This is a genomic window from Mesorhizobium sp. M0016, from assembly GCF_040324035.1.
Lineage (GTDB): Bacteria > Pseudomonadota > Alphaproteobacteria > Rhizobiales > Rhizobiaceae > Mesorhizobium.
In genome coordinates, this window is sequence record NZ_JAMYVM010000001.1 from 108,811 (window position 1) to 219,554 (window position 110,744).

The 110,744-nt window shown below is 62.2% G+C and carries 109 protein-coding genes, 1 tRNA gene and 3 pseudogenes (2 of these 113 only partly in view); 66 read left to right on the forward strand and 47 right to left on the reverse strand.

The genetic code is table 11. From position 1 onward, the window contains the following. Window positions 1–335, forward strand: partial view of a redox-sensitive transcriptional activator SoxR gene (gene soxR, locus NKJ88_RS00590; RefSeq protein WP_023691595.1) — the 3' portion only. It extends 112 nt beyond the left edge of the window; only the last 335 of its 447 coding nucleotides appear in the window; its start codon lies beyond the left edge, outside the window; its stop codon occupies window positions 333–335. On the opposite strand, the gene NKJ88_RS00595 is transcribed toward soxR, so the two are convergent. Continuing rightward, complete coding sequence (locus tag NKJ88_RS00595) at window positions 332–589, reverse strand: hypothetical protein (protein ID WP_023683688.1); 258 nt, start codon at window positions 587–589, stop codon at window positions 332–334. The two genes, soxR and NKJ88_RS00595, sit on opposite strands and share 4 nt — an antisense overlap. A 275-nt stretch (window positions 590–864) precedes the next feature. Between NKJ88_RS00595 and hemF the strand changes: the two genes are divergently transcribed. From hemF to NKJ88_RS00610, 3 genes are all read left to right on the forward strand, one after another. Then, entirely contained in the window at window positions 865–1,779 is a 915-nt protein-coding gene (gene hemF, locus NKJ88_RS00600) for an oxygen-dependent coproporphyrinogen oxidase (protein ID WP_023695814.1), read from the forward strand. Between the two features lie 238 nt (window positions 1,780–2,017). Beyond that, a complete protein-coding gene (locus tag NKJ88_RS00605; RefSeq protein WP_023705918.1) occupies window positions 2,018–2,278 on the forward strand; it encodes a DUF1344 domain-containing protein in 261 nt (86 codons plus the stop codon). Between the two features lie 230 nt (window positions 2,279–2,508). Beyond that, complete coding sequence (locus NKJ88_RS00610) at window positions 2,509–2,694, forward strand: DUF1059 domain-containing protein (RefSeq protein WP_023670013.1); 186 nt, start codon at window positions 2,509–2,511, stop codon at window positions 2,692–2,694. A 6-nt stretch (window positions 2,695–2,700) separates the two neighbouring features. Here the strand turns inward: NKJ88_RS00610 and NKJ88_RS00615 are convergent, their stop codons facing one another. Genes NKJ88_RS00615 through NKJ88_RS00625 form a run of 3 tightly spaced genes read right to left on the reverse strand, consistent with a single transcriptional unit; the run spans window position 2,701 to window position 5,230 of the window. Continuing rightward, window positions 2,701–3,972 carry a CCA tRNA nucleotidyltransferase gene (locus NKJ88_RS00615; RefSeq protein WP_023823400.1) on the reverse strand — a complete coding sequence of 424 codons (1,272 nt, stop codon included), beginning with the start codon at window positions 3,970–3,972 and terminating at the stop codon, window positions 2,701–2,703. Next, window positions 3,969–4,604 carry a CoA pyrophosphatase gene (locus tag NKJ88_RS00620; RefSeq protein WP_352443353.1) on the reverse strand — a complete coding sequence of 212 codons (636 nt, stop codon included), beginning with the start codon at window positions 4,602–4,604 and terminating at the stop codon, window positions 3,969–3,971. Before NKJ88_RS00620 ends, NKJ88_RS00615 begins: the two co-directional genes overlap by 4 nt. Further along, a complete protein-coding gene (locus NKJ88_RS00625) occupies window positions 4,601–5,230 on the reverse strand; it encodes a DUF1285 domain-containing protein (RefSeq protein ID WP_023670010.1) in 630 nt (209 codons plus the stop codon). The genes NKJ88_RS00620 and NKJ88_RS00625 overlap by 4 nt, the downstream gene beginning before the upstream one ends. Before the next feature lie 144 nt (window positions 5,231–5,374). On the opposite strand from NKJ88_RS00625, the gene NKJ88_RS00630 reads away from it, so the two are divergent. The 4 genes from NKJ88_RS00630 to NKJ88_RS00645 all read left to right on the forward strand — a co-directional run bounded on the left by NKJ88_RS00630 (window position 5,375) and on the right by NKJ88_RS00645 (window position 12,407). Beyond that, on the forward strand, window positions 5,375–6,379 hold the full coding sequence (locus tag NKJ88_RS00630; RefSeq protein ID WP_023754586.1) for an AAA family ATPase: 1,005 nt from the start codon (window positions 5,375–5,377) through the stop codon (window positions 6,377–6,379). Next, window positions 6,379–7,293 (forward strand): DUF58 domain-containing protein, encoded by a 915-nt coding sequence (locus NKJ88_RS00635; protein ID WP_023823398.1) that lies wholly within the window; start codon window positions 6,379–6,381, stop codon window positions 7,291–7,293. The genes NKJ88_RS00630 and NKJ88_RS00635 overlap by 1 nt, the downstream gene beginning before the upstream one ends. Then, entirely contained in the window at window positions 7,290–10,115 is a 2,826-nt protein-coding gene (locus NKJ88_RS00640; protein WP_023823397.1) for a DUF4159 domain-containing protein, read from the forward strand. Before NKJ88_RS00635 ends, NKJ88_RS00640 begins: the two co-directional genes overlap by 4 nt. A gap of 207 nt (window positions 10,116–10,322) precedes the next feature. After that, window positions 10,323–12,407, forward strand: coding sequence for a membrane protein (locus NKJ88_RS00645; protein WP_023823396.1), 2,085 nt, complete (start codon window positions 10,323–10,325; stop codon window positions 12,405–12,407). A 42-nt stretch (window positions 12,408–12,449) separates the two neighbouring features. Here the strand turns inward: NKJ88_RS00645 and clpS are convergent, their stop codons facing one another. From clpS to NKJ88_RS00665, 4 genes are all read right to left on the reverse strand, one after another. After that, window positions 12,450–12,755: an ATP-dependent Clp protease adapter ClpS gene (clpS, locus tag NKJ88_RS00650; protein WP_023670006.1), complete on the reverse strand. Its 306-nt coding sequence runs from the start codon at window positions 12,753–12,755 to the stop codon at window positions 12,450–12,452. A 133-nt stretch (window positions 12,756–12,888) separates the two neighbouring features. Further along, a complete protein-coding gene (locus NKJ88_RS00655; RefSeq protein ID WP_023670005.1) occupies window positions 12,889–13,236 on the reverse strand; it encodes a hypothetical protein in 348 nt (115 codons plus the stop codon). 155 nt (window positions 13,237–13,391) lie between these two features. Further along, the gene (locus tag NKJ88_RS00660; protein WP_023670004.1) at window positions 13,392–13,622 is read right to left on the reverse strand and encodes a hypothetical protein; all 231 of its coding nucleotides are present in this window, start codon (window positions 13,620–13,622) and stop codon (window positions 13,392–13,394) included. A gap of 39 nt (window positions 13,623–13,661) precedes the next feature. Then, entirely contained in the window at window positions 13,662–13,964 is a 303-nt protein-coding gene (locus NKJ88_RS00665; RefSeq protein WP_023705925.1) for a hypothetical protein, read from the reverse strand. Between the two features lie 258 nt (window positions 13,965–14,222). Between NKJ88_RS00665 and NKJ88_RS00670 the strand changes: the two genes are divergently transcribed. From NKJ88_RS00670 to NKJ88_RS00680, 3 genes are all read left to right on the forward strand, one after another. Continuing rightward, window positions 14,223–14,939 (forward strand): response regulator, encoded by a 717-nt coding sequence (locus NKJ88_RS00670; protein WP_023670002.1) that lies wholly within the window; start codon window positions 14,223–14,225, stop codon window positions 14,937–14,939. After that, on the forward strand, window positions 14,936–16,345 hold the full coding sequence (locus NKJ88_RS00675) for an ATP-binding protein (protein WP_023683676.1): 1,410 nt from the start codon (window positions 14,936–14,938) through the stop codon (window positions 16,343–16,345). Before NKJ88_RS00670 ends, NKJ88_RS00675 begins: the two co-directional genes overlap by 4 nt. Before the next feature lie 93 nt (window positions 16,346–16,438). Continuing rightward, a complete protein-coding gene (locus NKJ88_RS00680) occupies window positions 16,439–16,843 on the forward strand; it encodes a YciI family protein (protein WP_023686152.1) in 405 nt (134 codons plus the stop codon). A 27-nt stretch (window positions 16,844–16,870) separates the two neighbouring features. Here the strand turns inward: NKJ88_RS00680 and NKJ88_RS00685 are convergent, their stop codons facing one another. Together NKJ88_RS00685 and NKJ88_RS00690 are read right to left on the reverse strand one after the other, a co-directional pair. Next, a complete protein-coding gene (locus tag NKJ88_RS00685) occupies window positions 16,871–18,346 on the reverse strand; it encodes a pyridoxal phosphate-dependent decarboxylase family protein (protein WP_352443354.1) in 1,476 nt (491 codons plus the stop codon). A 19-nt stretch (window positions 18,347–18,365) separates the two neighbouring features. Continuing rightward, window positions 18,366–19,451 (reverse strand): PLP-dependent cysteine synthase family protein, encoded by a 1,086-nt coding sequence (locus tag NKJ88_RS00690; protein WP_023686154.1) that lies wholly within the window; start codon window positions 19,449–19,451, stop codon window positions 18,366–18,368. Between the two features lie 202 nt (window positions 19,452–19,653). Here NKJ88_RS00690 and NKJ88_RS00695 point away from each other — a divergent pair, with 202 nt between their 5' ends. Next, entirely contained in the window at window positions 19,654–21,681 is a 2,028-nt protein-coding gene (locus NKJ88_RS00695) for a transcriptional regulator (RefSeq protein WP_050588536.1), read from the forward strand. 97 nt (window positions 21,682–21,778) lie between these two features. Here the strand turns inward: NKJ88_RS00695 and choV are convergent, their stop codons facing one another. The 3 genes from choV to NKJ88_RS00710 all read right to left on the reverse strand — a co-directional run bounded on the left by choV (window position 21,779) and on the right by NKJ88_RS00710 (window position 24,883). Then, window positions 21,779–22,960: a choline ABC transporter ATP-binding protein gene (gene choV, locus NKJ88_RS00700; RefSeq protein ID WP_023669996.1), complete on the reverse strand. Its 1,182-nt coding sequence runs from the start codon at window positions 22,958–22,960 to the stop codon at window positions 21,779–21,781. Then, window positions 22,957–23,811, reverse strand: a complete 855-nt coding sequence (choW, locus tag NKJ88_RS00705; protein WP_023669995.1) for a choline ABC transporter permease subunit — start codon at window positions 23,809–23,811, stop codon at window positions 22,957–22,959. Before choW ends, choV begins: the two co-directional genes overlap by 4 nt. A 136-nt stretch (window positions 23,812–23,947) precedes the next feature. Beyond that, window positions 23,948–24,883, reverse strand: coding sequence for a choline ABC transporter substrate-binding protein (locus NKJ88_RS00710; protein WP_023686157.1), 936 nt, complete (start codon window positions 24,881–24,883; stop codon window positions 23,948–23,950). Window positions 24,884–25,120: 237 nt separating this feature from the next. On the opposite strand from NKJ88_RS00710, the gene NKJ88_RS00715 reads away from it, so the two are divergent. The 6 genes from NKJ88_RS00715 to NKJ88_RS00740 all read left to right on the forward strand — a co-directional run bounded on the left by NKJ88_RS00715 (window position 25,121) and on the right by NKJ88_RS00740 (window position 31,889). Then, window positions 25,121–25,732 carry a thymidine kinase gene (locus NKJ88_RS00715; protein ID WP_023683669.1) on the forward strand — a complete coding sequence of 204 codons (612 nt, stop codon included), beginning with the start codon at window positions 25,121–25,123 and terminating at the stop codon, window positions 25,730–25,732. A 14-nt stretch (window positions 25,733–25,746) separates the two neighbouring features. Beyond that, entirely contained in the window at window positions 25,747–26,925 is a 1,179-nt protein-coding gene (locus NKJ88_RS00720) for a glycosyltransferase (RefSeq protein ID WP_023825372.1), read from the forward strand. 84 nt (window positions 26,926–27,009) lie between these two features. Further along, window positions 27,010–27,393, forward strand: a complete 384-nt coding sequence (locus NKJ88_RS00725) for a c-type cytochrome (protein WP_023669991.1) — start codon at window positions 27,010–27,012, stop codon at window positions 27,391–27,393. A gap of 299 nt (window positions 27,394–27,692) precedes the next feature. Beyond that, window positions 27,693–28,781, forward strand: coding sequence for a hypothetical protein (locus tag NKJ88_RS00730; protein WP_023669990.1), 1,089 nt, complete (start codon window positions 27,693–27,695; stop codon window positions 28,779–28,781). 27 nt (window positions 28,782–28,808) lie between these two features. Next, window positions 28,809–29,954, forward strand: a complete 1,146-nt coding sequence (locus NKJ88_RS00735) for a hypothetical protein (RefSeq protein ID WP_023751264.1) — start codon at window positions 28,809–28,811, stop codon at window positions 29,952–29,954. Window positions 29,955–29,978: 24 nt separating this feature from the next. Continuing rightward, a complete protein-coding gene (locus NKJ88_RS00740; protein WP_023695821.1) occupies window positions 29,979–31,889 on the forward strand; it encodes an ATP-binding protein in 1,911 nt (636 codons plus the stop codon). A 68-nt stretch (window positions 31,890–31,957) separates the two neighbouring features. On the opposite strand, the gene NKJ88_RS00745 is transcribed toward NKJ88_RS00740, so the two are convergent. Beyond that, complete coding sequence (locus NKJ88_RS00745) at window positions 31,958–32,095, reverse strand: hypothetical protein (RefSeq protein ID WP_023701543.1); 138 nt, start codon at window positions 32,093–32,095, stop codon at window positions 31,958–31,960. 127 nt (window positions 32,096–32,222) lie between these two features. Here NKJ88_RS00745 and NKJ88_RS00750 point away from each other — a divergent pair, with 127 nt between their 5' ends. The 3 genes from NKJ88_RS00750 to NKJ88_RS00760 all read left to right on the forward strand — a co-directional run bounded on the left by NKJ88_RS00750 (window position 32,223) and on the right by NKJ88_RS00760 (window position 36,660). Further along, complete coding sequence (locus NKJ88_RS00750; protein ID WP_352443355.1) at window positions 32,223–33,527, forward strand: DUF6638 family protein; 1,305 nt, start codon at window positions 32,223–32,225, stop codon at window positions 33,525–33,527. A gap of 16 nt (window positions 33,528–33,543) precedes the next feature. Next, a complete protein-coding gene (locus NKJ88_RS00755; RefSeq protein ID WP_023686165.1) occupies window positions 33,544–34,668 on the forward strand; it encodes a DUF2333 family protein in 1,125 nt (374 codons plus the stop codon). A gap of 312 nt (window positions 34,669–34,980) precedes the next feature. After that, complete coding sequence (locus NKJ88_RS00760; protein ID WP_023686166.1) at window positions 34,981–36,660, forward strand: formate--tetrahydrofolate ligase; 1,680 nt, start codon at window positions 34,981–34,983, stop codon at window positions 36,658–36,660. Between the two features lie 74 nt (window positions 36,661–36,734). Here the strand turns inward: NKJ88_RS00760 and NKJ88_RS00765 are convergent, their stop codons facing one another. Next, a complete protein-coding gene (locus NKJ88_RS00765) occupies window positions 36,735–37,373 on the reverse strand; it encodes an isochorismatase family protein (protein ID WP_023748141.1) in 639 nt (212 codons plus the stop codon). Window positions 37,374–37,500: 127 nt separating this feature from the next. Between NKJ88_RS00765 and NKJ88_RS00770 the strand changes: the two genes are divergently transcribed. Then, window positions 37,501–38,496, forward strand: a complete 996-nt coding sequence (locus NKJ88_RS00770; protein ID WP_352443356.1) for a helix-turn-helix domain-containing protein — start codon at window positions 37,501–37,503, stop codon at window positions 38,494–38,496. Window positions 38,497–38,511: 15 nt separating this feature from the next. Here the strand turns inward: NKJ88_RS00770 and NKJ88_RS00775 are convergent, their stop codons facing one another. Beyond that, the gene (locus tag NKJ88_RS00775; RefSeq protein WP_023823383.1) at window positions 38,512–39,069 is read right to left on the reverse strand and encodes a sugar O-acetyltransferase; all 558 of its coding nucleotides are present in this window, start codon (window positions 39,067–39,069) and stop codon (window positions 38,512–38,514) included. A gap of 154 nt (window positions 39,070–39,223) precedes the next feature. On the opposite strand from NKJ88_RS00775, the gene NKJ88_RS00780 reads away from it, so the two are divergent. The 4 genes from NKJ88_RS00780 to NKJ88_RS00795 all read left to right on the forward strand — a co-directional run bounded on the left by NKJ88_RS00780 (window position 39,224) and on the right by NKJ88_RS00795 (window position 43,514). Continuing rightward, on the forward strand, window positions 39,224–39,685 hold the full coding sequence (locus NKJ88_RS00780; protein WP_023669981.1) for a membrane protein: 462 nt from the start codon (window positions 39,224–39,226) through the stop codon (window positions 39,683–39,685). Further along, window positions 39,682–41,073, forward strand: coding sequence for an FAD-containing oxidoreductase (locus tag NKJ88_RS00785; protein WP_023733378.1), 1,392 nt, complete (start codon window positions 39,682–39,684; stop codon window positions 41,071–41,073). The genes NKJ88_RS00780 and NKJ88_RS00785 overlap by 4 nt, the downstream gene beginning before the upstream one ends. 115 nt (window positions 41,074–41,188) lie before the next feature. Beyond that, a complete protein-coding gene (locus NKJ88_RS00790; protein ID WP_023733379.1) occupies window positions 41,189–42,367 on the forward strand; it encodes an MFS transporter in 1,179 nt (392 codons plus the stop codon). A 91-nt stretch (window positions 42,368–42,458) separates the two neighbouring features. Further along, window positions 42,459–43,514 (forward strand): succinylglutamate desuccinylase/aspartoacylase family protein, encoded by a 1,056-nt coding sequence (locus NKJ88_RS00795; protein ID WP_023705935.1) that lies wholly within the window; start codon window positions 42,459–42,461, stop codon window positions 43,512–43,514. Window position 43,515: 1 nt separating this feature from the next. Here NKJ88_RS00795 and NKJ88_RS00800 read toward each other — a convergent pair whose 3' ends face one another. Next, the gene (locus NKJ88_RS00800) at window positions 43,516–44,286 is read right to left on the reverse strand and encodes an isocitrate lyase/PEP mutase family protein (RefSeq protein WP_023705936.1); all 771 of its coding nucleotides are present in this window, start codon (window positions 44,284–44,286) and stop codon (window positions 43,516–43,518) included. A 321-nt stretch (window positions 44,287–44,607) separates the two neighbouring features. Between NKJ88_RS00800 and NKJ88_RS00805 the strand changes: the two genes are divergently transcribed. Both NKJ88_RS00805 and NKJ88_RS00810 read left to right on the forward strand, forming a co-directional pair. Next, window positions 44,608–46,797 carry an anthranilate synthase gene (locus tag NKJ88_RS00805; protein ID WP_023741042.1) on the forward strand — a complete coding sequence of 730 codons (2,190 nt, stop codon included), beginning with the start codon at window positions 44,608–44,610 and terminating at the stop codon, window positions 46,795–46,797. 23 nt (window positions 46,798–46,820) lie between these two features. Further along, window positions 46,821–47,750, forward strand: coding sequence for a cation diffusion facilitator family transporter (locus NKJ88_RS00810; RefSeq protein ID WP_196813681.1), 930 nt, complete (start codon window positions 46,821–46,823; stop codon window positions 47,748–47,750). Between the two features lie 259 nt (window positions 47,751–48,009). Here NKJ88_RS00810 and NKJ88_RS00815 read toward each other — a convergent pair. Further along, window positions 48,010–48,719, reverse strand: a pseudogene (locus NKJ88_RS00815) (DUF4272 domain-containing protein). Window positions 48,720–48,742: 23 nt separating this feature from the next. Continuing rightward, on the reverse strand, window positions 48,743–49,840 hold the full coding sequence (locus NKJ88_RS00820) for a hypothetical protein (RefSeq protein WP_023683649.1): 1,098 nt from the start codon (window positions 49,838–49,840) through the stop codon (window positions 48,743–48,745). Between the two features lie 99 nt (window positions 49,841–49,939). On the opposite strand from NKJ88_RS00820, the gene NKJ88_RS00825 reads away from it, so the two are divergent. The 5 genes from NKJ88_RS00825 to NKJ88_RS00845 all read left to right on the forward strand — a co-directional run bounded on the left by NKJ88_RS00825 (window position 49,940) and on the right by NKJ88_RS00845 (window position 53,570). Beyond that, entirely contained in the window at window positions 49,940–50,368 is a 429-nt protein-coding gene (locus tag NKJ88_RS00825) for a DsrE family protein (protein ID WP_023683648.1), read from the forward strand. A gap of 73 nt (window positions 50,369–50,441) precedes the next feature. Continuing rightward, window positions 50,442–51,221, forward strand: coding sequence for an SDR family NAD(P)-dependent oxidoreductase (locus NKJ88_RS00830; RefSeq protein WP_023683647.1), 780 nt, complete (start codon window positions 50,442–50,444; stop codon window positions 51,219–51,221). A gap of 73 nt (window positions 51,222–51,294) precedes the next feature. Then, the gene (locus NKJ88_RS00835; RefSeq protein WP_023691624.1) at window positions 51,295–51,603 is read left to right on the forward strand and encodes a putative quinol monooxygenase; all 309 of its coding nucleotides are present in this window, start codon (window positions 51,295–51,297) and stop codon (window positions 51,601–51,603) included. An 80-nt stretch (window positions 51,604–51,683) separates the two neighbouring features. Then, window positions 51,684–52,772 (forward strand): AbrB family transcriptional regulator, encoded by a 1,089-nt coding sequence (locus NKJ88_RS00840; RefSeq protein WP_023683645.1) that lies wholly within the window; start codon window positions 51,684–51,686, stop codon window positions 52,770–52,772. A 45-nt stretch (window positions 52,773–52,817) separates the two neighbouring features. Further along, window positions 52,818–53,570, forward strand: coding sequence for an SDR family NAD(P)-dependent oxidoreductase (locus tag NKJ88_RS00845; RefSeq protein WP_023669968.1), 753 nt, complete (start codon window positions 52,818–52,820; stop codon window positions 53,568–53,570). A gap of 56 nt (window positions 53,571–53,626) precedes the next feature. Here the strand turns inward: NKJ88_RS00845 and NKJ88_RS00850 are convergent, their stop codons facing one another. Next, window positions 53,627–54,523 carry a LysR family transcriptional regulator gene (locus tag NKJ88_RS00850; protein WP_352443357.1) on the reverse strand — a complete coding sequence of 299 codons (897 nt, stop codon included), beginning with the start codon at window positions 54,521–54,523 and terminating at the stop codon, window positions 53,627–53,629. 146 nt (window positions 54,524–54,669) lie between these two features. On the opposite strand from NKJ88_RS00850, the gene NKJ88_RS00855 reads away from it, so the two are divergent. Then, window positions 54,670–56,205: an MFS transporter gene (locus tag NKJ88_RS00855; RefSeq protein ID WP_352443358.1), complete on the forward strand. Its 1,536-nt coding sequence runs from the start codon at window positions 54,670–54,672 to the stop codon at window positions 56,203–56,205. 10 nt (window positions 56,206–56,215) lie between these two features. On the opposite strand, the gene NKJ88_RS00860 is transcribed toward NKJ88_RS00855, so the two are convergent. The 3 genes from NKJ88_RS00860 to NKJ88_RS00870 are packed head-to-tail and all read right to left on the reverse strand — an operon-like array spanning window position 56,216 to window position 58,478. Continuing rightward, window positions 56,216–56,530, reverse strand: a complete 315-nt coding sequence (locus NKJ88_RS00860) for a nuclear transport factor 2 family protein (protein ID WP_352443359.1) — start codon at window positions 56,528–56,530, stop codon at window positions 56,216–56,218. Beyond that, window positions 56,530–57,306, reverse strand: a complete 777-nt coding sequence (locus NKJ88_RS00865; protein WP_023695838.1) for an esterase family protein — start codon at window positions 57,304–57,306, stop codon at window positions 56,530–56,532. The genes NKJ88_RS00860 and NKJ88_RS00865 overlap by 1 nt, the downstream gene beginning before the upstream one ends. 5 nt (window positions 57,307–57,311) lie before the next feature. Beyond that, window positions 57,312–58,478: an ATP-grasp domain-containing protein gene (locus tag NKJ88_RS00870; RefSeq protein WP_352443360.1), complete on the reverse strand. Its 1,167-nt coding sequence runs from the start codon at window positions 58,476–58,478 to the stop codon at window positions 57,312–57,314. A 482-nt stretch (window positions 58,479–58,960) separates the two neighbouring features. On the opposite strand from NKJ88_RS00870, the gene leuA reads away from it, so the two are divergent. The 4 genes from leuA to NKJ88_RS00890 all read left to right on the forward strand — a co-directional run bounded on the left by leuA (window position 58,961) and on the right by NKJ88_RS00890 (window position 64,209). After that, window positions 58,961–60,637, forward strand: coding sequence for a 2-isopropylmalate synthase (gene leuA, locus NKJ88_RS00875; protein ID WP_502904720.1), 1,677 nt, complete (start codon window positions 58,961–58,963; stop codon window positions 60,635–60,637). Between the two features lie 193 nt (window positions 60,638–60,830). Continuing rightward, on the forward strand, window positions 60,831–62,600 hold the full coding sequence (locus NKJ88_RS00880) for a tetratricopeptide repeat protein (RefSeq protein ID WP_023669961.1): 1,770 nt from the start codon (window positions 60,831–60,833) through the stop codon (window positions 62,598–62,600). A 103-nt stretch (window positions 62,601–62,703) separates the two neighbouring features. Next, window positions 62,704–63,507, forward strand: a complete 804-nt coding sequence (locus NKJ88_RS00885) for an alpha/beta fold hydrolase (protein ID WP_352443362.1) — start codon at window positions 62,704–62,706, stop codon at window positions 63,505–63,507. Between the two features lie 84 nt (window positions 63,508–63,591). Further along, window positions 63,592–64,209: a hypothetical protein gene (locus NKJ88_RS00890; protein WP_023733389.1), complete on the forward strand. Its 618-nt coding sequence runs from the start codon at window positions 63,592–63,594 to the stop codon at window positions 64,207–64,209. Here NKJ88_RS00890 and NKJ88_RS00895 read toward each other — a convergent pair whose 3' ends face one another. After that, window positions 64,210–65,136, reverse strand: coding sequence for a metallophosphoesterase family protein (locus NKJ88_RS00895; protein ID WP_023683636.1), 927 nt, complete (start codon window positions 65,134–65,136; stop codon window positions 64,210–64,212). A gap of 71 nt (window positions 65,137–65,207) precedes the next feature. On the opposite strand from NKJ88_RS00895, the gene NKJ88_RS00900 reads away from it, so the two are divergent. Next, the gene (locus NKJ88_RS00900; RefSeq protein ID WP_031192976.1) at window positions 65,208–65,708 is read left to right on the forward strand and encodes an NUDIX domain-containing protein; all 501 of its coding nucleotides are present in this window, start codon (window positions 65,208–65,210) and stop codon (window positions 65,706–65,708) included. Window positions 65,709–65,724: 16 nt separating this feature from the next. Here the strand turns inward: NKJ88_RS00900 and NKJ88_RS00905 are convergent, their stop codons facing one another. Continuing rightward, a complete protein-coding gene (locus NKJ88_RS00905) occupies window positions 65,725–66,711 on the reverse strand; it encodes a glutathione S-transferase family protein (protein WP_352443363.1) in 987 nt (328 codons plus the stop codon). A gap of 271 nt (window positions 66,712–66,982) precedes the next feature. Between NKJ88_RS00905 and NKJ88_RS00910 the strand changes: the two genes are divergently transcribed. From NKJ88_RS00910 to NKJ88_RS00940, 7 genes and pseudogenes are all read left to right on the forward strand, one after another. Continuing rightward, window positions 66,983–67,519 (forward strand): GNAT family N-acetyltransferase, encoded by a 537-nt coding sequence (locus tag NKJ88_RS00910; RefSeq protein ID WP_023683633.1) that lies wholly within the window; start codon window positions 66,983–66,985, stop codon window positions 67,517–67,519. A 106-nt stretch (window positions 67,520–67,625) separates the two neighbouring features. Further along, window positions 67,626–68,387, forward strand: coding sequence for a 3-hydroxyacyl-CoA dehydrogenase (locus NKJ88_RS00915; RefSeq protein WP_023683632.1), 762 nt, complete (start codon window positions 67,626–67,628; stop codon window positions 68,385–68,387). A gap of 96 nt (window positions 68,388–68,483) precedes the next feature. Then, a pseudogene (locus NKJ88_RS00920) lies at window positions 68,484–68,660 on the forward strand (CoA transferase); the annotation flags it as partial. 40 nt (window positions 68,661–68,700) lie between these two features. Further along, the gene (locus NKJ88_RS00925) at window positions 68,701–69,561 is read left to right on the forward strand and encodes a CaiB/BaiF CoA transferase family protein (RefSeq protein WP_352443364.1); all 861 of its coding nucleotides are present in this window, start codon (window positions 68,701–68,703) and stop codon (window positions 69,559–69,561) included. Window positions 69,562–69,596: 35 nt separating this feature from the next. After that, a complete protein-coding gene (locus NKJ88_RS00930) occupies window positions 69,597–70,367 on the forward strand; it encodes a HugZ family pyridoxamine 5'-phosphate oxidase (RefSeq protein ID WP_352443535.1) in 771 nt (256 codons plus the stop codon). Window positions 70,368–70,520: 153 nt separating this feature from the next. Next, window positions 70,521–70,859: an ArsR/SmtB family transcription factor gene (locus NKJ88_RS00935; protein ID WP_023669951.1), complete on the forward strand. Its 339-nt coding sequence runs from the start codon at window positions 70,521–70,523 to the stop codon at window positions 70,857–70,859. Window positions 70,860–70,930: 71 nt separating this feature from the next. Beyond that, complete coding sequence (locus tag NKJ88_RS00940) at window positions 70,931–71,725, forward strand: TrmH family RNA methyltransferase (RefSeq protein WP_352443365.1); 795 nt, start codon at window positions 70,931–70,933, stop codon at window positions 71,723–71,725. A gap of 38 nt (window positions 71,726–71,763) precedes the next feature. On the opposite strand, the gene NKJ88_RS00945 is transcribed toward NKJ88_RS00940, so the two are convergent. After that, window positions 71,764–72,924, reverse strand: a complete 1,161-nt coding sequence (locus NKJ88_RS00945; RefSeq protein WP_352443366.1) for a coiled-coil domain-containing protein — start codon at window positions 72,922–72,924, stop codon at window positions 71,764–71,766. Window positions 72,925–73,079: 155 nt separating this feature from the next. Beyond that, window positions 73,080–73,616, reverse strand: a complete 537-nt coding sequence (locus tag NKJ88_RS00950; protein WP_245275028.1) for a DUF1134 domain-containing protein — start codon at window positions 73,614–73,616, stop codon at window positions 73,080–73,082. A 392-nt stretch (window positions 73,617–74,008) separates the two neighbouring features. Between NKJ88_RS00950 and chpT the strand changes: the two genes are divergently transcribed. Continuing rightward, a complete protein-coding gene (gene chpT, locus NKJ88_RS00955) occupies window positions 74,009–74,638 on the forward strand; it encodes a histidine phosphotransferase ChpT (RefSeq protein ID WP_023669947.1) in 630 nt (209 codons plus the stop codon). A 243-nt stretch (window positions 74,639–74,881) separates the two neighbouring features. Beyond that, complete coding sequence (locus NKJ88_RS00960) at window positions 74,882–75,250, forward strand: response regulator transcription factor (RefSeq protein ID WP_023669946.1); 369 nt, start codon at window positions 74,882–74,884, stop codon at window positions 75,248–75,250. An 85-nt stretch (window positions 75,251–75,335) separates the two neighbouring features. Here the strand turns inward: NKJ88_RS00960 and ctrA are convergent, their stop codons facing one another. Next, entirely contained in the window at window positions 75,336–76,031 is a 696-nt protein-coding gene (gene ctrA, locus NKJ88_RS00965; RefSeq protein WP_006203583.1) for a response regulator transcription factor CtrA, read from the reverse strand. Window positions 76,032–76,480: 449 nt separating this feature from the next. Here ctrA and NKJ88_RS00970 point away from each other — a divergent pair, with 449 nt between their 5' ends. Continuing rightward, entirely contained in the window at window positions 76,481–76,858 is a 378-nt protein-coding gene (locus NKJ88_RS00970; protein ID WP_023669945.1) for a flagellar export protein FliJ, read from the forward strand. Window positions 76,859–76,967: 109 nt separating this feature from the next. Here NKJ88_RS00970 and NKJ88_RS00975 read toward each other — a convergent pair whose 3' ends face one another. Continuing rightward, window positions 76,968–77,369: a winged helix-turn-helix transcriptional regulator gene (locus NKJ88_RS00975; protein WP_352443367.1), complete on the reverse strand. Its 402-nt coding sequence runs from the start codon at window positions 77,367–77,369 to the stop codon at window positions 76,968–76,970. Between the two features lie 91 nt (window positions 77,370–77,460). Between NKJ88_RS00975 and NKJ88_RS00980 the strand changes: the two genes are divergently transcribed. After that, window positions 77,461–78,390 (forward strand): NADP-dependent oxidoreductase, encoded by a 930-nt coding sequence (locus NKJ88_RS00980; protein WP_352443368.1) that lies wholly within the window; start codon window positions 77,461–77,463, stop codon window positions 78,388–78,390. 66 nt (window positions 78,391–78,456) lie between these two features. Here NKJ88_RS00980 and sciP read toward each other — a convergent pair whose 3' ends face one another. Continuing rightward, window positions 78,457–78,732 (reverse strand): CtrA inhibitor SciP, encoded by a 276-nt coding sequence (gene sciP, locus NKJ88_RS00985; protein ID WP_013529904.1) that lies wholly within the window; start codon window positions 78,730–78,732, stop codon window positions 78,457–78,459. Between the two features lie 257 nt (window positions 78,733–78,989). On the opposite strand from sciP, the gene mnmA reads away from it, so the two are divergent. Further along, the gene (mnmA, locus tag NKJ88_RS00990) at window positions 78,990–80,180 is read left to right on the forward strand and encodes a tRNA 2-thiouridine(34) synthase MnmA (protein ID WP_027049863.1); all 1,191 of its coding nucleotides are present in this window, start codon (window positions 78,990–78,992) and stop codon (window positions 80,178–80,180) included. Between the two features lie 63 nt (window positions 80,181–80,243). On the opposite strand, the gene NKJ88_RS00995 is transcribed toward mnmA, so the two are convergent. Further along, on the reverse strand, window positions 80,244–81,203 hold the full coding sequence (locus NKJ88_RS00995; RefSeq protein WP_023699712.1) for a Gfo/Idh/MocA family protein: 960 nt from the start codon (window positions 81,201–81,203) through the stop codon (window positions 80,244–80,246). Window positions 81,204–81,439: 236 nt separating this feature from the next. On the opposite strand from NKJ88_RS00995, the gene NKJ88_RS01000 reads away from it, so the two are divergent. Then, window positions 81,440–81,516 (forward strand) — tRNA-Met (locus NKJ88_RS01000). Here NKJ88_RS01000 and NKJ88_RS01005 read toward each other — a convergent pair. From NKJ88_RS01005 to NKJ88_RS01020, 4 genes are all read right to left on the reverse strand, one after another. Further along, window positions 81,473–83,155, reverse strand: a complete 1,683-nt coding sequence (locus NKJ88_RS01005; RefSeq protein WP_352443536.1) for a recombinase family protein — start codon at window positions 83,153–83,155, stop codon at window positions 81,473–81,475. The two genes, NKJ88_RS01000 and NKJ88_RS01005, sit on opposite strands and share 44 nt — an antisense overlap. Further along, complete coding sequence (locus NKJ88_RS01010) at window positions 83,152–83,283, reverse strand: hypothetical protein (protein ID WP_281391397.1); 132 nt, start codon at window positions 83,281–83,283, stop codon at window positions 83,152–83,154. The genes NKJ88_RS01005 and NKJ88_RS01010 overlap by 4 nt, the downstream gene beginning before the upstream one ends. Before the next feature lie 453 nt (window positions 83,284–83,736). Further along, window positions 83,737–84,264 (reverse strand): helix-turn-helix domain-containing protein, encoded by a 528-nt coding sequence (locus tag NKJ88_RS01015; RefSeq protein ID WP_352443369.1) that lies wholly within the window; start codon window positions 84,262–84,264, stop codon window positions 83,737–83,739. Window positions 84,265–84,358: 94 nt separating this feature from the next. After that, on the reverse strand, window positions 84,359–85,003 hold the full coding sequence (locus NKJ88_RS01020; protein ID WP_352443370.1) for a hypothetical protein: 645 nt from the start codon (window positions 85,001–85,003) through the stop codon (window positions 84,359–84,361). A 118-nt stretch (window positions 85,004–85,121) separates the two neighbouring features. Between NKJ88_RS01020 and NKJ88_RS01025 the strand changes: the two genes are divergently transcribed. Further along, window positions 85,122–85,367: a helix-turn-helix domain-containing protein gene (locus tag NKJ88_RS01025; protein WP_352443371.1), complete on the forward strand. Its 246-nt coding sequence runs from the start codon at window positions 85,122–85,124 to the stop codon at window positions 85,365–85,367. Between the two features lie 199 nt (window positions 85,368–85,566). Here the strand turns inward: NKJ88_RS01025 and NKJ88_RS01030 are convergent, their stop codons facing one another. Beyond that, a complete protein-coding gene (locus tag NKJ88_RS01030; RefSeq protein WP_352443372.1) occupies window positions 85,567–86,916 on the reverse strand; it encodes a winged helix-turn-helix domain-containing tetratricopeptide repeat protein in 1,350 nt (449 codons plus the stop codon). Between the two features lie 102 nt (window positions 86,917–87,018). On the opposite strand from NKJ88_RS01030, the gene NKJ88_RS01035 reads away from it, so the two are divergent. Then, window positions 87,019–87,261 carry a hypothetical protein gene (locus NKJ88_RS01035; protein ID WP_352443373.1) on the forward strand — a complete coding sequence of 81 codons (243 nt, stop codon included), beginning with the start codon at window positions 87,019–87,021 and terminating at the stop codon, window positions 87,259–87,261. Between the two features lie 751 nt (window positions 87,262–88,012). On the opposite strand, the gene NKJ88_RS01040 is transcribed toward NKJ88_RS01035, so the two are convergent. Continuing rightward, a complete protein-coding gene (locus NKJ88_RS01040) occupies window positions 88,013–88,279 on the reverse strand; it encodes a DUF982 domain-containing protein (protein WP_352443374.1) in 267 nt (88 codons plus the stop codon). A gap of 133 nt (window positions 88,280–88,412) precedes the next feature. After that, entirely contained in the window at window positions 88,413–88,601 is a 189-nt protein-coding gene (locus NKJ88_RS01045; RefSeq protein WP_352443375.1) for a hypothetical protein, read from the reverse strand. 765 nt (window positions 88,602–89,366) lie between these two features. Between NKJ88_RS01045 and NKJ88_RS01050 the strand changes: the two genes are divergently transcribed. The 4 genes from NKJ88_RS01050 (at window position 89,367) to NKJ88_RS01065 (ending at window position 95,117) form a co-directional block, all read left to right on the forward strand. Then, window positions 89,367–92,399 (forward strand): GAF domain-containing protein, encoded by a 3,033-nt coding sequence (locus tag NKJ88_RS01050; protein WP_352443376.1) that lies wholly within the window; start codon window positions 89,367–89,369, stop codon window positions 92,397–92,399. Next, a complete protein-coding gene (locus NKJ88_RS01055; protein WP_023723443.1) occupies window positions 92,396–92,785 on the forward strand; it encodes a response regulator in 390 nt (129 codons plus the stop codon). The genes NKJ88_RS01050 and NKJ88_RS01055 overlap by 4 nt, the downstream gene beginning before the upstream one ends. Then, window positions 92,782–94,026, forward strand: a complete 1,245-nt coding sequence (locus NKJ88_RS01060; protein ID WP_352443377.1) for an adenylate/guanylate cyclase domain-containing protein — start codon at window positions 92,782–92,784, stop codon at window positions 94,024–94,026. Before NKJ88_RS01055 ends, NKJ88_RS01060 begins: the two co-directional genes overlap by 4 nt. Before the next feature lie 401 nt (window positions 94,027–94,427). After that, complete coding sequence (locus NKJ88_RS01065) at window positions 94,428–95,117, forward strand: GDSL-type esterase/lipase family protein (RefSeq protein WP_352443378.1); 690 nt, start codon at window positions 94,428–94,430, stop codon at window positions 95,115–95,117. A 358-nt stretch (window positions 95,118–95,475) separates the two neighbouring features. Here NKJ88_RS01065 and NKJ88_RS01070 read toward each other — a convergent pair whose 3' ends face one another. Beyond that, a complete protein-coding gene (locus NKJ88_RS01070) occupies window positions 95,476–96,465 on the reverse strand; it encodes a glycosyltransferase (protein ID WP_352443379.1) in 990 nt (329 codons plus the stop codon). After that, window positions 96,465–97,031 carry a CatB-related O-acetyltransferase gene (locus tag NKJ88_RS01075; protein ID WP_352443380.1) on the reverse strand — a complete coding sequence of 189 codons (567 nt, stop codon included), beginning with the start codon at window positions 97,029–97,031 and terminating at the stop codon, window positions 96,465–96,467. The genes NKJ88_RS01070 and NKJ88_RS01075 overlap by 1 nt, the downstream gene beginning before the upstream one ends. A gap of 330 nt (window positions 97,032–97,361) precedes the next feature. On the opposite strand from NKJ88_RS01075, the gene NKJ88_RS01080 reads away from it, so the two are divergent. Then, entirely contained in the window at window positions 97,362–97,976 is a 615-nt protein-coding gene (locus tag NKJ88_RS01080) for a CatB-related O-acetyltransferase (RefSeq protein ID WP_023753821.1), read from the forward strand. After that, window positions 97,960–98,718, forward strand: a complete 759-nt coding sequence (locus NKJ88_RS01085; RefSeq protein WP_352443381.1) for a glycosyltransferase family 25 protein — start codon at window positions 97,960–97,962, stop codon at window positions 98,716–98,718. The genes NKJ88_RS01080 and NKJ88_RS01085 overlap by 17 nt, the downstream gene beginning before the upstream one ends. A gap of 82 nt (window positions 98,719–98,800) precedes the next feature. Here the strand turns inward: NKJ88_RS01085 and NKJ88_RS01090 are convergent, their stop codons facing one another. Then, on the reverse strand, window positions 98,801–99,505 hold the full coding sequence (locus tag NKJ88_RS01090) for a hypothetical protein (protein WP_352443382.1): 705 nt from the start codon (window positions 99,503–99,505) through the stop codon (window positions 98,801–98,803). Between the two features lie 5 nt (window positions 99,506–99,510). Beyond that, window positions 99,511–100,242, reverse strand: a complete 732-nt coding sequence (locus NKJ88_RS01095) for a 3-deoxy-manno-octulosonate cytidylyltransferase (protein ID WP_352443383.1) — start codon at window positions 100,240–100,242, stop codon at window positions 99,511–99,513. 492 nt (window positions 100,243–100,734) lie between these two features. On the opposite strand from NKJ88_RS01095, the gene NKJ88_RS01100 reads away from it, so the two are divergent. Next, window positions 100,735–102,366 carry a tetratricopeptide repeat protein gene (locus NKJ88_RS01100; RefSeq protein ID WP_352443384.1) on the forward strand — a complete coding sequence of 544 codons (1,632 nt, stop codon included), beginning with the start codon at window positions 100,735–100,737 and terminating at the stop codon, window positions 102,364–102,366. 480 nt (window positions 102,367–102,846) lie between these two features. On the opposite strand, the gene NKJ88_RS01105 is transcribed toward NKJ88_RS01100, so the two are convergent. Further along, window positions 102,847–104,517, reverse strand: coding sequence for a caspase family protein (locus NKJ88_RS01105; protein ID WP_352443385.1), 1,671 nt, complete (start codon window positions 104,515–104,517; stop codon window positions 102,847–102,849). Between the two features lie 232 nt (window positions 104,518–104,749). On the opposite strand from NKJ88_RS01105, the gene NKJ88_RS01110 reads away from it, so the two are divergent. The 3 genes and pseudogenes from NKJ88_RS01110 to NKJ88_RS01120 all read left to right on the forward strand — a co-directional run. Further along, window positions 104,750–106,699: a CHASE2 domain-containing protein gene (locus NKJ88_RS01110; protein ID WP_352443386.1), complete on the forward strand. Its 1,950-nt coding sequence runs from the start codon at window positions 104,750–104,752 to the stop codon at window positions 106,697–106,699. Window positions 106,700–106,711: 12 nt separating this feature from the next. Next, window positions 106,712–107,497, forward strand: coding sequence for a hypothetical protein (locus tag NKJ88_RS01115; RefSeq protein ID WP_352443387.1), 786 nt, complete (start codon window positions 106,712–106,714; stop codon window positions 107,495–107,497). Between the two features lie 56 nt (window positions 107,498–107,553). Continuing rightward, window positions 107,554–107,751, forward strand: a pseudogene (locus tag NKJ88_RS01120) (PAS domain S-box protein); the annotation flags it as partial. A 108-nt stretch (window positions 107,752–107,859) separates the two neighbouring features. On the opposite strand, the gene NKJ88_RS01125 reads toward NKJ88_RS01120, so the two are convergent. Then, window positions 107,860–108,669, reverse strand: coding sequence for a hypothetical protein (locus NKJ88_RS01125; RefSeq protein ID WP_352443545.1), 810 nt, complete (start codon window positions 108,667–108,669; stop codon window positions 107,860–107,862). Between the two features lie 157 nt (window positions 108,670–108,826). On the opposite strand from NKJ88_RS01125, the gene NKJ88_RS01130 reads away from it, so the two are divergent. Then, complete coding sequence (locus NKJ88_RS01130; protein ID WP_352443388.1) at window positions 108,827–108,976, forward strand: hypothetical protein; 150 nt, start codon at window positions 108,827–108,829, stop codon at window positions 108,974–108,976. 5 nt (window positions 108,977–108,981) lie between these two features. Here NKJ88_RS01130 and NKJ88_RS01135 read toward each other — a convergent pair whose 3' ends face one another. Then, window positions 108,982–109,170 carry a DUF3606 domain-containing protein gene (locus NKJ88_RS01135; RefSeq protein WP_023823908.1) on the reverse strand — a complete coding sequence of 63 codons (189 nt, stop codon included), beginning with the start codon at window positions 109,168–109,170 and terminating at the stop codon, window positions 108,982–108,984. 125 nt (window positions 109,171–109,295) lie between these two features. Here NKJ88_RS01135 and NKJ88_RS01140 point away from each other — a divergent pair, with 125 nt between their 5' ends. Continuing rightward, window positions 109,296–109,706 carry an ATP-dependent DNA ligase gene (locus NKJ88_RS01140; protein WP_352443389.1) on the forward strand — a complete coding sequence of 137 codons (411 nt, stop codon included), beginning with the start codon at window positions 109,296–109,298 and terminating at the stop codon, window positions 109,704–109,706. 251 nt (window positions 109,707–109,957) lie between these two features. Here the strand turns inward: NKJ88_RS01140 and NKJ88_RS01145 are convergent, their stop codons facing one another. Together NKJ88_RS01145 and NKJ88_RS01150 are read right to left on the reverse strand one after the other, a co-directional pair. Then, complete coding sequence (locus tag NKJ88_RS01145) at window positions 109,958–110,293, reverse strand: hypothetical protein (RefSeq protein ID WP_352443390.1); 336 nt, start codon at window positions 110,291–110,293, stop codon at window positions 109,958–109,960. 131 nt (window positions 110,294–110,424) lie between these two features. Beyond that, window positions 110,425–110,744, reverse strand: the end of a protein-coding gene (locus NKJ88_RS01150) for an ABC transporter substrate-binding protein (protein WP_352443391.1). 796 nt of this gene lie beyond the right edge of the window; the window shows 320 of its 1,116 coding nt (coding positions 797–1,116); its start codon lies beyond the right edge, outside the window; the stop codon is at window positions 110,425–110,427.

Consider the following 110,744-nt stretch of genomic DNA (forward strand, 5'->3'; position numbering starts at 1 on the left):
CGGGCAACCAGCGGCGCTATGGCCGCGACGTGCTGCGGCGGGTGGCGATCATCCGGATCGCCCAGGAGGTCGGCATCTCGCTGGCCGAGATCGGCGCCGCACTTGAATCGCTGCCAGAAGGCCGTACCCCGACGCGCGAGGACTGGAACCTGTTGTCGACCGGCTGGCGCGACGACCTCGATCGCAAGATCACTCAGCTAAAGAAGCTGCGCGACGGCCTTACCGACTGCATCGGCTGCGGCTGCATGTCGATCGACAAATGCCCGCTGCGAAACAGGGAAGATCGCTTGAGTGCGCAAGGGCCGGGCGCAAGGCGACTGCTTGTGGAATCCTAATCCGCCGCGGGCAGCCGCCGTATGGTGAATTCGATTACGTCGCCCGGCCGCTCGAACCAGCTTTCGATCTCGGTCCAGTAGGCCTGCTTGGGAAAACGCTCGAACCATTCCTTGGCCTTGAGCCGCGCATCCGGGCGCGGCAGGACGAAGGTCTCGCGCAAAAACCCGTCACGCGGCATGCGCTCGCGCTCGGCGCGTGAACGATCGAGCCTTTTCTTCAGGCCATGCAGCGGCGGTCTTGCCGGCGTGCGCATGAAAGAACTCCTGGGCCGAACCAGATGACACTTGACCCTTGCCCCTAAGAGATTAGGGATCGCGCCCGGAAAAGGCTAGTGGTCCGATTCCAACATTCGCCTCCCTAATCCCCAGGCGCCGTTGCGAATGTTGGAATCACAAGGACCACTAGCAAGTTTATGTTTCTGGTGGAGTTTTCGAATTTGACATTTGCATCGTGCCCTGCGCCACGCTGTGTGCAAATGTCAAATTCACTCCACTAGGTCCTTTGTCGGCCGCGACCGGAGACAGCATTTTGGAACGACCAGAAATACCGGCAGGCCTGCCACCCGACATCGAACAGAAGAAAATGAAGGCTAGGCTCTGGTTCGAGACGCTGCGCGAGCGCATTTGCACAACCTTCGAGCAGATCGAACAGGAACTGCAGGGACCACTGGCCGAATGGTCGCCCGGCAGCTTCGAGAAGACGCCGTGGGAACGCGACAATGGAAAGGGCGGCGGCGGCGCCATGGCGATGATGCGCGGCCGCGTCTTCGAGAAGGTCGGCGTCCATACTTCGACCGTCTATGGCGAATTCTCGCCCGAATTCAGGAAGCAGATGCCCGGCGCCGAGGAAGACCCGAGCTTCTGGGCATCAGGCATTTCGTTGATCGCGCATCCCTGGAACCCCAACGTGCCGGCCGTGCACATGAACACCCGCATGGTCGTGACGTCGCGCCACTGGTTTGGCGGCGGCGCCGATCTGACGCCGGTGCTCGACCGCAACCGCACGGAAGATCACCCCGACACGGTCGCCTTCCATCGAGCCATGCAGTTCGCCTGCGAGAAGAACGCTGCGATCGCCGACCACCCCAAATTCAAGGCCTGGTGCGACGAGTATTTCTATCTGCCGCACCGCCACGAGCCGCGCGGCGTCGGCGGCATCTTTTTCGACTGGCTGCATTCGGGGGAGGAGAAAGGCGGCTGGAATGCCGATTTGAACTTCGTCCAGGATGTCGGGCGTTCTTTCCTTGTCGTCTACGGACACCTGGTTCGCGCCCATTTCAACGAGAACTGGACCGACGACGACCGCGACGAGCAGCTCATTCGCCGCGGCCGTTACGTCGAATTCAACCTTCTTCACGATCGCGGCACCATCTTCGGCCTGAAGACCGGCGGCAATGTCGCTTCGATCCTGTCCAGCCTGCCGCCGGAGGTCAGGTGGCCGTAAAAAATCGGTGAGCGAAACGTGAGCCGCATTGACGTCCCATTCGCCGAATCTGGGCAGCCAATGTGGCATCGCCATTATCTTTTTCGTCTAATAGGCGATTGAAATAAAACGACTATTTGTCGTTTCGGGCCGGGAAGCGCCGGCGGTTCAGTCCCGAACCGCGACACGACGCTACCGGACGGCCCTGAACAAGGCGGAGCATTTTCCAAACGGATGCCCGCATTTCCAGGAGTATTACATGCGAAAGCTCATTGTTTCGGCAGCCGCCGCTGCCCTTCTCGCTTCCGGCTCGATTGCCTCTGCCGCGGTCAAGCACACCACGGGCACGGTCAAGACCTATGATGGCACGGCCATGAGCCTCGTTCTGGACGATGGATCGACCTTTACGCTGCCCAAGACCTTCAAGGATCCTGGCCTGAAGGCCGGCGAAAAGGTCCGCGTTTCCTGGGACATGAGCGGCAAGAACAAGGTTGCCGAGTCCGTCAAGATCGTGAAGTGACCGGGACAAGACCGAACGGTCTCGCCTTTGGCTTAGCCTGACAAGAGGGGCGGAGCAGCGCTGCTCCGCCTTTTTCGCACCACGGCAACCAAAATGGTCGAACCGTGTTATGCTAGCTCCCCCGTGCGTGCCCCCGAAACCGACTGCTGTGACAGGGCGCGGAACAGAGATGGCGGAGCTTCGTGTGCCCATGAGAGGCACAGGCTCCAAGGAGGAAAGGAGAAAATCCCATGAAGGAATTCCATTGCGGCTCGCTGGTTCCCGGCTGTGAGTGGCACACGCGTGCCGGTGAGGAAGCCGAGGTCATGCGCCGCGCCGTCGACCATATGCGCGAGACACATGGCGAAACGGTCATTCGCGAGACGATGATCGAGGCGATCCGCTCGCGCATCGAGAAAGTTCGCGACGCGGCCTGAGCAGTCCTATCTGGCCTTCAAGGCTTCCGCGGCGCGCTCCAGCAGCGCGTCGCGATCGAGCCCAAAGCCGGACCAGATCCATTCCTTTTCCAGGTTTTTCAGAATCGCACCGAGCATTGGCCCCGGCGACGCGCCAAGCGCCGTCAGATCGCCGCCCTTGACTGGGAACACCGGTTTTTCCCATTTCAGCGCAAAAGCGAGCAGGCGCGAAAACCCACCGGCCTGAACCAGCGCGTCATTGTCCTCGAGAGCCCGCGCTCGCGCCGACGCCAGCGACAGCCGCAGGCGATCGAGAAAACCCTGGCGCTCGCCGGAATAGAGTTTCTTGGCCAGTTCCGCTTCGCTTGTCTTGGGCTCGACGGCAGCCGTCAGCGCCCAGTGGCGCAGGCGCTCCGCCTCAGTGGTCGAAAGTTTCAGCCGCTCGGCCAGTGTCTTCATCCTCGCCGCATCGGGCGGCACGATCGCCTCCAGCCTGAGCAGCGGGTCCGGCGCCCAGCCCAGATCCTTTTCTGTCTTGGTCAGCCCATGAATGGCATCGATGCCCCATTTCTCGCTTTCCGGCAGGGCGCTGGTGAGCACGCCGGCCTGGCGCATCCACAGCAAGGCGCGCGACGGATCTGGGGCCGATAACAACTTCTTCAGCTCGGACCAGATGCGTTCGGCCGAGAGATGGGCGAGACCGTCCTTGAGCCGGGCGCAGGCCTTCAATCCCTCGGCATCGGGCCGACCCTCGCCATACCAGGCGAAAAAGCGGAAGAAACGCAGGATGCGCAGATAGTCTTCGCGGATCCGCTGCTCGGCATCGCCAATGAAGCGCAGCCTTCGTGCCTCGATATCGCCGACGCCGCCAACCAGGTCGACCACCGTCCCGTCAGCCTCCGCATAGAGCGCGTTGATTGTGAAATCGCGCCGTTCGGCGTCGGCCTTCCAGTCGCGGCCGAACGACACTTTAGCGCGGCGGCCATCGGTCTCGATGTCGGCGCGCAGCGTGGTGACCTCATAGGGCGCGCCGCCGGCAATCACCGTGATCGTGCCGTGCTCGATGCCGGTCGGCACCGCCTTGAAGCCCGCCGCCTCGGCCCGGCGAACGGTTTCCTCGGGCAGGCAAGTGGTAGCAACATCGATATCGGCGACCGGCTGCCCAATCAGCGCATTGCGCACCGCGCCGCCCGCGATGCGGGCTTCCTCGCCGCCCTGCGCCAGCACGGCAAGCAGCCGCTGCAGATGCTTTTCACCCAGCCAGTCGGCTCTGCCCGCCAGCGATACCGGATCACTCAAGCATAGAGCCTTTCATAGAGGGTGCGGATGATGCCGGCGGTGACGCCCCAGATGCGCTGGCCGCCATAGGGCATATCGTAGAAGAACCATTCCAGATCGTTCCACATGCGGCTGTCCCTGGTGTGGTTAGCCGGATCCATCAGGAACGAGAGCGGCACTTCGAAGGCGGCATCGACCTCGTTGGCATTGAGCGACAGCGTAAAACCGGGCTGCACGACCGCCAGCACCGGGGCGATGCGATAGCCGCTGCCGGCGACATAATCGGGCATGCGGCCGATGATCTCGATGCGGTCCTGGCCGAGCCCGATCTCCTCGAAGGTTTCGCGCAAGGCCGCTGCTTCCGGGGTCGCATCGGTGGGATCAATGGTGCCGCCGGGAAAAGCCACCTGCCCGGAATGGCTGCGCAGTTTTTCCGCCCGCTTGGTCAAAAGCACGGTCGCATCGCGTCCATGATCGACGACCGGGATCAGCACCGCGGCGTCGCGCAGCGCTTTGAGCTGCGTCAACCGTGGATGGCCGGGGTTGAAGCGATGATCGCCATAATCGTCGCCGGCATGGGCTTCAGCTTGCGCCGCGACCCGCGCGCGAAAATCCGCTGTGGAAAACGGCGGCGGCCTCACCTGATCCTTCATGCGCTCAGCCGCTTCAGTTTTTCCGCCGGCATGATCGGATAGATTTCGCCTTTCGAGCGCACGGCAAACATCGTCTTGCCGCCGATATCGATCTCCTCGCCATGCTCGACCAGTTCGTACATCACCGGCCGCGCCACCAGCGCTTCCAGCCTCCCGCGCACCAGCACATAGGGCTTCAGGCCGCCGGTCTCGTTCTCGTCGACGAAGCGCAGCGGATGGCCAGGTCCGGCCTCGACGACATCGCCGACATTGGTGCGGAAAGTGATGGTCTGCTCGGCGCCGGCGCCGGAAACATCCATTTCAACCGCGATGAAAGGCGCGTCCACGACGCGGATGCCGACCCGTTCGACCGGCGTCACCAGATAGGTCCTGCCATCCTCGTCCTTGCGCAGCACGCTGGAAAACAGCTGCACCAGCGGCATGCGGCCGATCGGCGTGCCGAGATAGAACCACGTTCCGTCTTGTTTGATCTCCATGTCTAGATCGCCGCAAAAGTCGGGATTCCAGCGCTCCACCGGCGCCGCGCCCTTGCCGGCGCGAGCCGCACGCGAGATCAACGCTTCGAGACCGCGCGCCTCGGTTGCGGCAGCAAGGCTGTGCTCGCGATGTTCGGAGCGTTCCGTCATGGTCACGAAATAGTCACTGTTGTTCCGCTTGTCAGCCTAAGTCTGTGATTTAAATTCATTCGTAGGCGCCAGGCGAAGCCGAATCGCGGCATTCTAAGGCACTACAGTGCAAGCCGGTACTTCCAGCACAAGGATCGATGCGGCATGAGCGTAATGGTAAAGGAAAGCCCAATCAGCGAAAAGGACATGATCGCCCAGGCCGAGACGGCGCTGGCCGATATTTCCAGGGTGCGCGACGGCGTCGGCCGCGTCATTTTCGGCCAGGAAGTGGTGGTCGAGCGCACGCTGGTGGCGCTGCTTGCCGGCGGCCATGCGCTGCTGGTCGGCGTGCCCGGCCTTGCCAAGACCAAGCTGGTCGAAACGCTCGGTGTCGTGCTCGGCCTCGATTCGCGCCGCATCCAGTTCACACCCGACCTGATGCCGTCGGACATTCTCGGCTCAGAGGTGATGGAACAGGACGAGGCCGGCAAGCGCTCCTTCCGCTTCATCTCCGGCCCGATCTTCGCGCAATTGCTGATGGCCGACGAGATCAACCGCGCCTCGCCGCGCACCCAGTCGGCGCTGCTGCAGGCGATGCAGGAATATCACGTCACCATCGCCGGCATTCGCCACGACCTGCCCGCGCCCTTCCATGTACTGGCGACGCAAAACCCGCTGGAGCAGGAAGGCACCTATCCCCTGCCCGAAGCGCAGCTCGACCGCTTCCTGATGCAGGTCGACATCCTTTATCCCGAAATCGAGGCCGAGCGGCGCATCCTGCTCGAAACCACCGGCATCGAGGACGCCAAGGCGCAAAACGTGCTGCAGCCGGCGCGGCTGAGGGAAATCCAGACGCTGATCCGCCGTATGCCGGTGCCCGAAACCGTCGTCGACGCCATCCTCAAACTGGTGCGTTCGGCGCGTCCCGGCCAGGGCAATGCCGAGACCGACAAGCATGTCGCCTGGGGTCCCGGCCCGCGCGCCAGCCAGGCGCTGACGCTGTGCGCCCGTGCGCGCGCGCTTTATGACGGGCGGCTGGCGCCGTCGGTGGACGACATCCGCGCGCTGGCCGAACCGGTGCTGCAGCACCGCATGGCGCTGACCTTTGCCGCCCGCGCCGAGGGCACGACCGTGCGCGATGTGGTAGCGAAACTGGCCAAAGGAATCTGATGGCGCGTATCGGCGAAGTCCAGGCACCGGCAGCGACGCGCGACGCGCTCGCCAGGGGCCGGTTGCGGGCTTCGCTGGTGCCGGACCTGCTGGTCGAGGCACGCCGTATCGTCAATACGGTAATTGCCGGCTGGCATGGCCGCCGCAAGCGCGGCATCGGCGAGAATTTCTGGCAGTTCCGCCCCTATGTCGAAGGCGATTCCTCGCGCATCGACTGGCGCCGTTCGGCCCGGGACGACCACACCTATGTGCGCGACCGCGAATGGGAAGCAGCCCACACGGTGTGGCTTTGGGCCGACCCATCGCCCTCCATGCTCTACAAATCGACTGGCGCCAGCGTTTCCAAGGAATCGCGCGCGCTGGTGCTGGCACTGGCCATGGCCGAATTGCTATCTCGCAGCGGCGAGCGCATCGCGTGGCCCGGCCTGACCGATCCGTTCACCGCCCGCAACGGCGCCGAGCGCATCGCGGCGCAATTGATGCACGCCGCCGACCCGCCGGCAAAGCCTGACCTGTCCGCCGTCCGCCGCTTCTGCGACATCGTCGTCGTCAGCGATTTCCTCGACCCGGTCGAGGAGACCATGGAATGGCTCGATGTGCTGGCGCGGCATGGCGTGCGTGCGCATCTGATCGAGGTTGCCGATCCGGCGGAGGAGACCTTTCCCTATGCCGGCCGCACCGAATTCACCGATCCCGAGACCGGCGACAAGCTGACCGCCGGCCGCGCCGAAATGCTCGGCGACGAATATCGCCTGCTCTACACCGCCCGCCGCCAGGAGCTGGCCAGCTGGTGCAAGCGCCTCGGCTGGAGCTATACCGTCAACCACACCGACCGCCTCGCTTCCGAGGCGCTGGTGCGCATCCACATGGCGATGACCGCCGATGGCGCATTCGTGGGAAGGGCCGGCGCATGAGCTGGCTGCCGCTCTCCTTTGGCGCTCCCATCGTGTTGTGGGGCCTGCTGGCGCTGCCGGTGATCTGGTGGCTGCTCAGGCTCACGCCGCCCAAGCCGCAGTCCGAAATCTTTCCGCCGCTGAAGATCCTCGCTCGCGTGCTGAAGCGCGAGGAAACGCCGCAGCAGAGCCCGTGGTGGCTGACGCTGCTGCGGCTGCTGATGGCAGCCCTTGTCGTCGCCGCTTTGGCCGAACCCGTCTTCAATCCGCGCGAAAAATTGCCGGCCGAGGGCGCCGCCCTGGCGCTCGTCATCGACAATGACTGGGCGAGTGCCGCCGACTGGGGCAAGCGCGTCGCCACCGCCCAGCGGCTGATCGCCGATGCCGGTTCGAACGGCGTACCGGTCGTCATCGCCTTCACCGCCGAAAAGCCGAACGCCGAGATCGGCCCCTTCGATGCGGCGGCTGCCCTCGACCGGCTGCGCGCCGCCAAGCCGAGGCCGATCCCGACCGACCGACCCGCTGTCTATGCCCGCGTCGCCGGCGTGCTGGGAACCTTGCCCGGCGCCAGCGTTGCCGTTCTCACCGACGGCCTTGCGGCAAAGGGCGACAAGGCCGCCTTCAACACACTGCTGTCGAAAAACGCCGCCCGTGTCGTCTGGGCCAATTCCGACCGCCTGGCGCTGACTGGGCTCACTGGCGCCGAAAATCAGGTCGACGGCTTCGCCCTGACCGCCATCCGCGCGCCCGGCGATCCGGCGCCGGCCCAAGTCACCGCCGGCGCCTTCGACGATAAGGGCCGCCGCATCGCCGACGCGACGCTGACCTTCGCGCCGGGTGAGACCACCGCCACCGGCACGATGGCGGTGCCGTTCGAACTGCGCAACGACTTCGCCTCGATCGCGCTCGACGGCGAACGCCAGGCAGGTGCGGTGCGCGTGCTCGACGAAAGCTCCAAGCGCCGCCGCGTCGGACTTTTATCGCAGGCCGAGGCCGACCAGGCGCAGCCGCTTCTGTCGCCGCTCTATTACATCAGGCGGGCGTTGCAGCCTTTCGCCGATCTGGTCGAACCGTCGAGCGTCGATCTCGCCGACGCCATCCCGCAGCTTCTCGACCAGAAGCCGGCGATGATCGTCATGGCCGACATCGGCACCATTCCGCCGCAGGTCCATCAGCGGCTGGTCGACTGGGTCGACAATGGCGGCACGCTGGTGCGCTTCGCCGGTTCGCGGCTGGCCGCCGCCGGCAATGACGATGATCTGTTGCCGGTCAGGCTGCGCACCGGCGAGCGCTCGCTTGGCGGCGCGCTCTCCTGGACGACGCCGCAGGCGGTGACCGAATTCCCGAAGAACGGCCCGTTCGCCGACCTCGCACCGCCGGCCGAGGTCACGGTGAGCCGGCAGGTGTTGGCCGAACCGACGCCGGACATCGTCGAGCGCACCTGGGCAACCCTTGCCGATGGCACCCCGCTGGTGACCGGGTTGAAGAAGGGCAAGGGCACGCTGGTGCTGTTCCATATCACCCCGGAAGCGACATGGTCGACGCTGCCGATCTCCGGCAGCTTCGTCGAGATGCTGCGGCGCATCGTGCAGCTGTCGCGCAACCAGGGTGCGGCGGTTGCCAACGCCGAAGCCGCTGCTACGTCGCTGGCGCCTTATCGCATGATAGCCGCCGACGGCACTTTGGTGCCGCCGACGCCGGACGCACGACCGCTGGTCCCTGGCGCCGGCTCGCTGCCGGTGACGTTCGAGAACCCGCCCGGCCTCTATGGCTCGGAAACCGGCGTTTTCGCCCACAATCTGCTCGACCCGGCCACCGCCTTCGCGCCGCTGGTGCGCCCGCAATTCACAGTGCCGGTGACCAATATCCAGTACGCTTTCGATGAATCGCGCGACCTCAAGGGATCGCTGGTCACAGCGGCACTTATGCTTATGCTGCTCGACACGCTGGCGGTGTTCTGGATGGGCGGGCTGATGTCGCGCCGACCGCGCCGCGCCCGATCGGCCGCGGCAACGACGGCTGCGCTGCTGCTTGGCCTCGGCATGCTGTTTGGCCATGCCGACCTCGCCCGCGCCGACGATGCCAAGCCCGGCGATGCCGCGGCTATCGAGGATATTGCCAAGACCCGCATCGCCTATGTGCTGACCGGTGTGCCCGGTGACGATTCGATCAGCCGCGCCGGGCTCGAAGGCCTGACCCGCTTCCTGATCGAGAAGACCGCGCTCGAGCCGGGCGCGCCGGCGGGCGTCGATATCTCGAAGGACGAGCTTTCCTTCTATCCGCTGATCTACTGGCCGATCGATCCTTCCGCGCCGATGCCGAGCCAAGCCGCGATCGCCCGCATCGACGCCTATATGCAGCAGGGCGGCACGGTGCTGTTCGACACGCGCGACCAGTTCGCCAACGGCATCGGTGCGGATTCGGCGAGCCCGGCGACGGAACGGTTGCGCGACATTCTCGGCAATCTCAACGTGCCGCCGCTGGAGCCGGTGCCCGCCGACCACGTGCTGACCAAATCCTTCTTCATCCTGCCCGAATTTCCCGGCCGTTTCTCCGGCAGCCCGCTCTGGGTGGAAGCCTCGCTCGAGGCCAGCAATGCCGAGAATCGGCCGGTGCGCGTCGGCGACGGCGTCTCGCCGATCCTGATCACCGCCAATGATTTTGCCGGCGCCTGGGCCGTCGACGAGAATGGTGACCCGCTTTTGCCGACCGTGCCATCGGATCCGATGCAGCGCATCTATGCGCTGCGCGCCGGCGTCAACATCATGATGTACATGCTGACCGGCAACTACAAATCCGACCAGGTGCACGTGCCGATCCTGCTCGAACGGCTGGGGCAGTAGGATGGCAGTATTGGCTAATTTCGTCTCGATCCTGTCTGGCGCCGGCGGCGCAGCCTCACCCTCCCCCTTTTGGGGAGGGTCGGCTCGCTGTCGCAGCGAAGCGAAGACAGTGAGCCGGGGTGGGGGTGCAGCGCCAGCGCTCTGTCGCCTACCCCCACCCCGCTCCGCTACGCGGATCGACCCTCCCCACAAGGGGGAGGGTAACCCATGAACTGGTCGATTTCCTTCGAACCGCTGCTGTCCTGGCCCTTGCTGGCTTTGGTGCTCGCACCGCTGCTGGTGCTGGCGGCTGTCGGCTTGTGGTTTCGCCAGCGCGGCGCGATCTTCCGCTTCGCAGCGCTGATTGCGCTGGGCGCAGCACTCCTCAATCCGGTCTTCCTCGATGAGGAGCGCGAGGCGCTGAAGAGCGTCGTTGCCGTCATCGTCGACCGCAGCCAGAGCCAGGATATCGGCGACCGGACCAAACAGACCGACGAAGCGCTTGCCGGTTTGCAGCAGCGCCTTGGCCGCTTCAAGCAGTTCGACGTCCGCGTCATCGAGGCCGGCAAGTCGGAAGCCGCCGACGAGCGCACCGAGACCAAGCTTTTTGCAGCGCTTGAAGGCGCGTTCCGCGACGTGCCGCCCTCGCGCATCGGTGGCGCCATCATGATCACCGATGGCGAGGTGCATGACGCGCCGGCCGCCCCCGACTTCAATGCGCCGCTGCACGCGCTGATCACCGGCAACGAGCACGAGAAGGACCGCCGCATCCGCTTCGAGAATGCGCCGCGCTTCGGCTTGGTCGGCAAGCCGCTCGACATGACCTACCGGGTCATCGCCACCGACGGCGAAACCGGCCCGGTCGATGTCCGCGTCTCGGTCAATGGCGAGCAGGTCGCGGTCGAAGAGGCGACCATCGGCCAGGCGATGCCGCTGCAGGTGACCATCCCCGGCGCCGGCCGCAACATCGTCGAACTCTCCATTGACCGCGAGCCGGGCGAACTGACCGACGCCAACAACCGCGCCATCGCGCTGATCGACGGCATCCGCGAGAATTTGCGCGTGCTTTTGGTTTCCGGCGAACCGCATGCCGGCGAGCGCACGTGGCGCAACCTGCTGAAATCCGACGCCTCGGTCGATCTCGTCCATTTCACTATTTTGCGGCCGCCGGAAAAGCAGGACGGCACGCCGATCAACGAACTGTCGCTGATCGCCTTCCCGACCCGCGAGCTGTTCGTCGAGAAGATCAAGGATTTCGATCTCATCATCTTCGACCGCTACCAGCACCGCGACGTGCTGCCGATCCTCTATTACGACTACATCTCCGAATATGTCGAAAAGGGCGGCGCGCTGCTGATCGCCGCCGGGCCGGAATATGCCGGCGACGCCTCGATCGCCCGCACCCCGCTAATGTCGTCGCTGCCGGCAATGCCGACCGGCGAAGTCATCGACAAGGCCTTCTATCCGCGCCTCACCGATCTCGGCCAGCGCCATCCGGTGACGCGCGGCCTCGACGGCTCGGCGACCGAGCCGCCGCGCTGGAGCCGCTGGTTCCGCACCATCGGCGTGCAGAACCCCGAAGGCGAAGTGGTGATGAAGGGCGCCGACAACCGCCCGCTGCTTCTGCTCGACCATAAGGGCGAAGGCCGCGTCGGCATGCTTCTGTCCGATCAGGGCTGGCTATGGGCGCGCGGCTTCGAGGGTGGCGGGCCGCATGTCCAGCTTTACCGCCGCATCGCCCACTGGCTGATGAAGGAACCTGAACTCGAGGAAGAGCGGCTGACTGCCGACGGCCGCGGCATGATGCTGGAAATCCGCCGCCAGACGATGAGCGACGATCCCGGCCCGGCGCAGGTGATCACCCCTTCGGGCAAGGCGCTGATCGTCAAGCTGGAGAAGTCCGAACCCGGCGTTTTCCTGGGCAGCATCGAGACCAAGGAGATCGGCCTCTACCAGATCGGCAATGGTGACCTGACCGCACTCGCCCATGTCGGCCCGGTCAACGCGCCGGAATTCTCCGACGTCGTCTCTACCGAGGACCGGTTGAAGGCTCCGACTGAGGCCACCGGCGGCAGCGTGCGCCGGCTGGCGGCCTCCTCCACCCTTGGCCAGCTCACCGGCAGTGTCGCCCTGCCCTCCATCGTCCCGGTCCGCGCCTCCGGTGCGGCCTCGGGCGCAGACTGGATCGGCCTGCGCAGCACCGACGACAGCGTGCTCAAAGCCGTCTCGCGCGTACCCCTGTTCGGCGGCTTCCTCGGCCTTTGCCTGCTGCTGCTGGCCATGGGCGCGATGTGGTACAGAGAGGGAAGGTAAGGATCCCTTCTCCGTCACTATACGGGGAGAAAGACGCTCAACCTACTCCTCCGGCTCCGTCGTAAACAGCAGCGGGTACCCCTTGGCCTTGGCCGCGTCGACGGCCCGTGTCGCCTTGGTCTCGGCGACATCCCTGGTGAAGACGGCAACGACGCAAACGCCGAGCCGGTGCGCGGTGATCATCACCCGGTTAGCCTGGTCTTCGCTGAGCTTGAACTCGCCCTTCAGCACCGTCACCACGAATTCGCGCGGCGTAAAATCGTCATTGATGAGGATGACCTTGTAGAGCTTCGGCCGCTCGGTCCGCGGCTTGGTCTTGGTGCGGGGTTTGGAACTGATTTCAGGCATCGGGAACCGGTATCGCGCGAGGGGTCGCTCTCACTTTGTCATGGGGGAAAGCCGTCGTCCATTTTGATCGGCGCGCCAAACCGGCTTCCCGGAAGTGCTGCCGTTCACAAATTTAGGAACTGTACGCTGCGGTTCAACGGCTCTGGCGATCGGCGACGCGACGAGCCTGGAATTGTCGTGCGCTGGATGCCGCATCCGGCCTTGATCCGGCCGCCTTGTATTCGACCCAGGCGACCGCGAGCCAGCCGAAGAAGCAGGCCAGCGCCGCGCCGGTGATCACGGTAAGCAGCAGGCTTTGCCATGGTGTGATGTATTGCCAGCTGCTGGAGATTGCCGGTGCAAACAGCGACGGCTCCGTGCGCCCGCTCACCGGATCGGGCACCGGGCTGGCGGTGAACTGGATCAGCACCCTGACCATTGCCGAGGCCACAAGGCCGCCGATGGCCATCGAGCGCAGAATGGATGAAAGCCGCTTCTTCATGCGGGCTATCCTACCGGACCGGCATTGCAAACGGGTTAAAGTCCTGGGTGGCCGGCACCCATCAACGGGTAATCATGCACTCACACGACAAGGCCGCTCCAGCCGGGGGGGTGCTGGAGCGGCCTTGTTACAGACAAGCCTGTTGGCTGTCTGGATCAGGCCTTCGGGGCGTCCGTCTTGACGACCTTCTTCGCCTTCTTGTGCTTCTTGACGGGCTTCTTGGCGACGACCTTCTTCACCGGGGGCTTGGCGGTCGTGGTCGCCGGAGCGGTGGTCGTGGAAGCAGCCGGAGCAGCGGTCGTGGTGGCAGCGGCATTGCCCAGAGCCGGCATTGCGAAAGCGAGAGCGACGGCGAGACCGGTGGCGGAGAGGATGGACTTTTTCATGGCATCATTTCCTTCTTTGTGCGGGTCGAGTTTCGAGTGTCACTGAACCGGGTCGATCGGTGTCACTCCAAGCAGCTTCAAAGCGTTCGCGAGCATCCGGATACCCTGTGCCTGTTTCTTGTTGGCGCAGAACCGGTTTCCCTTTCTTTGCAGTGCTTTCGCCGCGGTGACCTGCGTTGCCGCGGCATGGGTTTCAAGGGCTTCGTCTACCTGGCGATTGAGATCGATGCAGCGCTCGCTCCTTGTGATCGGCGTCACCTTTGCGGTTGTGGCTCCGATCGCGGCTGTGACGAGCGGAATGCTGAGCAGCGCACCCATCAAGCTGATCGTGAACCTGTGCATCGGTAATGTCCGTTACTCCGGAGACTTCGCGTCGCAGCCGATGTCCTGACCGCCACGGCACCCTTTATGCCCTTGATTTTTTTCGGGAGTTTTTCCGGACTATAGAATTTTGTTTCTGAATTGTTTCTGGCAAATCGGCTTTGCGGGCGATCATCGCCGCTGGCCAACATGTGGCCAGAATTCTATCGTGTGGGTGACGCCACAGAAGCAGACTCAGAAGGCAGCCGCCGACCGGCCGCCAGCAATGACAGGATCGCCGTGAAATCCGATGCGCACATACTGATCGTCGACGACGACAAGGGCATTCGCGACCTGCTTCAGGAATTCTTCCAGAAGCGCGGCCTGCGCACCACGGTTGCCGCCGACGGCGTCGAGATGGAAGACATACTGCGCCGCACGCAGGTAGACCTGATCGTGCTTGATGTGATGCTGCCAGGAAAGAGCGGGCTGGAGCTCTGCCGCGACCTGCGCGCCAGCTACTCGACGCCGATCATCATGCTGACGGCGGTGACCGAGACCACCGACCGCGTCGTCGGCCTGGAGATGGGCGCCGACGACTATGTGCCCAAACCCTTCGATCCGCGCGAGCTGCTGGCCCGCATCCGCGCCGTTTTGAGGCGCAATGGTGCTGCTGAGCCGAAGCGCGCCACCACCAAGCAAATCTACCATTTCGCCGGCTGGACGATGGACTGCTCGCGCCGGCGGCTGATGGCGCCGGGCGATGTCAGGGTCGAGCTGACGATGGCGGAGTTCAACCTGTTGCAGACCTTCGTCAAAAGCGCGCAGCGCGTGCTCACCCGCGACCAGCTCATCGAGCTTTCCGGCGGTGACAGCGACTATTCCTTCGATCGCAGTATCGACATCCTGGTCAGCCGTCTCAGGCGCAAGATGGAAGACGACCCCAAGACGCCGAAACTGATCCTGACTGTGCGCAGCGGCGGCTACCAGTTCCTGCCCGAGACCACCTCCGAATGAGACGTTTCCTGCCGCAAACCCTGCCGGTCTGGGTTTTGCTCATCGTCATTGCCGGCCTGCTGATCAGCCAGGTCGCCACGCTCTACATCGTCTCGCGCGATCGTGCCGTCGCCAATGACGAGGTCGATCTCTACCGGCTTAACGACCGCGCCTATTCGCTGGTGCAGCTGATGCATGACGACACGCCGGAGCAGCGCAAGCTGACGGCCTCCGGTCTGTTCAACGCCACCTATGCGCTCACCGTTTCGGACACGCCCGCGGTCACCTCGTCGATCGCCGGCGACGACGAACTGGCCGAGCTCGAGGACATTCTGGTCGGGCGGCTGTCGAAATTCGGCATCACCGACGCCCGCGTCCGGCGCGATCCGGCAACCCAGGCAGCCAACGCGCCTGGCGGTGTGGCCGTGACCAAGGATGTTGGCGCGGTGGAGCGCGACCTGTTATCGCTGGCGGCCAGCTTCGCCCAAAGCGACAAGCTGACGGCCTCTGTCCGCTTCGCCGACGGCCAATGGCTGAATTTCACCGAGCCCAACACGCCGGTCGGACCGATATTGAGCTTCGACAGCCTGCCGCTCTATTCGCTGATCGCGGCCCTGGTGGTGATCATGTCGATCTGGTCGCTGCGCCGGCTGACGGCGCCCTATCGGATGATGGAAACGGCGGTCAACCGGATCGGCACGGATCTGAAGAGCCCGCCGATCGCCGAGACCGGCAGCCGCGAAATCCGCGCCGCGGCCAAAGCCGTCAACGCCATGCAGGTCCGGCTGCGCGACTATGTCGAGGACCGCGAACATCTGGCCGCCGCGCTCGCCCACGATCTGCGCACGCCGCTGACCCGCATGCGGCTGCGCCTCGAACTGTTGCGCAGATCGACCGCGCGCGAGGCGCTGGCCCACGACCTCGCCGACATCGAGAGCATCGCCAGCTCCGTCATCGACTTCGCCACCTTCGAAGTCACCGAGGAGAAGAGCGAGCGGATCGATTTCTGGTCGCTGGTGGAATCGATCGCCGACAGTTTCGAGGACGTCACGTTCGACCATGACGGCGCCAGGCCGCGTGGCATGATCTGCATCGCGCGACCGGTGGCGCTGAAGCGCTGCGTCAACAATCTGGTCCAGAATGCCGTGACCTACGGCAAGAAAGCCCATGTCAGCCTGCGGCAGTCGGACGGCACGGTCACGCTGGTCATCCGCGACGAGGGGCCGGGCATACCGCAGGCGCAGCTCGACCAGGTGTTCGGTTCCTTCGTGCGGCTGGAGCAATCGCGCAACCGCCAGACCGGCGGTCTCGGCCTCGGCCTGACCATTGCCCGCAACATTGCGCGTGCCGCCGGCGGCGATGTCAACCTGTCCAACCGTCCCCGCGGCGGCCTGCTGACGGAGCTCAGCCTGCCGCTGGCGGCATGAGGCAGCAGACTAGCGTCTCGATGGGCACCGGGGGTGGATCAGCCAACCCAACCTTGCAATAGTGCAGCCGCTCGAACAGGAGGAGATCGCCGCATGTTTTACGCCATCCTGGCCTATCACGTCGAACAGACCATCCAGTCCCTGACGCCGCAGCAGGATGCGGCGCTGATGCACGACCTGCTCGAAGTCAACGCCAGGCTGACCCGCGAAGGCAAGCTCGGGCCGGCGGCAAGACTGGGCGCGACCGCCGACGCCGTGACGCTGCGCGGTCCGGGCGAAGGCATCGTCATCGACGGGCCGTTTGCCGAGACCAAGGAACAATTGCTGGGTCTTTATGTCCTCGACTGCGCCACGCAGGAGGCGGCGATTGCAGCCGCGCGCGACTTGCGCCGCGTGAATCCCTCGGCAGTCTACGAAATCCGGCCGATCACATTTTACCTTCCCGGCCTGGCGTTCCCCGTGACGAAGGGCGATTTCCAGGAGGCCGCCAGCGGCTGAGAGCCGCTTGCTCTACCCCATGGCCGGTCAGGCAGAAGCGATCTCGTTGCCCAGGCGGACCGTTTCGGCGACGAGAAGGTCGAGATCCTCGCGCCGGGTCCGGTGGTTGTTGATCGCCACCCTGAGGCAATGCCGGCCTTGCACCGTGGTATCGGAAATGGCGGCGGTTCCGTCTTCCTGAAGCCTCAGCATGATCTCGGTGTTGAGCGCCTTCGAGCGCTCGCCATCGAGCCCTTCCGCGCGATAGCGGAAGCAGACGATGTTGATGCTGGTCGGCGCTGTCAGTTCGAGCGCCGGTTGAGCCTCGATCAGGCCTGAGAGATACTGCCCCTGCGCAATGTTCTGGTCGATCAGACGGCCGAATTTTTCGACGCCGTGTTCCCGCAGCGCCATCCACACTTTCAGCGCCTTGAAGCCGCGTGTCGTCTGCAGACCGTAATCGTGCAGCCATTGGCCGGAGGCGAGGCCGCGCGGTGTCGATTCCAGATATTCCGGCGTCACCGCGAAGGTCTTGCGATGCGCCGAGGCATCCCTGACCAGCGCGCAGCCTGCCTCGAACGGAGCGTGCAGCCATTTGTGGGGGTCGAGCGCGATGGAATCGGCCCATTCGATGCCGGCGACACGACGCGCATTCTCGGGCGCGATCGCGATCAGCGCGCCGATGCAGCCGTCGACATGGAACCAGAGATCCTCCTCATGCGCCAGCTTGGCCAGCGCCTGCAGATCGTCGATGGCGCCGGTGTTGACAGTGCCGGCATTGCCGATGATGCAGGCCGGCTTGAACCCGGCCGCGCGATCTTCCGATATCGCCGCCCGCAAAGCTTCGATGTCGATGCGAAGTCCGGCGTCGCTGGCAATGCGCCGCAGCGCCTTGTTGCCGAGGCCGAGCGCTTCCATCCCCTTGCGGTGACAGGAATGGACCTGGTCCGAGCCATAGAAACGCAACGGCTTTTCGATTGCTCCAACGCCGTGCTCGCGCACGTCGATGCCGGCCTTGGTGTTGCGCGCCACGGTCAGCCCGATGATGTTGGCCATCGAGCCGCCGCTGACCAGCGTGCCGCTGGCCGAAGCCGGCATGCCCATCATCTGCTTGCACCAGTCGACCACCTGGCCGTCCATCAGGGCGGCGGCATGGTTGCCGCCGCCGAGATTGGAGCCCTGGATTGCCGCCAGGAAATCGCCGATCGCGCCGGTAAAATTGCTCGACCCCATATACCAGGACCAGAAGCGCGGATGGATGTTGCCCATCGGATAGGGCATCACCTTGTCCACGACATCGCCATAGATGTCGGCAAGCGCGGTCGGCGATTGCGGCAGCGAGGCGGTGAAGAAATCCCTCACATCTCCAGGCATCTCCTGCCACACCGGCCGTTGCCTGACATCGCGCAGGTAAGCGACGGCATCGTCAACGATCCGATGCGACAGGCTTTGCACATCGGCCCAGTCCGAGGGGTCAAGCGTTTCCTCGGTACTGGTAGCCGAGTGTCCAGGCATCGCGTCCATGCAATTTGCTCCCGCGTCATCATGCCGGGAACTGGCAACCGGGCGTCGAGCGCGAGAGAGCAAGCTCTTCCGCATTCATCTCGGCCTCGATGCCGTCGAACAAAGGCGTGGTCATGTAGCGTTCACCGGTATCGGGAAGCATGCACAGGATCACCGATCCGGCCGGCGCTGTGCCGGCGATCTGGCGCGCCACGGCAAAAGCCGAACCGCCGGAAATGCCGGTGAAGATGCCTTCCTGCTGCGCCAGCGCCTTGGCCCATTTCATGCCCTCCGGCCCGGCGATCGGCATCACCTCGTCATAGAAGTTGCCATCGATGGCCTCCTGCAGGACGTGCGGGATGAAATCCGGCGTCCAGCCCTGGATCGGGTGCGGTTCGAAAGCCGGATGGCTGGCGGCCGGCGCTCCGCCGGCGCCACGCATCTGCCGCTTGCCGCTGCCGACAAGCTGCGCGTTGGCCGGTTCGGTGAGCACGATCCGGGTCTCAGGCCGCTCGCGGCGCAGCACCCGCGCCACGCCGGCGACGGTGCCGCCGGTGCCGTAGCCGGTGACGAAATAGTCGAGCCGCGAGCCGGCGAAATCGTTGACGATCTCGCGTCCCGTGGTAGCTTCATGAATGTCGGCGTTGGCCTTGGTCTCGAACTGGCGGGCCAGGAACCAGCCATTGGCTTCGGCCAGTTCCACCGCCTTCTTGTACATGCCGAAGCCTTTCTCGGCGCGCGGCGTCAGCACCACCTTGGCGCCCAGCATCCGCATCAGCTTGCGGCGCTCGACCGAGAAACTGTCGGCCATCGTCACCACCAGCTTGTAGCCCTTCTGCGCACAGACCATGGCAAGACCGATGCCGGTGTTGCCGCTGGTCGCCTCGACAATGGTCTGTCCAGGCTTGAGCGCGCCGGTGCGTTCACCTTCCTCGATGATGTTGAGCGCCAGCCGGTCCTTCACCGACGCCGCCGGATTGAAGAACTCGGCCTTGACGTAGATGGTGGCGTGCGCCGGTCCGAGATTATTGACGCGGATGACCGGCGTGTCGCCGATGGTGTCGAGAATGCTGTCGAACAGGCGGCCGCGGCCGGCCGTGGTTCTGATTTTCTGCTGATGCAACATGGTAGACTCCTGGTTCTTGCTCACGGGCCGGTTACACACCGGCGGTTTGGGCGGCGAGATTTCGACACCTTGCCGCACTACAGGTCCTTGACGTGCGGCAATGTGGTAAACACCACATTCGGCGCACAAATTTTGCGAGCCGGGTGCACTTTGTCGTGCTCGGTGGTAAAGCAGGGGCCGGCAGGTCAGCGTGGGAGCAGGCGTGGTATCTGGCGTGGAATCGAGCCTGGCGAGCAGCCATCAAGGTGTTGTCGTGCGCCTGTTTGGGCCGCCGACAATTGCGCGCGACGGCGTCCCGGTGGTCTTGCCGGCATCGCGCAAGCTGCGCGCGCTGCTGGCCTATCTGGCGCTGGCGCCCCATCCGGTCGGACGTGGCAAGCTCTGCGAGTTGCTGTGGGATGTTCCAAATGATCCCAGGGGTGAGCTGCGCTGGTGCCTGAGCAAGCTGCGGGCCGCGCTCGACGAACCGGGCCGCCGCAGGATCGAAACATCGGGCGATACGATCGCGCTCGATCTCGACGGCATCTCAGTCGACGTTCTGGATGTCGCGGCGGCGGCTGCCGCAGGCATCGAAACGCTCGAGCCGACGCGACTGCAGTTGCTCTCCGACCTGTTCGTCGGCGACTTCCTCGAAGGGCTGGAGATCGACCGCAGCCCTCTCTTCAACAGCTGGCTGACCGCGCAGCGCCGCCGTTTCGGTTCCTGCCAAGCTGCTATACTGGAACATCTGGTCAAGACGCTGCCGGCCGATTCCGAAGACGTCTCCGCCCATCTCGAAAAATGGCTGGAATTGACCCCGTTCGACAGCAGCGCCCATGTCGCACTCCTGGTGAGGCTGGCGCGGCGCGGCCAGTTCGGTGCCTGCGAGGACCATCTTGCCGCAGCAGCATCGCTCTTCCAATCGGAAGAGCTGGATTTTGGCCCTGTGCGCCAGGCGTGGCTTGCCATTCGCGCGGAACGTCACTGCGCGACTTTGCCGGCACAGCCTGCGGTAGCGCCGGTGGCGGGCCACAGCCCGATCGCGCGTGCCCCCACCGAAGCCGCGGCGCCCCACAAAGCTTCGCTTGCCGTGATGCCATTTGCCGAAGATGCCGGCGGCGTTTGTGGTGGGCTGGCCGACGGCTTGACCCACGACATCATTACCCGCCTCGCCAAGCTCAGGGACTTCTTTGTAATCGCCCGGGGCTCGGTCTTTGCGCTGGCAGAAAAGAACATCGCGCCGGAAGATGCCGGCCGCAGGCTGGATGTCGACTATGTCGCCACCGGCACGGTGCGCAGCCTGACCGGCCGCCTGATCGTCACCGTCGAGCTTGTCGAGGTGCGCACGGCCAGGATCGTCTGGGCCGAGACCTTCGAGCGCAAGCCCGAGGACATCTTCATTGTCCTCGACGATATCGGCAACAGCATCGTGGCCTTCATCTCATCCGAGATAGAGATGGTCGAGCGCAACCGCGCCATGCTGAAGGCGCCCAATTCGCTCAATGCCTGGGAGGCCTACCATCGAGGACTCTGGCATATGTATCGCTTCACCCGCAGCGAAAACGAGCAGGCCAGGCATTTCTTCGGCATCGCACTGCAGCAGGATCCGACCTTTACCCGCGCCTATGCCGGCCTGTCCTTCACCCATTGGCAGAGCGCCTTCCAGCGCTGGGGCGACCGCGACCAGGACAGCGCGCTTGCCTTTGAGGCGGCCGGCCAGAGCGTTTTGGTCGACGATCATAATCCCGCCGCGCACTGGGCGATGGGCCGGGCGCTGTGGCTGCGCGGCGAGGGTGATGCGTCCGTGCTAGAACTGCAAAGAGCCGTCGACCTCAGCCCGAACTTCGCGCTTGGCCACTATGCGCTGTCCTTCGTGCATTCGCAGTCGGGCGACCCGCACGCGGCGATCGGATCGTCGGATCATTCGCGCCATCTGTCGCCGTTCGACCCGATGCTGTTCGGCATGCTGGGCGCACGCGCCATGGCGCATGTCCGCCTCGGCCAGTTCGACGAGGCGGCCGAATGGGCGCTGAAGGCGGCCGCCCGCCCCAACGCACATGTCATCATCCTGTCGATCGCCGCCCACTGCCTGGCGTTGGCTGGGCGGCTGGACGAGGCGAAAAACTTCGCCGCCGCCATCCGCAAGACGCTTCCGGATTACCGAGCCGACGACTTCATCGACACCTTCCGCTTCGACCGGGATGCCACAGCCCTGTTCAAGCTCGGCGCCACGCGCATCGGGCTGGCTTAGAGCATGATCCCAAAAAGTGGGTACCGGTTTTTGGAAAAGATCATGCTCCAACAAAGGGTTAGATCATGATGAGATTTCAACCAAATCTCATCATGATCTAGCGCCGCAACACCGCGCTCAGCACATCGCGTATCCCGATCGCGCCGACAAAGCGCGACTGGTCGTCGAACAGCGCCACGGGTGCCGTCTGCGAGCGGTGCATGGCCAGCATCACCGTCTTCAGCGAGGTCCCGGGGTTGGCCCAGAACACTTGCGCCGTCTCCTCCGGCTGCGCCTCGACATCGGCGCACGACACCCATACCGCCGGTTTGCCGTCGCGTTCCGCCGCCGCCACCAGCCCGTGCTCGTCGATCTTGAAACGCGTCGTCTTGCGCCGGTCGAGCCACACCCAGCCATTATCGCCGTGCTCGAGGTCGCGGCTGTCGCGCATGACGTTCCAGGCGGTCAGCACCGACAACGGATTCACATTGGCGATGAAGTCGCGGACATAGTCATTGGCGGGCTTGAGCACGATGTCTTCCGGCGCCCCGGTCTGCACGATGCGACCGCCCTCCATGATGGTGATGTGGGTGCCGATCTTCAGCGCCTCTTCCAGATCATGGCTGACGAAGATGATGGTCTTCTTCAGCTCCGCCTGCAGCTGCAGCAATTCGTCCTGCAGCTTGGTGCGGATCAGCGGATCGAGCGCCGAGAACGGCTCGTCCATCAGCAGGATCGGCGCCTCGGTGGCGAAGGCACGGGCCAGGCCGACGCGCTGCTGCATGCCGCCGGACAGCTCATGCGCGTATTTCTTCGACCACTGGTCGAGATTGACCAGTTTCAGCTGGCGTTGCACGCGCTCCTTGCGCTCTTGCTCCGGCACGCCGGCGAGTTCGAGGCCGAGGCCGACATTCTCCTCCACCGTACGCCAAGGCAGCAGGCCGAACTGCTGGAACACCATCGCCACCTGCTTCTGCCGCAGCCGCCGCAGCGTCGCCTGATCGCAGGTCACGACATCGACGATATTGTCGCCGTCCTTGACCAGCACCTGGCCGCGCGACACCACGTTGAGCCGGTTGACCGCCCGCAGCAGCGTCGACTTGCCGGAGCCGGACAGGCCCATCAGCACCGAGATTTCGCCCTCATGCACGGTCAGGCTGGCGCCGGCGCAACCCAGCACATTGCCGGTCTTTTCAAGGATTTCGGCGCGCGTGGCGCCGCCGTCGATCAGAGCCAGCGAACCGGCCTGGTCGGAGCCGAAGACGATATCGACATTTTTGAAATCGACGGCGACGGTCATTTCTTGCCTCCAACGCCGATACGCGTCATCCGGTCGAGCACGATGGCGAGTACGACAATCGCCAGGCCCGCCTCGAGCCCGAGATCGATGCGGCGCGAGCCGAGCGCGCGGTTGATTTCAGTGCCGAGGCCGCCGGCGCCGATCAGTGCTGCAAACACCACCATCGACAGCGACAGCATGATCGATTGCGTCAGCCCGGCCATGATGGTCGGCAAGGCCGAGGGCAGCTCGACCTTCCACAGCAGCTGCTGCTTGGTGGCGCCGAACGCCTCGCCGGCCTCGATGATCGACTTCGGCACCGAGACGACGCCGAGATGGGTGAGCCGGACCGCGGTCGGGATGACAAAGATGATGGTGACGATGAGGCCGGGCGCGTTGCCGAGACCGAACAGGGTCAGAACCGGGATCAGGTAGACGAAGGTCGGCAGCGTTTGCATCAGGTCGAGCACCGGCAGCATGATGCGGTAGACCTTCGGCTTGTGCGCGGCCCAGATGCCGAGCGGCACGCCGATGGCCATCGCCATGGCGGCGGCGGCCACGACCAGCACCAGCGTCTGCACCGTCTGCTTCCAGAGGTTCTGGTTGATGATGAAGATCAGGCCGAGAAAGACGCCTATGGCCAGCGGGCGCGAGCGCTGCAGCAGCCAGGCGATGATGGCGATGATCAGCGCCAGCAGCACCGGCGGCACCATCAAAAGGATGCCAACCAGCCCGTCGAGCAGGAAATTGAGGCCATTCGAGAAGGCCCTGAACACGGTGTCGAAATTGTCGGTGAGGAAACCGAAGAACGCCTTTCCCCAGGCGCCGATCGGTATCTTGTGATCGACCATGAATTTCGAAATCGGATCCATATCGCCCCTCTCATGCGAGAGACCGCCTGCTTCCGGCCTCCGCTCTCATTAGGTCATCTTCTCACAGGATATGAAAAAGGGCAGCCTTTTCTAGATTGGCTGCCCTTCCTGGTTCGGCTTGGCCGAATTAGTCGGCTCAGCTTCCGAGCGCGGTCTTGACCGCCGCTGCCGCATCGCCGCCATCGAAGGTGGTGACGCCGGCAATCCACGGCGCAACCGCGTCAGGGTGCTTCTTCAGCCAGTCGGCTGCGACCGTGTTGGCGTCGCCGCCCTTCAGGATCGCGTCCATCATCTCGCCTTCCATGTCCAGGTTGAACTTCAGGTTGGCGATGAACTTGCCGGCATTCGGGCATTCGGTGGTGTAGCCCTTGCGCACATTGGTGTAGACGGTGGCGGCGCCGAAGCCGCTGTCGCCCATGCCGTCGAGATAGGTGAGCTTCATGGCGCCCATCACCGGGTGCGGCGTCCAGCCGAGAAACGCGATCCACTCATTGTTCTTGATCGACTGCTCGGCCTGCGTCAGCATGCCGGCTTCCGAGGACTCGACCAGCTCGAAGCCTTCGAGATTGTCCTTCGGATTCTTGATCATGTCGAGGATGATGCGGTTGCCGTCATTGCCCGCCTCGATGCCATAGATCTTGCCGTTGAACTTGTCCTTGAACTTGCCGATGTCGGTCAGCGACTTGACGCCGGCCTCCGCGACATAGGTCGGTACGACGATGCCGTAGCCGGCGCCGGTCAGGTTGGTGCCGATCGTCTCGACCGAACCATCGGCGGTGTAGTCCTTGATGTCGTTGGTCATCGACGGCATCCAGTTGCCGAGGAAGACGTCGAGATCCTTGTTTTTCAGCGACGCCATGGTCACCGGCACCGACAGCTGGATCGTCTGCGGCTCGTAGCCGAGCGCGGTGAGCAGCACCGAAGCGACGCCGGTGGTTGCCTGGATGTCGGTCCAGCCGACATCGGAAAGGCGCACCGCCTTGCAGCTCTCCGGATCGCCGGCAAGTGCAGCGCTCGTGGACAGAAAAGTCGCCAGGCCGAGGCCGGCGACGAAGGTGTTCATACGCGACATTGGCAGTCTCCCATTGTGATTCTTTGGCGAAGCGTAGTTACGGTTTCTCTGCCCGCCTTGTTTCGTCAGCCAAACACCATTCTGGTGTGGTTTCAAGCGCTAAGACAATCACGATCAACGGCGCGGACTGGCCAAACAGCGACACCCCTGCCGCTTTTTCGATTGCAGACGGCTTTTCCCATCAAATGCAGCGGTGCCCTCTCCCCGCGCCGCGCCAACTCGGCTTAAAAGGACGGCATGGCCAAGCTCTACTTCCACTATGCGACGATGAATGCCGGCAAAACGACAATGCTGCTGCAGGCGTCCTACAATTATCGCGAACGCGGTATGACGACGATGCTGTTCGTCGCCGGCCACTACAGAAAGGGCGACACCGGGCTGATCTCGTCGCGCATCGGCCTGGAGACCGAGGCCGAGATGTTCCGCGACGGCGACGATCTCTACGCTCGCGTCGCCGAGCATCACGAACATACGACGGTGCATTGCATCTTTGTCGATGAGGCGCAATTTCTCGAGGAAGAGCAGGTCTGGCAGCTCGCCCGTATCGCCGACCGGCTGAACATCCCGGTGATGTGCTACGGCCTGCGCACCGATTTCCAGGGCAATCTGTTTTCCGGTTCGCGAGCGCTTCTGGCCATCGCAGACGATCTGCGCGAAGTGCGCACCATCTGCCGCTGCGGCCGCAAGGCGACGATGGTCGTGCGTCTCGGCGCTGACGGCAAGGTGGCCAGACAAGGCGAACAGGTGGCGATCGGCAAGGACGTCTATATCTCGCTCTGCCGCCGCCACTGGGAAGAGGAAATGGGCCGCGCCGCGCCCGACGATTTCATTGGCTTCACCAGAGGCTGAACGGCCGGGACAACATGAAAATTCTGCAGTTCACAGTTGATTGCCCGTTTCCGCCGGTCTCCGGCGGAGAGATCCGGAACGCCGCCAATGCACGCGCCCTGGCATCGATGGGCGAGGTCCTGACGGTAAGCCTGACTGGCGCCCCGGCACCCTCCACACCGCCGAACATCCGTCACCGGATCATCGAGGCAGCGCGCGGCAGGGCGCCCTGGGGCAGGCGCGGCCCGCACCCGACCGTGCATATGATGCCGGACGACGAGCTGGCCGAGGCCGACGCCATCTGGAGGGAATTCGCGCCCGATCTCGTGGTAATCGAGGAGATCGTGCTTTCGCAGCTGCTGACGCTGGCGCCGAAGCATCGCGCGCGCACCGTCCTTGACCAGCACAACATTGATTCCCGGACGGTGTCCGACCGGATCGCCGGCCTGACGCTGTGGCAGCAAATTCGAGACTGGCGCCAAAACAGGCGAAGGAAGGCAGAGGCGCGCGAGGCCGACAGGTGTGCGGTTGCCATGGCCGACCAGGTCTGGGTTTGTTCGCGGGCCGACGAAGCGCTTCTGTCCGCTCTCGGCCCCGTCAACGACGTCAGGTTCGTCGCCAACCCCATTCCAGACGAGAGCGTGCTTTCCCTGCCGATTGCTGCCGAGCGCTTCAGTGAGCTCAGCCTGTGCTTCATCGGGCATCTCGGCTATTTCCCCAACATCGACGCCGTCAAGCAGATCGGCCGCGCGATGGCGCCGCGCCTCGCCGCTTCCGGCCGGCCCTGGTCGATCACCGTCGCCGGCAGAAACCCGCGCGATGTCGTGCGCGGTCTATGCACCAGGCATGGTCTGCGGTTGATCGAGAACCCACCGCATCTGCCGGAATTGCTTGGGCGTGCCGGCTATGCGCCGATCCCGCTGCGCTTCGGCGGCGGAACCCGCATCAAGGTGCTGGAGGCGATGGCGGCGGGCCTTGTCGTCGCCGCCACCGAAAAGGCCGTCGAAGGGCTTGGCCTGCAGGCGGGCAGGCATTTCCTGTCCAGCGACGATGCCGGCAAGTTGGCATTGAAAATCATCGATCTCGCGACACGCCCGCAAGCGGCCGCCGAGATGGCGGAGATCGGCCGCGCTTTCGTGCGCGACAATCATTCGTCGGCGGCGATTGAAAAGCAGGTCAAGCAGGCGGTCGCGGCGATCCCGCGCACGGATTGAGCCCGGCTGCTATCCACCGGCATACGGCGTTTGTTAAGGCCTGCAGCCTATTTTGCCCTCAGCCAGAGCCAGCCGGGAACCGCCATGCTTCGAGCCATTTCATCAGGCCTTGTCATTTACTTGGCCGGTATCCTCGCCGCGCTGGCCGACGGCGATGCAGCACTTGGCAAGAAAGTGTTCTACCGCTGCATGGCCTGTCACGAGGCGGCAAGCGACCGCGACAAGGTCGGCCCGCATCTCCTCGGTATCGTCGGCCGCACCGCCGGCACCGCCCAGAACTTCAACTATTCGCAGGCCATGAAGGACGCCGGCGCGGCCGGCCTGGTCTGGGACGAAGCCAACCTCAAAGCCTATCTTGGCGCTCCCAAGCTGAAAGTACCCGGCAACAGGATGGGCTTCTCCGGCCTGAGCAGCGACGAGGACATCGCCAACGTCATCGCCTATCTGAAGGCCGATCCGAAGCCTTGAACGGCGCGATGCGTAGCGTGATCTCGCGCTTGCAACTCATTGGGCCCTCTATCGAATTCGGGACACCTACACTGTCCGAGATCGACTGCTTCGCAGACGCCAAAGTTCAATGACGGTTGAACGACACTTGGCCGGCTGGTTAATCACGCCATGACCCCGCCTTCATTGCCTTTCAAGACGCCCGCGTATGTTTTTGTTTTCGGGGCGGGTCTTGTCTTGCGTCTTTCAATCCCCTGATACCCCACATATATTCGCCGCTGTTCGCAGCCAGCGACCGGAAGCCGAAGCGGGAGGCCCCTATGGCGACATTGCAGAATTTCGATGCCGAAATTGCCAAGACCAGGCAGGTCGTGCAGGACATGCGCTCCAAGATCGAGCAGTCCGGCACCGTGCTTGATACGCTGGCCACCGCCGACAAGAAGATCGGAGACGCCAATTTCGACATCGAGAATGCCCGCATCGAGGACGTGCTGAAGCAGCAGAAGGTGATGGAAGGCAACATCGCCGACCTGATCATCGGGCTGGAAGACGCCACCAACGTCTTCGGCACTGAATTCGAGAGCATGAAGAACTACACCGGCTGGGAAAGCTTCGTCGGTGTCTTCTCGGCGCAACGCAAGCAGCGCATGCGCACCGACCGCGTCCGCAACATGTCGCTGGCCGGCAATCTGCAGGAGCTTCTGGTCAAGTCCGACACCATCGTCGGCATCCTGAAAGCGCAGAAAGAGGTCCTCGACCAGCGCTACAAGACCTCGGAAAACAGCCTGTCGCAGGTGATCGAGCGCCGCAAGGTCACCATGACCAACCTCGAGGCGGTGCAGAAGCGCATCGAGGAGGTCAATCCGCTGCTGCTCGACATCGAAAACAAGATCGCCGCTTCTACCAGTCAGAAGGAGCGCACGCAGCTTGAGGGCGAGCGCTCGAAACTGGCGACCGAATACAATGAAAAGCAAGCCAAGGAGCAGGAGCTTCTGGCCGAGAGCCAGACGCTGGAACGCTACACCTCGATGTTCCAGACCTTCGTCGATTCGCTTAACAATCAGATCGCAGCCCAGTCGACGCTTATCAACAAGCTGACCATCGATACCGAGCAGCGCATCGTGCTCTACAAGGCACTGGAAGATTCCTTGAAGACCGCCGCCCAGCAGGATGTCGCCCACAAGATCAACACGCTGGGCAGCCAGGTTGACAACACCGCCGAAGAGACCATGGCCGGCATTGGCGCCGCCTCGCAAAAGCACATCGGCGATCTTCTCGAAATGCACGAGAAGAACATGGTCGCCAGCTCCGACATCCAGCGCCGCAAGAAGCTCGCCGACGACGCCTTCGCCCGCCGTTTCGACGACGTGATGAAGAAGCACAATTCGGCCAACTACGTGCAGTCGTAAGGAGCGGCTGCACGCGGGCACACCGGCATGACTCCCGAAAACGAAGCGGCGGCGCGCTATTTTTCCGCCATCACGGCGGCACTCAGCGGCCTCGAAGTGTTCATGCGCGACGACCGCTCGCCGCTTTACCGGCACGGCATCGTCGCCAAGATTGTCGCCGAATACATTGCCCGGCTGGACAAATCGTTTTCCTGCTGGCGCAACCGGCTCGGCTTCATGGACACGTTCCGCATTTCGCGCGCCGACAGCGGCTATCCCGTCTTCCAGAACCTGCTCGAACTGGAAAACGACCGCCGCCAGGCCGAGGCGCGGCTGGCCAACATTCCGCTGGCCGGCGAATTGCGCGAGGAAATGGCCGACTTCATCCTGCGCCACAAGGAATTCCCCGAAGCGCTGCAGAAGTCGATGGCCGAGCGGCTCTATCTCGAGGACGTCAAGAGCGAACAGACTTTTGGCCCGTTCTCGCTGGCGCAGACGGCCAAGGTCTCGGTCAATCCAAAGACCGGGCGCCCCTATTACCTCGTGCACTGGGCGAGCTTCGACGGCAGCGCCAACCTGCCGCTGGTCTACATGGTGACGGTGGAGGATTCCTCCGAAAGCATGATCCGGCAGCTCGTTGACAGCAGCGGCAAGCTCAATGAACGGGTCGACATCCCGCTGCCGGTGGACGGCCTGCTCAACCCCGAACTCGCCCATCGCTTCGACGATTTCACCGAGAAGAATTCCGCCTACACGCTTTCGCCCGCAACGATTGCGGTCAATCTCGACAAGGATTTCGAGCCGCTGCACCCTAAGCAGCTGCGCCGCGTCGTGCTCGGCCCCTTTTATTCCGCAGGCATTACGGACAACAATTCGACCGTGACCGAGGTGCTGGCCAAGGTGCGCAAACCGGAAAATGCCTGGCTGCTCACCTGGACCATCCAGGAGGTCTACTCCAAGGGCGAGAAACCCGGCCGCAAGGGCCTGTTTTCGAGCGAGAAGACCACGCAGGAATTCTTTATCAACACCGACGATCTCGAAGCCGCGCGCCAGGGTGTGTCGAGCTACGAGAACCACGCCCTGATCTCGCACGAAGCCTATCAAGCACTCTACGCCGCCGGCGAAGCTCAAAAGATCTTTTCCGGCTACAAGGTTCACATCCTGTCAAATGGGCAGGTGATTTCAGATGTCTGACCGTCACATCGCGGAGCATCCTTCATGGACACCGGCCTGACCACCATTCCGGAAGCGGCTATCGAAAAGCACCGCGCAACCGCGCAAAGCTTCATCACTCGCGTCGTCGTGCTGGAGGATCCTTCACGCGAATCCGGCACCGCGCTTGCCGGCACCAATCGCCGCTTTGTCTCGACAGTCTCGGTCGGCTCGGTGCGCCGTACCCGCGAGGTCGAGCTTACCAAGACCGTCGCCGCGATCCATCCCGACGACCAGTTGATGAGCATCCCGCAGCACACGCTTTTGTTTCGCGCCCGCCGCGGCCTGGCGATTGCGCTCGCCATTTCCGATGTCTTCGCCGAAGGCTCCGACCTTGAAAGCCTGCAGGCCAAGAACACCCGCGCACCGCTCGAAGGCGATGAAGCCGCGACCTTCAAGAAGCTTCTGTCAGCCTCTGCTTACGTTTCGGCCTTCAGCCTTGCCTCCTATCTGTTCCAGCTGATCGACAGCGATGGCGAGGCGCCCAACGATATCCCCGAACCCGACTTCCTGTTCGACACGCCGCAGGACGCGGTGAAGTCGATCGTGGCTGGGTTGGACAAGGCGATCACCGGGTCGAAGGACGATGGCGACCTGACGACCCGGGCGCGTGCTTTCGCCCGTGTTGCCATTGACGGGCTCTTGGCCCGTAAAGGCCGCTTCGACGGCATCGGCCCGTTCGAGAACGCCCATATCCGCATCGACGCCGACGATTTCACCCTCGACGGCTTCGACGTCGCGCCCGGCAAGCGCTCCAAGCCGCTGGTGATGACCTTCAAGAAGCCGGAAGAGGTCGTCGGCAACCACATTGCCAAATACCAGTCGGTCAAGCTCGCCAAGATGCTGATGGCCTACGATTTCGAGCGCGAGTTGAACCCGTTCGTCGAACTCGGGGGCTTCCTCTTCACCTTCATCGGCGACGGCGCGCCGGGCACCGGCAAGACGACGCTGATCCAGATGATCGCCGGCCTCGTCAACAATTATTGCCAGGTTGCCGGCTATCCCTTCGCCTATGAGAATTTCGGCGTCGACCAGATCTCGTCCTACCAGGGCAAATCTGGCCAGAATTGCCGCCAGTTCATCAACAATGTCTTGAACCCACGCGTCATCGGTTTCGGCACCGTCGACGACATCGACCAGGTGGCGGCCCGCCGCTCCGACGACCGCGCCTCGGCCGGCCAACAGGAAATCACCGGCGTCTTGATGGACGCCTTTGCCGGCGCCGGCACGGTGGTGCGCGGCAATTGCTCGTTCGGCATGTTTTCCAACTATCCCGAAAATGTCGACGATGCGCTGCGCCAGCGCGCCGGGGCCCGCTGGCTGGTCGACGGCCCACAGAGCCGCGACGACTATATCGACATCTTCGTCCTGCTTGCCGGCAAGAACCACAAGATCCCACTCGGCGACCACAAGCTCTACGCCGCGCAGGAGATCCAGCGCGCGGTGACCGAAGCCTATGAGGAGCACGAGAAGCCTCAGGAAGACGGGCTGATGAAGGTCTATGAGCGCTACATGAAGGAGAATGGCGCGCCGAAATCGATGGCCGACATCGGCACTTATCTGCACCTGATCAAGGATGCCGAGCCGCGCTTCACCGGCCGAGCCATCAAGAACGTCACCGACGCCATCAAGATGCGCGCCATGGACATCGAGCTGCCCGACGACTGGTTCGAGAAGCCGGAAGTCTTCATGCACAAGGGCTACGACGAAAAGAAGGCCATGATCGAGGAACTGCGGGGGCCGTTCTCGATGGACATGGTCATGCAGGAGATCAACCGCTACGCCGACTCGGAGTTCCGCTATTCCGACAAATCCGACGACGCCGCGGTGGAGAAGCTGCTGCGCGACGCACGCCTGCGCGAACGGGCGGGGCGCGAGATGGAGGAGATGAAGAAGAAGGGGCTCTGGAATGCGTGAACTTCCTTCGCTGCCCGCGGGTGCTGAAAGGCTTGGCGCTAACGCTGACGCCCCCCTCTCCCCGTCCTTCACGCGGCGAGGGCAAGGGTGAGGGGCGGCGCATGCGTGGACCAGAGATCGCTCCGACCATACTGGCAGCTATCGAACAGCGCCTCGATCGGGACATCCGGACCAATGATCTTCGATTTATTGACGCCAAAGGCCATGGGGAGACATGTCCTTGAATGCTAGCGCTGCCCCTCACCCTTACCCTCTCCCCGTGAAGAACGGGGAGAGGGAGGCGTCAGCGTTGGCGCTTCGCCACAACAGGCAACGCCGCTCGGAACGTTCTGCATGAGCCACGCCAAAAAACCCGACCTTCTCCGCGACAATGAGCTGATCTACGGCCGCTTGCTCACCGTCGACGAGTCGCACCTCATCCAGCGCTACAACAAGGCGCTTGTTGCCTTCGGCCTCAAGCCCACCAAGCTGAAGAGCTTCCAGATCGACCGCACCGGCTTCTCGCCCGAAGTGGCCGAGGAATGCGGCGATTACGATTATCTCGACCCCAATGAGGTCAACCGCCGCTTCATCATCCTGACGCCTTCGCAGATCGATCTGCCGGTGGTGCACACCGCCTTTTCCAACACCTCGCAGCTGATGTTCGAGTTCATGTCCAAGAACCAGCGCGCCATCGATGCGCTGACCATCAAGGATGTCATCTACGGCGAGATCGAGGATTCCGTTCCCCTGGTCAACGACATCGAGGATCTGCTGTCGATCAGCCAGGTCGAGTTCCGGGTGCTTTCGGCCGAGGACGTGCTGGGCAAGGCCGCCGAACTCGGCAAGCTGGTCGACCGGCTGAAGCAGGAGCCCGATGCCTGGCGCGACAACACCATGCTGAGCCGTATGGTGGAGCTGGCGAAGGTCTGCGGCGATATCCGTGAGAATGCGCTGGTGCCCGACCAGGTGATCTTCCGCCACAACGCCTACTGGACCAGCCATTTCGACGGCGTCTACGTCTTCGTCGATCCTGATATGACCACCGTCATCGGCGACCCGGCCGCCCCCGGCTTTCGCCGTTCGCGGCCCTGGCAGGTCAGCTATCTCTCGATCAACGATGCCGACAAGGTGTTCAAGTTCCTGGCCAGCACCGGCCGCATCGAATTGCCGCGCGCGTCATGGGTCGAAAGCTCGGGCTATCTCGAGCATCGCGCCGAGATGGTGGTGCGCTCTCTCATCCGCGACACAGAGCCGAACCGCAATTTGACCGAGGTCGACAAGGTCTGGCTGCAGACCTGGATCCATGGCCATGCCGATCTGATCACCAAGGACGGCAATTTCCCCTTTCTCAACGCCGCCAAGCGTGAGATCGCCCAGCTCGGCCATCTCAAGATCGAGGATGTGTTTCCGCAACAGCGCTTCCTGGTCGTGCGTGGCAAGCCCGACCATCCCGACGCCTGGCTGACCAACCAGCTGATCTCGGATTTCGTGCCGCAGGACTTTGTCTCGCGTTACGTCTTCAACAAGCCGGGCTTCTACAAGGACTATGACGGCTACAGCGACGCCTGGCGGTCGCATGTTGTGGACGTTCTGAAAACCACATATTTGAAAGACAAAGTGGCGTTTCGCACGCGCCTTTACGGCCTGACTGACTGAGGGGTGAACGAGAGCCATGCTTGATCCGATCGTGAATTTCTTCACCCGCATCTTCCAATGGATCGGCCGCGGCATCGGCCTCGTCATCGGCGCGATCCTGTGGCCGTTCCTCTGGGCTGGGCGCTGGTATACGCAGCGCGGCTGGATCCTGAAGGCTGTGGTCGGCCTCGCGCTTCTGGTGTTGATCGGCCTCTACGCCAATTTCTTCTACGCCACCCAGTGGTGGAACAAGTTCGATCCCAACTACGTCGACAAATACACCTTCGAGAACCGCAACATTTCCGCCGGCGAACAGGTCGCCGCCGGCGCCGGCACCGACACCGCCAAGACCTGCGGCAATTCGGGCATCGCCCAGGTGGCGGCCGACCTGACGGACTTCAACGTCAACCAGAATGCCTGGATCTCGTCGATGATCCTCTACAAACTCGGCCTGTTCGGCATCGACTGGGACAACACGCCGTTCATGGACAACAAGGCCTCGTTCCAGCGCGGCATCAACCAGGCGGTGCGGCGTACCGCCACCGAGCTTGCCGACAATCTCGGCCGTGTTCGCACCACATCGCAGATCGACGGCGACCTGCAGGATGCGCGCGGCAATCTGCAGTTCGACGAGGAGACCTGGTATTTCGGCCTCAACCCGTTCGGCCCCAAGACGCCGACGCCGAGCTATTATCGCGATGCCGTCACCAAGCTGCGCTCCTTCAACGCCCGCCTCGGCAGCTGCCAGGCGACGTTCGATGCCCGCGCCGACAATCTGAAGCAGTATATCGACCGCATCTCCTCCGACATCGGTTCCACCTCCGCGATCCTCAAGGAGCGCGCCGAAAACCATAACAATGGCTGGTTCGACTTCCGCGCCGACGACCGCTTCTGGTTCGCCTATGGCCAGCTCTATGCCTATTACGGCCTGATGAAGGGCGCCCAGGCCGACTTCGAGGACGTCATCAAGGAAAAGCATCTCGGCAATCTGTGGGACACGATGGATGCGCAATTCGTCTCGGCCCTGCGCATCCAGCCCTTCATCATCGCCAATGGCCGCGAGGATGGCTGGATCATGCCGACGCACCTGACGACGATGGGTTTCTACGTGCTTCGCGTGCGCTCCAACATGGTCGAGATCAGCAACGTCCTGACTCAGTAGCGTCCACAGCTTTCCCGGCGAGCGATGGCGAATTTGCGCCGTCGCCTCTGTCGCATTCCGTGCATTGGGCGGCTGTTTTGAGACGGCGGAACGTCGCGTCCTCTGGCTTCTATACGGCGCGGCAACGGAGCCAGGAAGAACCGGCGACAGGTCGGCCGGCCGCGGAGACACTTTCTTCATAGGAAACATAGTTGCATGCAAGTTGACGCCGCGGGAGCGACAGGGTTAGAACATGCCCGCGCCCTGGTTCAACATGCCTGCGAGTGAGATCAAACCCGTCCCCTCCACCGTCCAATCCGAAGGAAAGCCGTCATGGCCGAAGTGAAGTCCGACATCGAGATCGCGCGCGGCGCCAAGAAAAAGCAGATTCAGGAGATCGGCGCCAAGATCGGCATCCCGACCGAGCACCTTTTGCCCTACGGCCACGACAAGGCGAAGATTTCGGCCGAATTCATCAAATCGGTGAAGGGCAACAAGGACGGCAAGCTGATCCTCGTCACCGCCATCAACCCGACGCCGGCCGGCGAAGGCAAGACGACCACCACCGTCGGCCTTGGTGACGGTCTGAACCGCATCGGCAAGAAGGCGATCGTCTGCATCCGCGAGGCTTCGCTCGGCCCGAATTTCGGCGTCAAGGGCGGTGCTGCCGGCGGCGGCTACGCGCAGGTCGTGCCGATGGAGGACATGAACCTCCACTTCACCGGCGACTTCCACGCCATCACCACGGCGCACAACCTTCTGTCAGCGCTGATCGACAACCACATCTACTGGGGCAATGAGCTCGGCATCGACACCCGCCGCGTCGCCTGGCGCCGCGTCATGGACATGAACGACCGGGCGCTGCGCGAAATCATCTGCTCGCTCGGCGGCGTCGCCAACGGCTATCCGCGCGAGGCCGGCTTCGACATCACCGTCGCCTCGGAAGTCATGGCTATCCTGTGCCTTTCCACCGACCTCAAGGATCTGGAAAAGCGCCTTGGCGACATCATCGTCGCCTACCGCCGCGACAAGACGCCGGTCTATGCCCGCGACCTCAAGGCCGACGGCGCCATGGCGGTGCTGCTGAAGGACGCCATGCAGCCAAACCTGGTGCAGACGCTGGAAAACAACCCGGCCTTCGTGCATGGCGGCCCGTTCGCCAACATCGCCCATGGCTGCAACTCGGTCGTCGCCACCACGACGGCGCTGAAGCTCGCCGACTACGTCGTCACCGAAGCCGGCTTCGGCGCCGACCTCGGTGCTGAAAAATTCTTCGACATCAAGTGCCGCAAGGCGGGTTTGAAGCCGGCGGCTGCCGTCATCGTCGCCACGGTGCGCGCCATGAAGATGAATGGCGGCGTCAAGAAGGAAGACCTCGGCAAGGAAAACATCGAGGCAGTCAAGAAGGGCTGCCTCAATCTGGGCCGCCACATCGAGAATGTGAAACAGTTCGGCGTGCCTGCGATCGTGGCGATCAATCATTTCACCACCGATACCGAGGTGGAAATCCAGGCGATGAAGGATTTCGTCGCCTCGCTCGGCGCCGAGGCGATCCTGTGCAAGCATTGGGCCAATGGCTCTGCCGGCATTGAGGAGTTGGCGCGCAAGGTCGTCGAGATCGCCGAATCCGGCGCCTCGCAGTTCGCGCCGCTCTATCCCGACGCAATGCCGCTGTTCGAGAAGATCAACACCATCGTCCAGCGCATCTATCGCGGCGACGAGGCGATCGCCGACAAGTCGGTGCGCGACCAGCTGCATGCCTGGGAGCAGGCCGGCTACGGGCACCTGCCGGTCTGCATGGCCAAGACCCAATATTCCTTCTCGACCGACCCGAACCTGCGCGGCGCGCCGACCGGGCACACCGTGCCGGTACGCGAGGTCAGGCTTTCGGCGGGCGCCGGCTTCGTCGTCGTCATCTGCGGTGAGGTCATGACCATGCCCGGCCTGCCCAAGGCGCCGTCCTCGGAAAAAATCTTCCTCAACGAGATCGGCCAGATCGAAGGCCTGTTTTGAAAATTTCGAGATCGTTGCGAGATCCAAGAAGGGCGGCCACTGGCCGCCCTTTTGCTTTTCGGGGACAGATTTGCCTATGCAGCGTTGCGCGCCAGCGCGCGCTGGTTGGACGCATAGGGCGTGTCGCGTTCGGGCAAAGCACCGGTCTTCAGGCAATCGATCCATTCGGCGGTCTTGAGCACGGCCGCAAAGCGCGACTGCAGGATGATGGACACCACGCGGTGGATCTCCTCGGCCGAGGCGTAGCCGGCGCTGTTGGCGTAAGGCAGCGAACCGGTGGCGTCGGACAGGAACTCGACCGCAAAGCCGACATGCGCGGCGTGGATGATGCTCGACAGGTCGCAATTATGCGTCATGTAGCCGATCACCGTTATCGTATCGATGGTATTGGCGCGCAGCCACGCCTCGAGGTCGGTGCCGGCAAAGGCGCTAGGCAGTGACTTCTCGACATAGTGGTCGCGGCTTCGCCGGGCGATCTCGGGATGCAGTTCGCCGCCATGGCTGCCCTTGGCGAAGACTGGCGAGGTCTCGGGCGCCATCTGCTTGACGACCACCACCTTCACGCCGGCCGCAGCGGCGGCATCCATGGCGCGCGCGACATTGACGACGCTGTCGCGGAACGGCGGATACTGGATGGCGAGGTTGCCGCCATCATAATCGTTCTGGACATCGATGACGATGAGCGCGCGGCGCGGCGTGATATTGGCGGACATGGTGTTCTCCTTCGGGCTTGAATGGGACAGGTCGAAAATAGGCGGATCGCCCGACTGCCAAAAGTGGCCCGATTGACATCATTCGAAAGAATTAGGACAATTCGCTTTTCGCTTGCTGGAAACACGCATGGCCGACCCGATCATTGCCGTTCTCGCCTTTGACGGCATCAGCCCGTTCCACCTCTCCGTGCCGTGCGTGGTGTTCGGCACCGACCGCACCAAGCTTGGCTTGCCGCGTTTCGACTTTCGCGTCTGCGCGCTCGACGATGGAGCGATCCACACCGATGCCGGGCTGACCATCGCGGTGCCGTATGGCCTTTCCGCATTCGACGATGCCGACATCGTCATCATTCCGAGCTGGAAGGATCTCGAGGCCCCAATTCCGCCGCCGCTCCTGGCAGCGCTCACCCACGCGCACCGGCGCGGTGCGGTGATCGTCGGCCTCTGTCTCGGCACCTTCGCCATTGCCGCCGCCGGGCTGCTTGCGGGCCGGCGTGCGACGACACATTGGGCCTCCACCGACCGGCTGCAAACATTATACCCGGACATCGAAGTCGACGCCGACGTGCTCTATGTCGACGACGGCGACATCGTCACCTCGGCCGGCGTCGCCGCCGGGCTCGATTGCTGCCTGCACATTGTGCGCGCCCGCTATGGCGCAGAGGTAGCGCTGCGGCTGGCCAGGCACATCGTGCTGTCGCCGCACCGGCAGGGTGGGCAAGCGCAGTTCATCGAGCGCCCGCTGGCGAAAACCCCGGCCACCGACCGCTTCACCCTGGCGCTCGACACGGTGCGGGCAACGCTCGGACAAACGCACAACCTCGACCGCGTCGCGGAGGCCGCGGGCCTGACCCGGCGCACTTTCACCCGCCGTTTCCAGAAATCGATCGGCACCAGCTTTGGCGAATGGTTGGCCGGCCAACGCATCGAACTGGCGCAACGGCTGCTGGAGGCGACCGAGAAATCGATGGACATGGTGGCTTTCGAGGCCGGCTTCGGCAGCGCCACCTCGCTGCGCCAACATTTTGCCGCACGGCTCAAGACGTCACCGGCCCAATACCGGCGTGAATTCTCGCGGCGAGCCGGTCCGGACGAGCGTATGGCACGCACGGCTTCATACTGACCGCCCACGACGAGTTCAGCCCCGCTTGACCGCCCGCGCCGGATTGCCGACCACCGTGGTGTTGTCAGGCACGTCGCGCGTCACCACCGCGCCGGCGCCGACTATGGCGCCATCGCCGATGCTGATGCCGCCGAGGATGATGGCGCTGCCGCCGATCCAGGCGTCATCGCCGATGGTGACCGGCCTGGCAATCTCCAGTCCCGACTGACGGCCAGCGGCCTCCTTGTGGTGCTCGGCGCAGTAGATCTGCACATTGGGGCCGAGAAGCGTCCGCCTGCCGATACGCACCGGCGCGGTGTCGAGGATGGTGCAGCCGGCATTGAGGAAGGCGCCGTCGCCGAGATGGATGTTGAAACCGTAGGCGCAGTGGAACGGCGCCTCGATGCGGGAGCCTGCGCCCGCGCTGCCGAGCAGCGCCAATAGCGCCGGGCCGATATTGCCGCGTTGCTGGGGCGGTATCGTATTATGCTCGAACACCGCATCGCGCGCGATCACCCGCAGCGCCTCCAGTTCGTCGTCGATGCAGATGTACCATTCGCCTGCAATCATCCTTGTGCGTTCGCTTCCGGCCATCACAGCGACTCCGTCCCTTCGTCATGTTCGACTGGTTACCAAAGTACAATGCTCACTGATGGAAGAAGCACCATCGCCTACTCTCGTCAAACGTAGGACCTATGCTAGCTTGCCCTCGTGGGCCAGTCCCGGGCCTGCTTTCGAGGGGATCGACATGCTCTATTTGCTTGCACTTCTGATCGGCGTCATTGCCGGTCTTCGCGCCATGACCGCGCCGGGCGCGATCGCCTGGGGCGCCTATCTCGGCTGGCTGCCGGTGGCCGGCACCTGGGCAAGTTTCATGGGCCATTGGGCCGCCGTCGGTATCTTCACCATCCTCGCCATCGTCGAACTGGTCACCGACCAGCTGCCCTCGACGCCGAGCCGCAAGGTGCCGCAGCAATTCGGCGCCCGCATCCTGCTTGGCGCCTTCAGCGGCGCGGTGATCGGCGCCACCGCCGGTTCCACCATTGGCGGCCTGATTGCCGGCGCCATCGGCGCCGTCATCGGCACCTATGGCGGCGCCGAAGCGCGCGGCCGGTTGGCCGCCGCCTTCGGCAAGGATTTGCCTGCCGCCCTCATCGAGGACGCGGTGGCGATAATCGGCGGCCTACTGATCGTGGCGGCGGTGGTATGACTGCCCAAGCCTCAGACGCCAAGACATACGACGCCATCATCATCGGCGCCGGACAGGCCGGCCCTCCTCTCGCCGGCCGGCTGACGTCAGCCGGCATGAGCGTGGCGCTGATCGAGCGCAAGCTGGTCGGCGGCACCTGCGTCAACACCGGCTGCATGCCGACCAAGACCATGGTCGCCAGCGCCTATGCCGCGCATCTGGCGCGGCGTGCCGCGGACTACGGCGTGACGTTCTCAGGCCCTGTCGGCGTGAACTACAAGAGGATCAAGGCGCGCAAGGACAAGGTCACAAACGACTCCCGCAGCAATCTGGAGACGTGGATCGCCGGCATGAAGGGCTGCACGCTTTATCGCGGCCATGCCCGCTTCGAATCCGCCAACACCGTGCGTATCGGCGACGACCTTCTGACCGCCGAAAAGATCTTCCTCAACACGGGCGGCCGCGCCTCGGTGCCCGACCTGCCCGGCGTCAACGACGTCGACTACCTCACCAACTCCTCGATGATGGACCTCGACGTTTTGCCGCGCCATCTTATCGTCGTCGGCGGCAGCTACATCTCTCTTGAATTCGCGCAGATGTTTCGCCGCTTCGGCTCTGAAGTCACCGTCATCGAGAAGAGTTCGCGCCTGACCGGCCGCGAGGACGAGGACGTGTCGGCGGCCATCCTGTCGATCCTCGAAAACGAAGCCATAGAAGTCCATGTCGGCGCCGACGACATCCGCTTTGCCAGACAGGGCAAGGACATCGCCGTGACCTTCTCATCCGGCAAGCCGCCGGCGGTCGGCTCGCATGTGCTTCTGGCACTCGGCCGCACCCCCAACACCGACGATCTCGGCCTCGATAAGGCCGGCGTCGCGGTCGATCTGCGCGGCTTCGTCACCGTCGACGACCAGTTGCGCACCAGCGCGCCCGGCATCTGGGCAATGGGCGACTGCAACGGCAAGGGCGCCTTCACCCACACCTCCTACAACGATTATGAGATCGTCGCGGCCAATCTGCTCGACGACGATCCGCGCAAGGTCAGCGACCGCATCGAGGCCTATGCGCTCTACATCGATCCGCCGCTCGGCCGCTGCGGCATGACCGAGGCGGCGGTGAAGAAATCCGGGCGCAAGGCGCTGGTCGGCCAGCGGCCAATGACCCGCGTCGGCCGCGCCATCGAAAAGGGCGAGACGCAAGGTTTCATGAAAATCCTGGTCGATGCCGACACCAGGCAAATCCTCGGCTGCTCCGTGCTCGGCCCCGGCGGCGACGAGGCGGTGCACTGCGTGCTCGACCTGATGTACGCCAAGGCGCCGGTCGATACGCTGGCGCGCGCCGTGCATATCCACCCCAACGTCTCGGAGCTGTTGCCAACCATCGCCCAGGAGCTGAAGCCGCTCGCCTGACATAGCCCCGCGTCAAGCTCAGCGCTTTCTGCATTGGTGCGTTGCAGCAATGTGCATTGCGCGCGGCAAGGCTTCTCGTTCAGTCTGAATTGAACCGATTCAGTCTGGATTTTCCATGCCTTTGCCGATCCTTGCGCTTGCCATTGCGTCCTTCTGCATCGGCACCACCGAATTCGTCATCATGGGCCTGTTGCCGGAGGTTGCGGCCGATCTCGGCGTGTCGATCCCCTCGGCCGGCCTGCTGGTTACCGGCTATGCGCTGGGCGTCGTCTTCGGCGCACCCATCGTCGCCATGGCCACCGCGCATCTGCCGCGCAAGCCAGTGTTGGTCGCGCTGACGGCGATGTTCGTCGTCGGCAATCTGCTCTGCGCCATTGCGCCCAATTACTGGCTCCTGATGGCCGCGCGCGTCTTCACCGCGTTCGGTCATGGCGCCTTTTTCGGCATCGGTTCCGTCGTTGCCGCCAGCCTGGTGCCGCGCAACAAGCGCGCCAGCGCCATGGCGATGATGTTCGCGGGATTGACGCTCTCCAACATTCTCGGCGTTCCTGCCGGCACCGCGCTTGGCGAAGCCTTCGGCTGGCGCTCCACCTTCTTTGCCGTCGTCGGCATCGGCCTGATCTCTGTTGCCGCCATCGCCTGGCTGGTGCCATCCAATGTCGTCGAACCGAGCGGCGGCGGCCTGCGCAGCGAACTGCGCGTGCTGGGCAAGCTGCAGGTCTGGCTCGCCATGCTGATCGCCTCGCTGGCCTCGGCCAGCCTGTTTGCCGTCTTCACCTACATCAAGCCCTACCTTACCGATGTCTCCGGCCTGTCGACCTCCGCGGTCACCTGGGTCCTGCTGCTGTTCGGCGCCGGCATGACCATAGGCAACATCATCGGCGGCCGGCTGGCCGACTGGAAATTGATGCCGACGGTGATCGGCACGCTGCTTTTAATGGCGGTTCTGTTTGTCAGCTTCATGCAGTTCGGCGCTATCGCCAGCGTCGCCATCGGCGTCGTCTTCTTGTGGGGACTGCTGATCTTCGTCGTCGTGCCGCCGCTGCAGATCCGCGTCGTCGAAACGGCTTCGGAAGGGCCGAACCTCGCCGCCACGCTCAACCAGGGCGCATTCAATATCGGCAATGCCAGCGGCGCCTGGATCGGCGGCGTGGCTCTGTCGGCCGGCGTTTCCTATGCTCATTTGCCGCTGGTCGGCGCGGTGCTGGCCCTGCTGGCGGTCAGCGTAGCCGTTGTCTCGCAGGCGCTCGAAGGATCGGCGCCGATAACGACGGTTCCGGCCGCCGCCGAATAATTCCATTGCGCCCATGGCGGCGCGAACTGGACCAATCGACAGCCCTTCGGCAAAAGTGCATGTGTTCTGCCTCTTATCCTGGAGGCATCCCATGCAGAAATCGATCGAACGCATCGCCGGCGATACCGAAGGCGTTTCCTACGAATTCCCGGTGTTCCGCTTCGCCGGCGCCGACAAGGCAGCACCTTCGGCCTACCTGCAGGCAGCGCTCCACGCCGGTGAATTGCCTGGTGTCGTCGCCATCGACGCGCTGATGCCGGCGCTGAACAAGGCCGAAGCGGAAGGCCGCATCAAGGGCAGCATCACGGTCGTGCCCTGGGCCAATCCGATCGGCCGCGCGCAATATCATTTCGGCGAGCACCAGGGCCGCTTTCATCTCGGCACCCGCAACAATTTCAACCGCGGCTTTCCGTTGCTCGCAGCACCGGACGCCAAGCTTTTGCCCGACACCACGCTTGGCACCCCCGACCAGCGATTGAAGACCCGTCTGGTGCAGCTGTCGCTCGGCCACGACATCGTGCTCGACCTGCATTGCGACGACGAGGGCCTTGCCTATCTCTACGTCCACGCCAGCCTGTGGCCGGCGATGGCCGATTGCGCCGCCGCCATGGGTATCGACGCCGTGGTGTTGTGGAGCGAGGACGCCGACGGCACCTTCGAGGGCGCCACGATCATGCCCTACCAGAACGTCCCCGCCAACGTGGCGAAGCTCGACCGCCGCGTTGCCACTACGGTAGAATACCGTGGCATGCTGGATGTCGACGGCGCGCTGGCAAATTCCGATGCCGAAGGCCTCTACCGGCTGCTGGCGGCGCGCGGCGTGATCGCCGACGCCGCCCTTCCCGAACCCGGCCCGTTCAAGGGCCTCGTCGCGCCGCTCGAAAACATCGACATGATGCCGGCGCCCCGGGCCGGCGCCATCCTCTACGACGTCAAGCCCGGCGACCGCGTCGCCAAGGGCGCGCGCCTCGCCACCATCGTCCACACACCGGGCGAGGCCGGCGGCCGCACCGAAGTGCTGGCGCCGCAGGACGGCGTCATCCTGACCCGCCGCTCACGCCGCATCATCCGCGCCGGCGAGGATCTCTTGAAGCTGGTCGGCGACAAGAAGAGCGCCGACGCGAGGTCAGGCACGCTGGAGGACTGAGCTAACCCGAAATCGCCAGCCGCGCCTTGGCCTCCAGCCATTCGGCCATTTGCCGGTACGGCACCGGGCCGTGGCTGACACGGGCAACACCAAGCTCGGCCAGGCGCTGGCGCGGCGGCACATGCGCCAGCGCGATGATGTTGACCGGCAATGCCGTCGCCTTGCACAGCGCCTCGATCAGACCCTCGTCGCCGAGTCCCGGCGCAAAGAAGCCGCTCGCTCCTGCCTTTTCATAAGCGTGCGCCCGCTCGATGGCCTGGTCGAGCAGCACGCTGTCATGCGCATCCGTCTTGGCCTTGAGGAAAATGTCGGTACGGGCGTTGATGTAGGCGGGAATGCCGGAAGCCTTCACCGCCGCCGCTGCCGCCTCGATCCGCTTCACCTGTACCGCGATGTCGTGCAGACCGGCGCCGCCGAAGATCTGGTCCTCGAAATTGAAACCGATGGCGCCGGCCTGCAGGGCACGTGTCACCGTCTGGGCGACAGTCTCCGGCTCGACGCCGTAGCCGCCTTCGAGGTCCATGGTCACGGGCAGGTCGACTGCCGCCACGATGCGCTTGATGTTGTCCAGCGCTAGCTCCAGCGGGATTTTCTCGCCATCGGCATAGCCGAAGGCGGCTGCCACCGGCCAGCTTCCGGTGGCGATCGCCTTGGCGCCCGCCCTCTCGACGATCTTGGCCGAGCCCGGATCCCAGGCATTGTAGAGAACGATCGGGTTGCCCTTGACATGAAGGGCATGGAACGTGCGTGCGCGCTCGATCTGCTCGGTCATTGCTGTCTTCCCGTCTTTCCGATGTTGGACGAACAGTCTAGGCAGGACCCCAAGCCTTGGCGATGTGCCATGGGCTGCAGAAGCGGCGGCCACAAACAGGCCTTTCAAACCTGTTGCGCATCCGGCTTTTCGCCGCTATGGATTTCGCCCATGAACATGCGCTCGATCAAGACCATTTGGTGGTGGGCTCGCTGACAGCGGCCTGTTCGAACGCGTGCGCGTGAAAATAGAGGGTGGCCGCAACGGAATGTCCGGGCGGCCATTTGTTTTTTCAAAGCCATTCCCGGGTCCGTTGCCCCAACAAGCCATATGGAGACGGCAATGACGATGAAGGCTCTGGAAAACGGCGCGGAAAGCTTCGTGACCGCAGGTGGTGTCACCATCACCCGCGAACGCCACGACAAGCCTTACGCCGGTGCGATCGATGCTTATGTCGACGGCTTGAACTCGCGCCGTGGTGCGGTGTTTTCCTCGAATTACGAATATCCGGGCCGCTACACACGCTGGGATACGGCCATCATCGATCCGCCGCTGGTGATTTCCGCGCGTGGCCGCGCCATGCGCATCGAGGCGCTGAACGGCCGTGGCGAAGTGCTGCTGCCGGTGATCGGCAAGACGCTGGCCGGCATTGCCGAGGTGACGATTGCTGAAACCTCGAAAAAGCTGATCCGCCTCGATGTCGCCAAGCCCGGCCGCGTCTTCACCGAGGAAGAGCGCAGCCGCGTCCCCTCTGTGTTTACTGTGCTGCGCGCCATCACCGCTTTGTTCAAGACCGATGAAGACGCCAATCTCGGCCTTTACGGCGCCTTCGGTTACGACCTCGCCTTCCAGTTCGATCCAGTCGACTACAAGCTCGAGCGCAAACAGAGCCAGCGCGATCTCGTGCTGTTCCTGCCTGACGAGATCCTGGTCGTCGACCATTATTCGACCAAGGCCTGGACCGACCGCTACGACTATTCCGGCGACGGTTTTTCAACCGAGGGGCTGCCGCGGGACGAAATCGCCGAACCGTTCAAGACCGCCGACCGCATCCCGCCGCGCGGCGACCATGAGCCGGGCGAATACGCCAATCTGGTGCGCAAGGCGATGGACAGTTTCAAGCGCGGCGACCTGTTCGAGGTCGTGCCCGGGCAGATGTTCTACGAACGCTGCGAGACGCAGCCTTCCGAAATCTCGCGCAAGCTGAAGTCGATCAACCCGTCGCCCTATTCCTTCTTCATCAATCTCGGCGAAAACGAGTATCTGATCGGCGCCTCGCCCGAAATGTTCGTGCGCGTCAATGGCCGCCGCGTCGAGACCTGCCCGATATCCGGCACCATCAAGCGCGGCGACGACGCCATTTCCGATAGCGAGCAGATCCTGAAGCTGCTCAACTCCAAGAAGGATGAATCCGAGCTGACAATGTGCTCGGACGTCGACCGCAACGACAAGTCCAGGGTCTGCGATCCGGGCTCGGTGCGCGTCATCGGCCGCCGCCAGATCGAAATGTATTCACGCCTGATCCACACCGTCGATCACATCGAAGGGCGCCTGCGCGAAGGCATGGATGCCTTCGACGCCTTCCTGTCGCATGCCTGGGCGGTCACCGTCACCGGTGCGCCGAAACTGTGGGCGATGCGCTTCATCGAGCAGAACGAAAAGAGCCCGCGTGCCTGGTATGGCGGCGCCATCGGCATGGTCAATTTCAACGGCGACATGAACACCGGCCTGACCTTGCGCACCATCCGCATCAAGGACGGCATCGCCGAGGTGCGCGCCGGCGCCACGTTGCTCTTCGACAGCATCCCCGAGGAAGAAGAAGCCGAAACCGAACTGAAGGCATCCGCCATGCTCTCCGCCATCCGCGACGCCAAATTGGGCAATGCCGCAGGCGCCGAACGCACCACCGCGCGCGTCGGCGACGGCGTCAACATCCTGCTCGTCGACCACGAAGACTCCTTCGTCCACACACTGGCCAACTATTTCCGCCAGACCGGTGCCAATGTCTCGACCGTACGTTCGCCGGTGCCGGAAGAAGTCTTCGAACGGCTGAAGCCCGATCTCGTCGTGCTGTCGCCCGGACCGGGCACGCCGAAGGATTTCGACTGCGCCGCGACCATCAAGAACGCCCGCGCCCGCGACCTGCCGATCTTCGGTGTCTGCCTTGGCCTGCAGGCGCTGGCGGAGGCCTATGGCGGCGAACTCAGGCAGTTGCACGTGCCGATGCACGGCAAGCCGTCGCGCATCCGCGTCTCCAAGCCTGGAATCATCTTCTCCGGCCTGCCCAAGGAAGTGACCGTCGGCCGCTACCACTCGATCTTCGCCGATCCGGTGCGGCTGCCCGACGATTTCATCGTCACCGCCGAGACCGAGGACGGCATCATCATGGCCTTCGAACACCGCAAGGAGCCGATCGCCGCCGTCCAGTTCCATCCGGAATCGATCATGACGCTCGGCCACAATGCCGGCATGCGCATCATCGAAAACATCGTTGCGCATCTGCCGCGCAAGGCCAAGGAAAAGGCCGCTTAGAAACGATGGCGGCAACGGACAACATGGCGGCGATCGCAGCGAAGGCAGCGGCCAGGCAAAGGATCGCCAGCCTTGCCTTCTGGTCGATTGTCATCGCCTGCGTGGTGCTCGCGCTCAAGCTTGCCGCATGGTACGTCACCGGCTCCGTTGCGCTCTATTCGGATGCGCTGGAGTCGATCGTCAACGTCATAGCCTCGGCCGCCGCCTATTGGGCGGTCCTGGTCAGCTACAAGCCGGCCGACCAGGACCATCCGTTCGGCCACCACAAGGCCGAGTATTTTTCGGCGGTGCTGGAAGGCGTGCTGATCGTGCTCGCCGCGCTTTTGATCCTCAACGAGGTCTGGCGCTCCTGGCAGACGCCGACCCCGCTCGAACAACCCTGGGAGGGCCTGGCGATCAACGGCGTCGCCACCGTCATCAACGCCTTCTGGGCCTGGACGCTGATCCGCGCCGGGCGCAGCGCAAAATCACCGGCGCTGGTCGCCGACGGCCGGCACATCATGACCGACGTCGTGACCTCGGTCGGCGTCTTCGGCGGCCTCGTCGGCGCTATCCTGACCGGTTGGCAGATCCTTGATCCGGCGCTTGCCGTCATCGTCGCGCTCAACATCCTGTGGCAGGGCTGGCACGTCATCGGCTCGTCGATGAACGGGCTGATGGACCGCGCAGTGGACACGACCGAACACATGCACATTCGCGACATCATCTCGGCCAATTGCAAGGGCGCGCTGGAGGTTCATGACCTCAAGACCCGCATCGCCGGCCGCGCCACCTTCATTGAGTTCCACCTGGTCGTCGACGCCGACATGACGGTCGGCGCCAGCCACGTCATTTGCGACCGCATCGAGGACGCGCTGAAGGCCGAAATCCCCTCGGTGCGCGTCACCATCCATGTCGAACCGGACGACGAGGCGAAGCTGCCGAAAGGCACCACTGCTGTGCCGTTTGCTTGAGGAAAAACTCAGGGCATCATCCTCGGGCGAGGATCTGCCGACCTCGCCGGATCGATTGCGCCATTACCGCCATGTGGGGTAGCCCGCCAATGGCTACATCCAGGCGTTGATTGCCTCCAAATCGGGCAGCGCCTGCTGCTCAAGCGCGCGCCAGCTCGGCCTCGGCAAAAGCGTAGTCAGGCGAACCGTCTAAGTTCGTCAAATCCAAACTCGGCAAGCGAAGTCCGATCCAAGGTAGCACCCGCTTGCGATCGGCTCATCATGTGTCGGTCGAGATGTCATCCCATTCCTGCCCCATATACCCAATCAGCCAATTGAGCGCGTAATGACGTTCGACAACCACGTCTCGTTCCAATCCTGCCGGCGCGGCTTTCCCATTCACCCGCGCATCCATCACAGCCCAATTGTACCGATAGATCAGATCGGCAGCATCGAGAAGCTCGCTTTGCGGGCGCAAATTGGCCCGCTTGAGCAGCCCTTCCGTGTCGAGGTCACGCAACATCGAAACCAATTGTGACACATCGCAAGGCTTGTCTGGACGCCCAAGGTTTTTGAAGACTTGCAACGCCCACAACATTACGAAAGCCCCTTCATAGCGCCAGCTAAAATTTGCGCGATCTTGCTCGGTTGCAACGGGGTTACCGACAAACGCTTGCTCTTTGGGCGTAAAAACCCTTCGGCTCCAAACTGGCTGATCAAGTTGCTTACAAGATTTCGATCATTGGTCTCCGCTGTGTCGGCCACGATTACCAGTGCGATGGCGCGTTTAACCACCTCGTCCTTCGTTCGTCGCCGACTTTCGGCTGCGGTTTCGATCGCCGGCAAATGGTCGATGAACGGCACGCCCTCCTTCTTCAACTGTGCTATTGAGGCAGCCTTGCGAGCCTCAGCCTCGCCTTCAGCGTTGGCGGAACCGATGAAGGCCAAGGAAGTCAGAAAACCAAGAAAGCTGCGACGCATCATATTCATTGTCAAATGGCTGCTAAGAGTGACTAAGGCGCACAAGCCGATTGCGGCATTGGCTCCAGCCTGTAGATCTTATCATCCGACTCCGTCTTGCCGCCAGCTTCCTTCGAGCACAGATCAACGATGGCCAGGCTGCTGTTGGGGTTGGCGAGCATCATGGTGCCATTGGCGCCGCGCTTGAGGTAGATTTCCTTCTGGCTGATGTCGCAGGCAAAGTTGCTCATCTTGGAACTCGCCGCACAACGCCACTGGTCCGCCTCGCCCTGGCAGGAATAGGTCTGCGTGACCTTGGCCCCGTTCTCCCTGGTTGTCACGGAAACGCCGATGTCGGCGCCGTCGGGCCAGTTGGCGACATCGCCGCCTGAGGCAAAGGAGGCCAGTTCCACCGGCCCGCGAAAGACACGGATCGACTGAGTCACCTGGTCGGGATGCGAGGAGAGATGCGCAGCATCGTAGTCGCGCCCATAGCAGAATGGCTGGTCCGACTTCAGCTGCTCGCGCAGTGGCGCGCCGAGAGCCGGATCGATCGGGTCGATCTTGGCGAACTCAGCCTGGCAGGTTGCGGCCGGCATCGGGTCGAGGCGGAAATTATCGTCCTCCGAGCCCAGCGCCTGCCGGTCATATTCGGCTTCGCCCAGTTCGTCTTCCGATCCGGCGTCGAGATAGAGATCGGACGAGACGTCGGTGAGGATCAGGCGGCCTTTGTCGTCGAGCTTCAGCGACGCCATGGTGCGGTCGCAGTCCATGCCGCAGCGGACCGGACCTGACTTGCCGTCCTCGGACTCGTGATTGCACCAGCCGCCGGCCCATTGCGGCGCCTTGGCGCCGCGCACCGTGGTGGTGAGAAAACCGTTGTAGGAGGTGTCGGCGTTTGCCGTCGGCTCCTCGTTCGGATGGCTCACCGGATCATGGCCAAAGAGGAAGAAAATCCGCGCCACCTTCTGCTTTGGATGCGCCTTGAGGTGCGCCGCATCATAGACGCGGCCGAAACACGCATCGGCGCCATTCGGGCTGAGTTCGGGTAGTTTAAGCGCATCGCCGGCAAGGGCCGAACTTGCAAGCGCGCCGAGCAGCACGCAGCCAAATCCAGCGCTGGCAACAACCTTCCACTTCCTGAACGCCATGTGACGCCTCCTCGCATCGACAGGACGTAACGTCAAGTTATGCTAGTATCATGGCCGCAGCCACGCAATCTGCGGGGAGCGCCAAGCCGAGAGGATGCCATGCGTCGACGCGACATGTTCCGGGCCAGCCTTGCCGGTGCCGCCGGCCTGTTCGGGCTGAGCCGGGCCGCCGCCGCTGAAGACAGACCGAAGGTCGCTTATCACCTCAGCGACCTCGATAAGGTCAACTTCGTGCTCGGCAACATCAAGAACCACTATGAAGGCACCGGCGGCAATGTCGACATCGTGTTGGTCGTGCATGGTCCGGCCCTTGCCGGCTTCAAGTCGAAAGGCCTATCGGCGGCGATCTCGGGACGCTTTGCCGGCCTTGTCCAACAGGGCCTTGAGCCGCATGCCTGCGGCAACACCATGCAAGGCATGGAGATCACGCTTGCCGACCTGCTCGAGGGCTTCCACGCCGCCGACAAGGGCGGCGTCGTCAAGCTCGCCGAACTGCAGCGCCAGGGCTACGCCTATCTCCGGCCCTGAGCCGCCACGGGCTTGAACGTGAAGGCCATGAGAGCCTACGAAGGGTGGCCAAACAGCCCGAAGGAAAGTGCTCATGACCGCGACCACCCTCGTCATCCCCGATCTTGCCGGCAAGGCGGTGCTGGTCACCGGCGCTTCGACCGGCATCGGTGCCGCCCTTGCACTGGCCTACGCCGCCCAGAAATGCCGGGTCGCGCTGCACTACAATTCGAGCCGGAAGGCCGCAGAAACGCTGGCCAAAACCATCCGCGACAGCGGCGGTGAGGTGTTCCTGACACAGGGCGACTTCTCACAGGCAGCCGATGTCGAGCGGGTAGTCGAGGAGAGCGCCGAAACATTCGGCCGGCTCGACGGGCTAGTCAACAATGCCGGCGGCATGCTCGGCCGCGTGCCCTATGCTGAGCAGACCGAGGCGCACTACGACGCGGTGATGGACCTCAACGCCCGCTCGGTGCTGACGGCCTCGCGCAAGGCGATGCCATGGCTGAAGAAGCAGGGCGGCTTCATCGTCAACACCTCGTCGATCGCGGCGCGCAATGGCGCTGGCGGCGGCGCCGGGCTGTACGGTTCGGCCAAGGCCTTTGTCTCCAATGTGACGCGCGGCATGGCCAAGGAACTGATCGGCTTCGGCATCCGCGTCAACGCAGTGGCGCCGGGCACCATCGCGACACCCTTCCACGAGCGCTACTCCACCGACGATCAGATGAAGGGCATGGTCGCCACCATTCCTCAAGGACGCGCCGGCACCGCTGAAGACTGCGTCGGTGCCTATCTCTTCCTGTCGTCAGATCTCCTGAGCGGCTACATCACCGGCCAGATTATCGAGGTGAACGGCGGCCAGTTGATGCCGTGAGCGAGCAATTGCATACTGCGTCTCGCAACCATGCAGTCGTGCGAGCGTTTTCTGAGGTTTGGAGGGGAAGGCAATGTATGGACTGATCGGCAAGATGCGGGCGGCGCGCGGCCAGCGTGACGCGATCATGGATGTCCTGCTCGCCTCGACCGGCGCCATGCCGGGCTGCCTGAGTTATGTCATCGCTCGTGATCCCGCCGATGCCGACGCGATCTGGGTGACCGAAGTGTGGACCGACGCCGCGAGTCACAAGGCTTCGCTGCAGCTGCCCGAAGTCCAGGCGGCGATTGCCAAGGCGCGGCCGATCATCGCCGGCTTCGAATTCCAGGTCGAGACCCATCCGGCCGGCGGTTTCGGCCTGCCCGCCATCAAGAACGAGTGACATCCCAACGCGGGGTCGGGGTCGTTAATTTCTTCCGAGACAGCGTTCGCATTTTTCTCTTCCAGGTCTAAGACCCAAACATGGACTCTTCGCCAGACCAACCGGCCGTCGAACGCATGGCGCGCATGCTTCCAGTCCGACAATGGCTGGTGCTGCTGATCGTCTCGCTGCTGTTCGCCGGCGCGCTGGAATACGCCGCGCTGCCGGCGGCCCTGCTGATCGGCCCGATGCTGGCGGCGATCCTTGCCGGCACCAACGGCGCCACGGTGCGCGTGCCGCGGCCGCTGTTCGCCGCCGCCCAGGCCTTGGTCGGCTGTTTGGTCGCGGCGTCGATCTCCACCGACATTTTTTCGGTGTTCTACAAGGAATGGCCGCTGGTCCTTGTCGTGGTGCTGGCGACCCTTGCGGCGTCCAGCCTGCTTGGCTGGCTGATCAGCCGCTGGCGCATCCTGCCCGGCACCACCGCGGTCTGGGGCTCGTCGCCGGGTGCTGCCACCGCCATGGTGCTGATGGCCGGTGCCTTCGGCGCCGATCAGCGCCTCGTCGCCTTCATGCAGTATCTGCGCGTCATCTTCGTCTCAATGACGGCGGCGCTCGTCGCCAAGATGTGGGTCGACACGTCGGGGATCGAGGTACCAGCCATCGTCTGGTTCCCGCTGATCGAACCGGCAGCCTTTGCCGCCACGCTCGGCGTGGCGCTGGTCGGCGGCCTGCTTGGCCGGTTGTGCCGGCTGCCTTCACCCTTCTTCCTCGGCACTTTCGTCTTTGGCACCATCGTCCATCTCGGCTTCGGCGCGGCGATGCAATTGCCGCCATGGCTGCTGGCGCTCTCCTATGCGATGGTCGGCTGGTCGATAGGGCTGAACTTTACCCGGGCGATCCTGCGCCATGCGACACGGGCGCTGCCGCAGATCGTCGGCTCTATCGTCGTGCTGATCGCCTTTTGCGGCGGGCTTGCCTGGCTGATCAGCCACGTCCTCGGCATCGATCCGCTGACCGCCTATCTCGCGACCAGCCCCGGCGGCATGGACAGCGTCGCCATCATTGCCGCCGCCGCGCAGAACGTCGACATATCCTTCGTCATGGCCTTGCAGTCGACCCGCTTCCTGGTCGTGCTCATCGCCGGGCCGAGCATAGCGCGGCTGGTGGCGAGAGCCGTCAGGGACTGAGATTCAAATATCCAGGGAAGAGGAAAAGTGCCCATGAAACGTCGTGTGAATGCCGTCGATCTCTCAGGCCGGGTCGCCGTGGTGACCGGCGGCGCGCAAGGCATCGGCCTTGCTGTCGCCCGGCGACTGCTGTCATCGGGCGCCAGCGTCGCCATCTGGGATGTGGACGAGACCGCCATGGCGAAGGCCGTTTCCGAACTCGCCCCGCTCGGCCGGGTCGAGGGTTTGCTGTGCGATCAATCGCTGATGGAGGCCGTCGACAGCGCCGCGACCGAAACCGAGCGCTCGCTTGGTCCGGTCGATCTGCTGGTAAACAATGCCGGCATCGCCGGACCGGCAGCGACGGTGGCGGATTATGATCCTGCCGCCTGGCGCCAGATAATCGACATCGACCTCAACGGCGTCTTCTACTGCTGCAAGCGCCTGGTGCCCGGCATGATCGCGCGCAGCTACGGCCGCATCGTCAACATCGCCTCGGTCGCAGGCAAGGAAGGCAATCCGAATGCCGCCGCCTATTCCGCCGCCAAGGCCGGCGTGCTCGCGCTGACAAAATCGCTCGGTAAGGAACTGGCCGGCCACGACATCGCCGTCAACGCGCTGACCCCATCGCCCGCCCGCACCCGCATCCTCGAACAGCTCACTGAGGCCCAGGTCGCCTACATGCTGGGCAAGGTGCCGCGAGGCCGGTTCGTCGAAGTCGAAGAGGCGGCTGCGATGATCGCCTTCATGCTATCGGACGAAAATTCCTTCACCACCGGCGCGACCTTCGACCTGTCCGGCGGCCGCGCCACCTACTGAGAAGCAGAGCTATTCCTCGCTGTCTTCGTTATCGCCGTCGGCCGCGAAGGACTAATTCAAGAGCCGCTCAGCGTCGCGGCAAGCCGGTCGGGAAGGAAATCGACGAAGGCGCGAACCTTCGGCGACAAATGACGATTGGACGGCCACAACAACCGGAACTGGCCGCGGCCGTCGACATGGTCGTCCAGCACCGTGCGCAGCAGGCCGTCACGCAGCGCCTCGCGGACCAGGAAATCGGGCATCGAGCTGATGCCGAGCCCGGCCATCGTGGCGCCCTTCAGCGCCTCCGTGTTGTTGCAGGTCAGCATCGAGCGGACCTGCGGCTCGGCGCTGCCGCCGATGAACGGCCAGCCTTGCAGCTTGCCGCTGTTGGGAAAGCGGAAGCGGATGCCGTAATGGTTCACGAGATCGTCCGGGCGGCTCGGGTTGCCGTGCTGCTCGATATAGGAGGGTGCCGCACACAACAGCAGCCGGAAGGGTGCAAGCGGCCGCGCCACCAGGCGCGAATCCGGCAGGTCGCCGCTGCGGATCGCGATGTCGACGCCTTCGTCGATGAGGTCGACGATGCGGTCGTTAAAGTCGATGTCGAGTTCGATTTCGGGATAGCGCGCCATGAACTCCGACAGCACCGGAAACAGCAGGTGATAGGTCACGATCGGCGTCGAAACGCGCAGCCGCCCATGCGGTGTTTCGCGGCTCCGCGACAGCATCGCCTCGGCATCGCCGATGTCGTCGAGGATGCGCCGCACCCGCTCGTTGAACAGCTTGCCCTCTTCGGTCAGGCCGATGCGGCGCGTGCTGCGCTGAAGCAACCTTACGCCGAGATCCTGCTCGAGCCTGGCGACGCTCTTGCCGACGGCCGATGCCGAGATTCCGAGCGTGCGGCCCGCAGCGATGAAGCTGCCGAACTCAGCCGTGCGGGCAAAGGCCAGGAGCCCATTGAGGCGTTCCATCGCATCTCTCCATTCGAGCGTTTCAGTCCGGTATATCTGGATATTTAACACCATTTTTCTCGAAGTGTCGCGAGCCTATCTTCCCGTTACGACTGGCGCAGCAAGCTTGCGGCAGGCCGGCGGATCCTGGTTCAGATAGGAAAATTATGACCCCGAAGACCACAAACGGCGCGGTCGCGCCATGGCTTGTCCTGTTGTCGGTATGCCTTGCCGCCATGACAATGCCCTTGACCTTCACCGGCCCGGCCGTCGCGCTTTCCCGCATTGCGGCCGACCTCGGCGGCAGCCCGATCGCGCTCAACTGGGTGACCAACGCCTTCATGCTGACCTTCGCCGCCACCTTGATGGCATCAGGCGCGCTGGCCGACAATCATGGCCGCAAGCGGCTCTTCCTTGTTGGCCTCGCCACCTATGTGCTGGCATCGCTGGGATCGATGTTTGCCCCTGGTATCGTCTGGTTCGATGTGCTCAGGGCTGCGCAAGGGCTCGGCGGTGCCGCCGCCTTTGCCGGCGGCGCCTCCGCTCTTGCCCAGGAATTCGATGGGCCATTGCGGCTGCGCGCCTTCTCCTTCCTCGGCACCAGTTTCGGCATCGGCCTCGCTTTTGGGCCGATCGCGTCGGGCCTGCTCATAGATGCCTTCGGCTGGCGATCGATCTTCGTCTTGGTGGCAGTGCTCGCGATTGCAGCCGCTTTGCTCGGCCTGCGCACCATCAGGGAATCGCGCGATCCGGATGCGACCGGCCTCGACTGGGCGGGAGCCGGCACCTTTACGATCGCGCTGGCATCGCTGACCTACGGCATGCTGCAAGCGCCGCAGAGCGGCTGGACCGATCCCCTGGTGATCGCGCTTCTCGTGGCGGCCGCCCTTTGCTTTGCCGCTTTCGTCGTCGTCGAGCGGCGCGTGCGCCGGCCGATGCTCGATCTCTCGCTGTTCCGCTTTCCCCGCTTCGTCGGCGTCCAGTTCCTGGCGGCCGCTCCCGCCTATGGCTTCGTCGTCCTGCTGGTGCTGCTGCCGATCCGCTTCATCGGCATCGAGGGGATGAGCGAGATCAAGGCGGGGCAGTTGATGATCTGCCTGTCGGGACCGCTGTTGATCCTGCCACTGCTCGCCGGCCAGGTAGCGCGCTGGATCGCTCCGGCAACGATCTGCGGTGTCGGCCTGCTTGTGGCCGCCGGCGGCCTTGTCTGGCTGAGCCTGACACCGCCTGTCGTCGCAGCGCTGGTGGCGCCGCTGATCCTCATCGGCGTCGGCATCGCCCTGCCCTGGGGGCTGATGGACGGACTTGCCGTCGGCGTCGTGCCGAGAGAGCGTGCCGGCATGGCGGTCGGCATCTTCAACACCACCCGCGTCGCTTGCGAAGGCGTGGCGCTGGCGATCGTCATGGCAGTCCTGTCGGGTTTCACGGCAGCCCAACTGGCGGCTCAGGGAACGGCGTCTTCCCTGGATGCAACCGCCGCCGCGCAGCTGCTGGTGACCGGCAACATCGGCGAAGCGGCAGCCCGCTTGCCGGGTGCCGGAGCCACAGTCCTGGTCCAGGCCTATGAGATCGCGTTCGACAGGCTGCTGATCGTGCTGGCGGCAATCACCATCGTCACCGCCCTTGTCGTCTTTCTCGGCTTGCGCCGTGGATCGGCGGTGGAACACGAGACCATTGCTCTGCCGGTTTGCCAGGAAGGGTAGCTGAGCCGCGTCAGGAGATGACGAGGCTCGCTATGCGGTGGCCGCCGAGCACGAAGGTCATGTCACCCTCGCCGTTGAAGCCATTGCCTTTCACGGCAATGCGGACGCGGTAGCTGCCCTCGACCTCGGCGATGCGGACAATGCGAAGATTGGACTTCACGCCGATATTATCCGACTGGTTCCAGCGCGCGATCTGCTGGCGGCCTTGGAAGGACCGCCCCCAGTCGGCCAGGGACGCGTCGGCTGTGAACGTGTGGAGAACGGCTTCGCTATCACCCGCATTGGTGGCCTCGATAAAGCGGCGGATAGGTTCGGGTGTGGTCATCAATCGAGCCGGTGCATCAGATCATCATCCAGCCAGCGGCCGAAGAAATAGACCAGCTGCTTGTGCCACCATGGCCAGTCATGACTGACATCGCCGCCCCAATAGTCGACCCAGGCGGGAATGGATTTGTCGCGCAGGATCTGTTCCAGCCTGCGGGTCTCGACCAGCATCCGCTCTTCCCAGGCGCCCTGCCCGCAGCAGAAGATCATCCTCAGCGCCTTCAGCCGGGCAAGCAGTTTTGGGTCTACGATGCCGGGCAGATAGTCGAGCGGTGAATTGTAGAAGATATCACCTTCCAGCGCCTTGCCGAAGAAGTCGCCCGCCGAATAGACGCCCGACAGCGCGATGACGCCGCTGGCGAGTTCGGGAAAGCGAAAGACGAAGTTCGTGGAATGATAACCGCCCATCGAACAGCCGGTGAACAGCGGCTTTAATTTGCGCCCGCCATTGGCTTGCTCGGCGGTCGCCAGAAACTCCGGCAGCGCCTCCTCGCGCACATATCGGAAGTAAGCCTCGTGGCGACCGATGCGGTGGGCGGCGCCGGCATGCTTGTTGAAGAACGATTCCGAATCCACGCCGTCGACCGCGAACAGCTGGATGCGGCCGGTGTCGATGAATTCGGCCAGCGCTCCTACCCCGCCGGAATCCTCGAACTGGTAGAACCGCCCCTGCGACGTCGGGAACACCACCACCGGCCGGCCGGCATGGCCGTAGCGCTTGTATTCCATGTCGCGGCCGAGATTGCCGGAGAAACCCTTGTGATAAGAGATGTCCATCGCGTCTAAGCCTTTTCCGCGTGGATGTAGGCGACAGCCGCGCGCAGTGCTGCTTCGTCCTTCGAGCGCATCTGGTAGGCGTAATTTCCCATGGCGCGGCTGAAAACCTTTTCTATCGGCTGATGATGGACGATCTTGTCGCGATGCGCGGCTAGCACGTCCTCATGGCTGTGCAAATAGTGGAGGTGCTGCTTGCGGCTGGCATAAGCGGTGAAATACTTGCCCTCATAAGGACCACCGGCGGCATCCTTCACCACCATGTCCGCCCAAGCCGCGTAGACGTCGATGTCGAACGTGTAGTTGATCGCATCGGTCATCCAGGCGCCGGGCGGCCGCATGTTGACCTCAAGCGCGATGACGCGGTCGTCCTTGGTTTCGAACAGCTCGATGTGGAAGAAGCGTTCGCGCACGTCGAACGCTTTGAGGATCTTGCGGCCGGCCTCTTCGATCGCCGGTCGGACCTTGGGAAAGCAGGTGTAGCTCATGTGGCGGTCCTTGTTGACCACTTCCATGATGCTCTGGTCGTACCGGTGGCTGGCCGCCAGCACCACCTCGCCGTCACGGTTGACCAGCCCATCGAACGTCACCACCAGCCCCTCGATGAACTGCTCCATGACGAAGGTCACATCCTCGGGCTTGTCGTTGAAGAACTTGTCAAGTTCCCTGGCGTTGGAAATCTTGAAGGTGTTCGAGGCGCCGGACCCGGAATCGGGCTTCACCACCACGGGATAGCCGACGCGGCGGATGAAGGTCATGGCGCCGGCCCGGTCGGAGCATTTGCGCTGGGCGATGGTGTCGACGCCGCTCTTGCGAAAGAATGCACGCATGCGGCTCTTGCGCTTCAAATTCTTCACGAAATCGAGCTTGGTGCCGTAGATGTTGAAGTCGGTGCGGATGTTGGCTTCCAGCTCCAGCCAATGCTCGTTGAGTGACTCGAAGCGCTCGATGCGGCCCCATTTGTGGATGAAATGACCCATCGCCCGGAACACCGGATCGTAGTCCTCCATGTCGGCGATGCGGTAATATTCCGACAGGGCCGCCTTCAGCTTGCCGTCCAGCGCATCGAAGGGCGCATCGCCAATGCCCAGCACCGTGGCGCCGGCCTTCTTCAGCCGGTCGCAGAAATCGGCGCCGTTGGCGGGAAAATGCGGCGAGAAGAAAACGAAATTCATGAATGACCCCTCCCGACGGCGAAGCATTGCGACCACGGCCTCATGCAAGTTTGGCGCATTTGCCACGCATGGGGAAGAGTGCTCGGGAAGGCTGGAAATGGCCCCACTTGCCTGTCCATGGTCGCTCCTGTATGAAACCGGCCATGAACACGCGCGTCTCCTCCGTCGCTTCCCGTCCGACCGGCTTTGCCGGCGAGACCGTGCGCGCGCTGGCATCGACCCTGCTTCTTCTCGGCCTTATCGGCGATCGCCGGGTTCGCTGAAGGAGCGCCCGGCGGTCGAACCGCCGCTTACGCGCACGCTCCTTGGCCAGTTCAGAAATTGGCAATTCACATCAAGCGAACGAAAATCTGATAAGGCGCTGCTCGCCCTGGAATCCGTCCGAAGACCGATCCGCGAGCCGCCGGGAGAACAAGACGATGAACGCACGAGAAGACATCCGCGCCGGCGAAGCCGAAAGCGTAAAAGGCGCGGCCGGCCACATGCCGGGCGCGGCCCGAAAATACCAGCCCTATCCGACGGTCGGTCTCACCGACCGCACCTGGCCCAACAAGGTCATCGACAAGGCGCCGATCTGGTGCTCGGTCGATTTGCGCGACGGCAACCAGGCGCTGATCGATCCGATGGGTCACGAGCGCAAGGCGCGCATGTTCGCCCTGCTGCTCGACATGGGTTTCAAGGAGATCGAGATCGGTTTCCCCTCGGCCTCGCAGACCGATTTCGATTTCGCCCGCTGGTGCATCGAGGAAGGCAATGTGCCGGCTGATGTTTCGCTACAGGTGCTGGTGCAGTGCCGTCCCGAACTCATCACCCGCACCTTCGAATCTCTGAAGGGCGCCACCAACCCGATCGTGCATTTCTACAATTCGACCAGCGAGTTGCAGCGTCGCGTCGTCTTCGAGAAGGATGTCGGCGGTATCAAGCGCATCGCCACCGACGCGGCCAAGATGATCACCGACATGGCGGTCAAGGCCGGCGGCGGTTATCGCTTCGAATATTCGCCCGAAAGCTTTACCGGCACCGAGCTCGAAGTCGCGCTGGAGATATGCAACGCCGTCACCGAGATCGTGAAGCCGACAGCCCACAACAGACTGATCATCAACCTGCCGTCGACGGTCGAGATGTCGACGCCCAACATCTATGCCGACCGGATCGAATGGATGTGCCGCAACCTGGACGACCGCGAGAACCTGCTGATCTCGCTGCACCCCCACAACGATCGCGGCACCGGCATCGCCACCACCGAGCTCGGCCTGATGGCGGGTGCGGACCGCGTCGAAGGCACGCTGTTCGGCAATGGCGAGCGCACCGGAAATGTCGACATCGTGACGCTGGCGCTCAACATGTACACGCAAGGCGTCGATCCCCATCTGGATTGCTCCGACATCAACCGGATGAAGGACGTCTACGAATATTCCAACCAGCTGAAGATCTCCGAGCGCCATCCCTATGTCGGCGAACTCGTCTACACCGCCTTTTCCGGCTCGCACCAGGACGCCATCAACAAGGGCATGAAGGCCTTGAAGAAGGCCAACACGCCGGTCTGGGAAGTGCCCTATCTGCCGATCGATCCGGCCGATGTCGGACGCAGCTACGAGGCGATCATCCGCATCAACTCGCAGTCGGGCAAAGGCGGCATCGCCTATGTACTGCAGGCCGATTACGGCCTCAATCTGCCGCGCAACCTGCAGATCGAGTTCAGCCAGGAGATCCAGGCGATCACCGACGCCGAAGGCAAGGAAGTGCCGGCAAAACGCATCCATCACCGCTTTATTGAAACCTATGTCGACCAGCCCGGCGCACGACTGAAGTTCCTCGACCATCACACCTATCCCGATACCGAGAAAAAGGGCCGGCGCGTGGTCGAGGCGGTGATCCTCGACAACGGCAAGGAGACGACAATCGCCGGCTCCGGCACCGGCCCGATCGACGGCTTCGTCGATGCGCTGTCGCGTCATGTTGGCGTCGACATGTCGGTGCTTGATTATTCCGAACATTCGCTCCAGCGCGGCTCGAACGCCTCGGCGATTTCCTATGTCGAGATGGAATATCCCGGCGGCAAGCTGTTCGGCGCCGGCATCAACACCAACATCGTCGCCGCCTCGCTGGAAGCCGTCGTTTCGGCCGCCAACCGGATAATCGGCCGCAAGGCCGGCTGATATTTTCCCGGGCGCCGAATGTCCGCGGCGCCCGGAAATCCCCCATTTGCCGAGGGAAATTCCGGTCTTTTGTGTCAACCACCGGCAACTATCCGGTGTGTTACGCGATCGCATAACATAAGCATGCTTGTATGGAAGTGCAGGCTCTATATGATTGCGCCTCAACCTGTGCCGACTTCGAGAGGATCGACACTTGCAGCATGCCACGCCTGCCGCCCCCGCAGTGCGCGAGACACTGGAGCGACTGCTCGCCAGCGAAACGTTCGGACGTTCCGAGCGCGCGCGCAAGTTGCTGCGCTATCTTGTTGAGCGCGAGCAGGCCGGCGAAGCCGACAGGCTCAAGGGTTTCTCCATCGCCATGGACGTCTTCGGCAAGGACGGCGATTTCGATTCGTCGACCGACGCCGTTGTCCGGGTGCAGGCAGGCCGGCTGCGCGAACTTCTCCAGCATTATTTCGCCAATGAAGGCATAGCCGAACCGGTTCGCATTGCCATTCCGCGCGGCGGCTACGTGCCGTCCTATGAGCTCAACGCCATACGCCTGCCGGTTGGGCAGGAGCCGCTTGCGGCGGCGGTAGCCGCCTTGCCCGGATCGCCCGACCAGGCGGCTCTTGACGCCGTTCCCGCTGCCGCGACAGCTTCGGGGGTTACAGAACCTGGGCCTTCGCTGGCGCGCCATCTCCAGTTCTTCTGGGTCGCCATGACGCTGGTCATTCTCATGCTGGGCGTGCTCATCCTGCGCCAGGGCAGCGGCGCATTGCTTGCCAGCAGCGATCCTACCGCGGTGGTCGAGACCGCGGGCGTAACGAGCAGCATCGCATCGCCGTCGATGGAGGCCCTGCCCCTCGTCTACATCGCGGTGAAGGCCACCGGCCCCGAGGCCGGCCGCGTCGCCGCTTCGCTGCGCGCCGGCCTTGCCGGTTTCGACACGATCGACTTCATCGGCCGCGACGCCGACAGCAAGCGCGATCCGAGCACCGACCCGACCAGCTTCGTTTTCGATGTCCTGCCGGGACCAATGGCAGGTGACGTGACGCTCGAACTGCAGAGCGTGGCGACCGGCCGCGTGCTTTTGTCCCGCAGTCTGACGGCCGCCGACAGCGCACCTGGCACCGTCGAGGATCGTATCGCCGCCATCCTCAGCTCGACCGTTCCCGCCTCCGGCCCGCTCTACAGCTACATCGAACAGAACGGCATTCAGACCGGGCTGACGAGCTGCCTGATCCTCAACGACAGATACTATCTCGACCAGAGCACCAGGACGCACGAGGCCGCCTATCGCTGCCTGGACAACCTCGCCGGCCAGGGTGCGAAATCGTCGTTGGTCTATTCGGAACTGGCCTCCCTGACCCTTGAGGCCGCCACCGATCATTACGCCTATCCGCCTGGCGCGACGGTCGAACAAGCAATGTCTTTCGCCCATCGCGCCATCCAGATGGGACCGACCAGCCCCTATGCGCACCGCGCCTATGGCTACCTCAATTCGCGCCTCGGCAACACCGAGGAATCGATCCGCTGGATGCGCAAGGCCTATGAGCTCAACCCCTACGACCTCGGCATGGCTGCCGCTTACGGCTATGGCCTGATCTTTGCCGGCAAATATGCCGAGGGAACACCCATCCTGACCCATGCCGTCGAGACGTTCAGCGGCCATCCGACATGGTGGGATTTTGGGCTTTTCGCCGGGCAATTTATGCTGGGCGACATGAACAAGGCCGCGATAGCCAGCGAGTCGCTGCGCACGACGGCGATGAAATCGCATTATCTGGCGGCGCGGCTGATCGGCGCCAAGGCTGCCGGCCGCGAACAGCTGGCAGCCAAGCTTCTGGATGAGCTGACCACCAAATTCCCGAAATTCGCCGCCGATCCGCGCGCGGCCTTCGCCGAGCGCAAATATCCCGCCGATCTGACCGACCGGCTGGTTGAGGCGCTGCGCGCCGCGGGCCTCGGCAACGCCAGCTAGTCTTTCCGGATCGCGAAAACTTTACTGGCCATCGGTCAGGACTGGGAGCAATCCAGCCTCGATTCGAATTTCCTCTCCGGTCTTGCAATAATCGCACATTTTCATGGTCTCATCCCTCTATGTTGCCGAGCGTGGCGCCGGGCCGAAGACGGTCGTCCTGCTGCATGGCTTCGGTGGTTGCCATGATATCTGGCGCGAGGTGACCGCGTCGCTAGGGCCCGATGTCAGGACCTTGGCCTACGATCTTCCGGGACACGGACTGTCTCTCGAATTTCCTGGCAGCGGCCCGGCCAAAACAGCGGCGCGAGCGGTTCTCGCCGATATCGCCGCACGCGGGATAGCAAGGGTGCATGTCGCCGGTCATTCGCTGGGCGGCGCGGTCGCCTCCCTGATGGCGCTTGCCGAGCCTGAAAGGATAGGCTCGCTGATGCTTCTGGCGCCGGGCGGTGTTGGCCCCGAGATCAACGGACCGCTGTTGCGCCGCTACGCCGCGGCCGCCGACAGACGGGAAATCCGCGCCTGCCTTGCCGCCATGTCGGGACCGCAAAGCCCGCCGCCCGAACGCATCGTTGGCGTCCTGGCGGACCTACGCCGTCGCCCCGGCCAGTTGCGCAAGCTGATTGAGATATCGGCCGTCGTGACCAGGAACGAGCGGCAGGGGGTCATACCCCGCGAACAGCTGGACACCCTCGACATGCCGGTGATGGTGGTTTGGGGAACGGACGATCCGGTGCTGCCCTTTACCCAGGCTGATTGTCTGCCGGCGCATTTTCATATTCATCACGTGCTCGATGCCGGCCATATGCTGGTCGAGGAAGTGCCTGATGTGGTCGCCCAGGCCGTGCGCCGAAACATGGCACGCCGCGGCAGGCGCCTGCGTCCGACATTCGAGGCCGCGGCGAGCTAACTTACTTGCGCCCCGCATCTCGCCAGTGCATTTTGCCGCCGCCTGTGTTAACTCGCAATTAACCATATCAGCGAGGCGACGCCGATGAAGGACACTGGCGAAAACATCACCCCCATCGACACCTCCCGCAAACTGTCCGACGCCGTTCGCGATGTGAAAAATGCCTTCGCCGATCGCGACGATGTCGTGGTCGACATGCGCGAGGCGCACCGGATGCGGCTTGATCTGCTCGCCGCCGAGCTCGCCCCGGTCTTTGCCGACGTGCCCGCCGACATGGACAATTTCGACTTCGTCGTCTCCTCCGGCCTGCAGCCCCGCCTCTGGATCGACGCCGTCAGCCATGTCGCCATGGGGCGCGACCGCCGCACCTACCGCTTTCTCAGGGATACCCGCATCGGCCGCGTCGTGCTCGCCGAATCGACCGATATGAAACCGGTCGCCGATCAGGTCACGCGCTATGTGGCGGAGCGTATCGTCGAGCGTCAGCGCATGATGGAGGGCGGTGTCGAGCCGGCCGTCGCCGACCTGAAACGCGCCGCCGTGCCGGAAGCTGAGCCGCCCTTGCAAGCAGCCGTGCCCCGCAGGGGCTGGTCGACGTTCCTTTCCGGTCTCGGCTTGGTCGCCGCCGGCGCGCTTGTTGGCCTGGCGGTGGCGGCCGCGCTGTTTTGGGATCGCCTGATGGCGATGAAGATCAGCTTCTGATCAACGATCTGGAGGCCTCGGTGTCTGCGCGCCGAGTTCAATGACCTGCAGGTCCGATGGCGGCAAGGCCGGCCCGGTCAGGCCGCGCCGCGTCAGGCGAATCAGCCAATTGCCCTTCTCCCCGTCAATATCGAGCAGATTGTACTGTGCCGCCGGGTTCTTGCTGCCTGGCGACTGCCCGGCGGCGGCGACGCCGACGACCGGAATCCTGGCGCCGCGCCCGCCGATGAAGAACAGCGACGGCAGATGCGAATGGCCGTGCAGCACGAGTTCGGCGCCATGCCTATGAACGGTCTTGTGGAAGCGGGAGATGCCGAACAGGCGCTTTTGCTGGGCGACGGCGCCGCGCACCGGCGGATGATGGATCATGATCACCCGCAACAGGCCGCGTTTGTTCGTTGCGTCGAGCACTGTCGCCAGCCTTTGCGCCTGACCTTCGAGGAAGAAGCCGTTGGCCATGAACGGCGCCGTGGCGCGCGCCGTCGAAACGCCGATCAGCGCGACATTGCCGCGTACGCGCAGATAGGGAAAAGCGTTGCGGTCGATCGGCGCAGTCACGCCGTCGCCGCTCATCCACGCCGCCCAGGAGCGGCAGACCTTGTCGAAGGCGCCCGGCACATAGGCGTCGTGGTTGCCCGGCACCACCGAGACATCCTCCGGCGAACCCAGCGTCTCAAGCCAGTGCTTGGCCATCTCGATCTCGCCGTCGAGCGCCAGATTGACCAGATCGCCGGTAACGGTGAGGTGGTCGGGTGTGCTCGCCTTCATGTCGGCGACGATGGTGTCGATGACGGCATCGTGCATATGGCGGCGGCGGTTGCGCTGCCAGTTGACGTAGCCGACGACGCGCTTGGACGCGAGTTCGCGATAGGTTACACCGGGAAGCGGCCCCAGATGGACATCGGAAATATGCGCGAGCCTGAACATCCTTCCTTCATAGGCGACGCGCTCCCCGCTTTCCACTCACTGTTTCCTGCCCATCCACGGTTTCGCTAGTCATGGCTATATCGGACCCGGAGCAGGCGTTTCGCCAGACCGGCTGGGCAGGCCTCAGGGCAAGGCTGTTCCATCTCTATTTCCTGCTGCGGCGGCCGATGACGCTGGGCGTGCGCGGCCTGATCCACGATCGCGCCTCGAACACTGTCTTCCTCATCCGCCACACCTACGTTCCCGGCTGGCAATTACCGGGCGGGGGCGTCGAAGTCGGCGAGACGCTCGGTGAGGCGCTGGTGCGCGAACTGGCCGAGGAAGGCAACATCGCGCTGACAGCCCAGCCGGTGCTGAAATCGATGCATTTCAACCGCCGCTCCAGCCGCCGCGACCATGTCGGCCTCTATCTCATCGAAACCTTCAACCAGATCGCGCCGAAACTGCCGGACCACGAGATCGCCGAAGCAGGCTTCTTTCCGCTCGACCGCTTGCCGCATGGCACGACGCCGGCGACGCTGCGGCGGCTTGCCGAGGTTTTTGAAGGCGAGCCGGTATCGCCGTACTGGTAGGCTGTCAATCCGATGCTCACGCCGCCTGCCTGAACCGCGCCCGGTCGTGCGGGGCGCCATAGTCGAGCCCAGGCCCGACCGGCACGATGCGCGTCGGGTTGATGCTCTCGTGGCTGCCGTAATAGTGCATTTTGATGTGGTGCAGGTTCACCGTGCCGGCGATACCGGGCACCTGGTAGAGGTCGCGCAGATAGTTCGAAAGGTTCGGATAGTCGGCGATGCGGCGCAGATTGCATTTGAAATGGCCGACATAGACCGGGTCGAAACGCACCAGCGTGGTGAACAGCCGCCAATCGGCCTCGGTGACACGCTCGCCAGTGAGATAGCGCTGTTTTGACAGTCGGCCCTCCAGCGTGTCGAGCGCCGCGAACAGCTCGCCGAACGCCTCTTCATAGGCCGCTTGCGTGGTGGCAAAGCCGGCGCGGTAGACGCCGTTGTTGACGGCGGGAAAGACCAGCGCATTGACCTTGTCGATCTCGCCGCGCAGGCCTGGCGGATAGGAATCGAGAGCGGCATCGCCCCACTCGTCGAAGGCCGAATTGAGCATGCGGATGATTTCGGCGGATTCGTTGGAGACGATGGTCTCTTCCTTCTTGTCCCACAGCACCGGCACCGAAACCCGGCCCGAATAGGCTGGATCGGCCTTGGTGTAGATTTGGTGCAGGAAGTCGAGGCCGTAGAGCGTGTCGCCGGTGGCGCCATCCTCGGCCAAAAACGTCCAGCCCTCAGCACCGAGGAAATGATGCACGACTGAAACCGGGATGATGTCTTCTAGCTTCTTCAGCGCGCGAAAGATCAGCGTGCGGTGCGCCCACGGACAGGCGAGCGAGACATAAAGATGGTAGCGTCCGGGCTCGGCCTTGAAGCCGCGCGTACGACCTTGCGCCGGCGCGCCGTCGCGCGTGATCCAGTCACGCCACAGCGTCTCGGCGCGGATGAACCTGCCGCTGCTATCGACATTGGCCGGACGGGCCTGCCATTTGCCTTCGACCAGCAATCCCATACGAAATCTCCTTGCGTGCCTTGGCCAATGTAGTCGCAAGGCGGCAATGCCGAAGCCGTCATCTGCTGAACAGAGCGTCACTCGTATGAAACGCCGGATGAAAACAGCCGATTGCAGCCGCCGGAAATTGATGCTAGCGGACACTCCGCATGTTCGATCTTGGCTTGATCCGGTTTGACCGACGACGAAAGGGCGCCCGCGCTTAGAAAGCGCTGACTGGCGAACGCTGCCGCTTGCAGCAACCTTTCCTCTTTATCGGACCGCGAAGACCATGAGCCTTGCCGACGTGAAATACCTGCCGGAAACTCCGGCGCATGATCCCGAAATCGAAGCCATCAACGACGAAGCCTTTGGCCCCGGCCGTTTCGTGCTGGCCGCCTACAAGATTCGCGAGACCGGCGGCCACGAGCGCTCGCTATCCTTTGTCGCCATGAATGGCGACATCGTCGTTGCTTCGGTGCGCATGACCCGCATCGCCGCCGGCGCCGGACGCGCGCTGATGCTCGGGCCGCTCGCCGTGCGGCCCGCCTTCAAGAATCTCGGTATCGGCCGCCGGCTCGTGGCGATCGCGCTGGAGGCGGCCGCCAAGGCCGGCGCGCCGGCGGTGATCCTTGTCGGCGACGAGCCTTATTACGGCCCGCTCGGCTTCAGAAAGATCCCCCGCGGCCAGATCTCCATGCCGCGCCCAGTCGACCTCGACCGGCTGCTGTCGCACGAGATCGTGCCCGGTGCCGTGGCGCGGCTCTCCGGCGAGGTCGGCCATGCCAGCCTTGCCAGGATCGCGGAGCAGGCACCAGTGATGGCCTGAGCTCCAGGATCGGTCGCGGCACCGGTCGCGATGGATCCCCATTGGTCAGGTTGCACCATGGCGGCGACCTCCGTAGCATGACCCGGAACAGCACGGAGCATGCAGCATGAACCCGAACGGCCAGATTGCGATCGTAACCGGCGGCGGCTCCGGCCTCGGCGAGGCAACCGCCCGCGCGCTGGCCGACAAGGGCGCGCGCGTCGCCATTTTCGATATCGGCATCGACCGGGCATCGAAGGTGGCGGGCGACATTGGCGGCGCCGCCATCCAGTGCGATGTGAGCAGCGCCGACAGCGGTGCGGCCGCGGTCGCCGAGGTGGAAAAGAGACTTGGGCCAGCGCGCATCCTGGTCAATTGCGCGGGCATTGCCATCGGCGTGAAGACGATCGGCAAGGATGGTCCACATCCGCTCGACCAGTACCGCAAGGTGATCGAGATCAATTTGATCGGCACCTTCAACATGATCCGCCTCGTCGCCGACCGTGCCGCCAAACTCGAACCGCTGCAGGGCGGCGAGCGCGGCGTCATCGTCAACACCGCGTCGGTGGCCGCTTATGATGGCCAGATCGGCCAGGCCGCCTATGCCGCATCCAAGGGCGGCGTCGTCGGCATGACGCTGCCGGTTGCCCGCGACCTGGCGCGCTCCGGCATTCGCGTCTGCACCATCGCGCCCGGCATCTTCAAGACGCCAATGATGGCCGGCATGCCGCAGGAGGTGCAGGATTCGCTCGGCGCGGCCGTGCCCTTCCCGTCCCGCCTCGGCGAGCCGTCCGAATATGCCGCGCTCGCCCTGCATATCGTCGAAAACCAGATGCTCAACGGCGAAACCATCCGCCTCGATGGGGCAATCCGCATGGCCCCGAAATAGACGGCCATGGCGGCCGGCGCAGTGAAGACCGGTCCGCTGGCCGGCCTGAAAGTCATCGAGATGGCTGGGCTCGGCCCGGTGCCGCTGGCGGGGCTGATGCTGTCGGACATGGGCGCCGAGGTGCTGCGCATCGAGCGCACCGGTTCGGACCAACCCCTGCTGCCGCTCTCCGATGCGCACAATCTCGACCGTCACGGCCGCTCCATCCTGCGCGTCGACCTCAAGCAGGCAAAAGGCACGGAACTGCTGCTGCGCCTTGCCGAAAAGGCCGATCTGTTTGTCGAAGGCTTTCGCCCCGGTGTGATGGAGCGGCTTGGTCTCGGCCCGGATGCTGCATTGGGCGCGCAATCCGGCGCTGATTTACGGCCGCATGACCGGCTTCGGCCAGGACGGGCCGCTCGCAGGTCGCGCCGGCCACGACATCACCTACCTCGCCTATTCCGGTGTGTTGCATGCCATAGGCCGGGAGGAAGGCCGGCCGGTGCCGCCGCTGAATCTGATCGCCGACAATGGCGGCGGCGCCATGATGCTGATCGCCGGGGTGCTTGCAGCGCTGTTCGAGCGCTCGCGCTCCGGCAAAGGCCAGGTGATCGACGCGGCGATGGTCGAGGGCGCTTCGATGCTGGTGGCCCCCATACACGCCTTCATGTCGGCAGGTCTGTGGAGCGACCGGCGCGGCGCCAACCTGCTCGATTCCGGTGCGCCCTTCTACGACACCTATGAGACGGCGGACGCACGCCACGTTGCGGTCGGCTGCCTTGAGCCGCGCTTCTTCGCCGCATTCGCAAGGCTGCTGCCGCTCGGCGAGGATTTTGTCCGCGGCCAATACGACAAGGCGTTGTGGCCGGACATGCGCGCGGCCATTGCCGACCGGTTCCGGCAGAAGACACGCGACGACTGGGACGCGCTGTTTGCCGCAAGCGATGCCTGCGTGGCGCCGGTTCTGTCGCTGGCCGAAGCCAGGGATCATCCGCACAACCGGGCGCGTCACGCATTTGTGAAGGCCGGTGCGCTCGAGCGCCCCGCGCCCGCGCCACGCTTCTCGGCCTCGCAGCCGGCGCTTGCCGGCATGTCTGAAGATGACGATCAGCTGCCCCAGACTGTGCTGGCGCGCTTCGGCTTTTCGACAGCCGAGATCAAAACGCTTGTCAAAGCCGGCATGATTGGCCAATAACTGGATTTAGAAAATCAACTTACCTGGTGAGCATTTTGGACCAGCCGAAGAAGGACGTCATTCGCGCGACGGACGCCGAGGCGATCAGGCTGGCCGCAACGCTGATCCGCAGCGCCCGTTTCGGCGCCCTCGCGGTGATCGAGCCGTCGACCGGCGCACCGCTGGCCTCCAGGGTCGGAGTCGCCACCGACATCGATGGCACGCCGCTGATCCTTGTCTCGGCGCTGTCAGCCCATACCGGCGCCATGCTTGCCGAGCCGCGCTGCTCGCTGCTTGTCGGCGAACCCGGCAAGGGCGATCCGCTGGCGCATCCCAGGATAACGCTGGTCTGCCGGGCGCAGCCGCTGGAACGCGGGTCGAGCGCGCATGCCCGGGCCGAGCGGCGCTATCTCAACCGCAATCCCAAGGCAAAGCTCTATGCCGAGCTCGGCGATTTCTCGATCTTTCGCCTCGAGCCGGAGCGCGCCAGCCTGAATGGCGGCTTCGGCAAGGCCTACCTGCTCGACCGTGCCGATCTCATCACCGAGGGGTTGATCGTCGACGAGCTGGCCGCCAGCGAACAATCCGCTCTCGACCACATGAATGCCGACCATCTCGACGCCATCGCCGTCTATGCCCATCACTTCGCCAGGGTTGAAGGTGATGGTTGGACCATGACCGGCTTCGATGCCGATGGCATGGACCTGGCATCGGGCGACACCGTTTGCAGGGTCTATTTTCCGCAGCCATTGAAGACCGCGCGCGACCTGCGGCCGGTTCTGGTCGACATGGCCAAAGCCGGTCGTGCGCCAGCTACGCAAGGATAATCGTCATGAATCAAAAGCACGTCTTGAGATTTGGGCGAAATGATCTACGATTCAGGCGACGCTGAATCAGCAGCGTGATCCATAGCTGAATTATAGCAGCCAACGCTATTTGCCCCCATAGCGTTTGGATGAGCAGGGAAACATGGGGCATCGATGGTCTCGACCAAACTAATCGCCAATGCCGAATCGGCGGCGACATTTCTGACCCTTATGGGCAACGAAAAGCGGCTCTTGATCATGAGCTATCTGGCCGACGGTGAAATGTCGGTCGGCGCCATCGCCGAAAAGGTGATGCTCAGCCAGTCCGCTTTGTCGCAACATCTGGCCAAGCTCAGGGCGCTCGATCTTGTCGAGACCCGCCGCGACCGGCAGATGATCTACTATTCCTGCAAGTCCGAAGCCGTGCGCGAACTGTTGCGCATGCTGGACGGCATTTTCGGGATAGGCGACTTGTCCCAGATGGCAACGCGTCTGCGCCGCGCCGGGACTTGACCTGCAGGGCTTGACTGGCGGCTCCGATCGCTCCTTACCTCGCTGACGATTTTTCGCCGGCCGAGGTATTGATGGATCCGATCCAGATCGACGACGCGCGCGATCCGCGGGTCGCCGCCTATCTCGACATCCGCGAGCGCGATCTCACCGGCCGCCATGGCCGGTTCGTTGCCGAAGGCAAGGTGGTGCTGGACGTCCTGCTGTCAGCCGGACGCTTTGCTGCGGAGTCGGTCCTGGTCCTCGAAAACCGGCTGGCCGGGCTCGACGACATCCTGCGCAAGGCCCCTGCCGACCTGCCGGTCTACGTTGCGGCAAGCGCCGTCATGGACAGGATCGCCGGCTTCCACATGCATCGCGGTATAATGGCGATCGGCAGCAAGGGCACGCCACAGCCCGCCGAGGCCTTGCTCGACACCTTGCCTGCCGAAGCGTTGATCGTCGTTCTCATCGGCATCGCCAACCATGACAATATCGGATCGATCTTCCGCAATGCCGCCGCCTTCGGCGCCGATGCCGTCTTCGTCGACGCCACCTGTTGCGACCCACTGTATCGCAAGGCGATCCGCGTCTCCGTCGGCGCCGCGTTGAAGGTGCCCTTTGCGTCCTTCGGCGACACTGAAGCTTTCATCGCGAAGCTCGGCGAGTTGGGCTTCGGCCAGGTCGCTTTGTCGCCGCGTGGTGAGGCTGACATTCGTGATGCCGCGCGACCGAAACGACTGGCGCTCTATCTCGGCACCGAAGGCGAGGGCCTCCCGGAGAGCCTGCTTGCCCGCCTGCGGACGGTGCGGATCGCGATGTCGGAAGGGTTCGACAGCCTGAATGTTGCTGCCGCGTCAGCCATTGCGCTGCACCATTTTTCGCCCTGATAGGCGTAGTCAGGCAATTCCAAGCCGGGGCTTGAAACTCAGCTCGGCAAATCTGCCTTCTGCAACGCCCGCACGCGATCGGCCAGGCTGGTGGTTCCTGACCGCGTTTCCTGCGGCGCCGCCAGCGCCTTGGCGATCGGTGAATCGGGTCCTTCGAGCTTGGCCGTCAAATGGACGACCTCAGCCGCCAGATTGTTCATCTGTTCGCGCAAGGCAGAACCGGCATCATTGCCATTGCCGGGGTCATTCCCGGGCTTCGCGGATCCAGAACCGCCAAGCTCCGCCTTCATCCGCTTGTTTTCGCGGGCCAGCGTCGTCAGCCTGGCTTCGAGCCGCTCTCGGTCGCCTTCGAGCTTGGCGAGCGTCTTGTCGATGTCCTCGTTCCTGGCGCGGGCACTGTCTTGCGCACCAACCAGGCCAGCAGCCACGGCGCCTCCTGTAGCCTCGCCCTTCACCCGCTCGCGAAGCCGGGCCAGTTCCTTTTCGCGGCGATCGAGCTTGTCCTCGCGATCGGCAAGCGTGGCGAGCAGGCGCTCGAGCTTTCTGTCGAGGTCGGCGGTTCTTTTCTTTTCGGCCTTCAAGGCATCGCGCGTGGCCTTGCCTTCGGCGACGACTTCCTGATGGCGCTTGTCGGCCTCCTTCCGCTGGCCGCGCAGCACTGAAATGTCGTTGGCAAGTTTTTCCAGCTCGGATTCGCGAGCTACCAGTTCGATCTGACGATTGCTGGAGGAGAAGGACGCGTCGTCGTACATATGTTCGAGCTTTTCCAGCTCGAGCGCGCGCTTTTCCATCATGCGCTCTGTTTGTGCAAGCCTGTCCGACAGCTGTTGTATCTGCTGCTCGCGATGCAGCAGCAATTCGTTTTTTTCCCCGAGCTCCGAAAGCGCCTGCTTCTTGTCCTTGCGCTCGACCGCCAGGCCCTTCAGCGCCTCGCGGCCGCGATTGATTTCGACGAGTTGCTCATTCGCCTGCTCACGCAGCGTCTTGATGCTGATTTCGAGCCGGCGCGTCGTCATGGCGAACTCGGCCCGCAAGCTGTCCTTGTCGGCCTGGATCTCGGCCAGCGTTCGCGGCACCGACGCCTCGACACGCTTGCGTGTCAGCGCGACCGCCCGCCGCCAGATGGCCGGCGCGACCAGCAGCGCCAGAAAGCCTGCGCACAGAAAGCCGAGGGCGAAGAACAGGATCGACTGAACCAAGGTGACTACCCGTTACGGGCGGGCCGCTATCCGGCAACCGCCAAGTCTGGACTTTGCCATGTTCGCATGACGCAAATCCAGCGCTGCGGCAAGGGTTTGCCGCAGCTGCACCGGGTCAGAATCTGTTGATCGGGTCGAAGTGTGGTCGGAATCGCTCAGAAAGGATTCCAGGTCGGCCTCTGCGTCAGCTTCAGATAGCCGAGATTGACGCCAAGCCGCGCGCCGACGCCGGTGCGGATCGGCACCAGCAGCACCCTGTTGTTCTGCAGCACGTTGAAGCCGACGCCGGCCACGACATAGGCCGAACCGGCAACGCCGCCGAACCGATTGTAGAGATTGCTGACGTCGTCGAGGTTATAGACGAGCATCATCACCCGCGATCCCTCGCCGCCGAAATCCCAACCGAGCGAAGGCCCTTGCCAGAACACCTTATGGTCGCCGGCATTCTTGGTGTAGAGCGTACCTTCGCCATAGGTCAGGCCCCCGATCAGCGCGCCGGATCCCTCTTCGCCGAGCAGATAGCCATTGGGCAGGCCGTAGGAGGCAAAAATCTTCTCGACGACGGTTGCGAGACCGCCCGACGTCGCGCCGAAGAACTTGTGACCGGAATCGACGATCTCCTGAGCGGTGTATTCCTGTGCCCGCGACGCAGAGGCTGAGAAAGCGAGAGCGCCCATGAGGGCAATCGCCATGAAGAAGACGCGGACAAACGTCCGGTCGTAGAATCGGGAAACCATGCTTCCAATCTCCGTCAGGGAGCACTTTCGCCGACGCCTCGCACCCCGTCCGGCTCTTTAGGCGGCCGTTAAGGATGACTGTTACGGGCAAACTATGCCGTAATCCTTTTTCAACCATTAACCTCCCACATGAACATGGCGGTTCGAAGGCTGTTTCTGACTGTCTGCGCGGGCTCCCATCCTGTGCAAAGATGCCGTTTTTTCTCACGAGAATTGTGGATTGTTGCTGCACGCTCGGGCGCTGTGTATTCAGAATGCCTGGGGGGAGAGAGCGTGATTCGGGTGGTGAGCGTGGCTGTCGGCCGCGCGGCCACCAGGAAGTGAATTTTAGCAGGGATTTTTCGCCGATGGCTGAGCTTTTCTCTCTCTCCGCACCCGATCTCGCAGCCTTGTTGTGCAGCCGAGTCTGCCACGACATCATTTCGCCGGTCGGCGCCATCAACAACGGCCTTGAACTCCTGGACGAGGGCGGCGCCGACGAAGACGCCATGAAACTGATCCGGCAGAGCGCCAGAAACGCTTCGGCCCGCCTGCAATTCGCCCGCATCGCCTTCGGCGCCGCCGGTTCGGCCGGCATGATGATCGACACCGGCGATGCCGAGTCCGTCGCCATCGCCTTCCTGAAGAACGAGAAGCCGGAATTGATCTGGAACGGGGTTCGCGCCCTGCTGCCCAAGAACAAGGTCAAGCTGCTGCTCAATTTGCTGCTCGTCGCCAATGCTGCCATCCCGCGCGGTGGCAGATTGGTGGTCACGCTGGAAAACCTCGACACCGAGCCGCGCTTTGCGCTTGCCGCAAGCGGCCCGATGCTGCGCGTGCCGCCGAAATTCCTCGAGCTCCATTCCGGCAACAAGCCCGAGGAGCCTATCGACGCCCATACCGTCCAGCCCTACTACACGCTGCTGCTGGCGCGTGAGGCCAACATGACGATCTCGATTCATGCGACCGCCGAAGAGATCGTGCTGTCCGCGGCTTGAGCGAAGCCGTTCGGCAGGACGCCGAGCATCAAGAACAATCAAGTATCTTTTCCCGCTGATATTTGCGGCAATTCAGAACAGGCAAGTTTCACCGCCGGCAACGCCCCTGCCGAATGGGGCTGCAAACGACATGTTTGTAAAAACTTTACCTAACGGCTTTTCTGCTTCTTTACCAGATCGGCCTAGTGTGCATCCCGATACCCGGATGCCGCCGGTTCGCCCCATGGCAAAGAGGACCCGGAAATGAAGCGCTGCATGTTTGTCGACGATTCGAGCGTCATCAGAAAGGTTGCAAAACGGATTCTTGGCGGCTCCGACATGGTGGTGATCGAAGCGGCAACTGGACTTGATGCTGTCGAGATGTGCGCTGCCGAGATGCCTGATGTGATTGTCGTCGACGGCGCCCTGCCGGACATGCAAGCGGTCGACGTCATTCGCCAGGTTCGCGCCATGGAGAGCACGATCAAACCGCAGATTCTGATCTCACTGGTCGAGGTGGATGTTGCCTCGATCATGAAGGCAAAGCGCGCCGGCGCCCAGGGTTATCTGTTGAAGCCGTTCAACCGGCCGCAACTGCTCGAACGTTTTCGTACCTTGAAGGTTGCCGCCTGACTCGGCACGTCCTCGGCCAAGAAGGACAGCAAAAAACCCGGCCTGAGCCGGGTTTTTTGCATTGATTCAATTGGATGATGTTCGCTCAGGCGCTGACGCGGATGTCTTCCGGCTCGCGCAGCACATAGCCGCGACCCCAGACCGTCTCGATGTAGTTCTGGCCACCGGATGCTGCGTCGAGCTTCTTGCGCAGCTTGCAAATGAAGACGTCGATGATCTTCAGTTCCGGTTCGTCCATGCCGCCATAAAGGTGGTTGAGGAACATTTCCTTGGTCAGCGTGGTGCCCTTGCGCAGCGAGAGCAACTCCAGCATCTGGTATTCCTTGCCGGTCAGATGCACGCGCTGGCCGCCGACTTCGACGGTCTTGGCGTCGAGATTGACCACCAGGTCGCCGGTGGTGATGACCGACTGGGCATGGCCCTTGGAACGGCGCACGATGGCATGAATGCGGGCGACCAGCTCGTCCTTGTGGAACGGCTTGGTCATATAGTCGTCGGCGCCGAAGCCCAGGCCGCGCACCTTGTCCTCTATACCGGCCATGCCGGACAGGATCAGGATCGGCGTCTTCACCTTGGACAGGCGAAGTGTCCGCAAGACTTCGTAGCCGGACATATCGGGAAGGTTGAGGTCGAGAAGAATGATATCGTAATCATAAAGTTTACCGAGATCGACACCTTCTTCGCCGAGGTCGGTCGTGTAAACATTAAAACTTTCAGATTTGAGCATCAGCTCGATGCTCTGAGCGGTTGCACTGTCGTCTTCTATCAGCAGAACGCGCATTTCATTCCCCTTTTCTGCCGCCGGACCATGTCACGACCCATCCGGGACCGGAGCAGTGATTGCCTGAACAGAGGCTGCCATCGAATGGTTAACAAAACCTAATTCCGCACCAAGGACGGTACCAGATTTTTTAACCCCTTTCTACACCCTCTTGAATCTAATGATGAATCACAGAACCAAATCGCTAATGCAACACATTAATAAGTCGGACTAAGTGACTCAAGGGACTCGCTGGCCGGCTTCCGTATCGGGAGCCGGAATTTTTACCCGGCCTTAAGTCCTCGCCCTTATGATTAACAATGCGCGTAAACGAATGGTTACCGCCGGCAAAAAACTTTAGGGATTTGTTTCCCATAGTTCGGGGAATGCCGGTGGATACGGGCGGTGCCAGGCCCTGGCGGGCGGATTGGACGATATGTGCAGGTGTGCGTTTCCGGGAGTACCGAATCATGAAGTCACGTGAAAACCTCGTTCGGCTGAAGCAATTTCAGGTGAATGAGAAGCGGCGGCAGCTGCTGCAGCTCGACATGATGATCGCCGAGTTCGAGCGCATGGCCGTTGAACTGGAGCTTCAGATCACCGCCGAGGAGAAGAAGGCCGGCATCACCGACATCAATCATTTTGCCTATCCGACCTTCGCCAAGGCGGCGCGTCTGCGCCGTGATAACCTCAGAAACTCTCAAAGCGACCTCGCCCAGCAGCGAAGCGCTGCCGAATCATTACTCGGCGAAGCTGAAGCGGAGCTTTCCAAGGCCGAGATGCTGGAATCGCGCGACACCAAGATCCGCGACGCGGAACTCGGCGGTCGCAGCGCCATGATCGGCTGACGGCAGGATTTTAACCCGACCGGCGCCGCCTGACGCCGCGCTTTGCTTTGCGTGTAGCGCGCCAAAAGGCTCCGGCGCTGCTGATCCGGCCCGTAAGGCGGCCGCAGCTTCAGGCCCGTGCCAAATCCCTGTCCAGGTTCGCCGCCGCCCTCGCCCGCGCTTGCTTGATGTCAGGCGCATGCTCTTCCGACCAGGACCGTATCTGGGTGAGCAGCCCCGCCAGGTTCTGGCCAAGTTCGGTCAATTCATATTCGACCCGCGGCGGGATCACCGGAAAGATTTCGCGCCGCACAAGCCCGTCGCGCTCGAGGACGCGCAGCGTCTGCGTCAGCATTTTAGGCGTGATGCCTTCGAGCTTACGCGCCAGTTCGCCGTTGCGCATCCGGCCACGGCGCAGCGCACAAACCGTCAGATAGACCCATTTGCTGGCCAGCATCTCGAGCACGGCGTGCGAAGGACACGTCCGCTGGAAGGCGTCATAGCCGGAGCCGCAATCATTATCACTATCCATGAGGTGCCTATATATGGAAAAGGTACATACTGGACAAGGGAATATTACTATCCAAATGATAGTGGCACAGAAACCCCAGCAGGAGCCTCCCATGCGTGCCGTTGTCCAGAATTCAGTCGGCGGACCCGACGTCCTCGTCATGGCGGATCGCCCCGCGCCCTCGCCCAAGTCAGGCGAAGTGCTCGTGCGCGTGCATGCCGCCGGTATCAATCCGGTCGATGGCTCGGTGCGCGCCGGCTACTATCCATTGCTGGGCGAACCGCCCTTCACTTTGGGCTGGGATATTTCAGGTACGGTCGAGGCGGTAGGCCCAGGCGTCGATGGCGGCCTCAGGGTCGGTGACGCCGTGTTCGGCATGCCGCGTTTTCCCAAGCAGGCCGCGGCCTATGCGGAACTCGCTGTCACCCCGGCCGATGAAATCGCACCGAAGCCGCAAGGCATCGACCACAATCATGCCGGCGCGCTGCCGCTGGCCGGTCTGACCGCCTGGCAAGGCCTTGTCCGCCATGGCGGCCTGAAGCGCGGCCAGCGCGTGTTGATCCATGCTGCGGCCGGCGGCGTCGGGCATCTGGCGGTGCAGATCGCCAAGGCGCACGGCGCTTATGTCATCGCCACCGCCAGCCCGAAGAAACTCGATTTCGTCCGCTCGCTCGGCGCCGATGAAGTGGTCGACTACACCAAGGGAGATTTCGCCGCCGAGGTCAGCGACGTCGACCTGGTGCTGGAGCCGATGGGCGGCGACCATGCCGACCAATCGCTGACAGTCCTGAAGGACGGTGGGGTCCTGGTGTCGCTGCTCAATGTCCACGACACCACCCGAGCCAAGGCTGCTGCGCGTGGGATCCGCGTCGAGCGCATGTCCGTCGTGCCCGACCGTGAAGGCCTCGTCGAACTTGGCAAACTGGTCGATGCGGGAAAGCTTGCGGTCCATGTGGCAAAGAGCTTTCCGCTCGAACAGGCGGGCGCCGCGCACGCTTTTCTCGCCACCAGGCCGATCGGCAAGGTGGTGCTGACGGTCTGAGCAGCAGGCATTACCGACAGGCAAAAGGGCGCGGTTACCGCGCCCTTTTGTATTGTGGTCCTGGCTCTAGTGCCGGTATTGCTGGATGCGCGTCGTGCGCAGCCCGGCAAGGCCGTATTCGTCGATCGACGCTTGCCAGGACAGGAATTCCTCGGTGGTCAGCTTGTAGCGCTGGCATGCCTCGTCGAGGCTCAAAAGCCCGCCGCGGACCGCAGCAACCACTTCCGCCTTGCGCCGGATAACCCAGCGACGTGTATTCGTCGGCGGAAGATCGGCAATCGTAAGAGGGCTGCCGTCAGGCCCAATAACATATTTGACTCGCGGTCTAACAAGATCGGTCATCGTACTCTCTACTAAAAACTCAAAGACCCAATCCCCACCACATTACCGCCACAGCTTTAAAAATTGCCTAAGCGAACCCTAATGAGTAGGTAAGGATCATGAACGCCGCGTTAGTCTTTTCGTCGGCATTTGAGGCAACGGCGGGCAGGCGCGCAATTTTCCCGCAAAATCGGCACCGCCGCAAAGCTGGCGCCGCTGGTGTGGTTGACCTATATTCGCGCCACTGCCATTGAAGCGCCGCGCAGAACGAAAGAACCATGAACAGCCTCGACCTTCCCGCCAGCCCGCAAAACACCCGCGTCGTCGTCGCCATGTCGGGCGGTGTCGACTCGTCCGTCGTCGCCGGTCTGCTGAAGCGCGAAGGCTATGATGTCGTCGGCGTCACGCTGCAGCTCTACGATCATGGCGCCGCAACGCACCGGGCCGGGTCGTGCTGCGCCGGCCAGGACATTGACGATGCCCGCCGCGTTTCCGAGACATTGGGCATTCCGCATTACGTGCTCGACTATGAGGAGCGCTTCCGCAAGGCGGTCATCGACCCGTTTGCCGAGAGCTACGTTGCCGGCGAAACGCCCATTCCGTGCGTCTCTTGCAATCAGACGGTGAAGTTCGCCGACCTTTTGGCCACCGCCAAGGACCTTGGCGCCGATGCGCTCGCCACCGGCCATTATATCCGCTCCGGGGCCAATGGCGCCCACCGCGCGCTATTCCGGCCCGTCGATGCCGACCGCGACCAGAGCTATTTCCTGTTTGCCACCACGCAGGCGCAGATCGACTATCTGCGCTTTCCGCTGGGTGGGCTGTCCAAGCCTGCGGTGCGGGCCATCGCCGAAGAAATGGGGCTGACCGTTGCCGCCAAGCAGGACAGTCAGGACATCTGCTTCGTGCCGCAGGGCAAATATTCCGACATCATCGCCAAGCTGAAGCCAGCTGCCGCCAACCCAGGCGACATCGTCCATATCGACGGCCGCGTGCTCGGTCGCCATGACGGCATCCTGCGCTATACGATCGGCCAGCGCCGCGGCATCGGCATCGCCTCGGGCGAGCCGCTTTACGTCGTCCATCTCGACGCCGACCGGGCCCGTGTCATCGTCGGCCCGCGCGAGGCGCTGGAGACCCACAAGATCTATCTGCGCAACATGAACTGGCTGGGCGATCGCGCGCTGTCCGACATTCCGGCCGCCGGCATGGAGCTGTTCGCCAAGGTCCGCTCGACGCGGCCGCCGCGCCCGGCCGTGCTGCATCACCGCGCCGGCAGCACCTTTGTCGAACTGGTCGACGGCGAGTCCGGCATCGCGCCGGGACAGGCCTGCGTGCTCTATTCCGACGACGGCAACGAAGCCCGCGTTTTCGGCGGCGGCTTCATCGAGCGCTCCGAGCGCGGCGCCGAGGCCGAAGCCATGCTCAGCCGGCTCGCAGCCAGGCCGGCGCAGATTCCCGCAGAGTAAACACTACCCTCTCGGAGGCAGTTTGGTTTCGATCTGCCTTAAGAGCAGGGTTTCGAAACGGTCTCAGGACTTTGTGTGCGTGACTGTACCCGCCGTCAGGATGCGCAGCACCCTGATGGCTTCCTCGCCGCTGGTGCGCGGCTCGGCCCGCGTCTCGATACACTGGATGAAGTGCTCGAGCTCGCGCGTCAGCGGCATCCCCTGGCCGACCGCGACATAGGACGGCTCGTTGGTGGTGAAGGCCCACTGGCCGCTGTCCTGCCACACCGCGTGGCGGTAGACGGCCAGCTTGCGCTCCCATGGCTCGACATCGTCGAACACCGCCATTGCCTTGGTGCCGACCACGGTCAGCCGCCGCTCGCGATAGGGATTGAGCCGCGAGGTGAAGAGATGGCTGCGCAAGCCATTGGGAAAACGCATGTGCAGATGCGCGAAATCGCTGAGATTGTCGAGGAGTGCGGCCCCCTCGCCCCTGACGTCGATCGGCTCGGTGCCGGTGATGGCCAGGATCATCGACAGATCGTGCGGCGCCAGATCCCACAGTGCGTCGTTCTCGGTGTGGAATTTGCCGAGGCCGAGCCGGTGCGAGTGGATGTAGCGAACCTCGCCGAGCTCGCCATTGTCGATCAGCGCCTTCAGCGTCTCGAAGGCGGGATGGAATCGCAAGACATGGCCGACCATGAACACGCGGCCGTTGTCCCTGGCCGCCTGCACGGCGCGCTCGGCGTCGGGCACGGTCAACGCAATCGGCTTTTCCACCAGCACGTCCTTGCCGGCCTCAGCGGCGCGCACGGCAAGATCGGCATGGAATTGCGGCGGCAGCGCCATGACGATGGCGTCGATATCGTCACGCACGAACAGCTGGTCGGGCTCGATCGCCAGGCAGTCCTGCTCGCTGGCAAAGCCTTCGGCCCGCGCCCGATTGGCATCGGAAACCGCATGCAGCGCGCCGAGCGCCTTGAGGGTGCGGATGTGGTTGCTGCCCCAGTATCCGCAACCGAGGACTGCAATGCGCGGCTTCATCAGCTTCAAACTCTAATTTCTTGGCCGAGACATAGCGGCGTGCCCCGTCGAACTCAACCCCGGTGGCTTACCGGAGATGCCAGCCCGGCAAAGCTTTTACCGGCGACAATATGCCGGCGCCCCTCGCGCATCGATGCTTGACAGGCTCGCCCTCCCAACCTTATATCCGCGCGACCTTGGCGAACGCCTCGAAATGCCTTTCGATTTAAGGCGGATTTCGGGCCTTTCGCCGCCCTGGCGGGGTAGCTCAGTTGGTTAGAGCACGGGAATCATAATCCTGGGGTCGGGGGTTCAAGTCCCTCTCCCGCTACCACTTCCAACCCACTATCGTACGTAACGGCAGCGTTGAAGCGGCTGCCTAGTCCGGTGGGCTTTTCAGTATACCGTGCATTGGGAAATGCGGCCCCGCCTATAAGGGCGGCAAGCTTGCCCTTGACCTCGATTTCGAAGCCCTCACGTGCCCGCTTGGGGTGCACGGTGACGCTATGAACAAGTCCTCGAAGGTTTTGGATCAGCGGGCCACGGTCGTCAGCAGCAGTTGCGTGGTCGGCCAACGCCTTTGAAAGGCCGTCGACGGTTTCGATGTAACGCTGCAAGGTCGCAGGGTGGAGAGCTACGGGTGACAGCGGCTCATCGAGACCGGAGAGCTGTGCCTCTACCTCGGAAAGCTGCGTCTTGAGTTCTGCAATACGCTGCTTGGCATCCTCTTCAGCAATGACGCTCCTGATCACAAGATCGATCGTGCGCTGCCGTTCGCCTTCTATCCGATCGCGCTTGCCTTGCAGCGCTGTGCGCATCGCGTTCGCCTGTGCGGACAATTCTCGGCGCTCTTGGTTGTATCTGCGGATGTATGCCTCGATGAGGTCGGGGGCTTTCAGTTGGTCGCGCATGCCATCAAGGACCGCCTTTTCGATCTCGGGCAGATAGAGGATGCGCCGATTGGAGCAGCTCCCGCTTTCTCGCACTGCCGAGCACCGAATCCGCGTCTTGCCTGTCTTATCACGATCGTGAATTGACAGACCTGAACCGCAAACGCCGCAGCGGAGCAGACCGGACAACAGGTGAGCTGCCCGACGCTTGACATGAGAAGTTGCGTTCACCCTCACTGCCTTGCGAGCCTGCGCCTTGTGCCAAGTTTCGTCTTCGATGATGCGCAAATGCGCAACTTCTTTCGTCTGCCATTGGTCCTTTGGATTTGGCCTAGAAACACGCTTGCCAGTGTCGGGGTTCTTCACCATTCGGACCTTGTTCCAGACGATCCGACCGACATAGAGCTCGTTGAAGAGCAGACCTACGCCGCGCTGTGCATTTCCGTTGATGGTGGAACCGTTCCACCTTATCCCCCGCGGTGGCGCTATCCCATCCCGGTTGAGGTCACCGGCTAGGTCACGTGGAGCGCGACCCGCCGAATAAGCGGCAAAAATACGCCGGATAACGTCTGCCTCCTCTTGGACGATCTCGAGTTCGCCGGGATGGCCCAAGACCGGTCGATAGCCATAGGCCCGGCCTCCCGCATGACGTCCATCACGGACGACTCCAGCCATACCCCTACGGACTTTCTTTGCGCCGTCCTCCCTCTGCATCTGACCGACAAGTCCACGAATACCAATGAGAACCGCATCGGCGATACCGTCATGAACAGCCTGGATTTCAATGTCGAGAAAAGAGAGACGTTTGTGAAGACCTGCGAGATCCGCCATGTCGCGCGATAGGCGATCAAGCGCCTCGACGACGACGATGTCGAACGCGTTCTGGCCCGCCGCTTCCATCAGGCTCATCAGCGCGTCGCGACCCAATATAGATGAGCCGGAGCGCGCCTTGTCCTCGTAGACCGCAACGATAGCCAGACCGTTGTGCGCTGCGTAAGCACGGCACAGCGCAATCTGGTCTTCAGTGGATTTTTCGTTCTGCAGCTCGGTCGAAAAGCGTGCGTAGACAGCGGCCCGCCTCATGTGTCGGAAGCCTTCTTCTTGCAGCGATCGGCATCCATGGCAGCATTTCGGCCAGCCGAAGCGCCGACCGATTTGAGATGATCGCCTCTGGCATCGGCGATGGCGAGTGCTTCGACAAACTTAAGCATGGCCGTGCGAAGCTCCTCCGGCGTTACCGCTCGGGCGGTTTCGCGCAGCAATCCACCATCCCGTCTGTGTCGTGCCGACTTCACGAAGCCGAGCATCACTAACACGACCGGCGATAAAAGGGGCACACCCCTTCGATCGTGCACTTGGGACCCTTTGGCGCGGAAATCGGATAGTCGCCGAACTGGCGAATCTAGATCGCACGGGCTGCAGCCGTGCTGCCGGGAAGCCTATGGCAGGAACTTGGGATGCGTTCGGAAGCTTTTTCATGCAGCGCTCCCATCATCGCCATCGGCAACGACAGGGCCACTTTCTCCCTGCCTGCGGCGATGTAGCCGTTGTCGAGGTCTCTTCGGGAAACATCCCCTCCCTGGCGGTGCGGATCGAGGCGACAGCGCGAACTTCGCCATTCCAGCCGTCGATGGGAACTCGTTGAGCTTTGCCATAACTGCCGGTCAAGCCAGCCTGCATTCGACCGGCATGGGTTCGCTGGACCTAGCGCTCTCCTGCTTTGGGTCGATGACTGCCAGTTCCTCTCCTAATGCTGCGATTAAAGACGACACCCGACCTCGCACTCGCGGATGGAGATGCACAAGCCCTTCAATCAGGCGTCGACCTTCCGCGCTGGCAATAAAATTGATGCGTTCGTCGACCGGCAGCGGAGGAGGATCACGTTCGGTCTCATTGCCCGGCAGGCCTTCGAAGAAGCGGCCCACCGGAACACCTAGTGAACCAGCGATCTCGTAGAGCATGGAAGCGCTCACGCGGTTTCTCGCGTTCTCATATTTCTGGAGCTGCTGGAAGCTGATACCGATGGATCGGGCAAGCTGGGCCTGCGAGACGTCCGACTGCACGCGAACCGCAGCGATCTGCCTGCCGACATGTTGATCAGCAGGGTGCGGGCCACTCTCGATTCCATGGTTTGCCGGTGCGTCGAAGACGCTGCGACGTCCTGACTCCGCAAATGCCTTTCGGAACTGCATCGGTCGCTCCATGTGTAGAGAGTTTGTCTCGGTAAGCCCCGCGAAAATCACCAAACCGACGAATGATCGCGATTCCGGTACTTAGTGCCGAAGTTCAGCTTGAGACTTTCTGCTCTCTAATCCGAGCTATGTCGTCTAAGGCCGAGCGGATTTGTGGCCACGGGGGCTCACTGTCATGTAGCGAATACTCCCCTTCCCTAAGCGCTGCATTTAGCTTGGCGGCTATACCGGCGAGCGACGTTGCAGGAACTTGGGATAAGGCTTCGAGTAATTCCTTCGCCCGCTCGCCAGCTTCGCGCTCAGCAAGTAAGGCTGTCGAATAACCAATCTCCCTAGCGGCGGCATCCCAGCGCGCCTGATTGGCTACGATTTCAGCTTCAGCTTGGGTGCGGGCCACTCTGTTAGCGGGACGAACACCGAGCAATTCCTGGAGGGCTTCAACGGAGTGAACTGTCACGCTCTCTCCGTCGGACAAGGTAACTGTCGTGCAAGGGAAGCCAACGGTCTCGAGAAGTACTCTCTCCAGCCGCTGCTGCTGATTGCAAAGCCGTTCAGCCTCTTCCCAAGCCGCCTGCCATCGTTTCCACACCGCCACCGCAGGATCAATGGCGTCATCACCCTCCAAGTCGATGCCAGCGAACGATGTAGCCTCCGTCGCCGCCATCGCGGTTGCGGTTCCCGCAAGCACCTTCCTGCGGGTGACGAAAGGCAAAGTCGTGTTATTGTCGGAATCAGCCATGATCCGAGCTCCGCAAAGCGTGGGCGTGGTTAGACTGTTGGAAGCGGGGAACCACTTCCAACGGCCGTTACCTAAAACAAGCATATTTGCACTTTTTGTGCAACAGGGCATTTGAACAATGAAGGTAAGTGCGGCCCAAATTCGCGCGGCCCGTGGGCTTCTCGACATTTCTCAACAGGAACTGGCGGATCTATCCAAGGTAAGTTTGAGGACGATCGTGCAGTTCGAACGTGGTTCGAAACCAGCATCTGAATCAATCCTGCAAGCGCTGAAGCTATCGCTCGAAGCAGCCGGAATAGAATTCATTCCAGAGAATGGCGGTGGCCGTGGTGTGCGCTTGTCACGCGGTACCGCGAACACTTAGACGAAGGCGGCATCTACAGGCGCCTTCAGGATTATCTGTTTCTCAATCAATGTCAGCAATGCGCCCAATCTCGGACGTTCGGCAAACTTTACCTTCGCCCGAAAGCGGACGGTCGGGCCTGATGCAGCAATGACCCCGCATGTCAGGTTCCAACAGTATGGGAGGTTGTCCTGTCGATTATCATCGCCGTCGTCCCTTCTTACCGCTCACATGCACGCAACTGCAGCGATGAGTTTTCGGACCGGCTGGATCCTATAAAAAGCCGGCCTTTCTGAAGCCGGAGAGGAAGTGCTCGAAGGGTGATGGGTCTGCGAAGGGAAGGTGAGCAAGGTAGCCAAGAGAGAGGTCCGGTTGCAGCCTCAGTGTGGCTTCGACTGCGACATGCGCGTTTTCCATCTCGCCTAGATGTGCGTAGGCCGCCGCGAGAAAGGCATGGATGAACAACTGGTCGCCGGCCCTCCGATAAGCGTCGATGGTCGGCGTATCGGCCGAGCAGGAAGAGCGCGCTTCCCTTCACCTCCCAGAACCAGACCGGGGGCAACGGGTCGAGCAGTTTGGCCCTTTCGAGGACCGCCAGGGACTGCTGAGGCTGGCCGCCGTAGTTGAGCCAGCTTGCATAGTCTCCGGCAATGTTGACGTCGTGCGGATTGAGGGTACGGGCCTGCTGGAAATGCAGTCCGGCATCCCCATGCTGGCGCATATGTACAAGCACGAGACCCATGCTCTGGTTGCAGATGCCGTCATTCCGGTCGAGCAGGAGCGCTGTGCGCGCAGACCGCGAGGCACTTTGCAGCGTACGAGGATCGCGGTCATACCAGAATCGCGCAACCAGGCACTGCGCTAGATAGGCATGACCTTGAGCAAAAGCCGGGTCGAGTTCGGCGCTCCGGGTAAACATGGATTCGCCCTTGTCCATTTCGTACTGGTGGTAGTGCGCGCGACCCTGCAAGTAGTAGTCGTAGGCGGCCCAATCGGCCGGCGGCGTTCGCCGCGAGCGGCTAGTCGCATCTGCCTCAGTGGCGCCTTGGACGGTTGACGCCACGAGGGCCGCCACCTCCTCCTGAACCGAAAAGATGTCCTCAAGCGCCCTGTCGTAGCGTTGAGCCCACAAATGGAAGCCGCTGGCGCCGTCGGTCAGTTGCGCCGTGATCCGGATACGGCTCCCGAGCCGTCGCACGCTGCCCTCGACGAGGTAGCGCGCGCCGAGTTGCCGGTGTACTTCCGCGGCCTCCGGCGCTGGCCCACGAAATTGAAAAGATGAATTGCGCGCGATGACCACGAGCGACCGGTATCGCCCCACTTCAGTGATGATATCTTCGGTGATGCCGTCGCTCAGATATTGCTGGTCCTGCTCGCCGCTCAAATTGGCGAAGGGCAGCACGGCAATGGTGGGTTTGCCGGACGGCGCGATCGATCGCTGCACTGAACCTTCCACGCGCTCGACAGGCGCGGTGAAGCGGTAGCCGACGCGAGGCACGGTGGCGATCCAGTCGCCACCTTGGTCGGCGCGGCCGAGCGCCTTCCTCAGCGTCGCAATCTGGACGAACATTCCGGGCCCCTTGGTGCGTCCAGCTTGGCGGATTGACTGCCTTAGCTCTATATCGGCCGGATGGGAAAAGGCTGGAAGTTCCAATCGCTGATCGACAAAAAGATGACAGTCACGGCGTACTGCCACACCCCAGCGCGCCGTCATAAGCAGGAGCGTGAACTGGTGAAGCTCCGGGACCATTTCGGCCAACAGGCGCCGGCCAGGGCCGACCTCCTTCCCAAGCTGAAATGCGCCAAGTGCGGCAGCAAGAAAGTCGGGCTGATCTACGCCGGACACCAGCTCGAACGCCTATGGCAAGGCGAAGGGCAGCTAACGAGCCAGCGCCATCCCAAGGCCAACACCTAGGCCGATAGCGAGGCCTAGGGCGAGCTTACTGGCGATAATCGAGGCGAAGCGCGGACAGGGCGCCACACGTCTTGGCGGGGCTCCCTGAGGGCGCCGGCGATATCATCGAAGATCGTTTTTATCGGTCGAGTCTAGATCGAAACGCCGAATCTGTGAATCCCTTGTTGTTCCGTCAAAGTCTAACGATCAGGGAAGCGCCATGGAAAGCACGTGCAGTAACGGTTGATTCAACCATTGCTGGTATAAGTGTGGGGTGGGTGGCGGCTCCGACAGTTCGGGGTGGAACTCAATGCCGAAGCCGCCTGCGCAGCCAAGGTTGGGGTTTGACCGCGCCGTCCTATTCTGGGACAGCGCGGTCAACGATTCGTTAAAACGCTCCGGAACTAATTAAGCACGCGCTAATTGACTCGCGGTCTCGGGAGTCAGTGCATGCGTGAAGTTCATTCCTCCGATGATGGGGCCGATTTTGGCGGGACAAGCCTCCCGAGGGCATTGGACAGCGTCACGTACCGGCCGCCGTCTTCGTCTTCCCTCTTCCTAGAGATCCGCCATTCGTTGGGCGAGTGGGTTGTTCGCATCATAGGGAGGAACGGTGAAACGTATTCCCGAGCATTCGAATATGAAGCAGATGCCGTCGCTTTCGCTGGCGATCAGTCTTCTCGTCTAGGATTGGAAGCTCCCCCGAAGCGAGCAACTTGACGAAATCAGCGAGCGACGCGCCTAGGAGACGGCGGTTCATCATCACGATGGTTTATGGCACTTGTCCGACATGCCGAGCGCCGGACTCCGTCTTGGCCGGCTGCAGCAAGCGCTGGTCGATAGCGACGGCCTTGAACGCCGCAAATGCTACGGCCGGACTGCAGCTTCCATCCTTGGCCTCCGCAATTAATCGGCACGCATTCCTATAGGCCGCCGCTTCTTTATTTGGCCACTGCCCCAGGAGCGCTTCCTCGGCCTCACAGATAGAGGAAATCGTCATTGATTTCCGGTCTTCCATGCAGAACCAGTGCGATGCCATGCGCGGCTTTGCAAATCCGAAGCCTCCATCCTTGCCGCAGCCGGCATGTTCACATGCATGATTGTCGACGCGTCGTCGTCGCGGAGTGGCCCTGTCATGTATGGCCTCTGCCAAAGACAATGCACGATCAAGGTCATGCGGGATAGTTCGCCAGGCACCATATGGCGGTTAATTCAGCGATGGCCGCCTTTTGGCTGAGAGGTGAGAGGCCGCGCATCTGCTTTCCCATCTTGCTGACAGCGCGATGTATGGCCGGCAGCTCGCGCCTTATCGTGGCGTAGATTTCGGGCTGTTCGGATTCAGCCGCAATCGTCGGTTTCATGGGTTGTCTCCAATTTGCCCGCAGTGAACAAAATAGGAACACGGTAGTCAATCCCTCTTGACTGGACAGGAATATGTTCCTCATTTTTGTTCACTATGGCGCACGATCCGATCGACACTCTGGGAAGGCGACCCGGCACAACATGCTTGTGAAAGCCGAGTGCAGCTGCGGCAACGTCCGCTACTGCCGGTCCGCGGACCTGATGATGGTCTAATGGCGGCGGCGTGGATCCCTTGAAGCTCAATTTCGACTGCAACAGGTGTAAGCCGCAGATCAAAATCACGCTTCTCGAGGTCCATCCCGAGCATCTCCCCAAGAGTCACGCATCGAGTTCCCCGCTCCTCCCAGGAAGAGATTCCCGGTTCATGTCGTTTATTGCTAGGCGCAGAGGCCTGCACCAACGCTTTGAAGGTCAGCAATGCGCCCATTGTCGGCCGTTGAGTTGATCTTTGCTCTGCCCGATAGCAGACTTTGCTGGCGACCACCTTGGACATCGCAGTTGCGCAAACACCTGACATTGCTGTTTGCTACTGGAAGGTTGCGATCAAGCCCGCGCAGGCCCTTTGTAGAAGTGCCACCTGATGATTCTGACTACCGGCGACCCGTTCTATTAAAAATGTCGAGAGTCCGGCTGCCGATCTTCCTCGCTGCGAATGGAGGGCGGATCGATTGACCGTCGAGCGACCTAGTATTTCTACTGCCATTCTGCCTATGGTTCGCATCTCGACCTAGTGGGCAGCGCTGCGACCGAGGCCTAGAACCTGCATGCGGCAATCACACGACGAACTCGAAGCTAGGATTGGGCATCTCACGCGGGAGCTCAACGAAGCGCTCGAACGCGAGACGGCCACCGGCGAGCTGCTTCGCGTCATCGCCTCGTCGCCAACTGATATCAAGCCGGTCCTCGACGCCGTGGCGGCTAGCGCCGCCCGTCTTTGCGAGGCCTATGACGTAATCATCCGGCTCAAGAAGAACGATATGCTCCATCTCGGCGCGCATTCGGGCCCAATTGCGGTCGATGAGGCGCCGTGGCCACTGGAGCGAGACCGGGTAATGGCGCGGTCGGTGATCGATGCGAGGACCGTGCAGGTCGAAGACTTGTCCGAGGCTGGGACCGAATTCGCGGCAGGACGGGAAAAGGCCATTCAGTACGGCTTTCGCACCATTCTGGCGACACCTCTCGTGGGGGATGGAAGAGCGATCGGTGCGATTAGCCTGCGGCGAAGAGAGGTGAGACCGTTCAGCGACAGGCAGATCGAGGTTCTGAAGACCTTCGCCGACCAGGCCGTGATCGCCATCTCGAACGTGGGGCTATTCGAAGAATTGCAGGCACGGACGGCCGAACTGACCGAAGCGCTTGCTCAGCAGACTGCGACCGCCGACGTGCTCAAGGTCATCAGCCGGTCGGCCTTCGACCTTGAACCCGTATTGCAGACGCTACTCGATTCGGCGATCCGCCTGGCAGGCGGTGATATGGGCTCGATCTCACTGCGCGATGGCGATTGGCTACGGGTCATGACCGGGACCGGTTGGACAGATGAACTTCGCGCTTATGAGAAGAGCCATCCACACCCGATCGGGCGTGGGACCTTTCAAGGTCGAGCGGCCCTCGAAGGGGCAACCGTCCATGTGCCCGATGTGTCCAAGGATATGGAATACAAAAGGCCGGAAGCGGCGAGCATGGGCCATTTCCGCGCGGCCCTTTCGGTCCCCCTCAAGCGAGGCCGAGACGTGATCGGCGTCTTCGGCATGGCGAGACGGACCGTGGGGCCGTTCTCACAACGCCAGATCGAACTGGTGGAGACCTTCGCCGATCAGGCTGCCATCGCCATCGCGAACGTGCGCCTGTTCGAGGAGGTGCAGGCGCGCAATCGCGAAGTAACCGAGGCGCTGGAGCGGGAGACTGCGACGGGCTCTATCTTGCGCGTCATCGCCGCGTCACCGACCGACATCCAGCCAGTCCTTGACGCCGTCGCCGAAAGCGCAGCGCGCCTCTGCGACGCCTATGACGCGACGATCTACCTGCGACGCGCCGGTCGGCTGGCGGTGGGAGCCCATCACGGGCCGATCCCCGTCGACGACACGGGACTGCCGGTCGCCCGGGACGTGGTCACCGGCCGCGCGGTGCTCGATCGCGCGCCGGTGCATGTCCTTGATTTGCAGGAGGCCGGCAGGGAGTTTCCGGTCGGAGCCGAGTTTGCGCGCCGGCTCGGATTCCGCGCGATCCTTGCGGCTCCGCTCCTGCGCGAGGAGGACGTCATCGGAGCGATAATGATCCGGCGCGCCGAGGCAAGGCCATTCACAGACAAGCAGCTCGAACTGCTGAAGACTTTCGCCGACCAGGCCGTCATCGCGATTGAGAACGTCCGCTTGTTCGAGGAAGTGCAGCAGCGGACGCGGGAGGCTACCGAGGCGCTAGAGTACCAGACGGCGACCAGCGATGTGCTTGGCGTCATCAGCCGCTCGCCCACTGATGTGCAGCCGGTGTTCAACATGATAGCGCAAAGTGCCGCCCGTCTGTGCGAAGCGCAGTTCTGCTTCGTCTACAGATATGATGGCGAGCTTCTGCATTTCGTAGCGCATCACGGCATCACCGAAGAAAGCGTTCATATCGTACGCAACACCTTTCCCGTGGCACCTACTCGCGGCAGCGCCGCCGAACGGGCGATCCTCTATCTTGACGTGGCGCAGATCCCAGACCTCACCTTGGACAGTGAATTCACGCACCGCGCCGCGGCGGCTTTTTCGGGCCTGCGCAGCGCTGTCGCCGTGCCGATGCTGCGTGACGGCCTGCCCATCGGTTGCATAGCAGTCGGGCGCGCTGAGACGGGCGTTCTTGCCGCCAAGCAAGTAGAACTTTTGAAGACCTTCGCCGATCAAGCGGTCATCGCCATCGAGAATGTCCGCCTGTTCGACGAGGTGCAGGCGCGCACCGAGGACCTGTCGCGCTCGCTGGACGACTTGCGCAAGGCCCAAGATCGACTCGTGCAGACCGAAAAGCTCGCCTCGCTCGGCCAGCTGACCGCGGGAATCGCTCACGAGATCAAGAACCCGCTCAATTTCGTCAACAACTTTTCCTCGCTGTCCGGCGACCTTATCGTGGAGCTGCGCGAGGCGCTGCAAGGCGCGGCGCTTGACGACAAGACCCGCTCGGAGATCGACGAGTTATCGGAGATGCTGAAGGGCAATCTCGACAAGGTGGTACAGCACGGCAAGCGCGCTGACTCGATCGTCAGGAACATGCTGCTCCATTCGCGCTCGGGCTCGGGCGAGCACCGGCCGATCGACATCAATGCGGTCGTGGAGGAGAGCTTGAACCTCGCCTATCATGGCGCGCGCGCCGAGGGGAAAGGCTTCAACATCACCCTGGAAAGGAATTTCGATCCAGGCGCCGGCAAGGTCGATCTCTTTCCGCAGGAGATCACCCGAGTGCTGTTGAACCTGATCTCCAACGGCTTTTACGCGACAACGAAACGACGTGTGGCCAATGGCGAAACCGGCTACGAGCCGGTGCTGGCGGCATCGACGAAGAACCTGGGCGATGCGGTCGAGATCAGAATCCGCGACAACGGCACCGGCATCCCGCCGGAGGTGAAGGAAAAGATGTTCAACCCGTTCTTCACCACCAAGCCGGCGGGCGAGGGAACAGGGCTAGGCCTGTCGTTAAGCCACGACATCGTCGTGAAACAGCACGCAGGCACCATAGAGGTCGACACCGAGCTGGGTTCCTTCACCGAATTCCGCATCGTTTTGCCGCGCGGCGCCGCGACGCTCGCCAAAGCTGGAGGAAGCGCTTGAGTCTGCTCATCCTGGTCGTCGACGACGAACCCGACATCGAGGTGCTTTTCCGGCAGCAGTTCCGGCGCGACCTGAGAGCCGGGCGCTTCGACATGGCATTCGCGCTTTCGGCGCCGCACGCTCTCAGCGTGATCGAGGCGGCGGAAAGTGCCTCGCTGATCCTCATCCTATCTGACATCAACATGCCGGGCATGAGCGGCCTCGAGCTCCTGCCGAAAGCGAAGGCGTTGCGTCCCGATGTGCCCGTGATCATGATCACCGCCTATGGCGACCCCGAGACCAAGCGGAAGGCGCTCGAAAACGGCGCCGAGGCGCTGTTGACGAAGCCCCTCGATTTCGTCGCGCTGCGCGGCGAGATCGACGCCCGCGTCGGGCTCGCGGCGTGACGGCGCTGATCCTCGTCGTCGACGACGAGCCGGACTTGGAGCCGCTCGTGCTGCAAAAGTTCCGCCGCCAGATCCGCGACGGGGCAGTGAGCTTTATCTTTGCCCGCGACGGCGTCGAGGCGCTGGACGTGATCGCCGCAAATCCCGACATCGAAATGGTCGTTGCCGACATCAATATGCCGCGCATGGACGGTCTGGCGCTGCTTGCGAAGCTCCAGGACGCCGAGGAGCGTTTGTCAACCATCATTGTGTCGGCCTACGGCGACATGGCCAACATCCGCATGGCAATGAACCGCGGAGCCTATGATTTCCTTGTGAAGCCGATCGATTTCGCCGACCTGGAGACGACTATCGCCAAGACGCTGAGGCACCTTGCCCTTCTGCGCGACGCGCGGGGCAAGCAGGTGGCGGCCGAGCGCGCGCACGCCTCGCTGTCGCGTTACTTCTCGCCCAACCTCGCCGAGCGGCTCGCCAGCGACGCTGGCGAGCTTGCCGGGCAGCGACGCGAGGTGGCGTCGCTTTTCACTGACATCGCCGGCTTCACTGCGCTGGCTGAGACACTCGACCCGGCGGTACTGGGCGAACTGCTTAACGTGTACCTCGCCGGCATGACCGACATCGTTTTCCACCACGAGGGCACGGTGGCCAAGATCGTCGGGGACGCACTGCATGTGCTCTTCGGCGCGCCGGGCGACCAGCCCGACCATGCCGCCCGCGCCGTCGCTTGCGCGCTTGACCTCGACGACTTTTCGGAAGACTTCCGCGCCGGCTGGCGCGCCAGGGGCGTGGCGCTCGGCCCCACCCGTATCGGCGCCCACGCCGGGCCGGCGATCGTCGGTAATTTCGGCGGCGCCCGCTTCTTCGACTACACGGCCTATGGAGACACCATCAACATCGCGGCGCGGCTGGAAGCCGCCAACAAACAACTAGGCACCCGTATTTGCCTGAGCGAGAGCGTCGCGAGGCAAGTTATGAATTTCCGAGGGCGGCCGGTGGGTGACCTCGTGTTGAGAGGACGAACGGAGTCGCTGCGCGCTTACGAGCCACTAAGGCCTGAGCAATGCGACGACCTCGCGACGAAGGATTACCTGGCGGCCTTCGCTAAGCTGGAAGCCGGCGACCCTAGTGCGGTCACCTCGTTCGCTGCTGAAGTAGGCAGGCGCGCAGGGGACCAGCTTGCGAGCTTCCATTTGAAGCGATTGCTGAACGGGGCAACAGGTCCGCGGATCAACATGGATTGATCGATTCGATGTTCAACGGCCGCTTCCTCTCCCTTCTATTTCTGAGGCTCGTTCCCAATTCTGCACTACGTGGACGGCACCGGCGGGCGCCTCGATCGTAGGATGACGCGCACCTGTAACATCCTTGGCCATCGATAAGCGACGCTGCAGCCGTCCAACTTGAGTGAGCTTCGGGCTGCCGCCCCTTCAGGCGAATATCTGCCCTTTCCATCTTGGCTGCGCAAACCGGACTGGCAGCCTTCGGCCCCTTAACGGCCTTCCCGGGCCGCGACAATCGCGCGCCGTTTAATTAGCCACAATGTTAACGCGGCGTGGCCACCTTCCTTCGCCGATGCAGTCGTGAGAATTTGCTGTTAGGCTTAGGTAAGGATAGCCACGAATGGTCCGCTGGGAGGTAGACCATGACAAAAGTGCGTGGCGTTTCGTTTGTGGCCCTTGCCGCACTTTCCGCGACCTTGGGGTTAGCCGGCAACGTGGATGCCGAGGATGCACCTCCGACAATCGTCACCCTCGGCGACAGCTACATCAATAGCGCTGGAGTAGTTGCCAGTGAGAGCTTTGCGACCAAGCTAAAGGCTGGGCTGAACGCTGCCGGGCATCCCGTGACAATTGTCGAGGTGGGGTACTTGGCGACCAGCAAACGGGGTCTCACTTGGCTGGCGGAATACAAGGACGGCCTTGACCTTCAGGCGAGCCCTGCAAACCACGTTGTCATCGTTGAATTGGGTCAGAACGATTGCGCTCGTATCGGCCTGGATCACACGCGAGCGAACCTCGACCAGGTTCTGAGTATCCTCGCCCAGAAACGCATTCCAGTGCTTGTGGTTGGAACTGCGGCACTTGACGAATGCTCGTCTATACTCTCCGCTGGGCACGAGGCCGACTATCCCGAGCAGTTTTCAAAGATGTTCTCCGAGCTGGCGACCAAGCACGGAGACTTGCTCTACGCTGACTTCAAGGAGGGCGTGACTGGGCATTCGGAGTTGCTGCAAGCGGACAAGAACCACCCAAATGCAGCGGGGGATGCGATCATCGTTAGAAACATGCTCCCTATGGTTGAGGCGCTCCTCGCGCAGGTGCAACCGCGTTGAACTACCCGTCTGAAGAACGGACGGCGTCTATGGAGGCTGGGCCGTGTTCTCAGTAGCGAATTGGCAGGCGTGACCAAGGCCCGAAGAAAGGGTCTTTTGTCCATATCATGAACATGGCGGACCCGCCGGGAGTGATACGGCTGAACGCAAATCTGAGGCAACGCGAAAGGGACCATTTCGGCGGCTTTGCGCCTCACATCGGACGCTCAGCATTTCATCACAGCTGCCTGGAAGCAGACGATAAATATCGAAGTTCGCTATAGCTAAGGAGCGGTGGGCCAACCCACCGCTCTTAACTTTTCGCGCAAGATGGTGGTACGGTTGCTCCTGTTCAAGGACGCCATGCATGGCGGACTGCTTAGGAGCGCGGTTTTGGGGGTAGCCCGAACCCGCCGAGCTCTTCAGGGTAACTGACGGCCATCAACCCGGCCTCGGCGTGCTCGGCGTAAATCCCATACATCTTGTCGCCATCATAGCGCGCGCGGCGTTTGTAAAGCTCGTTGCCCAGCACAGCGCCGGCAAGTCCATCGAATTTTTGCAGTATCCTTTTCGTTAGGCCGCGCTCGAAAGGTATCCGCTGCCGGAACGGCGCGCCCCAAGGCGTTTCTTTTGCCAGATCTCGCCATACTGCAAGCGCATCCGATTCAACGCCCACCTGATTGCCCCACGGTTTTCCTCCGGCGAAATGGCGGCAGTAGGCTCCCGAAAACCTGTGCTTTCGGGTTCGCTTTGACATCAGATTCCAGTTGGGGTGCATGGTCTGCCAAGCGCCGTCAAACGCGATGTTCATTGCGTTTTGGTCGTTGCACTGGCGCTCAATGGCAACCTGACGGGAGCGCGAAAGCAATCCCTGCTCCCGAACAAGAGGCATGTTGAAGACAACGACGCCTGAGTTGAAGTAAGGAGCACCTGGGCGGAGGCCAAGAGTGCTACGGTAGCGCGGTCTGAAATACATGTAGTCGTCGTGCGCGGCGAGAAGCGGAGCGTGCATGTCCTGCCCGGCCAAATCTGCGATGTCACGATTGAAAAGGACATCGCAGTCGGCATAGGCGATCCGGTCGAACGAGTGGAACTGAGGAAGCCGGTCGGCAAAAAGGCGGATGAAAGCGGCCGGGCTGCTCTTCCTGAATTTTGAACCGGCTTCAGCCATAAAAGTGGAGACATCGACTATCTCGACGCCGTCTCCTAACAGCCGATTGCCGACGAACATGTCGGACGAATCAATGCCGCCGAGATGGAACAAAAAACCCGGTGTTCCGCTCGCAGAGACGTCAAGGATTCGACGCATTGCCAAGCAGGCATAGGGAAAATATTCTTTGTCAGCCGCCAGTAGGAAGCAGGAGCGCATCAACGGGCTCCTGAGTGTTGCGCAACGAATTGCTCGATTGGCTGGGTCAGCGATACCACTTCCTGCTTGATCTTGTCGTCGCTCCACTCCCACCACCGTATAGCGAGCATTTTCGCGATGACATCATCTGAGAAACGGTAACGTATCAGCCGGGCGGCATTGCCTGCCACTATGGCATAGGGAGGTACGTCCTTGGTGACGACCGATCCGGCGCCGACAACCGCACCGTCACCGATTGAAACTCCCGGCAGAATGATGGAGCCATGACCTATCCAGACATCGTTCCCTAATATGATGCCGCCCGGACGCCCATTGCCCGTAGGCTCGGGCTGACTCAGCAGTCGGCTGTGGATGGGGAACGATGTCGCGCTGTCGATCGGGTGTTGACCGGAGCACATGAAAAGGACTTGGCCGGCAACAGAGCAAAAGCTTCCGACCTGCAGAGGCGCATCCTTAGTCGGGAACAGTATCTTCCGCCACGTTACACCATAGGTGTGGCGCCCGACGGAAACATGATTCGGGAGCTTGCCCCGAGCATCTTTAAGCCATTTAGTAAATACTGACATGTCATCACCCTACCCGCACGCTGAATAGCGTTTACTGTCTCTCAATACAACCTCAAGAGGCTTTCTCATGGACGGAATTTCACGCGGGCGCTTGCGCTCGTCCTTGAAGCGGAAGGGCTTTGGTCGGACAATCCGGACGATCCCGGCGGCGCCACCTCATAAAAGGCGTGACACTGGCGACCTTTCGCATCGTCATTAAGCTGAAAATTTCCCACCCTTAAATGGGCGATGCCATAGAACGATGACCCGACGGGCAGGGTGCCTGGAAAAATAGCCTTGTTCGTGCCTGAAGGAAAACACTAAAGGAGTTGTCGACAAGGAGGATGGCACATGTCCAAAGCAACTGACTGGCTTCGCAAGCTTGGCCTCCTGAAAGCGCGACAAACATGGCCGAGACACGTAACCGTTGGTTCACAATCTCATAGCAATCTGCGCCCTACTTCCTTTCTCCATTGTACCGAGCAGTCGCCGGTCGAAATCGGCGCCTTTTGTTCGATCGCGCCTGAGGTGCTCTTTGTCTGCCAGGCAAACCACCCGACAGAAACAGCGTCGACCTTCGGTATCCAAGATCGGATTGGGAAAACGAAGTCACTGTACGAGTACTTGCGGACTAAGGGACCGATCATTGTCGGCAATGATGTCTGGATCGGAACAAGGGCTATTATTCTTGCAGGGGTTACGATAGGCGATGGGGCTGTTATTGCTGCCGGCGGTGTAGTGACCAAAGACGTCCCACCATATGCCATCGTAGGAGGGAACCCTGCCAAATTAATCCGCTACCGGTTTTCGGATGAGACGATAGAGGCTATGCGTAATATTAGGTGGTGGGATTGGCCCGTTGGGGTCATCAAGCGACAGAAGGCAGCATTCGAATTACCTGCTGAGGAATTCGTGAAGCGTTTCGAGGGGGTGATTGTAGATGAAATGCATGGTGATCAACCTTGATCGGTCAACAGACCGCCTGGTCAATATTACGTCCGAGTTCGCCAGGATTGGCGTTTCGTTTCAGCGCATAGCCGCGGTCGACGCGCGCAGCGATCCTGTGAAGTTTCCTGCTCTACCCCATCTCACTAAACCAGAAATAGCGTGCTTCCTTAGTCATCGGAAATGCTGGCAGATCATCGCGGGCGGCGCGGATGAGTACGCTGCCATCTTTGAAGACGACGCGGTTTTAACAGATGATGGCGGACAGCTTTTGTTCAATGACCAATGGGTGCCGCGCGACGCCGATGTCGTAAAGCTTGAGACGATGTTCGGCCGCGTCAGGCTTGGGCGCATTGTTTCAATCAGCAACGGTCACGCGGTAGGGCGGCTGGTCGGTGAACATCTCGGGACCGCCGGTTATGTCATTTCTAAGGGCACGGCTCATAGACTGCTCCACCAGCTAAAGCACCTGAAAGAACCAATTGATCTCACATTGTTCAGCCCAAATTCATGGACTTTCGCGATCAGCAAAATATACCAACTTGTGCCGGCCATGTGTGTTCAGAGCCACAGGCTTGTTGGAAAGAAAGCTGTCATTACACTGATCCAGGCGGCGCCGCATCGCCCCAAAAGTGTGGCAACCAAGATTCGCGGAGAGCTATTGCGATTTTTTGCCCATTGTCGAAATGGCACCTTTTGGGGAACCGAAAAGGTGGATTTGCGCTGGGAAGGTGAGCGGGAGCCCGCCAAATGGTCCAAATAGTGTCTTCTAGCTGCGGCTCAAACGCTGGGCGCGATCAGCGTTACGACAGGGCACGAGTTGCAAGTATCTGCGCGGCGTCCCGCTACAGGTCCGGGGAGACCATTGGCCACAAAGGGATGCCGCATTCGCCAGCTAAAGCGGGTTCGGCCGCAAAGACCTTGCCGGTTCGCCTAGACAGCGCGTTCAAGATACGTCGATCATCGTCGATGTGCAGCCGCTTAGTTATGTGGGCGTCGTCGTAGGCATGTCCGTCCTTTGAGAATGAGACCCCGGCCATCACCACGCGGTCCGCGCCCAAGAACAACGACAAGCCAGCTCCAAGGATGCCGTTCGAGATATTGAGCTTGCCGACTTCGAGCGCTGAAGTCGCGTGCGCGGTTTCGAACATTACGCGCTGTCTTTGCCATTCAGTAAGGAGAGTCAGTGCCTGCCATTCATAGCCCATCTCGCGCAGAATGCCTTCGAAAGCCGAGCGATCCTCTTTCCAATCCGGGACGATAGCGGTCTTTGTCGAGCGGTCGGCCAGCACTTCACGAGCTTTGATGTCCTCAGGCCGGTCATTTCGAATTTGAGGGCGAATTATAGTGAAGTCAGGGACCCCGAAGCCCCAACTTTCGGTCAAGACTTGAGAGGCATTGACGGTCATCAGCGTGAAGCCATCTAACGCTCCGCGAGGCGGGCGGGATCCAGGTGCCGAGCCGACCACCAGGGCGTCTCCTGCAATCGCTGGCAAGTCCAAATCAAGCGAAGCGCTGAACGTCTTTATTATTCGCCACAGGCTGGCCATAGTGTCTACCTGTCGCGCTGTCGCAGAATTTCTTCGACTGTCGCTACATCCGCAGGGGTATCCACTGCGACAGAGTCTGAGGAAACCGGCACCATACGGACATCGAAGCCCAATTCGAGGAAGCGCAAAATCTCGATGTCCTCGATCTCTTCCAAACCAGTCTTTCCCTTGACGCTGCGGTATGCCCCCAACGCTTCGGACGTAAAGGCATAGATGCAGACCTGGCGCCAAGCCTTTTTGAACTCAAAGGACTTGTTGGTCGGGATGGCAGCCCTCGACATGTAGAGCAGACGTCCATCTGGGCGCATCACGACCTTAGGGATTGAAGGGCTGCGGAATCTTTCCTCAGTATCTATGGGACAAACGCCGTTCAGAACTTCGCCCGGATTAGCCTCTGCGGCATCCAGAATCAGTTGAATGTCGCGAGGGTTGAATAGCGGCTCGTCCCCTTGGACGTTGATATACAGGTCTGCTGCGACACTGTCGGCGACTTCGGCAACGCGGTCGGTGCCCGTTGGGCAATCCGGAGAAGTCATCAGCGTGCGGATACCCACACCCACGCAATGTCGGTAAATGCGCTCGTCATCGGTCGCGACATATATGTGTTCAGCAGGAAAGCCCAACGCGCATCGCCGATAGGTTCGCTCGATCATGGGGACGCCAGCTAATTGTATCATGGGTTTGCCTGGCAACCGGCCGGATTGAAAGCGAGCCGGAATCACGATCGCGGCGTTCATTGATTCCCCCAGAACGAGCTTGTCGCGCTACTCGACCTCTTATTAACGTTCATTCCCTCGTCTTCGACGGTCAGAACACTCCTTAAATCACACCCTCAATTCTTGTGCTAGGCGCTGCCCCCGGACGTCGAAAACGGAAGGTCAGCTTTCTACCCCATTCATCCGGGAACCGGACTGTCCGCTTCCGGCCCCAGTTCAGACTACGATCCGTGTTTCACATCGCATATTGAGGCTGATCGCGTAAACTGTCTCAGTCCGCCTTATCGCCCAAAGCCAAAACAGAGATGTCCATCCACATCGCTCCTCGTTAAGGGGAAATCGTTGTCGGTCCGGTCCGAAAACGGCGTCGGGGCTGGGATAGGCGCACCTATCGCGGCTCTTGATGAAGATCGCACGGTGACATCGGGCGGCATCCTGAAGTCGAACTCCCTTCCTTCGGGGGTTTGATGTAGTTTGGGCGGCTAGTCGCCGACAGCCATGGAGTTGGATACGATGACGTACTTCGATCTAGGCACCTTCTCCCGCCGGCTGGACAACACGCTTTCCGAGGCGCAGATGTGGTTCGACCGGGGACTGATCTGGCAATACGGATTTAACCACGAAGAGGCCATTGCCTGTTACGAGCGCGCGCTCGAGGTGGCGCCTTCGAACGTCATGGCGCGGTGGGGAATTGCCCACTGTCTGGGTCCAAACTACAACAAGCTATGGACCTCCTTCGGGCCTGAAGAGCGTATTGTCGCTTTGACGCGGGCGCATGTATTGCTCGCGGAAGCGTGCGATCTGTCTGCAATCGAAGTCGAGCGCGCCTTGCTTGATGCGCTGACATCGCGCTTCCCTACTGATCCAGAGATTGCGGATTATGGCCCTTGGAATGACGATTTCGCTGATGCGATGCGCACAGTGTACGAGAGGTTCCCTGACGATCTGGATGTGACCGCGATCTTCGTCGAGGCACTGATCAACCGCACGCCTTGGGCGCTGTGGGATACTCGGACCGGGCAGCCTTCGGCTGGCACCTCGACGGTGGAAGCGCGCGCGGCTTTGGACCGCGCCTTCACGACCCAGCCAGCAGCCTGGGGACATCCGGGGTTGTTGCATTTCTATATTCATCTGATGGAGATGTCGTCGACGCCAGAAAAAGCCTTGCCGCATGCAGATCGGCTGGTGCGCCTAGTGCCAGACTCTGGGCATCTTGTGCATATGGCGACGCATATTGACGTGCTTTGCGGCGACTACCACAAAGTCGTGGTGCGCAATCGGCAGGCGGCTCAGGTGGATCGTTCATATTTCGCTCATGCAGGCGGTGAGAACTTTTACACTGTCTACCGCATCCACAACCTTCACTTTCAAATCTACGGGGCCATGTTTCTTGGTCGCCCTTCGGATGCCTTCGAGGCCGCGAGGGCACTGGCGGAAAACCTGCCGGAGCCGGTGGTGCGTTACATGCCAGAGATGTTTGAAGCCTTCGCGCCGATGAAGTTGCACGTACTTATCCGCTTTGGCCGCTGGTCCTGCATCCTGGAAGAGGCCTTCCCTGACGATGCTGAGCTCTACTCGTTCAGCACCGTCCTGTTGCATTATGCCCGCACCGTAGCTCTGGCCAATCTCGGTAAAATCCCCCAGGCAGAGGAAAGCGCTAGCCTTTTCGCGGCCGCGCGCGATGCAGTGCAGCCCGAGCGCATGCTGTTCAACAACCCATGCGCCGATATCCTCGAGGTTGCCGAAGCGATGATGCTGGGGGAGTTGCACTACAAGTCCGGTCGCGTCCATGAAGGCCTGGACTTCCTGCGGCGTGCGGTCGATCTCGACGACAATTTGCTCTATGATGAGCCATGGGGTTGGATGCAGCCGACGAGACACGCGCTTGGCGCATTGCTGATGGATGCCGGACTATATGGCGAAGCTGAGGCTGTCTATCGCGCCGACCTTGGGCTTGATGCGACGTTGCCGCGTCCTTGCCAACACCCACGCAACGTCTGGAGCCTACACGGCCTGCTTGAATGCCTTAGCCGACGTGGTGACGCGGTAGAAATCATCGAGGTCCGACAGCAGTTGAATCAGGCTCTGGCGCATGCAGAGGTGCCGATCATGGCATCATGTGCCTGCCGGAGCGCATCGCAATAAGTGGCAAGCATCCGCTCGCCACGTTGCAGCCTCCTCAGCGCCATAAGAGCCAGCATCGAACAGCGTCTCGCACGCGTCCATTGCGCGCGCCGAATCCGGCCGTCACTCTGGGGCTCAGTGAAGGGGTGATGGCGAGGCAGAGCTTACCCGCATGGGGCACTGGAGCAGCATCTGGCCTAGCGGATGCTCGAGATCGCGGACCTGCACTGCCACGGTTCGACAAGGACTTCGTGCAGGGCATCTCTGCCCTGCAGCCCCGGGTCATCCGTATGCATGCAACCCGCCTCAACGTCCGCTCAGAGGTCGTCTGCCGAATGGCGGCTATCCGCCGAGCTCGCCCCGATAGCGGACCGACGGGTTCCGGCCCGAGCGCCGCCAGGCTGCTATGCCTTATCTCAGTCATTTAAGCTAAATTTAGAACATATAAATGCCAATCACGATCAGCACCAACATGAATGCGGACGATGGACTGCTCCGTTTCTACATTCTCTCCATTATGATTTTTCCTGAACACCCGCTGCCAACTCCGGTACCTTTAAATTTACCGGTCCCGTTGTCACCCTTTATGACGCCAGTCAGCGTGTTCCCGCCTGTTCTTCCTTTATATACAAATGTGTGTTTTATGTTGACAGAACCACTGCTAGTGACGCTTCCTGTAAACCCGGAGCCAGATGATATTCTGCCGTCACTTATGAAAACGGATGTTGAGAGTTCTCGCCAATCGCCACAGTCCGTTGTGGCGCGTCTGACCAATTTCCATGTGCCATTAAAGGCGCTTAGCCCGCTGGTCTGGGGCACACAATGATCCCTCTGGACAACCATTCCATCTTCACAAGCAAGCGGGCAGATACGAGCTCCGATCGCCCTTAGGCTTTTCAGAAGTCCCGCCGTCGGTTCCAACGATGCAAGCTTGATACCTTGCCGGTCGGCATATTCTTCAAGTGCTTTGCGGCTGCCTAAGCCCCATTTGCCATCCGCATCGCCGGCCAGGCACCCCAGGCGAACCAGTTCCGCTTGAGTGGCCAGCGTAAGTTCGCCAGAGTTTATATAGCCTGCCGGTGACTGCGCCAGCGGATTGGGTTGTTCAAGGCTGGTGATTTCCGTCGCCTTGGTATCGTCCGTTGCCTTAGCGGTGCGCTCCGCAGTCGGCTGTTCCGCCACCTGTTTGGTAGAAGCCTGCCGTTCCGCCTCAACACGCTTGTCGATACCATCGATCTTTAGCTTGGCAATGGCCGCAAAGACGCCCGTCGGAAACTGCTGTAGATACGCCTCGAAAAAGCTCTTGTCGGTTGAGTCCTTGATGGTTGCCCAATACGCTAACTCGACCGCGTTGTCCGGCGGCGCAGACTGTGGAAGCGGACCAGACGCCTGTTTCGGCTCGGCCGTTGTCGCGAGAGGCTTCAAAACGACTTCGCCCGTGAGCGAGGAGTTTTCCCACGGCACTTGCTTCCCATCCGTGGCGGCCAGCACGTCGCGGCGTACATCGATGAGGTCGCGCGTGATATCCTGCCCAGGTGTGCCGAGGTGCGCGAGCAGCGCAGTCGTGAAAGGAGAGTTTCGGCCCGCTCCGTCCAACGCGACGTTACCTGGTTGCGTTGCAAACGCGATCAGCGAACCGACTCCGCTGCCAAGTCGGGCAAGACCACGCCCTAAGGAACCAGAGCGCGTACCCATCGAGCGGGAAAGCTTCTCCGCAAACGGATTATCCCGACAGGCATCGAGGAAGACGAGGTTAACCTTCGTGCTGCGGTCCATCGCCGAAAGGACGAGGTCCATCGGAAGGGCCTCAAAGTCGAGGTCGTTATAGCTGGACAATTGTGCGTCCACCGGCACCATATAGTTGATGCCATTCACCTGCAGGCCGTGCCCGGCATAGAAGAACAGCGCCATATCGGCACCGTCGAGCTTTTCCAGGAACTGGCGCACCGTGCGACGCATTCCAGCGAGGTCGAGTTCCTGGCCGCTGACGACCTCGAAGCCAAGGCTTTCAAGCTTGGCATGCATGTCGGACGAATCGTTCTTCGGATTGGCGAGTTGCACCGCATGCTGGTAGGCCGAATTGCCAATCACCAAAGCTACGCGTTTGTCGGCGACTGCCCGTCCCGAAAAAGCGGCAAACAATAAAACCAAGAGAATGAAAGCGCTGCGCATGGCAGAACCGCCTCCCCAACGGAACTGTAGCAGAGGCTAATGTGATCGAAAAGAGCTGATGCTCCCGGTTGGGGACGAGTGACCTTCTGCTCCGCGAGATGGTTGTTGGTGGACACCGGTTCGGTGCTGGAGTCGCATTCCCATGTAAACGGGCGATGGTTTGCTTGAGGCGCGTGAACGGGTATGCTGGTAGGGAGCGGCGCTTCCACTGGTTTGGGGGTCTATTTTCGGCGTGCGGACACTTGGCCGGATCGTCAGCCTGCAGCGAGGTGGGATTGCCGCATCGCTCGCCTATCTGGTTCTGCTGGGTCTCTCGATTGCTCTCGTTTCACCGCCGTTGGAAAATATCGTTCACGACGTGATGATGGTCTCCATCTCGCCCTTCACCCATGCTCCAACCAACATCGTTGTGGTCTCAATTACAGAACAGACCCTGGCGAATTTTCCATACCGCTCGCCACTGGACCGTGGCTTCTTGGCCGACATGGTGGCCCGGATCGAGTCCGCCCGCCCTCTTGCCATCGGCATCGACCTACTGTTCGACCAGGCAACAGAGCCGGAAAAGGATGCCCGCCTCGAAACTGCCATTGAAACCGCCCGTGTGCCTGTGGTGATCGCCTCGGCTTCGCGGACTGACGGCCTTACCGAAAGACAATCCGACTATCTAAACGCGTTCGCTCCGTCGGCAAAGCGGGGCCTTGCAGCATTGCTGCATGACAATCTCGACGGCGTGGTCCGTGGGGCCTTTCCCGGTCGAGAAGGCGGCGGCGCTTGGATGCCAAGTTTTGTTGCAGTGATCGCAGCATCAACCGGAGTTGGTGGCGGCCACTCGCCGGAGGAGATGGTCTACTACCGCACGGGGAACAGCCTGCCCTTCAGCTTTCCAACCTATCCGGCACAGGCCGTTCCGCTGGCACCGCTCAGCTGGTTCGAGGGGAAATATGTTCTTATCGGTGTAGACCTACAGCAAATAGACCGACATCCGACACCGTTCGCGTTGTTGAGCGGGGCGAAAATCGGTGTCCTCCCTGGCGTCGCGATCCACGCCCATTCGTTAGCCAGGCTCGTGTCCGGGAATCGGATAACGACCCCTTGCCCTGCAGTGGGCTATGCGCCAATGCTTCTTGTCGGGCTGTTTTGCTTATGGATCGTTTCGCGGCCGATCCCGGTGGTCTTCAAACCTGTCGCGGTCGCTTGTACGGTGCTGCTGGTATGGATCAGTGAGGCGTGCGCGTTCGCGCGGTTCGCAATCCTCGTTCCGATGGTCGCCCCTGCATTGCTTGTGGTAGGCCTGTCGGCGTTCGTTGGCTTCCTGGCTTGGAGACGGGACGCCAGGGCTCGCCAGTTCATTCAGAACGCGTTCTCGAAATATGTCAGTCCGGCCGTTGTTGCAGCGATTGTCAAGGAACCAAACGCTCTCCATCTCGGTGGTGAGAAGCGTGAGCTCACCTGTGTATTCACGGATGTCGAGGGATTTACGTCATTCAGCGAGCAACTCGCGCCAGAGGTGCTCGCAGATGTATTGAACGAATATCTGAACGGGCTCTGCGAGTTATTTGTCGAGCATGGTGCAACCATCGACAAGGTCATCGGCGATGCGGTGGTCGGCTTCTTCGGGGCTCCGGCAGCACAAAATGACCAAGCGGAGCGGGCGGTGTCTCTGGCACTTGCTGTGCAGGACCACGCGCAGCGGCTGCGCGAGAAATCGGCACGACGGGGCCATTCACTCGGATCCACCCGCATAGGTATTCATTGCGGGCCGGCAATCGTCGGCAACTTCGGGGGAAATCGGTTCTTCAATTACACAGCTATTGGAGATACTGTAAATGCCGCAGCCCGGCTTGAGGGAGCGAACAAGTACATCGGCACCAAAAACTGCATCAGCTCCGAAGTGGCGAGGCAGACGACGCACTTCCTGTTGCGCCCTGCTGGAGTTCTACACCTTAAGGGCAAGAACCAAGGCATCGAAACTTTCGAGGCAATGACACGTCATCCAGAAAATACGATACTCTACGAGGAGTATTTGAACGCGTATGCCCTACTTGCCGCAGGGGACACGCGTGCGATAGCGGCATTTAAGTTGTTGGTCAAAAACTACCCGCAAGACGGCCTGATCGCTTTTCACCATAACCGTCTTGCAAGCGGAGAGTTCGGAGCAGACATTCATCTCGTCGGGAAATAAGGTCATCGCGACATGAGCCTCCGGCGTTCGACTTTGCAGATCGCCTCCCTGATCGTCGGCACGACCGTCCTTGTGACGGCGCAACCTGCGGCAGCCGGCGGCCAGTACGTGGTCCTGTCGACTCAGCCGGTGGTGGATGAACTGCCGCCAGGCAAGCTCTTTATGCCAAGCGACGTCATCAACGTTCCAGCCGGTACGGTCGTCACTCTGCTCGGCGAAGACGGCAGCGTGAACGCGCTTTCGGGTCCAAGTTCCTTCGTGGTTACGGAGGATGCATTGGCGTACGGCAGTTTACAGGGGACTCCCAACGCGAACGAAGGGCCTTCAAAACTTGACCTGATAGCCGTCCTCTTGGCAAATGAGCGCAAGAGAACAGAGTCCATCGGCGGTTCGCGCACCACTACCGACCATTCCACGCCGAGCGGCCTCGACGACCCTTGGGCAGTGTCCATCGAAGAATCCGCTCCTGGCTGCATCCGCGATGGTGAAATGGTTCTGGCGCGCGCGGGCATAGGGCAGAGCGCGGTTTTCTCGATTCGCATCGGCAGCAGTGAGCCGCTCGACGGCATAGTCTGGAGCGCCGGCAAACCGACGTACTCTCTTCCAGACCCTATTCCTCCCGAGGTCAGATCTGTTGTCGTCGAGACCAGCAAGACATCGGCGTCGATCGAAATCAAAAGGTTTCCAAAGAACGCCGTTCTTGAAAATTCGCTGGAAGTTCTTGGATGGATGGTGAGCAGCGGTTGTAAACGTCAAGCGTTGGCCTTGGTGCGTCAGCTTGTGACAAAAAAGCAATAGGTTATTAGCCAGGAGCCAACGCCACGAATGCCAAACTGTGGCCGATTGAAGTCCTGTTGCCCGAGGAGATGCGGCGCGGCCACGCGGGACTCCATATGGCCTTCCTGCGTCGACCGGAGAGCCGGCCGATGGGCGCGGGTCGCGATTTGCAAGGCTGCCGCAAGAACGGGAGGACAATTCCGGTGGAGGTCGGGTTGAACCCGCTCGAACACGACGGCCAGCGTGGCGCGCTTGCGACGGTAGCTGACATAAGCGAGCGAAAGCGAAGACCGGGAGCTTGCACCCGAGGGGTGGCCGCCCCATTCCAAGCTTCACCCGCATCGCTCTGCTCGCGCCCGATAGGTCGCCGAAAATTTACCGGTTTACGGCTTGGCACCTTTCCTCGCCGAAAGGTTGCGCAGCTTGACGGTGATGCCCTCGGGCTGAATCGCAGTGAACTGGGAGACGAGCCCGTATTTCTTCCACTCTGGCCCGAAGCCCGCCATCACCGGGCCAACGATGAAGGTAAACCGCATCGGATTCTTGGCTACGCCGGGTTCGCACTGATTGGTGATGTAGCAATGCGGTGCCTGGTTGGTGGCTAGATTCTCGGCCGAATAGATCACCTTGTCGTCGCAAGCGACCTTGATCCAGCCATTCTTGTCGGCTGCCCATCGGATCTTCATGGAAAAGGCCACCCAGGAACCGAAACGCCCAGGCGACTGGCATTCGTTGCCGAGGAAGGTCACACCCTTGGCTGAGTCGAGCTTCAGCATATAAAGAAAGTTATGGATGAACGGCCCCTCCCAACTGGCAATACGCAGGCGGCTGTCCAAGGCGCCCGGCAGGAAGCCGATCGCGTGGTCATTGTAAAAGCCGGGGTAGTTGAACGCTGGATCGACCCACAGGCCGAAGCGATACTCGACGCTCTCGCCCGTTTTGCTCTCGGGACCTATCAGCGTGGCGCGTATGTTGCCGTTGTGGCAGTCGTTTTCACCTCGACCGTCACCGTAATCCACGCTGCTGCATTTCCGGTCGAATATCTGGAAGGTGGTGACGCCGTCCTTCGTCACCGGTTTCGACGGGCCATTCAGCCTATGGTTCTTGAAGCCGGCGGGATGCTTGTCGGCCAGCGCGGCACTTGCAAAAAGCGACTGCGTCACGGCCGCAAACAGGAGAATGCAGCGTTTCATGCCTCCCTCAACCAATACTGACAGGTAAGGCTATCAGCGAGTTGCTGACGCGGTCAAACCCTCGGCAAGACTGTGTCCCAGATCTGTGCAACAAGGGATGAGGGAGCAGGCGCGGGCTACCCCCACGAAGGTCCTACGCGTCCCGTTCGAGAGGCTCGTGCTCCGGATCAGCACGATAAGCGACCTGGCGAAAATCGCGCATGTCGATCTGCTGGCCGCAAACAGGGCAAGGGATGAAATGCGCGAGTTCGCTCGCGGGCGGGCCTTCATGTCGGTGCCCGACCAGTGGTCTGCCGAGATCCGATAGCCTGGTCATTGTTTCCGCAGCGCCTTGGCTTCCCGCTCCAGCGTCTCGCGTTGGTTGCCGTGCTTCGCAATCAGCTCTTTGACCTGCTGGGGTGTGATGCCGGTCTTTGTTGCGAAATATTCAACTTCATAATCCTCGTCGGCTGAGACACGGTCCCGATCGCGAAAATCCCGCTTGCTCTTGTCGTCGGCCATATCGATTCCTCCTTCGCTCATCCCGCAACGCCGAGTTGACGTGTTTGTTGCACCAAAAGGCTGATTTCCGGTTTCGGAACTATTTTAGCTTAATCTTATTGAATCGCCGGAGGGTGGGTCAGTGCATGCGTTTGAAGTTCATCGAGCCGTTGATGCCGACCCTTGTGGAGAAGCCTCCCGAGGGTGAAGGCTGGACCCACGAGGTCAAGTTCGACGGCTACCGATCGCAGATGGCCATCGATGAAGACGGCACACGCATTTATACGCGCAACGGCCACGACTGGACGGCGAAATATGGCGACCTGGTGAGAGAGGCCAAGCGCCTTGGTGCCGAAAGCGCCATCGTCGACGGCGAGATCGTCGTTCTGAACGACAAGGGCCTTTCGGACTTCACAGCGCTGCGCAGAGCTATCACCCGCCGGCAGCACGACTTGTATTTTGTTGCCTTTGATCTGCTTTACCTTAAACTGCGCGAACGTCCTGTCCACCACCGTTACGCGAGAGCTGTAACCGAGCTCTACGCCCAAAACACGTGATCCGACTTTACGAGCTTCACAAACAGGTCAAACCAAAACCGATACTCGGGTTCATCTCGATCGCCAAGCGTCTGGAAAGTCTAGCATCGCTCGCTAGCATGGATGCGCGAGGAGCAGGTGCTGGCGTGGCGGACCTTGGCACGATCGAGCTGTTGCAAAACGAACACCGACGGGTGAACCGTCTGAGATGCCGTTGGTGTCTAGTTTCGGACGTGCGGCGGCGCTTGTCGTGTGAAGCCTTTTGGATCATCCTATCGAGCGGTTGGATACTCGTTAGCCTCGAAAACATGGTGATGAACGCGGCCGGTGAACATCTCGAGCAGCTCTCCGGTCAACTCGCGGCTTTGAAATCTGACATCGGATTGAAGCGCCCGGCTGCAGGTGTCCATGTCGGGATAGCGAATGGCAAGCACCATGGCATAGACGGGGGCGCCGTCGTCCCGCTCGGTGCCATCCAGAACGCGCACCTCTTCCGCCCCAGGAAATTGTGTCCACAGCGGCACTAGCCTTTCCCTGACGAAGCGCCGGAATTCGCTCTCGCGTCCGGGTTGGATTTCGCCTTCGAACAGGGCGTACCGAATGATCATGGCGAGTCTTTCCTGATTTTCTGCGCCTGGGATGGCCGCCGGCCGGCAAGGGCAGGCGCGGTGCAATTCGTGGATTTGGGGTACGAATGCGATGCGGGCGCATCGCGTGTTACGCCCGCATCGCCTGGCTCCTATTTACCCCAGATCTTCTTGTATGCGTCGCGGTAGCCATTGCCGGGGTCGAACGCATTTGTCGGGCCGCCGTCGAACTCGACATTGTCTGCGGTCACGACATGCAGCGGCGACAGATAGCCCGACCATTTTTCACCGGCGATGGCGCGGTTCAGCTCGTCGACCAACTGCCAGCCCTGCAAGTTGAGCGGTTCGGCGACCGTCACCTTCTGGAACTGGCTGGCGCGAATGCGCTGATAGGCCGATTCCGAACCATCGCCGGCAGCGACATTGATCGGCGCGTCGGTCCCGGCTTTGCCGGCGGCGGCTAGCGAGGGTC

Excerpts from the sequence above, each read along its gene's own strand:
- NKJ88_RS01115 (WP_352443387.1), top strand. The coding sequence starts at position 106,712 with ATGAGCCTCCGGCGTTCGACTTTGCAGATCGCCTCCCTGATCGTCGGC.
- NKJ88_RS00740 (WP_023695821.1), top strand. The coding sequence starts at position 29,979 with ATGGACACCGGCCTGACCACCATTCCGGAAGCGGCTATCGAAAAGCAC.
- NKJ88_RS00720 (WP_023825372.1), top strand. The coding sequence starts at position 25,747 with ATGAAAATTCTGCAGTTCACAGTTGATTGCCCGTTTCCGCCGGTCTCC.
- NKJ88_RS01140 (WP_352443389.1), top strand. The coding sequence starts at position 109,296 with ATGCGTTTGAAGTTCATCGAGCCGTTGATGCCGACCCTTGTGGAGAAG.
- NKJ88_RS00800 (WP_023705936.1), bottom strand. The coding sequence starts at position 44,286 with ATGACCGAGCAGATCGAGCGCGCACGCACGTTCCATGCCCTTCATGTC.
- NKJ88_RS00625 (WP_023670010.1), bottom strand. The coding sequence starts at position 5,230 with ATGACGGAACGCTCCGAACATCGCGAGCACAGCCTTGCTGCCGCAACC.
- NKJ88_RS00620 (WP_352443353.1), bottom strand. The coding sequence starts at position 4,604 with ATGAAGGATCAGGTGAGGCCGCCGCCGTTTTCCACAGCGGATTTTCGC.
- NKJ88_RS01125 (WP_352443545.1), bottom strand. The coding sequence starts at position 108,669 with ATGAAACGCTGCATTCTCCTGTTTGCGGCCGTGACGCAGTCGCTTTTT.
- NKJ88_RS00895 (WP_023683636.1), bottom strand. The coding sequence starts at position 65,136 with ATGTTCAGGCTCGCGCATATTTCCGATGTCCATCTGGGGCCGCTTCCC.
- NKJ88_RS00805 (WP_023741042.1), top strand. The coding sequence starts at position 44,608 with ATGACGATGAAGGCTCTGGAAAACGGCGCGGAAAGCTTCGTGACCGCA.
- NKJ88_RS00935 (WP_023669951.1), top strand. The coding sequence starts at position 70,521 with ATGGTCTCGACCAAACTAATCGCCAATGCCGAATCGGCGGCGACATTT.
- NKJ88_RS00665 (WP_023705925.1), bottom strand. The coding sequence starts at position 13,964 with ATGCACAGGTTCACGATCAGCTTGATGGGTGCGCTGCTCAGCATTCCG.
- NKJ88_RS01045 (WP_352443375.1), bottom strand. The coding sequence starts at position 88,601 with ATGAAACCGACGATTGCGGCTGAATCCGAACAGCCCGAAATCTACGCC.
- NKJ88_RS00790 (WP_023733379.1), top strand. The coding sequence starts at position 41,189 with ATGCCTTTGCCGATCCTTGCGCTTGCCATTGCGTCCTTCTGCATCGGC.
- choW (WP_023669995.1), bottom strand. The coding sequence starts at position 23,811 with ATGGATCCGATTTCGAAATTCATGGTCGATCACAAGATACCGATCGGC.
- mnmA (WP_027049863.1), top strand. The coding sequence starts at position 78,990 with ATGAACAGCCTCGACCTTCCCGCCAGCCCGCAAAACACCCGCGTCGTC.
- NKJ88_RS00910 (WP_023683633.1), top strand. The coding sequence starts at position 66,983 with ATGAGCCTTGCCGACGTGAAATACCTGCCGGAAACTCCGGCGCATGAT.
- NKJ88_RS00905 (WP_352443363.1), bottom strand. The coding sequence starts at position 66,711 with ATGGGATTGCTGGTCGAAGGCAAATGGCAGGCCCGTCCGGCCAATGTC.
- NKJ88_RS01095 (WP_352443383.1), bottom strand. The coding sequence starts at position 100,242 with ATGAACGCCGCGATCGTGATTCCGGCTCGCTTTCAATCCGGCCGGTTG.
- NKJ88_RS00820 (WP_023683649.1), bottom strand. The coding sequence starts at position 49,840 with ATGGCGTTCAGGAAGTGGAAGGTTGTTGCCAGCGCTGGATTTGGCTGC.
- NKJ88_RS00825 (WP_023683648.1), top strand. The coding sequence starts at position 49,940 with ATGCGTCGACGCGACATGTTCCGGGCCAGCCTTGCCGGTGCCGCCGGC.
- NKJ88_RS01050 (WP_352443376.1), top strand. The coding sequence starts at position 89,367 with ATGCGGCAATCACACGACGAACTCGAAGCTAGGATTGGGCATCTCACG.
- NKJ88_RS00770 (WP_352443356.1), top strand. The coding sequence starts at position 37,501 with ATGGCCGACCCGATCATTGCCGTTCTCGCCTTTGACGGCATCAGCCCG.
- NKJ88_RS00715 (WP_023683669.1), top strand. The coding sequence starts at position 25,121 with ATGGCCAAGCTCTACTTCCACTATGCGACGATGAATGCCGGCAAAACG.
- NKJ88_RS00795 (WP_023705935.1), top strand. The coding sequence starts at position 42,459 with ATGCAGAAATCGATCGAACGCATCGCCGGCGATACCGAAGGCGTTTCC.
- NKJ88_RS00865 (WP_023695838.1), bottom strand. The coding sequence starts at position 57,306 with ATGGACATCTCTTATCACAAGGGTTTCTCCGGCAATCTCGGCCGCGAC.
- NKJ88_RS00915 (WP_023683632.1), top strand. The coding sequence starts at position 67,626 with ATGAACCCGAACGGCCAGATTGCGATCGTAACCGGCGGCGGCTCCGGC.
- NKJ88_RS00780 (WP_023669981.1), top strand. The coding sequence starts at position 39,224 with ATGCTCTATTTGCTTGCACTTCTGATCGGCGTCATTGCCGGTCTTCGC.
- NKJ88_RS00755 (WP_023686165.1), top strand. The coding sequence starts at position 33,544 with ATGCTTGATCCGATCGTGAATTTCTTCACCCGCATCTTCCAATGGATC.
- NKJ88_RS01080 (WP_023753821.1), top strand. The coding sequence starts at position 97,362 with ATGTCCAAAGCAACTGACTGGCTTCGCAAGCTTGGCCTCCTGAAAGCG.
- leuA (WP_502904720.1), top strand. The coding sequence starts at position 58,961 with ATGCCGGGCGCGGCCCGAAAATACCAGCCCTATCCGACGGTCGGTCTC.
- NKJ88_RS00900 (WP_031192976.1), top strand. The coding sequence starts at position 65,208 with ATGGCTATATCGGACCCGGAGCAGGCGTTTCGCCAGACCGGCTGGGCA.
- NKJ88_RS01145 (WP_352443390.1), bottom strand. The coding sequence starts at position 110,293 with ATGATCATTCGGTACGCCCTGTTCGAAGGCGAAATCCAACCCGGACGC.
- NKJ88_RS00640 (WP_023823397.1), top strand. The coding sequence starts at position 7,290 with ATGAGCTGGCTGCCGCTCTCCTTTGGCGCTCCCATCGTGTTGTGGGGC.
- chpT (WP_023669947.1), top strand. The coding sequence starts at position 74,009 with ATGGCTGAGCTTTTCTCTCTCTCCGCACCCGATCTCGCAGCCTTGTTG.
- NKJ88_RS00745 (WP_023701543.1), bottom strand. The coding sequence starts at position 32,095 with ATGGCCTTTGGCGTCAATAAATCGAAGATCATTGGTCCGGATGTCCCG.
- NKJ88_RS00775 (WP_023823383.1), bottom strand. The coding sequence starts at position 39,069 with ATGGCCGGAAGCGAACGCACAAGGATGATTGCAGGCGAATGGTACATC.
- NKJ88_RS00765 (WP_023748141.1), bottom strand. The coding sequence starts at position 37,373 with ATGTCCGCCAATATCACGCCGCGCCGCGCGCTCATCGTCATCGATGTC.
- NKJ88_RS00870 (WP_352443360.1), bottom strand. The coding sequence starts at position 58,478 with ATGAATTTCGTTTTCTTCTCGCCGCATTTTCCCGCCAACGGCGCCGAT.
- NKJ88_RS00760 (WP_023686166.1), top strand. The coding sequence starts at position 34,981 with ATGGCCGAAGTGAAGTCCGACATCGAGATCGCGCGCGGCGCCAAGAAA.
- NKJ88_RS00970 (WP_023669945.1), top strand. The coding sequence starts at position 76,481 with ATGAAGTCACGTGAAAACCTCGTTCGGCTGAAGCAATTTCAGGTGAAT.
- NKJ88_RS01065 (WP_352443378.1), top strand. The coding sequence starts at position 94,428 with ATGACAAAAGTGCGTGGCGTTTCGTTTGTGGCCCTTGCCGCACTTTCC.
- NKJ88_RS01085 (WP_352443381.1), top strand. The coding sequence starts at position 97,960 with ATGGTGATCAACCTTGATCGGTCAACAGACCGCCTGGTCAATATTACG.
- NKJ88_RS00960 (WP_023669946.1), top strand. The coding sequence starts at position 74,882 with ATGAAGCGCTGCATGTTTGTCGACGATTCGAGCGTCATCAGAAAGGTT.
- NKJ88_RS00595 (WP_023683688.1), bottom strand. The coding sequence starts at position 589 with ATGCGCACGCCGGCAAGACCGCCGCTGCATGGCCTGAAGAAAAGGCTC.
- NKJ88_RS00980 (WP_352443368.1), top strand. The coding sequence starts at position 77,461 with ATGCGTGCCGTTGTCCAGAATTCAGTCGGCGGACCCGACGTCCTCGTC.
- NKJ88_RS01025 (WP_352443371.1), top strand. The coding sequence starts at position 85,122 with ATGAAGGTAAGTGCGGCCCAAATTCGCGCGGCCCGTGGGCTTCTCGAC.
- NKJ88_RS01090 (WP_352443382.1), bottom strand. The coding sequence starts at position 99,505 with ATGGCCAGCCTGTGGCGAATAATAAAGACGTTCAGCGCTTCGCTTGAT.
- NKJ88_RS01005 (WP_352443536.1), bottom strand. The coding sequence starts at position 83,155 with ATGAGGCGGGCCGCTGTCTACGCACGCTTTTCGACCGAGCTGCAGAAC.
- NKJ88_RS00995 (WP_023699712.1), bottom strand. The coding sequence starts at position 81,203 with ATGAAGCCGCGCATTGCAGTCCTCGGTTGCGGATACTGGGGCAGCAAC.
- NKJ88_RS00710 (WP_023686157.1), bottom strand. The coding sequence starts at position 24,883 with ATGTCGCGTATGAACACCTTCGTCGCCGGCCTCGGCCTGGCGACTTTT.
- NKJ88_RS00735 (WP_023751264.1), top strand. The coding sequence starts at position 28,809 with ATGACTCCCGAAAACGAAGCGGCGGCGCGCTATTTTTCCGCCATCACG.
- NKJ88_RS00840 (WP_023683645.1), top strand. The coding sequence starts at position 51,684 with ATGGACTCTTCGCCAGACCAACCGGCCGTCGAACGCATGGCGCGCATG.
- choV (WP_023669996.1), bottom strand. The coding sequence starts at position 22,960 with ATGACCGTCGCCGTCGATTTCAAAAATGTCGATATCGTCTTCGGCTCC.
- NKJ88_RS00860 (WP_352443359.1), bottom strand. The coding sequence starts at position 56,530 with ATGACCACACCCGAACCTATCCGCCGCTTTATCGAGGCCACCAATGCG.
- ctrA (WP_006203583.1), bottom strand. The coding sequence starts at position 76,031 with ATGCGCGTTCTGCTGATAGAAGACGACAGTGCAACCGCTCAGAGCATC.
- NKJ88_RS01100 (WP_352443384.1), top strand. The coding sequence starts at position 100,735 with ATGACGTACTTCGATCTAGGCACCTTCTCCCGCCGGCTGGACAACACG.
- NKJ88_RS00690 (WP_023686154.1), bottom strand. The coding sequence starts at position 19,451 with ATGTTGCATCAGCAGAAAATCAGAACCACGGCCGGCCGCGGCCGCCTG.
- NKJ88_RS00950 (WP_245275028.1), bottom strand. The coding sequence starts at position 73,616 with ATGGCGATTGCCCTCATGGGCGCTCTCGCTTTCTCAGCCTCTGCGTCG.
- NKJ88_RS01070 (WP_352443379.1), bottom strand. The coding sequence starts at position 96,465 with ATGCGCTCCTGCTTCCTACTGGCGGCTGACAAAGAATATTTTCCCTAT.
- NKJ88_RS01040 (WP_352443374.1), bottom strand. The coding sequence starts at position 88,279 with ATGGCATCGCACTGGTTCTGCATGGAAGACCGGAAATCAATGACGATT.
- NKJ88_RS00850 (WP_352443357.1), bottom strand. The coding sequence starts at position 54,523 with ATGGAACGCCTCAATGGGCTCCTGGCCTTTGCCCGCACGGCTGAGTTC.
- NKJ88_RS01105 (WP_352443385.1), bottom strand. The coding sequence starts at position 104,517 with ATGCGCAGCGCTTTCATTCTCTTGGTTTTATTGTTTGCCGCTTTTTCG.
- sciP (WP_013529904.1), bottom strand. The coding sequence starts at position 78,732 with ATGACCGATCTTGTTAGACCGCGAGTCAAATATGTTATTGGGCCTGAC.
- NKJ88_RS00940 (WP_352443365.1), top strand. The coding sequence starts at position 70,931 with ATGGATCCGATCCAGATCGACGACGCGCGCGATCCGCGGGTCGCCGCC.
- NKJ88_RS00630 (WP_023754586.1), top strand. The coding sequence starts at position 5,375 with ATGAGCGTAATGGTAAAGGAAAGCCCAATCAGCGAAAAGGACATGATC.
- NKJ88_RS00750 (WP_352443355.1), top strand. The coding sequence starts at position 32,223 with ATGAGCCACGCCAAAAAACCCGACCTTCTCCGCGACAATGAGCTGATC.
- NKJ88_RS00635 (WP_023823398.1), top strand. The coding sequence starts at position 6,379 with ATGGCGCGTATCGGCGAAGTCCAGGCACCGGCAGCGACGCGCGACGCG.
- NKJ88_RS01035 (WP_352443373.1), top strand. The coding sequence starts at position 87,019 with ATGACAGTCACGGCGTACTGCCACACCCCAGCGCGCCGTCATAAGCAG.
- NKJ88_RS00730 (WP_023669990.1), top strand. The coding sequence starts at position 27,693 with ATGGCGACATTGCAGAATTTCGATGCCGAAATTGCCAAGACCAGGCAG.
- NKJ88_RS01030 (WP_352443372.1), bottom strand. The coding sequence starts at position 86,916 with ATGTTCGTCCAGATTGCGACGCTGAGGAAGGCGCTCGGCCGCGCCGAC.
- NKJ88_RS00975 (WP_352443367.1), bottom strand. The coding sequence starts at position 77,369 with ATGGATAGTGATAATGATTGCGGCTCCGGCTATGACGCCTTCCAGCGG.
- NKJ88_RS00890 (WP_023733389.1), top strand. The coding sequence starts at position 63,592 with ATGAAGGACACTGGCGAAAACATCACCCCCATCGACACCTCCCGCAAA.
- NKJ88_RS00785 (WP_023733378.1), top strand. The coding sequence starts at position 39,682 with ATGACTGCCCAAGCCTCAGACGCCAAGACATACGACGCCATCATCATC.
- NKJ88_RS00725 (WP_023669991.1), top strand. The coding sequence starts at position 27,010 with ATGCTTCGAGCCATTTCATCAGGCCTTGTCATTTACTTGGCCGGTATC.
- NKJ88_RS00660 (WP_023670004.1), bottom strand. The coding sequence starts at position 13,622 with ATGAAAAAGTCCATCCTCTCCGCCACCGGTCTCGCCGTCGCTCTCGCT.
- NKJ88_RS01010 (WP_281391397.1), bottom strand. The coding sequence starts at position 83,283 with ATGCTTAAGTTTGTCGAAGCACTCGCCATCGCCGATGCCAGAGGCGAT.
- NKJ88_RS00680 (WP_023686152.1), top strand. The coding sequence starts at position 16,439 with ATGTTTTACGCCATCCTGGCCTATCACGTCGAACAGACCATCCAGTCC.
- NKJ88_RS00655 (WP_023670005.1), bottom strand. The coding sequence starts at position 13,236 with ATGAAGAAGCGGCTTTCATCCATTCTGCGCTCGATGGCCATCGGCGGC.
- NKJ88_RS01015 (WP_352443369.1), bottom strand. The coding sequence starts at position 84,264 with ATGCAGTTCCGAAAGGCATTTGCGGAGTCAGGACGTCGCAGCGTCTTC.
- NKJ88_RS01135 (WP_023823908.1), bottom strand. The coding sequence starts at position 109,170 with ATGGCCGACGACAAGAGCAAGCGGGATTTTCGCGATCGGGACCGTGTC.
- NKJ88_RS01075 (WP_352443380.1), bottom strand. The coding sequence starts at position 97,031 with ATGTCAGTATTTACTAAATGGCTTAAAGATGCTCGGGGCAAGCTCCCG.
- NKJ88_RS00675 (WP_023683676.1), top strand. The coding sequence starts at position 14,936 with ATGAGACGTTTCCTGCCGCAAACCCTGCCGGTCTGGGTTTTGCTCATC.
- NKJ88_RS00610 (WP_023670013.1), top strand. The coding sequence starts at position 2,509 with ATGAAGGAATTCCATTGCGGCTCGCTGGTTCCCGGCTGTGAGTGGCAC.
- NKJ88_RS00810 (WP_196813681.1), top strand. The coding sequence starts at position 46,821 with ATGGCGGCGATCGCAGCGAAGGCAGCGGCCAGGCAAAGGATCGCCAGC.
- NKJ88_RS00645 (WP_023823396.1), top strand. The coding sequence starts at position 10,323 with ATGAACTGGTCGATTTCCTTCGAACCGCTGCTGTCCTGGCCCTTGCTG.
- NKJ88_RS00885 (WP_352443362.1), top strand. The coding sequence starts at position 62,704 with ATGGTCTCATCCCTCTATGTTGCCGAGCGTGGCGCCGGGCCGAAGACG.
- NKJ88_RS00855 (WP_352443358.1), top strand. The coding sequence starts at position 54,670 with ATGACCCCGAAGACCACAAACGGCGCGGTCGCGCCATGGCTTGTCCTG.
- NKJ88_RS01020 (WP_352443370.1), bottom strand. The coding sequence starts at position 85,003 with ATGGCTGATTCCGACAATAACACGACTTTGCCTTTCGTCACCCGCAGG.
- NKJ88_RS00835 (WP_023691624.1), top strand. The coding sequence starts at position 51,295 with ATGTATGGACTGATCGGCAAGATGCGGGCGGCGCGCGGCCAGCGTGAC.
- NKJ88_RS00685 (WP_352443354.1), bottom strand. The coding sequence starts at position 18,346 with ATGGACGCGATGCCTGGACACTCGGCTACCAGTACCGAGGAAACGCTT.
- NKJ88_RS00605 (WP_023705918.1), top strand. The coding sequence starts at position 2,018 with ATGCGAAAGCTCATTGTTTCGGCAGCCGCCGCTGCCCTTCTCGCTTCC.
- clpS (WP_023670006.1), bottom strand. The coding sequence starts at position 12,755 with ATGCCTGAAATCAGTTCCAAACCCCGCACCAAGACCAAGCCGCGGACC.
- NKJ88_RS00830 (WP_023683647.1), top strand. The coding sequence starts at position 50,442 with ATGACCGCGACCACCCTCGTCATCCCCGATCTTGCCGGCAAGGCGGTG.